We start from the raw sequence: 115,343 nt of genomic DNA, 5'->3' as shown, positions 1-115,343 counted from the left end.
TGGGGAGTAACACGCCGTACCATCAGTGATGAAGAAATTGTGCAACGACTTACTTTCGCGCTGATAAATGAGGGTGCGCGTATTTTGGAAGAAGGTATCGCCTCGTCGCCGGGCGATATCGATATTGTCTATCTTTATGGTTACGGCTTCCCGAAATTTCACGGCGGGCCGATGTACTATGCCGATACCTTAGGCCTTGATAAGGTGCGTGATGGGTTATTGGCATTAATGCAAAAAACGGGTGAGTCCTACTGGCAACCCAGTGAATTGCTCCTTAAACTCGTGCAAGAAAGCAAAGGTTTTCATTCTCTAAACTAGCAAAATCGTATAAAACTGGCATTGGTAGGGAAGTGCTAATAACCAGTGAGAGTCAGGCTTAGCGCCCAAGAAAAAGGCATAAAATGACAACAACTGCTATTCCCGGCTAGGTCCATGGTGTCTTAATTGCATCGCGCACATCCTAGATTGATATTCCTCGTGTTTTTACTTCTAGTTGGTCTTAAGTAGAGGTTAAAATCTGCTATGTTACTTCCAGGAAAACTAGCCTGAATATCAAAAAACGCTAAAGGAAAATAAAGGATTAAAGCATGAAAGCAGAAAGAGATATTGAAAAGAGTTACTCAAAATCAGCATTTATTTCTAAGTTACGGCGCTTAGCCGATGCGCTTGAAACTGGAAAGAAGTTTCAAATTCAAGTCGCTGGTGAAAGAGTATATGTGCCGGTCAAGGCAAAGTTTAATATTGAACACGAGCGCGACGGGGTTGAAGAGGAAATCGAATTTCAGGTGAAATGGAGTAACGGATAAGGTCAGGGCGCGTGCGGGGGATGTTATTCTTTATTTAAACCGTTAGGAGTTTCAGAATGTTGATAGTGCGTTGTGTAAGAGCTGCAGGTATTCGTTTTATCGGTGGTTGTTTGCTAGGTTTGGTGTCGGTGCTGATCTGTGCGGATGAGTTTAGCGAAGTCGGTATTAAAACTACACAGGTTATGCCGGGCATTTATATGCTGGAGGGGAGTGGTGGCAATATCGGCCTTTCCGTGGGTGAGGATGGTGTCTTTATGATAGATGACCAGTTTGCACCGCTGACGGGGAAAATTCAAAAGGCGATAGCTGCGATCACGCCCCAACCCGTGAAGTTTTTGATTAACACTCATTGGCACTATGATCACGTCGGTGGCAATGAAAATTTTGGTAAAGGTGGCGCTATTATCGTTGCGCAGAATAATGTGCGCGAGAGAATGCTGAAAGGGCAGGTCATAGAGGCGTTTGCTAAAGAGGTGCCGCCCGCAGATAAGCTAGCATTACCGGTCATAACCTTTGATAAGGAAGTTACTTTTCACTGGAACAGTGACACTCTTGAGGTTATTCATGTAGCCTCAGCGCATACTGACGGTGATGCCGTGATTTATTTTAAGCAGGGCAATGTAGTACATACCGGTGACCTCTATTTTAGCGGCATGTACCCTTTTATCGATGCCAGTAGCGGTGGTTCGATGGTGGGTCTGCTTACGGGCGTATCGACAATTTTGACGCGGATAGACGATAATACCAAAGTTATTCCCGGTCATGGTCCGCTCAGCAATAAAGTCGAACTTCAGGCTTACCAGGATATGCTTAAGAGCGTCTACACCAGAGTGAAAGCGCTCAAAGATCAGGGTAAATCAGTTGAGGCAGTGGTCGCTGCGAAGCCAAGTGCCGATTTCGATGCCAAGTGGGGTAATGGCTTTTTAGCTCCCGACGTTTGGGTGAAAATAATTTATAGTGCTATTTAGCGGACTGAAGCAACCGGGTAGTTTTGGCTAAGCGTAGCCACCTATTTAGTCTATATATGCCGCTGAATTCCTTGTTCGGATATCATACGGGTTGAAATTTCTTCGACTGAATGATGCGTTGTGTCGAGGAAAGAGATGTTTTCGCGGCGGAACATGCTTTCCACATTGCGTATCTCTTCCTGACATTGCCGGTCGGAAGAATAACGGCTGTCGGGGCGGCGCTCTTGACGGATAGCCTGTAAGCGCTTGGGATCAATGGTCAGACCAAAAACCTTCTGTTTAAACGGTCGAAGTGCTTTAGGTAGGCGCATTTCTTCAAGGTCTTCTTCGGTGATGGGATAATTGGCCGCTTTGATGCCAAATTGCAATGCCAGATAAATGCAGGTGGGTGTTTTACCGCAGCGGGAAACGCCTACCAGGATCACGTCCGCCTCATCGTAATTACGGGTAACGCCGCCATCATCATTTTCTAAGGCATAATTCATCGCATCGATGCGAATTGAATAGTGATTGTTCTGATTGATACCGTGTAATTTGCCGACTGAATAGGAAGAGCTAACACCCAGTTCGGTTTCGAGCGGCGCTAGGAAGGCAGAAAAAATATCCACCATAAAACCGTTACTCTGGGAGATAATGTCGCGAATACTCTGATTAACGACAGTATCGAAAATAATCGGTTTCACGCCATCTTTTTCGGTGGCCTCGGCAATTTTCTGTACTGCCCGGGTGGCTTTTTCTTCGTTGTCGATATAGGGCAGGGTGACGCGATCAAACTGAATCCCGCCAAATTGAGAAAGTAGGCTGAGGCCTAATGCTTCTGCGGTGATGCCGGTGCCATCGGAGATAAAGAATGCGGTGCGTTTCATGATTCTATAATTTGTGAGAGATAAAAAAGGTAGTATCGCAGAAAAGTGGTCAATTTAGTGCCCTTTGACGCATATTTTAGTATTATTGCCACCCTTTTTTTGCTTTATGTATGAATCTTTTCTGGAAGAGGTGATTTACGTTGAATAGTTTTGTGGTGCCGCTAGACCAGGTCGGCATGAATGATGTTGAAAGCGTTGGTGGTAAAAATGCGTCCTTGGGTGAGATGATTAGCAATTTAGCCTCTCTTGGTGTTTCAGTACCGGGCGGATTTGCTACTACAGCGGACGCCTATCGTAATTTCCTAGTGGAAAACAATTTGACGACGCGCATTCACGAAGTGCTTTCTGGCTTGGATGTGGATGATGTCAACGCCTTGGCGAAAACCGGAGCAACGATTCGTCAATGGATTATAGATGCCCCTTTCAATGCCGAATTTGAACAGACCATCCGTCAGTATTTTACAAAGCTCCAGGATGGCAATGATCAGTTAGCCGTAGCAGTGCGTTCATCAGCGACGGCGGAAGATTTGCCGGATGCTTCCTTTGCCGGGCAGCAGGAAACTTTTCTTAACATCCGTGGCATCGACAATGTCCTGTTAGCGATCAAAGAAGTCTTTGCTTCTTTATTCAATGACCGCGCTATTGCCTATCGTGTGCACCAGGGTTTTGAACACAGCCTGATTGCCTTGTCGGCAGGAATTCAGCAGATGGTACGCAGCGAAACCGCCGCCAGCGGCGTGATGTTTACCCTTGATACAGAATCAGGTTTTCCGGATGTGGTTTTTATCACCTCGTCCTATGGCTTAGGTGAAACAGTTGTGCAGGGGTCGGTTAATCCGGACGAGTTTTACGTATATAAGCCTGCATTAGAAGCCAATCGTCCCGCTGTGTTGCGCCGCAACCTGGGCGGTAAGGCGATTAAAATGATCTACGATCCTTCGGGTGAAACTGGACGTTCAGTGAATACCGTGAATGTCGATGAATCAGATCGCAATCGTTTTTCTATCAATGATGAAGAGGTTCAGGAGCTGGCCAAACAAGCGCTGACGATTGAGCGTCATTATCAACGTCCGATGGATATTGAGTGGGCCAAAGATGGTGATACCGGTAAGCTCTACATCGTTCAGGCGCGCCCAGAAACGGTGAAGAGCCGTGCCTCGGCTAACCAACTGGAACGTTATTTGCTCAACGAAAAATCAAAAGTACTAGTCGATGGTCGCAGCATTGGCCACCGCATTGGTGCCGGCCCGGTGAAAATCATCAATGATATTAGCCAGATGGATATGGTCAAGCCAGGTGATGTATTGGTCACCGAAATGACTGATCCCGACTGGGAGCCTATCATGAAACGGGCTTCGGCGATTGTGACCAATCGCGGTGGCCGGACCTGTCATGCCGCTATTATCGCCCGTGAACTAGGTATTCCTGCCATCGTTGGTTGCGGTGATGCGACGGCAAGGCTGGCGCTAGGGCAAGATGTGACGGTTTCTTGTGCGGAAGGGGATACAGGCTTTGTTTATGACGGTCTGCTGGATTTTGAGATTAAGAGTTCCAGCATTGATGCCATGCCGGAGCTGCCGTTTAAAATCATGATGAATGTCGGTAATCCGGATCGTGCTTTCGACTTTAGTGCGATTCCTAATGCTGGTATTGGCTTGGCGCGTTTGGAATTTATTATCAACCGTATGATTGGCGTGCACCCGAAAGCACTGTTGAATTACGACAGCTTGCCCGCTGAGGTCAAAGCGCAGGTGGATCTGCGTATTGCCGGTTATAAGAGTCCGGTTGATTATTACGTTGAAAAACTGGTCGAAGGCATCGCAACCTTGGGCGCAGCCTTCGCACCGAACCGAGTGATTGTGCGCCTCTCAGACTTTAAATCTAATGAATATGCCAATTTGATCGGCGGCGAACTCTATGAGCCGGAAGAAGAAAACCCCATGCTTGGTTTTCGCGGCGCTTCACGTTATTTGTCAGAAGATTTTGCAGATTGCTTTGAGTTGGAAACCCGCGCAATGAAAATCGTGCGCAACGAAATGGGTTTGACTAATGTAGAAGTGATGGTGCCTTTCGTCCGCACGGTGGCAGAGGCCAAAGGGGTGGTGGAACTACTAGCCGCTAACGGTTTGAAGCGCGGAGAGAATGGTTTGCATGTCATTATGATGTGCGAGTTACCGGTTAACGCGCTATTAGCGGATCAGTTCCTCGAATACTTTGACGGTTTCTCTATCGGCTCAAACGATCTGACGCAGTTAACCCTGGGGTTGGATCGGGATTCCGGTATCGTGGCGAAACTCTTTGATGAACGCAACCCTGCCGTGAAGATACTACTCAGTATGGCGATACAGGCCTGTAAGAAAGCCAATAAATACATCGGTATTTGTGGACAGGGGCCTTCAGATCATCCAGATTTAGCGCGCTGGTTGATGGATGAAGGCATTGATAGCGTATCGCTGAACCCTGATTCAGTATTAGATACTTGGCTATTTCTTGCGGAAGATATCTAGATTTTAATTTAAGTTTATAATTTAAGTTTTTGAATATAAGGAATAAAATTGGACTATATAACTCCAGACCTATGTGACGCCTATCCGGATTTGGTGCGAGTGCTTGAACCTATGGTTCATAATTTCGGTGGCCGTGACTCTTTTGGTGGTGAAATTGTTACGATCAAATGTTTCGAGGACAATTCACGAGTGAAGGAGTTAGCGGGTAAAAATGGTAAAGGCAAAGTTATGGTAGTGGACGGTGGGGCATCTCTGCGACGAGCGTTACTTGGTGACATGATTGCTGAGAATGCTGTTAAAAATGGCTGGGAAGGCATTATCATCAATGGTTGCATTCGTGATGTGGATGCCATTGCTTCGATGGATCTGGGCGTTCAGGCGTTGGCGGCGATTCCGTTAAAGACAGATAGAAGAGGAATTGGTGATTTGAATGTACCGATTAGTTTTGGTGGTGTGACCTTCAATCCTGGTGAATACGTCTATGCGGATAACAATGGAGTAGTGGTTTCAGCTCAACCCCTGCAAATGCCTCAGTAATTTTAATTCAGTACGAATATTAGGAGTACCGTTATGACGACAGCAAGTGCAAGACACATATTGGTCAATTCAGAAGATAAGTGCCAACAACTAAAAGATGAAATTGAATCTGGAGCGGATTTTGCGGAGTTGGCGAAACAGCATTCCAGCTGTCCATCTGGCGCACAGGGCGGTGATCTTGGTGAATTCGGTCCCGGTATGATGGTTAAAGAATTTGATGAAGTAGTATTCAGCGCTGAAGTCAACAAAGTGCAGGGCCCAGTAAAGACACAGTTTGGTTATCATTTGCTGGAAGTGACCAGCCGCACCGAATAAATTTTCTGAGTATCTTGAAAAATTCTCTGATTAAACAACCAGATGTAGTGTTAAGCTAAATCTGGCGCTGCCTTTATCCACAGGTGTAGGCGCGACACGAGTCGCAATCAATATGCATAGCGTCCCTGATCTATTTTCCTATCCCAAATACTGGGCTGAATGCTACGGTACGGCTTCTTATTTGCCCATGTCCAGGCAAGAGATGGATGAGTTGGGCTGGGACAGTTGCGATATTATTCTGGTCACTGGTGACGCCTATGTCGATCACCCCAGTTTTGGTATGGCGGTCATTGGGCGTTTTCTCGAAGCTCAGGGGTTTCGGGTCGGTATTATTTCCCAACCCGATTGGAATAGAATCGATGACTTTAAGACCCTGGGAGAACCGAATTTATTTTTCGGCGTCACCGGCGGCAATATGGATTCATTGATTAATCGTTACACCGCAGACTTGCGGATACGTAATGATGATGCTTATACGCCTAATGCGGAGCCAGCAAAGCGACCAGACCGGTCAGTCATCGTTTATACCCAATGCTGTAAGCGAGCCTACGCAAAGATTCCCGTTGTTATCGGTGGTATCGAAGCTAGCTTGCGACGCATCGCACAATACGATTATTGGAGCGATGAAGTGCGTCGTTCGGTACTGGTGGATTCCGGCGCAGAGGTATTGCTTTATGGCAATGCCGAACGGGCCATCGGCGAAATAGCACATCAGCTCGCAGCCGGAAAAAATATCCATGAAATCACCGCTGTGCGTGGTACGGCGGTGGTGCGTGATGTCATGCCCAGTGGGTGGACGGAACTGGATTCGACGCGTATCGACTGGCCTACTAAAATCGATGCCTTAACTAACCCTTATGATGACAAAGAGAGTGCCAGCTGTAGCACTGGGGAGGTCAAGCAAAACTTAGTTGAGCGGCAGTCACAGCCACTACGCATCGTACCCATGCCGTTGCAGTCGAAAGAGCGACTCAATCCTGAAAATACCTATATCCGCCTGCCTTCCTTTGAGAAGGTGTTTAAGGACTCGGCGCTTTATGCGCACGCCTCACGTGTATTGCACCAGGAATCTAATCCGCACAATGCCCGAGTACTGGTGCAGAAGCATGGTAAACAGGAAGTCTGGATTAATCCGCCGCCAATTCCTTTGACGACGGAAGAGTTGGATCAGGTGTTTGGCCTGCCTTATCAGCGACGACCGCATCCACGCTATGGTGATGCGCGTATCCCCGCCTATGAGATGATTCGTACCTCGGTCAATATTATGCGTGGTTGTTTCGGCGGCTGTACCTTTTGTTCGATCACCGAACACGAAGGACGGGTGATTCAGAGTCGCTCGCAGGAATCTGTGCTGAAAGAAATAGAAGCGATTCGTGATCAGGTGCCTGGCTTCACTGGGTCGATTTCTGATCTGGGTGGCCCGACCGCAAATATGTATCATTTAAATTGCAAGGATCCCGAAATTCAGGCAGGTTGTCGGCGTTTGTCCTGTGTCTATCCGACTATCTGCAAAAATCTGGAAACGAGTCATAAGCAAACGACAGAGCTGTATCGTAAGGCGCGCCAGATACCAGGCATCAAAAATATCGCAATCGCCTCAGGGCTACGTTATGACCTAGCGATACGTGATCCGGAATATGTCAAAGAGTTGGTGACGCACCATGTTGGCGGCTACCTCAAAATTGCCCCAGAACACACTGAAGATGCGGTGTTATCGAAAATGATGAAGCCGGGCATCGGCTCTTACGAGCAGTTTAAGAAAATGTTCGAAAAGTATTCAAAAGAGGCCGGTAAAAAGCAGTATTTAATTCCTTATTTTATCGCCGCTCATCCCGGCTGCGAGGATATGGACATGCTCAACCTCGCGCTTTGGTTGAAACGTAATAAATTCCGTATTGATCAGGTACAAACCTTTTACCCCTCGCCAATGTCGTTGGCTACCGCCATGTATCACTCCGATCGTGATCCACTCCGTAAAGTTTCCTACAAGGATAAGCGGATATACACACCGAAAAATATTGAACAAAGGCGCTTACAAAAAGCCTTTTTGCGTTACCACGATGAGAAAAACTGGCCGGTATTGCGTAAAGCTTTGGTTGTTATGGGGCGTGCGGATTTGATTGGTAACGGACCCAACCAACTAATTCCTGCAGAGCGTAAAGCGGGCGTGCAACGCAGTACTTCAAATCGGCGAGGTGCAAAGACAAAAACCTGGAATAAAGCTAGAGGCTCGCAGTGGAGCAGCAAACGGTAGGTGGGTGGAGTAAAAAGTCCAGGAATATCAGTTAATCGCCTGGCTTCGTCGAAGGCCGTTTGTTCGTGCTGTAACGAAATGGAGAATGATGTCAAAAGCTGCTATGGGCTTGAAACCGATAGCTTAATAAAAGCGAGCCAAGCTCTTCACGTATTGAGTAAATACTCCGCGATCTCCTGCCGATAGGCTGTTCTCTCTGATGAGTCTATCCTGTCCATCGGTTAGCTGTTCGCCATTACTGGCCGCAGTAGATGACAAAATATACTTTACGCTAGGAGTAATTACGGCATCGCCATGCCAATCGCTCACAACCAAATACTTTCTTGAATAGTCTGGAGACAGCAGATTTTGTCCAAAGCTATATAGTTCAGGTTTTATATTAACCTGTAGCAAGCTTAACAAGGTTGCCGGTAAATCAAGATGGCTTGTTATTTTGTTGATGGTACGAGGCAGATTTTGGGGTGTGTGAATGATTAATGGGACACGAATTTGTTCATCACTGAAGGTTGAATTATGCCCCCAGTGGCCTTTTTCCAAAAATTCTTCTCCATGATCTCCGGTAACAATAACAATAGTATTTTCCAACTTGCCTGTTGCTTTAAGTCCAGCGAACACTCTGGCAAGTTGTTGGTCGAGGTGTCTAGCGGAATTGATATAACGGTTTTTTATAAGCCGAATATTTTTAACAATGTCCGTCGTCAGATAGTCAAAATCTTCGATATAGTCTTCTTCAATGATCGATTCTTTTGGGAAATGGTATTTTGCGTGAGCGGATTCAAAAAACATGAAGGCAAAAAACGGATCTTTAGCGGAGTCAACATAAGCGAGCAGATCGGTGACATTCTTACGGTCGCGCTGCCACCCCTGGCCCTCATAATACTCTTGTAATTCTGAATTTTTGAATTGGCTGAAAACCGTTTTATCAAACTCTGGATAAGCGAATCTAGCGCTAGTATAGGCCATCATTTGGTAGCCGTTATGTTGTAGGATATCAAGTATTAAAGGGCTTTGGCGGGCATGCAGCGCGTCGAACCAATAACGTCCGTATAAGCCATAGAATTGGCCGAAAATGCCCATGCGCGTGCCATTACCACTGCTTCGATGCTCTGTGAATTGAATATTGCTTTTTGCGAACTGGCTCGTGGCGGGCATGACCCTGGGGTTGAGCATATCTGCGCGCCAGGACTCTGCGACTAACCAAACTACATTTAAAGGCCTGTTTACCTGGACATCCAACGTGCTTTTGTCGGGGTACTTAAATGCTCCGCTAGGTGTTTCTTCTAAGCTGAGAGTTCTTGTCTGTTTCAGTCCTAAAGATGTCAGTAAGCCTTTAACCGTAATTGGAATTTGCCAAACAATTCTATTGGCTACTGAGAGAATGCTGGTGTTTGAGGTGAAGTCTGCGACGGCATACATTGAGCTTTGAGCTAGAAAATCAGCCATTATTAGGGCTGCAAGGATGGATTTTCTGGGTATAAAAGGGATTAGTTTTTCAAAGGGAACGTATCTAATGAGAAGCCCATAAAAGATTAGGGCTGCTAGCACTAGGGTGGCGACAGAGTAATAAAACGATTGGCTTGCGCCCATTGCCTCCAAGCCTCCTGGAGTGCTGATTAGGTTCATAACAAAGCCGTTGATAAAGAAGCCATACATACTATTCAATTTATAATTGATGGCGAGCAACATTATGGAAACAAAAAATACCGCGGTTAGGGTGATCGCTAATATATACTTTGTTGTTGCGCTCCAACGGGAATTTAGCGCTAATCTATGTAGCAGGTAGAGGGGGAATGTGAACAGAGCCGTTTGAGCGATAGTGGCAAGAATAGCGAAGACGGTTGAAGCGATAGTGTTGCTGGCAGAGAGGCTAGCAAAAAAAAGAGTGCCAGCATAAATAAAACAGACAATAAAAAATTGCCTTGTAATGAAAATTGATTGCATAGCAAATTCGCCTGTACGTGCCTAGTCAAAACTATAGCCAATCAAGCTTAAGGAATAATTAAGATTTGAGCGTCCGGGAGTATTATTTCTGTCGCTTAGCTAAAATAAATCAAGGATGAGGTGCTCGTTCAATTCTGAAGCATACAGACTGTTAGTTATTTTTACACTAGCTATATAAGAATAGCCTTATAAAATAGATAAGTATTTGATATTTATAGAGTATTAAAACTGGCACAGGAATTGCTAATTAATGGATAATGATAAATATTTTTCATCTTTATATAGATGCGAGCAGGTGATTTAAAATGTTGGAAGTAGTCCAAAATCTAAGGCGAGACGAAGGTTTCTTACCTTCAAACTGTGCCCGGACCAAGCGAATCTTGTGTCTTAACGGTAGCTGGTACTTCTTGACCAGAGAAAGTGCTACACCTCTTGGACCTTATGCTACCAAAGAGGAAGTGGAACAGATCGCTGCTGATTTTGTAGCCTTTGCCGCTGTGGCTAATAGTGATATGACATCACGCTGCTATGAACACTTGGCAAAAGCGGGTTAATGAAGGTTGCTAGGTTTTAATAAGAAGATTCTAAACAGCAATCCAACTAACTAATAGGTAAAACACGACAGGCTCTCATTGTTACCCCCAGTTGATTTGCTTTATGTCTATAACAAAAAGGCTAGCCATTAGGTTAGCCTTTTTCGTTTCTATAGCCGCAAGGCTCGAACAATTTGCGCTGGTCTTGGGCGTCCATAATTTTTACAAGAGCGTAGATATAGAATAAATATATTACGTAACCTATTGTATTTTATATAAATAATATTGGGTACACTTCTTGCTAGATTATATTAAAGAGATAAAAGTTTGATTTCATCAATATTTAAATAGGCGCCATTTTGCGGGTGGTTGAGTATGTTAGAAGCTCTTAAGGCTATGAGAAAACGAGAAAGCTATTTGCCGTCCAATTGCGTGAGAACCAATAGGATTATGTGTTTAAATGGCGACTGGTATTTTTTGACCAGGGAAAGCTGCACACCACTTGGTCCTTACTTAAGCAAGCGGGAAGCTGCCAAGGCTGCGCTGGACTATGTCGCATTTGCAGCGGTAGCAGACGAAGAGCTTATTTCCCGCTGTTATGCCTATTTGGCTGACGCGGGCTAGGAGGAATTGCTGCCTAGCTTGTCGTTGACACACATCAACACGCTCGGATTTAATTGGGCGTATGGTGCAGGAGTATCTAGATTTAGGAGAGCCCTATGCCAGCGTATAAAAATATTCTTATTGCCGTCGATTTGGACGAACCGAACAAAAAAATAGTGAGTAAAGCCATTGAGCTTGCGGGCAATGAGGCAACCTTGAGCTTGATTCATGTTATTGAGCCAATTCAAATCTACGGACCAATTCCCACTATCGATTACGCCAGTATTCAAAATCATACGAAAGAATTTGCCGAGAAAAAGCTTATGGAACTGGGGAATCAATATGCCATAGATGCTGCTCATCAGCATGTCTTAGATGGTGTCGCTCAAAAAGAGATACATGTTTTTGCCGAGCAAAATGGCGTAGATCTTATCGTCGTTGGAAGTCATGGCCGTCATGGTGTGTCTTTGTTACTGGGATCCACTGCAAATGCCGTTTTGCATGGAGCACATTGTGATGTACTGGCAGTCAGGGTATAGCCACCAACGTCTAGTAATAACATTAAAAACTAGCTGCTAGCTTTCTTCTTTCGGATAGATTTGCCCTGTTGCAACAGGCATAATTCGAGTATGAAAACTTGGCTTTTCCTGGCGCTGCAAAAACAAATCGTAGTGCGATCTCTTAAGATATCCGTCGTGGTCGGTACAATTTTGGTACTGATCAACCATGTTGATGTGCTCATTAACGGACAACTTGGCGGGTTGATTTTCATTAAGATAATGCTTACTTACCTAGTTCCCTATTCGGTTGCCACCTACGCAGCTGTGGCGGCTATCGTCTCGAACAACGAATAGACTCCAATAGCATTCAAACATTTCTTTGTTCTAAATTAGCGGTTGACTCCTAAAGGCGTTCTGACTAAAATTGTCGACAATATTATCAATTGTCGACAATTCGCCGGGTGTTAAAATGCATCAAAACATCTCATCAGTTCAAAAACTGGAAGCCACTCGCACTATTTCTGACAGTCTTTTTATCGAGTTGCAAACGGCCATTATTAGAGGAGAGCTGTCTGCGGGCAGTAAAATAAGCGAGCCGGAATTGGCCCGTAAATTTGGTGTGAGTCGAGCGCCGCTGCGCGAGGCGATTAGCCGTCTAGAGGGGCAAAAACTTGTTGAGCGACGTGCGCATGTGGGTGCTCGTGTTGTCTCACTTACGCTGAAGGAGCTGGTTGAGATTTCCTATATGCGTGAAGCTCTTGAAGGTATGGCGTGCCGTCTTGCGGCTAAAAATATGACTGAAGAAGAGATATTTAAACTCAAGTATCTGTTGTCTGTGCATGAAAAAAATGAGGATCTTCAGGACGGTCACGCCTACTATCAAAAAGAAGGTGATTTAGATTTTCATTATTGCATTGTTCAGGGCAGTCACAACAATAAACTTATCAAGTTACTCTGTGATGAGCTTTATCATCTGATCCGTATGTATCGTTATCAGTTTAGCGTTGATACACCTCGCCCAAAACATGCTTTTGATGAACACCATGCCATTGTCGCGGCTATTGAGCACCGTGATGCTGAATTGTCCGAGCAGCTGATGCGCAAACACATCAGTGCCGCGCGGGAAAATATTGAGAAACAATATCTCGATAAATGTTGAGGAATATTAAGTCTTGAGAGGATAGTAATGTCTACACAGTCCCTATCAGTATCGCCTGGCGCACGTTTTCGTGGCGCCCTTAAGCGGGAAACCCCATTACAAATCGTGGGTACCATTAATGCCTATACTGCCATGATGGCGGAAAGAATTGGACATCAGGCGGTCTATATCTCTGGTGGTGCTTGTGCTAATGCCTCCTATGGCTTACCGGATTTGGGTATGACCAGCATGAACGATGTGTTGGAGGATGCGCGCCGCATTACCGCCGCAGTGGATACGCCTTTGATGATCGATATTGATACTGGGTGGGGCGGTGCGTTTAATATCGCACGTACTATTAAAGAGTCCATTCGTGCCGGGGTTGCGGCGGTGCATATTGAAGACCAGGTTGCGCAGAAACGCTGCGGGCATCGACCGAACAAAGAGATTGTTAGTCTGGCTGAAATGGTTGACCGGATTAAAGCTGCTGTCGATGCCAAAACCGATGATCAATTTTTTATACTGGCACGAACGGATGCCTATGCAGCGGAAGGTTTGCAGGCGGCCGTTGATAGAGCATGTGCTTGCATAGAGGCAGGCGCTGACGGTGTGTTTGCTGAGGCGATGTCTACGCTGGAGGAATACCAAACCTTTAAGGAGGCTATTAATGCACCCTTACTGGCTAATATGACAGAGTTTGGGGTGACGCCTTTATTTAATAAGGTGGACCTTGCCATGCATGGAGTTGATATGGTGCTCTATCCGTTGACGGCAGTACGGGCAATGAATAAGGCGGCGGAAACGGTTTACAAGCACTTGCTTGAAGCTGGAGATCAGACTGAAGTGGTTGATCTGATGCAAACCCGCATGGAGCTATATGATTATCTTAACTATCACGATTATGAGCAAAAGCTGGATCAGCTCTTCAGCCAGGGTAAGAATAAGTAACATGATTAATTGAAGGAGGTGGAAGATGGTAGATAAACCTTTGGGCGGCGCAGGTTTGCGTGGCCAATCAGCAGGTGAAACCGCTTTGTGTACAGTGGGTAAAAGCGGTACTGGATTAACCTATCGTGGTTACGATATTTCCGATTTAGCATCTAACGCCAAGTTTGAAGAGGTGGCCTATTTGCTGGTGCATGGCAAACTACCAAACCAGCAGGAGTATGACGCTTATCTCGCAAAACTAAAAAGTTTACGTGGATTACCGCTTGCCTTGAAGGCAGTCTTGGAAGTCATTCCTGCTGACGCACATCCGATGGATGTGATGCGGACAGGCTGCTCCATGCTGGGTAACCTGGAAACTGAGCAGGATTTTTCTGAGCAGGATCAACATATCGATCGCATGTTGGCGGTATTCCCTAGCATTATCTGTTATTGGTATCGCTTTAGCCATGATGGCGTGCGCATTGAAACCGAAACGGATGATGACTCTATCGGCGCACATTTTCTGCATATGTTGCACGGCAAGGCCCCTAATGAACTCTTTGAACAAGTCATGCATTGTTCGCTGATTCTGTATGCTGAGCATGAGTTTAATGCCTCAACTTTCACGGCAAGAGTTTGTGCATCGACCCTGTCCGATATCCACTCCTGCGTCACTGGTGCAATTGGCACCTTACGCGGCCCCTTGCATGGAGGCGCCAATGAAGCGGCGATGGATATGATAGAAAAATATACCGATCCCGATCATGCTGAACGTGAAGTGATGGGTAGGCTAGCGCGCAAAGATAAAATCATGGGCTTCGGGCACGCGGTGTATCGTGAGTCTGATCCGCGCAATGCCATTATTAAACAGTGGTCTGAAAAACTAGCGAAGCAGGTGGGCGATACCCGGCTTTATGAGGTTTCCGTTCGTTGTGAAGAGGTCATGTGGCGCGAGAAAAAGCTGTTCTGCAATGCCGACTTTTTCCACGCTTCCGCGTACCACTTTATGGACATTCCAACCAAGTTGTTTACCCCGATATTTGTGATGAGTCGTGTATCCGGCTGGACCGCTCATGTCAAAGAACAGCGTTCTAATAACCGAATCATCCGGCCAAGCGCCGATTACGTTGGGCCAGAGCATAACCAATGGCTACCCATGTCTGAACGTAACTAAGCATTTTAAGCCTTGATAATAGCTGGTGGATGAACTGAGTAATGAACACTGAATACCGCAAATCTTTACCGGGGTTCGACCTGGATTATTTCGACACCCGTTCGGCAGTCGACGCGATTCAGCCGGGCGCCTATGACAAGCTACCCTATACTTCACGCGTATTAGCCGAAAATCTGGTACGCCGTTGCGATCCGGCGACCCTGACTGATTCGCTCAAGCAGATCATCGAGCGTAAACAGGAACTGGACTTCCCTTGGTATCCGGCGCGGGTCGTCTGTCACGATATTCTCGGTCAAACTGCGTTGGTTGATCTTGCTGGCTTACGCGATGCCATTGCCGAGAAAGGGGGAGATCCGGCGCAGGTGAATCCGGTCGTACCCACGCAATTAATTGTTGATCACTCTTTGGCTGTTGAGCACGCCGGTTTCGATAAAGATGCGTTTGACAAGAACCGGGCAATAGAAGATCGGCGTAATGAAGACCGCTTTCATTTTATTAACTGGACCAAGAAAGCGTTTAAAAATGTCGATGTGATTCAACCTGGTAACGGCATTATGCACCAGATTAATCTCGAAAAGATGTCGCCAGTGATTCAGGTGCAAGATGGTGTAGCCTTTCCTGATACCTTGGTCGGTACCGACAGCCATACCCCACATGTTGATGCGCTCGGTGTGATCGCTATCGGTGTTGGTGGTCTGGAAGCGGAAAATGTGATGCTCGGTCGCGCTTCTTACATGCGTTTGCCGGATATCATTGGCGTCGAATTAACTGGCAAACGTCAGCCGGGCATTACCGCTACCGATATCGTGCTGGCGATTACCGAATTTCTGCGAAACGAGAAAGTGGTCTCGTCTTATCTTGAATTTTTTGGTGAAGGCGCAGCAGCTTTAACTCTCGGAGATCGTGCGACTATCTCCAATATGACACCAGAATTTGGCGCTTCGGCAGGAATGTTCTATATCGATGATAAGACTATCGACTACCTCAAACTGACCGGGCGTGATGTGGAACAGGTGAAGCTGGTAGAAGCCTATGCAAAGGAAGCCGGCTTGTGGGCTGACAGCCTGAAAAGTACCGAATACGAACGTGTGCTGAAGTTTGATCTATCTTCAGTGGGGCGCAATATTGCGGGCCCATCCAACCCGCACCGACGGGTCGCCACTGCAGAGCTGGCTGCTCAAGGTATCTCTGGTACAGTGGAAAATGAAGCGGGTCTGATGCCTGATGGCGCGGTTATCATTGCAGCGATTACCAGCTGTACTAACACCAGTAATCCACGTAATGTTATCGCCGCAGGGCTGTTGGCGCGCAAAGCTAATGCATTAGGGTTAAGCCGTAAACCCTGGGTAAAGACTTCTCTCGCACCGGGTTCCAAGGTCGTTCAACTTTATTTGGAAGAAGCTGAGCTGTTGTCTGAGTTGAAGCAATTGGGCTTTGGGATCGTGGGCTTTGCCTGTACTACCTGCAATGGTATGAGTGGTGCACTTGACCCTGAAATTCAGCAGGAAGTGATTGACCGCGACCTCTACGCCACGGCAGTGCTGTCGGGTAATCGTAATTTCGATGGCCGTATCCATCCTTACGCCAAGCAGGCCTTTTTGGCATCACCGCCGCTGGTGGTTGCCTATGCCATCGCAGGTACCATTCGTTTCGATATCGAGAAAGATGTTTTAGGTTACGATAAGGCGGGTAATCCCATCAGATTGAAGGACATTTGGCCTAGCGATGACGAGATTGATGCCATAGTCGAAGCGAGCGTTAAGCCAGAACAGTTTCGAGCAATCTATATTCCAATGTTTGAAGCCTCGCCAGATAAAGGCGACCAGGTCAGCCCCCTCTATGATTGGCGTTCGCAGAGTACATACATTCGCCGTCCTCCCTACTGGGAAGGAGCGTTGGCGGGAGTCCGTACGCTGAAAGACATGCGGCCGTTGGCGGTGCTGGGCGACAATATTACAACTGACCACCTGTCTCCATCTAATGCAATATTGGCCTCAAGCGCGGCGGGGGAGTACTTGGCTAAAATGGGTTTACCCGAAGTGGATTTTAACTCTTACGCCACTCACCGTGGTGATCATCTCACCGCGCAACGGGCAACCTTTGCTAACCCGAAACTATTGAATGAAATGGTGCAAGAGAACGGCCATATCAAGCAGGGTTCGCTGACGCGTATTGAACCGGAGGGTAAGGTTAGCCGTATGTGGGAAGCCATTGAAACCTATATGGAACGTAAGCAGCCGCTGATTATTATCGCCGGTGCAGATTACGGCCAGGGTTCTTCCCGTGACTGGGCGGCCAAAGGAGTTCGCTTGGCAGGTGTGGAAGCCATTGTGGCCGAAGGTTTTGAGCGTATTCACCGCACTAACTTGGTTGGTATGGGTGTGCTACCGCTGGAATTCAAACCAGGAAAGAACCGTAAGACCTATATGATCGACGGCACCGAAACCTATGATGTGATTGGAGAACTAGCGCCCCGTGCCCAACTAACACTGGTAATCCATCGTGCAAAGGGGGAGTCTGTGGAAGTGCCGGTAACCTGCCGACTGGATACTGCCGAAGAATTATCAGTGTATGAAGCTGGCGGTGTGCTACAGCGTTTCGCACAAGATTTTTTGGCATCTTCTACGTCGAAATGATCCGCCATGTTGAAATAACTCTTTGAAAAGAATGGCTTAATAGTTATGACTTGAAGACAAGATCGGTGAGGGATAATTTATAGGTCCGACGTCAGTGCTGACAGCGCACCCAAGTGCCTCAAAGAATGGGGCTGTGCCGATCCATGTTAAGGAAGCTTATTGGAGAAGATAAACAAGATGGCTCACAAACCACAAATTAAAATTCCTGCCACCTACATGCGTGGCGGCACCAGCAAAGGCGTATTCTTTAATTTGACTGACCTGCCAGAAGCAGCACAGGTGCCAGGAGAGGCTCGTGACAAATTACTGCTACGCGTCATTGGCAGCCCAGACCCTTACGGAAAACAAACCGATGGCATGGGCGGCGCGACATCGAGCACGAGTAAAACGGTTATTCTGTCTAAAAGCAGTCAACCAGATCACGACATTGATTATTTGTTCGGTCAAGTCGCCATCGATAAACCCTTTATCGACTGGAGTGGTAATTGTGGCAACCTAACTGCAGCGGTTGGCTCATTTGCTATCAAAACCGGGCTAGTTGATGTGGGCCGGATTCCAAAAAACGGTATTGCCATCGTGCGCATCTGGCAAGCCAACATCAATAAAACCATCATCGCCCATGTTCCAATAACGGAGGGAATGGTCCAGGAAACCGGAGACTTCGAGCTTGATGGTGTCACCTTTCCCGCCGCAGAAATACAAATTGAGTTTATGGATCCGGCAGACGGCGAGGGCGCCATGTTTCCCACTGGCAACTTGGTTGATGATCTGGACGTTCCTGGGGTCGATACCTTCAAAGCGACCCTGATCAATGCAGGCATTCCTACCATCTTTTTAAATGCTGAGGAAATAGGCTATACCGGGGCGGAGCTGCAGGATGCAATTAACAGTGACGACAAAGCCCTTGCTATGTTTGAAACCATCAGAGCGTATGGGGCAGTGCGTATGGGCTTAATAAAAAATATCGAAGAAGCTGCCAACCGCCAGCACACGCCGAAGATTGCATTTGTTGCTAAACCAATTGACTATGCAGCTTCCAGCGGTAAACAGATTGCTGTCACGGATATTGATCTCAATGTCCGTGCCCTGTCGATGGGCAAGCTGCATCACGCCATGATGGGTACCGCCGCCGTTGCCATTGGGACTGCCGCCGCCATACCTGGCACTCTCGTAAATTTGGCCGCCGGTGGCGGCGACCGCGAATCAGTGACATTCGGCCATCCTTCAGGAACGTTGACGGTTGGTGCGAAGGCCAGTAACAGCGATGGTGATTGGCGCGTTAACAAGGTAGTCATGAGCCGTAGTGCGCGGGTTCTGATGGAGGGCTGGGTATGCGTGCCTGGGGATGTATTTTAGTGAACCGATTATTTATAGCATGATGGCAGTTGTGGTACCGAAATAGTTGTTCCGTTTTTGTTTGGCTAGTGCGTTCTCCTGACAAGATCATTCTGATGGCCGAAAAAACGGCATGGTTACTGCGGCTATTGCCACTAGTGCGACCTGTTGGGCTATTGATCTACGCTAAATGCTACTAAAAATCTAAAGTGAGCGTGCCAGCAAGCCTGCACGGATACAACGCAAAATACCATAGTCATAAGCCCCGTTGAGCTCATCGTAGACCGGCTTAAGTCGAAATATCCCATTTTCTTCCTCGGCGGCGAGTATCAGATCTTCAATTTGTTCTATTTCCTCAATCGGCAGTTCGACTGCCTGGTCGAGAGCGATGACTCCTGTCTCGATCAAAGTCGCCAGGTGGCTGTAGATGGTGCTTACGTTTAACTCACGCTGTCTGGCAACTTCAGCGATGGATTTGCCAGTATTCAGAAGTTTGGCCGTCTCTGCGACAGTGTCATTGTCGTCGGCTGCGGTACTGTAGCTGTGATGCTCACGCAATATTTGCAGAAATGCCTGGCCATATTTTTCCAGTTTGCTTTTGCCAACACCGGAGATGCGATTTAGCTGCTCGAGCGTCTGTGGTAGCAGGTTGGCCATTTCCATCAGCGTGGCATCGTGGAAAATCACAAAAGGCGGAACGCCCTGTTCGTCTGCCAGCTGTTTGCGGCAGTTGCGTAACGCTTCCCAAAGCACCGGGTCTTGGCCTTTAAAGGTGCTTTTCGATGTTTTGCGGGTGACCTTTTCTACCACATCTTTACGCAGACTGATCGATTGCTCGCCGCGTAGGATCGGGCGACATTTTTGCTCTAGCTTGAGCGCACCAAATCCGGCGATATCAACTGCAAGGTAGCCGCGTGCGACCAGCTGCCGGAACACTGAGCGCCATTGATTAATATCCAGGTCACGACCGACACCAAAGGTGCTGATCTGCTGATGTTGGTGCTGAAGAATTTTTTCTGTTTCATTACCCAGCAGCACATCAATCACATGATTGACGCCAAAGCGCTGCCCGGTGCGGTAGACGCAACTCAACGCTTTTTGCGTCGACTCGGTGCCATCCCAGGTTTCCACTGGCGTGATGCAGGTGTCGCAATTACCGCAGCTAACGGGAGCGTCTTCACCAAAATAGTGCAGCAACGCATGGCGGCGGCAACTGGTAATTTCACACAGACCCAGCATTGCATTGAGTTTGTGCAGCTCAGCGCGTTTATGCTGTTCTCCTGCTTCGGAACCCTCTACCATCTGGCGCAGTTTGACCACGTCCTGCAAGCCATAGGTCATCCAGGCCGTTGCTGGGGTACCGTCGCGGCCCGCACGACCAGTCTCCTGATAGTAGGCTTCAATGCTTTTGGGGAGATCAAGGTGGGCGACGAAACGCACGTCTGGTTTATCAATTCCCATGCCAAAGGCAATCGTGGCGACAATAATGACCGCATCCTCACGTAAAAAACGTTGCTGGTTTTGCTGGCGCGTCGTGGCTGCCAACCCCGCGTGGTAGGGCAGTGCGGTAAACCCCTGCTCGGAGAGCCATTGTGCTGTGGCTTCTACTTTCTTGCGTGATAAGCAATAAACAATTCCGGCATCATTGGGATGTTCATTTTTCAATAATCGTAACAGCTGCTGGCGTGGGTTATTTTTCTGCGTTATTCGGTATTGGATATTTGGGCGGTCAAAACCAGCGACAAAGAGTTTGGCGCTGGCAAGACTCAAGCGCTGAATGATTTCATCACGGGTACGTTGATCAGCGGTGGCGGTGAGGGCGATGCGCGGAATGAGCGGGAACTGTTTGTGCAACACATTAAGGCTTAAATAGTCGGCGCGAAAATCGTGACCCCACTGGGAAACGCAGTGCGCCTCATCAATGGCAAAAAGGGCAATTGCAATTTGTTGCAGTAGTTCGAATGTCTGTGGTTGGTTCAGCCGTTCCGGCGCGATATAGAGTAAATCCAGTTGGCCATCGCGCAGCTGCTGTTCTATTTCTCTGGTTTGAGCTGCATTCAGCGTCGAGTTGAGAAAGGCGGCGCGAATGCCGAGTTGGATCATTGCGTCGACCTGATCCTGCATGAGTGCAATCAAGGGAGAAATAACAATACCGACGCCAGGTCGAATTAACGCGGGGATTTGATAGCAAAGCGATTTGCCTCCACCGGTTGGCATCAGCACCATGGCATCGCCGCCCTGGCTGAGCGTGTCTACAATCTCGGCTTGCGGACCGCGGAAACTGTCGTAGCCGAAAGTGGTTTGTAAAATGTCTAAGGGGGATCTGGTGGTCATGTCAACGACTTCCTGTCAGAGAGATTATATTTTTCCATGTTATTTTAGAGCTATTAAAATCCATTGATTACAGTTAGTTATGAGATGTTTCTCGATTAATATAGCAATGAAAATAGATTGTTACGCTATCTGCGGGCTTGCTAACTATTTTGAGTAAACAGGTCGTTGCCCAAACTGGCCTGTATTATACTGGCTGATGCTTCAGTATTGTCGATTAGCGCAAAATATACTCTAAGAAAATTTGATCATGATTAAAAAGGAACATCTAGTGGCTCTGGCAAATAGCCAAATGCCCTTTGGCAAGTACGCAGGCAAAGTGATTATTGACCTGCCGGAGGAATACCTACTCTGGTTCGCCAACAAAGGCTTTCCATCAGGGAATCTTGGAACCCTAATGCAAATAGCCTTAGAGATAAAAATCAACGGGCAAGAAGCAGTACTGGATCCGTTACGGAAATAGTTCCCGCGTTAGGCAAGGCTATCTTCCGCGACAAAGTATTTGGGGTCTTCAATGACGTTCACTTCTACCAAATTACCCGCTTTGCGTAATAGTTTTCGGCACTCGGCGCTCAAGTGCACCAGGTGCAGTTTTTTGTTAGCGTTTAGGTAGCGTTCCGCCAGCGTATCAATGGCTTCCAGCCCCGAATGGTCTGCAACACGGGAGCGGGCGAAGTCGATGACAACTTCATCATTATCCTGTTGTGGATCAAAGCGCTCGAGAAAAGAGGTTACAGAACCGAAGAACAAAGGGCCTATTACTGCGTACACCGTAGAGCCCTTGTGGTCTTCGCGTGCCTCAATACGAATATGCTTAGCATGTTCCCAGGCAAAGACGATGGCCGAAACGATGACTCCCACCACAACGGCAACAGCAAGGTCGGTTGCGACCGTTACCGCGGACACCAATATCAACACCATTGAATCGGTACGCGGCACCTTGCCGATGATACGAAAACTACTCCATTCAAAAGTACCGATGACGACGATAAACATGACGCCAATTAATGCGGCTAATGGGATTTGCTCGATTAATGAAGAGGCCACAAGAATAAACAGCAGCAGAAACAGCGCAGCGGAGATGCCTGAGAGTCGACCACGTCCGCCGGAGTTTACATTGATCATACTTTGGCCGATCATCGCGCAGCCGCCCATGCCGCCAAAAAAGCCCGTCACAGTGTTTGCTACACCCTGACCGACGCATTCTTTATTACCGCGTCCGCGGGACTCGGTGATTTCGTCTACCAAACGTAGGGTGAGTAATGACTCAATTAAGCCAATGGCGGCTAAAATGATTGAGTAGGGTAGGATTATCCATAGTGTTTCAATGTTGAATGGCACCAACGGTAGGTGAAAGCTGGGCAGGCCGCCTTTGATTGATGCGATGTCTCCCACCACCCGGGTGTCCAGGTCAAGACTGACGACCAATAGACTGACCACGACAATGGCCGCCAGTGATGAGGGTATAGCCGTGGTAAATCTCGGTAAAAAATGAATGATAGCCATGGTTAAACATACCAAACCTAAAAGAAGGTATAGCTGTTCTCCCTGGAGCCAGGCAACGTCAATGATGGTGCCTTCCATAAAGGTATTATTTAACCAGCCGGGCTCGCCGTTGACGCCAAACTGGCTGAGCTGGGCAAGAAAAATTACTATTGCCAGGCCGTTCACAAAACCGAGCATGACGGGATGAGGTACCATGCGGATAAATTTCCCCAGTTTTAAACAGCCCGCGAGAATCTGTAACAGACCCATCAGCACTACCGTAGCGAATAAATATTCCACGCCATGATCGGCAACCAGGGCGACCATTACCACCGCCAAAGCGCCGGTAGCACCTGAGATCATGCCGGGGCGTCCGCCGATACAGGCGGTGATTAAGCCCACCATAAAGGCCGCATATAGCCCCACCAGCGGCTCAACGCCTGCCACAAAGGCGAACGCAACAGCTTCAGGAACAAGGGCGAGGGCGACGGTTAAACCGGAGAGTAGATCATTCTTGCAGGTAGCGACTTTACTGGGGTGAAACTCAAACATCTAGTGGGCTCAAAAAACAAGAAAATAAATAACGATTCGCCTCAGCGATGCTGAGCGGATACAGTACAACCAATCGGCGGGGTATGTTTCGAAACGGCGAGTGGAAAGGGCGTGCATTCTAACGAAAGTGCTGTTGTATTACAAACCGGCGTTTATAAGGGGTTAGCCTCAAGCTGTTGTCATGTCTTTAAAACGCATTTTCTTGCTGGCAACAAATTTATTTTCGAATCAAGCTGCTAGAATGCGGTCTGTATTTTTTTAGGGAAAGCGTTTTCATGCTGTCATTACTATACAACGGGCAAGTGCTGGTTTTTGGAATTATTCTGGTCGCTATTATTTTTTCACTAACCCTGCATGAGTATGGTCACGCCAGATCGGCGAAAATGTTGGGCGATGATACCGCAGAGAAAATGGGTCGGCTTACATTGAACCCTGCCGCCCATGTGGATCCATTAGGTCTGTTGATGGTGGTGCTGGTTGGTTTTGGTTATGCCAAACCTGTGCCTATTAGCCCTAATAAAATGAAACAGCCTTGGGCCGGTGCCGCAGTGGCTGCGGCAGGGCCACTGATGAATTTGTTGCTGGCGATCCTATCAGTGAACCTACTGTTGTGGGGGTTAAAAACAGGTGCCTTTACTTTCTCTGATCCACCAGCGCTTGCTTTAACAATTCTTTCTCAAATCAATTTGTTACTGATGTTATTTAATCTTATTCCTATGGGCCCACTCGATGGGCATTATATCATGTCCTGGCTATTGCCACCCAGGCTAAGCAGCCAATATGATTATTTCAATTCGCGCTATGGCTCCTTGGTTTTTATTGGCCTGATTCTGCTAAGTGTGCTCGGCGTACCGATTTTCCATTTTCTGATGTCGTTCAGCGCGGCGTTGATTCCTTATATTAGTTTTGTTTAGCGGCACAGATGGTTTTTCACCAGCCATAGTTGGAAAACTGGCGCAAGTCCAGGGTAAATGGATGCTCCGCTTGCACGATAGGAGCTGCGACATCAATGGTGCCTTGGGAGTGTCCCTGTTTGACAAAGCGCGCAATTCGGCGGGCTTCAGCTTCGTTCGCATTCACCGGAAAGGTGTCGTAGTTGCGTCCACCGGGATGTGACACGTGGTAGGTGCAGCCACCCAAGGATTTGCGATTCCAGACATCAACCAGATCGAACGTGAGCGGCGTATGTACGCCGATAGTCGGATGCAATGCGGAATGAGCCCCCCAAGCTTTGTAGCGCACCCCGGCAACGTATTCACCGTGAGTACCGGTTGAATGTAAGGGCAAAGCGATACCATTACAGCTAATGCGATAACGCTCGCTAACCAGACCCTGAACTTTGATCTGAATCCGTTCCAGCGACGAGTCAACGTAGCGCGCGGTGCCCTGTGCGCCACTTTCTTCGCCTAGGACATGCCAAGGTTCGATTGCTGCACGCAAATCCAAAGTCATACTGCCAGCCTGCATTCTGCCGATGTGCGGAAAGCGGAATTCAAAAAAGGGTGCGAACCAATCCATATCGAAGGCGTAACCGGCTAGCTGTAAATGTTCGATTACCGACTTGAAATCTTCCCAAACGAAATAGGGCAACATAAAGCGGTCATGCAATTGCGTACCCCAGCGTACCAGCGGTCTTTGCAGCGGCCGCTGCCAAAAATCCGCCACTAAACTACGTAGCAACAGGAGTTGCACGGCACTCATGCGGGCGTGCGGCGGCATTTCAAAGTTGCGAAACTCAACCAGGCCCAAGCGCCCGGTGGCGCTATCGGGCGAGTAGAGTTTATCGATACAAAACTCAGAACGGTGAGTGTTACCGGTCAAGTCGACCAGAAAGTTACGCAGCACTCGGTCCACCAGCCAGGGTTGCTGGCTATCACCCGGTGGTAGTTGATCAAATGCAATTTCTAGTTCATGTAGATGGCCATCGCGGGCTTCATCGACCCTTGGTGCCTGACTGGTTGGGCCGATAAATAAGCCAGAAAACAGGTAAGATAAACTGGGGTGGTTTTGCCAATAGGTGATTAAGCTGCGCAGTAATTCAGGGCGACGTAAAAAGGGACTGTCTATCGGGCTCGCGGCACCCAAGGTGACATGATTACCGCCGCCGGTACCGCTGTGGCGGCCATCAAGCATAAACTTTTCCGTTCCCAGGCGTGTTTGGCGTGCTTCCTCATAGAGAGTTTCGGTCGTCTCTACGATCTCGCGCCAGCTCTTCGCGGGATGGATATTAACTTCGATAACGCCGGGGTCTGGTGTGACGGATAATTTTTTAATGCGCGGATCGTGCGGTGGCGTGTAGCCTTCCAGGATCACCGGTATTTTAAGTGTCGCCGCAACCTGTTCAACCGCATGAATTAGCTCGGCCCAATCCTCAAAGTGCGTCAAAGGGGGGAAAAATATGTGCAGTCGACCTGATCGGACTTCCACACAGATGGCCGTGGTGGTGAACTTCGATGCTGACTCCTCTTCGAGCAATTGTTCAGCCACCGGTTGCTGCTGCGTTTTTGCCAGTTTGCCCAATGCGGGTAGTGCGCCGCGCTTGCTAAAGGGGTCTCGGGCGGGGGATAGAGGGCGTTTTTTTGGCTCTACCCATTGCAGGCTATCTAAGGGTAAACGTAAACCCATGGGGGAATCGCCTGGCGTGAGGAACATCTGTTGCGCGCGAAAATGCCATTGGTTGGAGACCCAGCGCGGTTGCGTTTCGTGACGGTGAATTGGCAGCACGTAGCCAGTGACTTTGTCTAAGCCTTTTTCGAACAATTGGCGTACGCGGTCGCGTTCCAGGCCGTTGCTGAGCTTGTTGTCGAGCACGTCGACATTCGGCGGCAAGCGTCCTTCCTTCCATAAATAGTAAAAAACATCTTCGTAACCGCTAACAATATGGCTTTCAGGAAGCTGTAATTGTTTGGCTAAGGCTTGGATAAATTGGTGGGCATCCGCCGAGGTTAACTGGTAATCGGTTGCCTCATCCGCTAGCCACTTGTTATCCTGCCAAAGCGCTTCGCCATCTTCGCGCCAGTATGCCGATAGAGCCCAACGTGGTAAGGGCTCGCCTGGATACCATTTACCTTGACCGTAGTGTAGTACTGCACCGGAAGTAAACTTCTCCCGCAGACGCAATAATAATTCGCCAGCTAAACGGCGCTTATCTTTACCGAGTGCGGCGATATTCCACTCTGCGCCTTCCATATCGTCAATGGATACAAAAGTTGGTTCGCCGCCCATCGTGAGACGCACATCCTGTTGTTCTAACTGCTGATCTACCTCGTCACCTAGGCGTAAAATTGATTGCCATTGATCTTCCGTGAAAGGCTTGGTGACGCGCGGGTCTTCGTGGATGCGTAAGACCTGGTTGGAATGCTTGAATTCGACCTCGCACTTGTCGGTCGCTCCGCTGATAGGCGCAGCTGAACTTGGTTCAGGAGTACAGGACAAAGGGATATGGCCTTCACCGGCAAACAGCCCGGAAGTTGGATCTAAACCGATCCAGCCAGCGCCGGGCACATAGACTTCCGCCCAGGCATGTAGATCAGTAAAGTCTTGCTCAGGCCCGCTCGGCCCATCAAGCGACTTTTGGTCGGCGGTTAATTGCACCAAATAGCCAGACACAAAACGCGCGGCTAAACCTAGATGTCGCAGTATTTGCACCAGTAGCCAGGCAGTGTCACGGCAAGAGCCGATTTTCTTTTCCAGTGTTACTTCGCAGCTTTGTACGCCAGGCTCCATGCGAATCAAATAATTGATATGTTGCTGGAGTTTGCTGTTAACCTCGACTAGGAAATTCGCCGTTTGTTGGCGTTTGAGATTAATTGATCCGAGATACCTTTGCAGCAACGGCCCATTCTCATGAATGCGCAAATAGGGGGCCAGATCAATCTGCTCTTGTTCGCCATACCTAAAAGGAAAGTGTTCGGCTGATTCTTCGAGAAAAAAATCGAAGGGGTTAATCACAGTCATCTCAGCAATTAATTCAACATCGACAACAAGCTGGCGCGCTTTCTCCGGGAAAACGATTCTGGCGAGATAGTTGCCGAAGGCATCCTGTTGCCAATTAATAAAGTGATTTTTTGGTTGTATCTTTAATGAATAGGCGCTAATGGGTGTTCGACTATGTGGTGCAGGACGCAGTCTAACGATGTGAGGCCCGATAGTGACGGGGCGGTCAAAGTGATAAGCAGTATGGTGTTTGAGAGCTACTTTTATGGTCATTTTGCGGGGCGTCTACACAGGAATGAATTTTATATGATACCTGTAACTATAGATAAATAGTAAGGCCTTATGAGGTCAGCCCCCAAATACCATCTAATACTAAAATAACCTACATGACAGTATGAGGATAATCTAATGCTCGATTTTGAAAGGCCAGAATATTCGGTTTTTGAATGATGCCTTGATCAATATTGATCGCTCGGCGAATGGTCTCATTGTTCTGCCAGCTATCACGTCCGGCGGCAATGGTAGGTGAATGAACAAGCAGCCAGGATTAAGGCAGGATTTTTCCTCTTCAATCACAAAATCAATAGGGTGGTTAGTGTCTTGAAAGACGCCATTTATAATAATGCCGGATTCGCTAATTAAATCCGACAAAGGCCTCTCTGAGCCATCATGTTCAACGATCAACATGCGCGCCTGCTCTTAGCGTCACATGGCCAGGATGGATCGGAACACGCCACTCATCCTCTTTTTTCGAGGCGCCAACGACGCCAATGGATAATGTGTTCATGGTATTTCCTTGCACTTGAGGACTGAGTTCCAGCATGTGCTGACTTTACATTTCACAAGCACGATGGACTTGCTTCTGCAATTGAGGGAGGAGGAATATTGGTTTTTTAAAACCGATATGCTTGATCGTGCTGTTGGGGAGTTTAACACATTTCGCTTCCAATAATCGGAATAACTCGAGAACCTCTGGACTACGGACACTGTAGGATGTGCTACAGATAAATATTACTGATTCGACTTATTTTTTAATTCGCTTTACACTGAGTTTTTAATTGTATAAGACGATGGAAATGTATGGGAATCGACTGGAACGCATACAACTCAGCGCCATTTTACGATGAGCTTATTAGCACACCGGGCAATGCGCGAAAGCATGCCCGTGCCATTGTTAGCTATCTGCACAAGCTTAAAAGTGAAGAAATTGGCGCACGTAAGCACGCGGCGGAAGTGGCCATTACCACCATGGGCATTACCTTTACGGTTTATAGTGACGCCGGCAATATCGATCGTGATTGGCCGTTCGACATTATTCCTCGGGTAATTGCCGCGAAAGAGTGGGCGGTTGCTGAACAGGGTTTAACGCAGCGTTTGCAAGCGTTGAATATGTTTATTGACGATATTTATAACGGTCAGAAAATATTAAAGGACAAAGTGGTTCCTAAGGAGCTGATATTAAAATCAAAGAATTTTCGTAAAGCCTGCATTGGCATGAAACCGGTTGGTGGTGTCTGGGCGCATATTTGCGGAACAGATTTGGTACGTGATGGTGATGGTAAATTCTATGTGCTGGAAGATAATTTACGGGTTCCTTCCGGGGTTTCCTATATGCTGGAAAATCGCGCAGTCACCAAACGAGTGTTTCCCGAACTGTTTGAAGATCTAACGATATTACCGATTAGCGATTATCCAACACAGTTGTTTGATACTTTGGCAGCCATTTCACCGAGACCGCTGGATTACCCGGAGGTAGTGGTATTAACTCCAGGGGTTTATAACTCTGCTTATTTTGAACATGCCTATCTGGCGCAGCGCATGGGTGCGGAGCTGGTGGAGGGCTCAGATTTGGTGGTTGAGGACGATCACGTGTTTATGCGGACCATCAGTGGACTGTCTAAGGTCGATGTGATTTATCGCCGTATTGATGATCTATTTCTTGATCCCGAAGTCTTTTTTAAAGATTCGGCGTTAGGTGTGCCTGGTTTAATGCGCGCCTGGCTCAAGGGTAACGTCGCTTTGGCGAATGCGCCTGGCGCTGGTGTTGCCGACGACAAGGTGCTCTATACCTATGTGCCTGCGATTATTAAATATTATCTCGATCAAGAACCCATTATTGAAAACGTACCAAGTTTTATTTGTTCCGACGAGAAACAAAAACAGCATGTGTTGGCTAACCTGGACAAACTGGTGGTCAAACCGGCGAACGAGTCCGGTGGTTATGGTATGTTGATGGGCCCACAGGCTACCAAAAAACAACGTAACGAGTTTGCTCAACTGATTAAAGCCGATCCACGCAACTATATTGCACAACCATTATTGTCATTATCCACTGCTCCGGTGTTGGTTGGTGATCACGCTGAGCCAAGGCACGTCGACCTGCGCCCATTCATTCTGCAAAGTGGTCAGGGTTCATATGTGACAGCCGGTGGTTTGACTCGTGTCGCCTTAGTCAAAGGCTCCTATATTGTTAACTCTTCTCAAGGTGGTGGTAGTAAAGATACCTGGATTGTTTCGGAGGACGGGTAATATGTTGTCGAGAGTAGCTGAACGCCTTTATTGGTTAGCGCGTCACATGGAACGGGCTGAGAATACTGCGCGGCTTGTTAATGTGTATTCCAATCTGCTGTTGGATCTACCCAAAGGCTCTAAGGTAGGCTGGGAAACGCTTATTCATATTACAGGCGGGGATAAGGTTTTCGAAGAAACCTTTAAAAATAAGGATGAAGCCAATGTCAGCAGTTTTCTAATAGCCCAAAAGAGTAATATGGGTTCGATTTTAAACTCACTCATTATGGCTCGTGAAAATGCCCGCACTACCCGAGAAATTATTCCTGCGGAAGCCTGGGAGCTGATCAACGACCTCTATTTATATGCGCAGAGCAATGCTGCTAAAAGCTCTGGACGCAGCAGTAGACAAGTCTTTCTAAAACGGGTTATCAACTCATCTTTTCAGCTAACCGGGTTATTATCGGGTTGCATGAGTCACAACCATGCCTACGATTTTATGGTCATGGGTCGGAACTTAGAGCGCGCAGACATGACCAGTCGCATCATCGATGTCGGTGTGGCCAGTCTGATGAACCATGCAAAAAATACCATTGATATCATTCCCTACGAAAATTCCCTTTGGATGAATGTATTGCGTTCATTGAATGGTTATCAAATGTATCGTCAGCATGTCCAGGATCGTGTGAATGGCGAAGATGTAGTGGATTTTTTGCTGTTGGACCCGAACTTTCCACGCACCGTTTTACATTGTTTAAATCGATTGGTGGAGGCGGCAGGACAGTTACCTAATAATGAAAATAGTTTGCGCACGGTGGCTGCGACCCAGCGAAAAGTGCGTGATAGCAAGTTTTCTGAACTGCTTGATACTAATACGCAGCATGATTTTATCGACCAAATTCAACTCGAGTTTGCCACAATACACAATGAAATTGCCAGCACTTGGTTTCTCAAGCCAGTCGAATTACAACAGCAAACTCAAACCAATGCGGCGTGAAGAATTTTGTTTGCCTGCTCGGGCTGTGCTCTTTTTTGAACAGAGATACTGCGCCTAATATTAACTGGTATAACTGTTGATATTGCCCTGATCTTGCTCCTGATCCTGGTCCCACATTTCAGCCCATTGAATGGGAGGCAGGGAGCGAAAGGCTTCTTTTAAGCGATGATCCCAGGCACACTTTAAGTCTCTCAGGTAGTCGCTGTCTTGATCGAAGCGGTAATGGCGGTTTAGTACGAGGCTATCCGTTTCATACACAGTAACCTCAATAGGAGGGCCGACCGTTAAATTACTGCGTACGGTTGAATCCATCGACACCAGTGCGCATAGCGCCGCTGTATCTAACGGTAACTGTTGTTCGAGAATACGATCCAGTATGGGTTTGCCGTATTTACTTTCACCAATTTGTAAATAGGGCGTATCTTTTGAGGTGGTGATATGGTTTCCCTGTGGATAGACCATCATAGCGCGCGGACGACTACCAACGATTTGCCCACCGATGATAAAGTTGGCTTCATGCACCGCGCCTTGCCCGTATTTGGCCTGTTGGGCTAGGCTCACTTGACCTAGATATTCAGCAGCCTCATCGACGGAGGGTACATTCATTAGATTGATTTGTGCGTTTTGTTTGATGTCATTTTTTAATTGTGTCGTAACCGCCTGCGTTGTGGCTAAATTGCCAGCAGTTAAAACAACAAATTGGCGATCGCCATCTTTGCCAAATCGATACATTTTGCTATAGGTGCTAATCTGGTCTACGCCAGCGTTGGTACGGGAATCAGAGCAAAAAACAATGCCTGCTTTGACGGAGATGGCTACACAATAGGTCATGGAGATTAATGGTTCCTGGCTATCAAAAAGCACGAGTTTGTATTGATATGCCAGCATAATGGCAGAGTGGCAATTAAACAAGAGTGTGAATTTATTTAGGTCGGGGAATATTTATAGATATGATGGCGCGCGTATTTTTTGTTGGCTGCGCTCTTATCAAATCGGAGGTAAAACTTGAATATAAAATTGATCGTGAGTCTTATCATTGCTGGTTTGGTGCTGGTTTTTGTCTTTCAAAATACCATTGTGGTTAAAATCCAGTTCTTGTTTTGGTCTGTGTCAATGTCTCGCTCGCTACTCATCTTGGTTTTTACGGGTGTCGGTGTTGTCATTGGTTGGTTGTTAAAAAGCCATCAAACCATTAAAAGAAAATCCTAACTATGGTGCAGAAAGAATAATGGCAGTCCGGAGTCGGTTACTGCCAAAGGAGGACATGGGCTCAAAATCCTGATGGGTGATGGGCAAATATTGGCAATCAAACAAATCCTGGTGTTTTTCGTCGGGATCCGGATCATGCATATAGAAACACTGTTCATCGTAGCCGCTGATGACGACCCAATGCGGCGTCTTTTTCCGATCCATACGGTAAGTGCTGATTAATACAATCGGAACTGCACCTTGATTACAGGCCTCAATCAAAGTGGTCTGATTGATGTTTTCGTAATTGATTTGGATGCCTGCTTCTTCACTTTGTTGAACAAAGTCATGGTGTACCAGTTCAATAATCGCTTTTTTAGATTCGCTACGAACGCTGTCCACAAAAATGGGTTGGTGCTGATTGAGCCAAACTTCCGCATTAAAGCCGCGCCTTTTAGCGGCCAAGGCTAAACCGAGGGGGTGACAGCCACCGTGCCCAGAGGTCATAAAAATGGTGGTGGCTTCTCTCCAAAGTTGTAGCTCTTCGGTTTGGCTTGGCCGGTAATCTGGGCTCAAGCCAGCCATCGCCATCATTAATGCAGCGGGGCCGCAGGAAAACTGCGTGCTTTGACGGTACCAGGGGATAATAGTGTGTACGGAATCTCGATCCGGATAACGAATACGCTTTTGCATACGTAGCGCATCACTATGGTCGTCATAGTAATCCTGCAGTACTCCGAATTTTTTAAACCCCAGAGATTCATACAGCTTTATTGCATTGATATTGGTGTTATTGACCTCTAGCCGAAAATAGAGTGCTCCGCGGTGTTGCGCCTCTTGCTCGCCAACGCCCATCATTTGCCGGGCAACACCCTGGCCACGCCACTCGGGATTTACTGCAATCGAATAAAGCCGGGCTAGTCTGGTACCGCGGTGGAAGATAATCAACAGATAACCGACGCAACGATCTTGGTGTAATGCGACCATAAAGACGCTTTGTTCATTCAACAGAAAGCGTCGCATACTGCGACGGCTAAGGCGATCCGTTGTAAAACATTGTTGCTCCAGGTCTAGCAGCAGCTCTAGATGATCTAAAGTGGCCGGTTCAACGCTGAAATTTTGTTCATTCATTTTTTAAACCGCTTATAGCCTGTTGGATTACTTGGCGCCCTTTGATTAAAATTAACTCCCGCCAATAGTTATCCCTTGGACAAAAGTGTTCTTGCATTGCTATTGCACTGGCGTTGATCGCTTCTGGATCAGCCAACTTCCAGCTGCGATGGTTTTCTAATATCACCTCAAACATTGCCTGCGTCCGATAACTGCCAAACTCTAATGTAATAAAGCTTCCGCGCTCCGCCATAAGCTCATGCCAGCGGTAGTCCAAAAGTCCTGCTTTTTTAACTGAGCTTGAATCACCGGATGCTGGAGCGGTGACGCTGGGCCCATACCAGCGATTAGTCACGTGAAAGCCAGGGCTGTTAAGCGGGTGATCGTTGATCAGCTCCCCATGTGAATAAGGCCCCAATCCCGAATGTATATCAATCACCGCCAGATGGCGATGATTGAGACGATAATCTTCGATCACCTGGTTGATGACACGGTTGCCGTGCGCGGGTTGTTGTCCCCCGTAAAAAGGCCCGTGTTGGTCTGTATATTGGCCGCCACTGATGGCTATTTCAAACGCAGTTTGTCCTTCTTGCTCTTGAAACTGCTCAAACATAGCGTTGCGCTGAAGCCTGTCCTCGCAGTATATAGCTTGTTGTAGTTCGACATAACCCGGGTTAGCGGGTAAGGGCTGGCTAAAGTCGATGAAGTTGCGATTAAGGTCAATACCCATTTCGTCACAGCGGCGGTATTGCGCGAACCCGAAGGGATTTAACGCGAAGATAATGAGAATAGCTGTGCCGGATGGTGGCGGGGCATTTTGCCGAAGCTGTTGCAGATAATCTATTTGGACGGCTGCGCCAACAAATCCCTCGATGCCATGTGTGGCTGATATCAAAATCACAACATTCTCCGCTGTAGGTGAACCGATCCAAAGCGTGTCAGTTGCAAGACTTTCCGTATCAATATCCGTTATGCCAGCCAAAGGGAAGCTCTGCCGCTCGACCTTTTGAACCAGGTCTTGTGACAAGGATTTCAGCTTTTCCCTGGCGCTGTTGTAACTGCGGGGGAATACGTTCAAGTCTTGAAGTGTTAGTGTTACGGGTTTGCCCATTCGGAAAATCTCAATAGCGGCCCTTCACCGGGGTGAAAGCAGCGCTAAGAATACTCTGGCTTGAGCTAAGAAAGAATTGGTTTGAAAAATATTTTTCACTCGAAGGGATTGTCTGGCTGCACGCTAAGTCGCACAATGTGCAAACTCTTGTAGTATGGAAGGAACATGTCTGAGACTCTGATTATTATTGATAAAAAGGATGATTGGGAACCCTATTATCCCAGCGAAAATGTGGTCACTTTTGAAGAGTATCTCGCTAACGGGTACTCGGAAAATTCGGCTTCGAACGCAAATAAAGGAGGGCGTCTTCGGATTATCAATCTTTGCCGAAATAATCGCTATCTCTCTGCCGGCTATTACTGCTCTCTATTGGCAGAAGCAAGAGGGCATGGGGTAATCCCATCGGTCCGCACGCTGAATGATTTAAGCCAGCGAGCACTTTATCAAATGCAGTTAACCTATTTGCCCGAACTGCTAACGAAAAAGCCAGCACCGAGCGATGGCGACAAGCCTTTACAGGTAAAGAGTTTTTTTGGCGTCAGTACTGACCAGCAATATGCCGAAATGGCGCGTAAACTGTTTGAGCTTTTTCCCTGCCCAGTACTGGAAATCACGCTGCGTTACGACAAAGTGTGGAAAATCGACATGCTCAAAATTATGAGCCACCGCGTGCTGGAGGAGGCAGACGAGAATGATTTTGCGAAAGCATTGGATGACTACAGCCGCAAGGTATGGCGCAAAGGTCGTTCGAAGAAACAATATCGTTATGATTTGGCAATCTTGGTAGACCCGGAAGAAAAATTCCCCCCTTCGAGTAAGGCGGCATTAAAGCGTTTTATCGCGGCGGGTAAATCCCTCGATATAGACGCGGAGCTTATTACCCAAAAAGACTATGCGAGACTGCCGGAATATGATGGTCTGTTTATTCGCGCCACGACCTCAATCAATCATTATACCTATCGCTTTGCCAAACGCGCAGAAGTAGAAGGTCTGGTGGTTATTGATGATCCAACATCAATTTTACGTTGCACCAATAAAATTTATCTTGCGGATTTGTTTCGCAATAACAAAGTACCCTCGCCAAGAACGGAATTGCTGCATAAAAATAAGCCGCTTCAGGTGGAGCAACTCGAAACGACCTTGGGTTACCCGATAGTGCTGAAAATTCCGGATGGATCTTTTTCCGTCGGTGTGGAAAAAGCGAATAATCGACAGGAGCTGGAAGCTGTGCTTGAGCGCCTGTTTCAAAAATCGACACTGTTACTGGCTCAGGAATTTCTTTATACGGACTTTGACTGGCGCATCGGGGTGTTGAACCAAAAACCAATTTACGCATGCCGGTACTATATGGTGCGTAATCACTGGCAGATTTATCAGCATGGTGCAAAGAAAACCGCTTCTGGTAATTATGAAACCTTACCAACCTTTGAAGCTCCCAAAGGAGTTTTGGACGCGGCCATGAAGGCAACCAAACCAATAGGTAATGGTTTTTATGGGGTTGATATTAAGGAAAAGGACGGTGTCGGCTATGTGATTGAGGTCAATGATAATCCGAGCATCGATAGCGGTGTGGAAGACCTATACCTTGGGGATGAATTGTACAACCTGATCATGTCTGAAATGCTTCGCAGAATGGAGGCGCGGCGCAATCGTAATTAGCCCTCGAACCGCCGGATGTTGGGAGACCAACAAAACTCAGCATTTAATAGATTGAATCTGCATCAATAAACAATGAACGAATTATATGTTGGCTAACACTTTGTCGAGTTTTGCATTGATTTTTCTAGCGGAATTTGGTGATAAAAGCCAATTGGCCTGTATGCTTTTAGCCAGCCGTCATCGCACAATGCCTGTATTTCTGGGGGCGAGTACGGCTTTCCTACTACTAAATATTTTAGCCGTTTTGCTAGGCTCAGCTGCAATACAGCTAATTCCCCAAGCAGTGCTGGCCATGGCTGCAGCGCTGATGTTTATAGTCTTTTCCGCCAAAGCACTGTTCGGACGCATTGATGAAGAACAGTCCGTTAAAGAGAAATCGAGCCATAGTATATTTGTGACCGCCTTTATCCTGATCTTTATTGCCGAGTTGGGTGATAAGACGCAATTGTCAGTTGCCGCATTGAGTGTAACGCTAGCGCCGTTTGCGGTATATATCGGCGCGACGTTGGCTTTACTGATAACCACTGCATTGGGTGTTGTCGGCGGTCGTTGGCTGCTCAAATTTGTTCCACTTATGATCTTGCATCGTGTTAGCGGTGTAGGTTTTTTAGGTTTTGCCCTATGGATACTGTACGCGAACTTTCTTTAGGCCATCGAGCTTGAAAATCCAATCGAGTGGTGAGAAATTTGAATCGCTTTAACGATGAAAAAATTATTGCGTCGTGGTTTAAAAACGCAAATGCTTGGGTAGATGAGGTGCGCAATGGCCTCATTGAAAGCCGCAAACTTGTTACGGATCAGGCAATTCTGGAGGCAGTACTGGGGTGTGCACCACGCACCGTCATCGATCTTGGTTGTGGTGAGGGCTGGCTTGCCCATAAGCTATCTGCGCAGGGTATTACTGTCATCGGAACTGATGTGATACCAGCACTAATTACACAAGCGAAACGTGCCGGGGAGGGTGACTTTAGGCTTATCTCTTATGAGGATATTGCGCTGGGTAAGTTGGAGGCACAAGTGGATTTGATAGTCTGTAATTTTTCGTTATTGGGCAAAGAGTCTGTTGAAAATCTAGTCGAGAGTGCGCCAAAGCTGCTAAAAAGTGGCGGTGTGTTTATCCTTCAAACCCTCCATCCATTGTTAACTTGCGGCGATGGCCCCTATCAGGATGGCTGGCGGGAGGGGTCCTGGCAAGGTTTTAGTAAGGGTTTTTCTGATCCAGCACCTTGGTATTTTAGGACGCTGGAGAGTTGGCTCAGGTTGTTCGAGAAAAATGGCTTTCAACTGCAACAACGAAGAGAGCCAATTCACCCAAAAACCGGAAAGCCGGCGTCGCTCATTTTAATTGCGCAAACAACCTTGTAGCTAACACCCTATTTCGATTTTTTAACAAACTTGGTCAGAATAACAATCTGCTGACCGTTGATGCGGCCCTCAATCTGTTCGGGGTTATCAGCCACCAATGATATTCCTCGTACTGCGGTGCCACGTTTGGCGGTGAAGTTTGCACCTTTAACAGTTAAATCTTTGGTAAGGGTTACTGTGTCTCCTGCTTCGAGTGCGGCACCATTACTATCAAAATGCTTCGTCATAGTCGTGTCGTTATCGATATTTCTTTCGCCGCTAGCCTTTGCCCACGTGAGGGTGCTTTCATCCAGATAAAGCATATCGAGCAAGTCCTGCGGCCAGCCTTCTGCGCTTAACTGTGTCAGCATCCGCCACGCTACCACCTGTACTGCGGGGACTTGGCTCCACATGCTATCGTTCAGACAGCGCCAATGATTGGGATTTGCTGTTTGCGGGTTTTGAATTTGTTCAAGGCAGGTAGCACAGACTAATACGCATTTTTCAGCATTACCGTTTGAGGTTGGCGGTACGTTGTATACGTTCAAATCGTCGCGGCTAGAGCAGAGTTCACATTGCGCACCGCTGCGTGCGTGAAGTTGTTTTTCGATGGTCATTGTTGTCGGCTTTCAGGTAATCGGGCGAGGCATTATACAGAAAACCAGTTTGCTGTTGGATTTTTAAAGATAAATTTTATGTGCTAACCGATCCTTGGGAAAAGACGCAAGCGATGGCTAAGTTCGCTCACGTCCAGCCTTTATTATTAAACAGAGTTGAGTACTGTTTGCGCAGGTGCAATTTACTTCATCGTTGGCATAATAAATTCTGCCCCAGAGCGAATGCCTTCCGGCCAACGAGCGGTAATGGTTTTCATACGAGTGTAAAAACGCACGCCATCACGCCCATGAACATTCAATGGTCCGAATACGGAACGTTTCCAGCCGCCAAAGGAGAAAAATGACATAGGTACCGGGATGGGTACGTTGATGCCTACCATACCGACCTGAATGGTATTGGCAAATCTCCTGGCGGCGTCGCCATTTTGAGTAAAAATACTGGTGCCATTGCCAAATTCATGTTCGTTAATATAGCGGCAGGCGGTTTCAAAATCCGGTGCCCGCACGATACACAATACCGGCCCAAAGATTTCTTCTTTGTAGATGCGCATATTGGGTTGCACATGGTCGAACAGGCAGCCGCCGATAAAGAAACCTTGGCTGTTATTGACGGTTTTGTTGCGACCGTCGACAACCAGGGTGGCGCCTTCTTCAACACCCAGATCAACGTAGGATGTTACCCGCTCTAAATGTGCTTTTGTGACCAGTGGGCCCATATCCATATCCGCTAACAGGCCATCGCCGATACGCAGGTTTTTAACTGCTGGAACGAGTCGTTCTGCCAGTGCGTCGGCGGTTTCATCACCAACGCAAACAGCTACTGATATAGCCATACAGCGTTCGCCGGCAGATCCGTAAGCGGCACCCATGAGCGCATCAGCGACCTTATCGAGGTGAGCATCCGGCATCACGAGCAGATGATTTTTTGCGCCGCCGAGGGCCTGTACACGTTTACCGGTTTCGCTGCCGGTTTTATAAATATATTCCGCAATTGGCGTTGAGCCGACAAAACTGATGGCCTGTACTTCGGGGGCCTGCAGTAAGGTGTCTACGGCTTCTTTGTCACCATTGACCAGGTTAAATACGCCAGCGGGTAAGCCAGCCTGGGTTAATAGTTCAGCGATCAGTAAAGCGGCGGAAGGGTCCTTTTCGCTGGGCTTTAAAATAAACGTATTACCGCAAGCAATAGCGATGGGGAACATCCACATCGGCACCATGACCGGGAAATTGAAGGGAGTAATCCCCGCCACCACCCCAAGCGGTTGCATGGTGGACCAGGAGTCGATACCGCTACCGATATTTTCCGCATGTTCGCCTTTCAGCAGATGAGGAATACCACAGGCGAACTCAACCACTTCGAGGCCGCGAGTGAGTTCACCGCGGGCATCGCTTAATACTTTACCGTGTTCGGAAGTAATAATTTCGCAGAACCTATCCGCATGGGCCTCGCAGAGTTCTTTAAATCTAAACATGACTCTGGCGCGTTGAATCGGTGGTGTATCGCGCCAGGCCGGAAAAGCAGCTTGAGCGGCTGTGATGGCGGTTTCAGTGATTTCTGTTGACGCCAAGGCAATCAGTTTTTCAACTTTGCCGGTGGCTGGATTTGTCACCGGCGCGGTGCGTTGGTGCTCTAAAACCAATTCACCATTGATGTAATGGCCAATCAGTTCGCTCGGTTGTGCTGCGGTTTGTTGTGCGGTCATGCCATGTCTCCAGGTCTAAAAGCTATTCTATTTTATCGAGTACGCGTTTGATTGTCTCAAAGGTCATTTCTATATCTTCAGACTTTGAGTTTAAGAAGGGTGAAAACTGTAGTGTGTCCATGCCGTTGCGAACCACCAACTGTTCCTCCCAAAAACAACGCTTGTGCACCTCCATGCCACGCATACCGGGGCCGTTTTTGCGAGGCGCCATTTCAATAGCCCCCATTAAGCCGAAGTTTCTAACATCGATAACCTTAGGATGTTCTGCCAGAGCGTGGATTGCCTCCTCAAAAATACTTTCCAACTCACGCGCTTGTTGGAAGATCCCTTCCTCTTGATAAATATCCATACAGGCAATGCCTGCAGAGGCGGCAACAGGGTGGCCGGAGTAGGTATAGCCGTGAAACAGCTCTATCAGGTGCGCGGGACCTTGCATAAAAGCCTCATAGATTTCATCCCTGACCAGCACCGCTCCCATCGGAATAACACCATTGGTTAGGCCCTTGGCAGTGGTAATAATGTCAGGTATCACATCAAGACGAGTGGCAGCAAATGGTTCTCCCAAACGCCCAAACGCAGTAATGACTTCGTCAAAAATAAGAAGGATACCGTATTTGCTGCAAATTTCGCGTAGCCGCTGCAGATAGCCCAGTGGTGGTGGCAGTACGCCAGTCGAACCCGCCGCCGGTTCCACGATAACGGCAGCAATATTACCTCCGTCATGCAATGCACATAAACGTTCTAGATCGTCTGCGAGGTGCGCGCCCCATTGTGGTTGACCTCGGCTAAAGGCGGACTGTTCTAGGTTGTGAGTATGGGGTAGGTGATCGACGTTATTAATGAAATTAGCAGAAAAGGCTTTGCGGTTCGCCGGAATGCCGCCGACCGACATGCCGCCGAAGTTAACGCCGTGATAACCGCGTTCTCTACCAATCAGGCGAGTACGTTCAGCCGCGCCTTTGGCTCGGTGAAAAGCGAGTGCAATTTTTAACGCAGTGTCAGCCGATTCCGAGCCGGAATTGGTAAAGAAACAGTGATTAAATCCAGCAGGCGCGAGCTGGGTGAGTTTTTCCGCCAGTATAAATGACTTATCACCACCGAGCTGAAAGTTCATGCAAAAATCCATCTCAGCAACCTGTGCCTGCACGGCCGCAACGATTTTCGGGTGGCAATGCCCTAGGCCGGATGTCCACAACCCGGAAAAGCTATCGTAGAGTTTCTCGCCGTTGATGGTTTGGTAATAGTGCCCTTCAGCCTTAGTGATAATCCGAGGATTTTGTTTAAAATCCTGATTAGCGGTAAAGGGCATCCAGTGTGCGTCGAGCTGTGCTTGAGTTAGTTTCATAATCTTTGGTTAATCAGAGGTTCCCTAATAGATTACGGTTATTCTAAATTTCTTTCGGGATGTTAAACAATGAGTTATGCAACTTTAATTAACTTGTTGATTTGCCAGGCTTAAATACTGATAATGTTCAGTATATTAAACAGCATAGTGAGATAAATTAATGGCGACGGATATCGGTGTCAGATTGCGGGATATTCGCAGTCAGTTAGGACTTTCGCAGAGGCAGTTAGCGAAGGCGTCAAAGGTGGCGAATGCAACCATATCGCAAATAGAATCGGGTAGCATGAATCCGACAGTGGGAATGTTAAAAAAGGTGCTAGATGGGCTGCCGCTCAGCCTCAGTGAATTTTTTTCCGACACCTTTGAGGTTGAAGAAAAGGTATTTTTTGCGGCACATGAATTGGTCGAGATAGGCGAGGGTGGCATCTCTTATCGCCAGGTAGGAAGGAGTATTCGGAACCGGGCAATACAGTTTTTGCATGAACGCTATCAACCTGGCGCGACCACTGGAAAACACAGCATCACCCATGAGGGGGAGGAATGCGGCATAATTTTGCAGGGTAAGTTGGAAGTGACCGTTGGGGAGCGCAAAAAAATTCTGAAACCGGGGGATGCTTACTATTTTAAAAGCACCCAACCCCACTATTTTAAAAATGTCGGCAGGGAAACCTGTGAACTGATCAGTGCCTGCACGCCGCCGGGGTTTTGATGTCTGCTCTAGAGAAGCCCTTACATTTGACTATAGGATGGTGCGCTATTGAGCACATCGGGTGTTGCGCCTGTTGCTAATTTAAAAGTATTAATGATCTGCTGTAAATTCTGTTGCGGGATGTAATCATGTACATATTCGGCATCTTCCGGACATTGTTCACGAGCTATCTCCAATACTTGGTCGGGCCCATTTGCTCGGCTGGCAAGGACAACACGATTGGCTTTTTCTAACCGTTCATCTTCATAATCCATGAGACCCGCCATCGGGTCATTTGCCTTCGCTAGTGCCCAGGCTAACGCGCGGGCATCAAGAATGGCCTGCGCAGCGCCATTGGAACTTACTGGTATCATCGGATGGGCGGCATCACCTAACAGGCTGACCCGGCCAAAAGTCCATTGGCGGTGCGGGTCGCGATCGTAAAGAGGGAATTCATAAATGCGCTCGGTATGATGAATGAGATTAGGTACGTCGAGCCAATTATATTGCCAATTCTCATACATAGCGCCAAGTAACTGCTGTTCTGATTCTCTCTGCCAGTCTTCCCTGGGTGCATCCGGTTCTGGCACTGGAATACAGGCAATCCAATTCACTATGCTAGAACCTTTGTTTGCTAACAGGTTTTCCTTGGCGATCGGATAGCAAACTAATCGTTGTCTCTTATCACCAATAATAGCCATGGTTTGCCCATCTAAAAACTGGCGACTCTCGACGGCGCCACGGTAGGCTACCAAGCCTGAATAACGGGGTTTTTCTTCGCGTGGGAACATCTTTTTGCGAGTTGCGGAATGCAGTCCGTCGGCACCGATTAATAAATCGGCTTCTTCACTGGTTATATTGCCGGTTTTGGGATTGGTGAAATAGGCGGTTACTTTACTGCCTGTTTGTACAAAATTACTTAATTGAGAGCCGGAGACTACTTGGCCTGCACCCGCTCTTTTCTGAAATTTGCTGAGCAGCAGCATCTGTAACGCGCCACGGTGTACCGACCACTGTGGCCAACGATATCCGGCATAGGTGCCGCAGAGTTCGCTGATGACCAACTTTCCTTGGCGAGTATAATAATTCATGTTGCTGGTGCGGATGGCAATGCGGTCAATGGCTTCTTTTAAGCCGAGTTCACAGAGTTCGCGTGCAGCATGGGGAAGGATATTAATGCCGACTCCCATGGGGAGTATTTCAGCGGACGCTTCAAACAGTTTGGCGTCGATGCCAACTTTTTGCAGGCTTAGAGCGGCGGTCAAACCACCAATACCGGCGCCTGCGATTATCACTTTCATTGCAGGGCTCCTCCTATCATTAAGGTCGATAACAAGAACACAAACTACATCAGTCTTTTAGATTTGAAATATTGTACTGGTTTTTCTAGGGGGTGAATTGATATAGTGCAAGGGAACCTCCGATTAACGCCTTAATGTCTCTGCGAGCCCTGAAAGCTTTTGCTGCAAGGCAGAAACTGCCGCTAATGCTTATTGCCTTAGCCAAGTTTCTAACGCCGCAGATGAAGCTTTCATGCCTCGCCCTACGGGGCTTACAGAGCATTCGTAGCTCTGCGTTAGCTTTGTTTACAAGGTCTAGACATTCCTGCACAAAGCCGCCTTGACCTACAAACGCTCTGTGAGCCAGAGATATCAAGGAGTTAATCAGAGGTTCCCAAGTAAACCACAAACAGGGAACAACTGATGAAACTCTATGATTTTACAATTGCACCTAATCCCCGCCGAGTTCGCATTTTTTTAGCTGAAAAAGGTGTGGAGATTCCTATAGTGCAAATAGATTTGATGCAAGGCGAGCAGTTTTCGCCTGAATTTTCGCAGAAATGTCCCTCCAATGAAGTACCTCTGTTGGAGTTGGATAACGGCGTGTGTATCAGTCAAGTTGATGCGATCTGCCGTTATATCGAGGCCAAATATCCACAAAATCCGCTATATGGCACGACGCCTGAAGAAATTGGATTGATTGAAATGTGGAACCATATTGCCTTTATGAATGGTATTGGCGCGGTTGCCGAGTCATTTCGAAATGGTGCTGAGGCGTTCAAGAATCGTGCGGTGGTCGGCCCAAATCCGCATGCTCAAATTCCGGCGTTAATTGAGCGTGGGAATAAACGTACACTAGAATTTTTTGCCAATATCGACGGACATTTAGCTAGCCGTCAGTTTATGGCGGGCGACCGGTATTCGATTGCAGATATTACGACATTAGTTGCGGTAGATTTTGCGAAGTGGATTAAGTTAGAGGCGCCTGCTGAGTTGGTACATTTAACCCGCTGGTATACAGAGGTCTCACAACGGCCGAGCGCACAAGCTTAAGCTCCGAAGAAGGGTAGCGGCCAAGCTTTAACAATAGCCGCTACCAAGGGGAGGGATTTTTTACGGCTAGGGTTCTTCAGGCTGTGGAATCTCGCCGGAGCAATAGCCATGCAGGTCAGCGCCCACCTCACAGGCTACTATACGAACAATTTCCTCATCCTCTACATTGACTTCAAGGAATACGCCAACGCCTGGCGCATAGTATTTGCGTTCAATCGCGCCGGGTTCTAAGCCGTTGCCATCTTTGGTGACCACGCAACTATTATTGCCACAAAAGTATTCGGCTAGATCTTCTGGCACCAAGTAATCGAGGCTCTCTTCGTCGTCGGTGTCAGCATCAAAGCCATCACCTGTTCCGTAGGCGGTGGCGAGCACGGTAGCCCAGTCTTCGGCGTTACCCAAAGACCATTCCTGCCGATATGTTTCTCCTTCGATGGGGTTGCCCTTGAAGATAATGCCGACCTTGTCGCCGTCGCGACCACCTTTAAAGGAGCCGCCGATTTCTACCAGCTCTGCCTCGCGTGGCATATCACCATCGGTATACTCAAAGTCCTTGGCTTCTTCACCGCAGTAATAGGTATCGCCATTGTTATGTTGAGCATACCAATCGTCGGTATCTTCAATAACGTCGCAGCTTTCCTCGTCGCATGCTTCCGTCACGATATCGTTGATGACACGACAAGTAAGGCCTTGAATAGATTTGGTCTTATCGAGCACTTCAATATTGATATGCTCGGAAACTTCACCTTCATCATCAATACCTACGTATTCATGTTTATCACCTATACCCAGTGGGTAGTAGAGATTTTGTACAGTGAAACTGGAGTCAAATTCGGCTGGATCAATGTCAGGATCGTATTTGTCTTCATTGAGTGCGAAACAGAGGTTGCGTCGACCATTACGCCGTTCTTTACAGTCACGACTGTCTGCGCGCCAATTTTTTTGGGCTGCTTTGATACAGGCTCTTTTATCAGAGAAATTTGTCAGATTTTCACAAATACCGCTGGCGGTGAAAAAATCTGCATAAACCTCTGACCAGCAAGCATTGTGTGCGAGTCTGGCGGTTTTTAAACAACTGGTGCTCGCTTGTGCTGGCATTGCCGACAAAGCAATCATCCCAACCAACCAGAGACTAATTACCGCATGACAAGGGTTTAACTTTGGTTTGTTTAATCTTAATTTTTCCATGATGTTTCATCCTCGTGTGTTATGACAGCGTTTCGGAATCAATCGGTATGCAGTGAGAGGGCTGACATTAAGGAAATCTGTCGTTTTGATTGAAAAATAGAAAATCAGAATAGATTCGTGATCACCGACAGATAATTAGAAGCGGAACGCTCTATGACTAAAGAGTGCTAAAATTAACGAGCTAAGGAAAAGGCAGGGCGAGTCATTTGATGTTAAGCAACCTCAAAATAGCAACGCCGATACAGAACGCGCGTGATCGCAAACTGGTAAAGAAAATGCTGGTTGGCGATGAGCGTGCCTTTAAAGCCTTTGTAGACGAGTATTTTCCTAAACTTTATCGTTATGCCTATCAGCGCTTACAGGATCAACGACAGGTCGAAGATGTGGTGCAGGAGGTTTTGACTAAGGCGGCGCGGCGGATTGAAACCTATCGTGGCGAAGCCGCACTACTGACCTGGTTGATTCAAATTTGTCGCCATGAAATTTCCCAGTACCTACATAATGCAGAGCGTCACCGGGATTTAATGGCGCCTTTTCTTAATGATGATGTTCTGCGTGCAGTCGTCGAATCCATTGAGACGGTGGCTGAGGATAACCCGGAAGCGTGTTGTCGGCGCGAAGAGTTGATTAGCATGATCCAACTGGTATTGGATCAATTACCGGAGCGCTACGCTAGCGCTCTCGAAATGAAGTACATAGAGGGTGCCAGCTCGCAAGAAATTGCAAGCCATTTCAATATGGGCGATGTGGCGGTGCAATCGCTTTTGGCTCGTGCCAGAAGTGCCTTTCGTGAGCTTTGTTGTAGCGCTGCGTTTGCTATTTTCGACAAAGATGAAACCAGGGATACCCCTTGATCGAGAGGTAAAAATGGAAAAAAGTAATGATCAGGTAGGCCCGGATAACGAAGAAGACAGTATTGCTAAAATTCTTCGCTTGGTGGGGCCTCGTTCGAATATGCCAGAGGCCACCAAGGTAGCCTGGTCACGGGTATTTGGCGATGAACTGTCGCAGGTGATAGATAAACGTCGCAGCCGTCGCCGGGTGGTCTCCGGGGTAATAGGCCTGTGTGCTTCACTGACGATGCTATATCTCTTCTTTGGCGCTACCTTGCAGCAACAATGGCTGGCGCACGAAGCTTTGGCTAAGGTAACAAAATTCATCGGCGAACCGAAGGGGGTTGATGAGAAAGGTAAACGTATTTCATTGGCAGTCGGCCAGGAGGTTTTTTCGGACACGACATTGCAGACCTCTGAGCGGACGCTACTCGCGTTTAATCTTGGGGAAATACAAGTCAGATTAAATGAAAATACCCAGGTAAGGATATATCCACATAAATTGCAGCTACTCAAAGGCCAGCTTTATATTGATACCGCTACACTAGGCAAACAGGGTTCCTCTAGTATCCTGGTGAGCACACCGCTGGCGATAATTCGTGATATCGGCACACAGTTTCGTGTCACCTATGATGCTACTGGTGTGACGACTGCGGTACGTGAAGGTGCCATTATGGTGGCGGTGGCAGAGGGTGAATATCGCGCTGATGCTCAGGCGGAGTATGCGCAGCAAATCAATATATCCAAGGACAGCAAAGTGGAAATCACCAAATCGGAAAAGCGTGGTGAAAGCTGGGATTGGAATATGCAGCTTGCGGAGAGTTTTAGTATTGAAGGGCGCACTGCTTATGAATTCCTGCACTGGGCGGCGAGAGAGGCTGGGTTAAGATTAATATTTGATGATGACCAGACCACGCATAATGCTAAAAAAACAGTGTTACATGGTGATGTTTCTTTATTTACGCCGGAGCAGGCGATAGATGTCGTGCTGGCGACGACCCGGCTCAGTGCAAAACGACCTAATACTCATACGCTCTACATTTCTTTGATCGAAGAATAGGCGTGTAGGCCTTAAGAGGAGCAGCAGATGAGTGATAATTAGAAGATCATGGAACGCAGGACATCCAGTGTATCTCAACTAATTGCCCGCAGATTAAAGGGGCCGAGCATGCCTTGGCATGGACGGTCAACGCTCGTTCTTTGTTTCATGCTATTGCTGCTCCAGTTGAGTTGGAGTTGGTCAACTTTGGGGCTAGCCAGCACCGCCATATCGTTGCTTGAGGCGGTGGAATCACTGCGTGCTAAAGGCTATCGGATTATCTACAGTAGCGAGCTGGTTACCTCTGATATCCCGGTTGAATTAGAAAAAATTTCAATAACGACGCTGCAAGCGATATTACCGGCCCATGGTTTAGCACTGAAACGCATGGGAAACTTGTGGGTGATTACGCGAGATAGCAGTCAGCGGCGTCTGCTCTCGGGCTATCTGGTTTCAGCTGAAGGTGAAGCGATTGCGAATGCGGATATCGTAAGTGAAGTGTCAGGCCTGTCCTCAACCTCTCTTGTCGGTGGTTATTTTGAAATAGAGGTGGCCTCGTTAGCAGAGCAACTCGCGATTAGCGCCGATGGTTTTCAAACGCGTCTTGTTAAGGCGCAAAGGCTGGATGGGAACCCGGTTGTTATGCTGGATAATAACTGGATTGAATCTGTAATTGTCACCGGAAGCCGCTACCGTTTGCCGGGTGATGACAGTCTGATGTCAGCGATTGCATTGTCGGCTGATGAAATGAACTATGTGCCCGCACTGGGCGGCGATTCACTCAGAATTATCACGCATTTGCCCGGTATTTCCTCGGTGGGGGTGAGCGCAAAACCGCCGATACGTGGCGGCTTACAGGATGAGGTTTTAATTTTGTTGGATGGTGTCGAGTTATTGGAGCCCTTCCATTTAGCCGATTTTCACAGTATTTTCAGTACTATTGACGGGCGTACCATTGAGTCGATTGATTTCTATACTGGAGGTTTTCCGGCCCGTTACGGTAATCGTATGAGCGGGGTGATGGATGTTTCTACGGCGATGCCGATAGTGGAAACTCGCACGGAACTAGGCGTATCAGTGTTCTCTTCATTTATCAATACCAGAGGCTATTCGGAACGGTTTATGCCGATGGATTGGCTGGTGTCAGCACGACGCAGTAATTTGGCCGATATCAGTAATACAACGGCATCCGATTTAGGTACTCCGCGTTATGCCGACGCCTTCGCTAGAGTTGGCATGGTACTTAACGATGATACAGAGCTCTATCTTGGCGCCTTTATAGTAAAAGATAATGTCACCCTCATCGACGATGAGGAAAAGGCGACGTCTAGCATTGATACGTATCACATATGGAGTCGTTTGCAGACACGTCATAGCGATACTCTTTCGAGTGCGCTAGTGCTTGCCTATCTATTCAGCGAACGCGATCAAACCCAGTTTGTTGCCCCTGAGGATAGTGGTGTTGGCATGGATGATCCATCGGTACCGATGTTTCTGGATTATCAACAGGAAATTGAGCGGTTATCGATACGCAATGATTACCGGATTGATCTTGATAAGCATCTTGTGGAATTTGGTTTACAAGCGGAATACGGCTGGGCGGAATACCGTTACGCAGGAGCTGTTGAACGGGGTGTTATCGGTCAACTCTTTGGCCAGGATGAGCAATCTTTTCGCCAGGTAGAGCTTAATCCTAACGGATGGTCCGGGGGTGCATATCTAACAGCGCAGCTTAAAGTCTCCCCCAAACTCACAATACAGCCAGGCATTCGCTGGGATTATCAAGATTATTACTTTAACGGAGCCGCAGAAAATACGTCTCCAAGAATTGGTGTGTTGTATGAGATAAACGAAGAGCTTAGCGTGCGCGCGAGCATTGGTAGGTTTTATCAGCCGGAAGGTTTGCATGAGCTACAGGTGTTAGATGGGCTGGAAAACTATTTTCGGCCGCAACGTTCTGACCAGCTCATAACCAATATCGAGTGGCATCCCAATGATGAGTTCCAGTTAAAGGCCGAGGTCTTTTTTAAAGGTTACCGCGCACAAAAAACGCGTTATGAAAACCTGTTTAACACCTTTGCGCTGCAACCACATATGGAACGGGATCGCATCGCTGTAAAGCCTGAACGAGCACTAGTTAAAGGTTTGGAGTTATCGGCTAATTTTAACCTGTCCGACTCACTTTCTGGGCAACTGCGTTTCAGCTACCTAAATGCAGAAGATAAGATAGAAGGGCAGTGGGTGCCGCGCCGCTGGTCACAGCGCCATACCATCAATACCGGCCTAACCTGGCAACGGGGCAGTTTAATTCTTTCCAGTAATCTTACGTGGCATACCGGTTGGTGGGGCTCAAGTTTGCCAGCGGCTATTCCGGTCGGTACGCAGTTGTCATTAGCGAGTGTGTTAAACAATACGGAGTTACGCAATTACTTTTCGTTGGATTTGAGCCTACGTAAGAGCTGGCAATTGACTAATGCCGAAATTACATTGAGTGTCGATATTACTAATGTATTTGGGCGCAACAATATTGCCGGTGTTGAATACGATGTAGAGGAAGTTGACGGAAAGTACCTATTTACCCGTAATGAGAAAAAGTTACTGCCACTGGCGCCTTCGCTTGGCATAATGATTGCGTTTTGATTGAAAGATTTGTTGTTTGAGGGTGCGCGATCAGTGCTAATTATTTCCACCAACGTCACTATTCCCGATGAAGAGATAGAGCTTTCCGCAATTCGTGCACAGGGCTCTGGCGGGCAGAACGTCAATAAAGTATCTTCCGCCATCCATCTGCGATTTGATGTGCAGGCCTCCACATTACCGGCTTTTTATAAGCAAAGGTTGCTGCAACTGCGTGATAGTCGCATCAGTAAAGAGGGTGTGATTGTGATCAAAGCCCAGCAATTTCGCACTCAGGAAAAAAATCGGGAAGATGCGCTCAGTCGGTTGCGGGAAATGATAAAAAACGCCGCCGTGATGCAAAAGGCCAGGCGGCCCACCAAGCCCAGTAAGTCTTCTCAGAAAAAGCGCTTAGACAGTAAAACTCAGCACTCTAGAATGAAAGCGTTACGGGGTAGAGTGGACGAATAACTTAGGTGATTATCGATAGGTAGCCGTTTGGGCAATATTATCCTGGCTAGCGAGATATTCTTCATAAGTACCCTGGAAATCAACCAGCTGCTGCGCCTTGATCTCGACGACACGAGTAGCGAGTGATGAAACAAACTCACGATCATGACTGACGAAAATCAGGGTGCCTTGGTAGTGCTCCAGCGCTAGGTTGAGTGCCTCAATGGCTTCCATGTCGAGGTGATTGGTCGGTTCGTCTAGTATCAGCACATTGCAATCTTTGAGCATGAGCTTGCCGAACAAAAGCCGATTTTTCTCCCCACCGGAACAGACTTTCACTTTTTTGTTGAAATCTTCCGTTGAAAACAAAAGGCGCCCTAATGTGGCGCGCACCACCTGATCGTCATGATAGGGTTTGCGCCACTGCACCATCCAATCAAATAAATTCAGATCGCTGTCGAAATCCGCATTGCTATCCTGTGGACAATAGCCCAATGTTGCGTTTTCTGCCCATTTAATCTGGCCCTTTTTGGCAGTGATTTCGTTCATAAGACAGCGTAAAAAGGTTGTTTTTCCCGCGCCGTTTTCACCAATAATAGCGAGTCGTTCACCAGCTTCCAATATCATATTGCCATTATCAAAAAGCAGTTCATCATCAAAGCCATGCCCAACTTTTTCCAACACTAATGCTTGGCGATGTAATTTTTTGTCTTGGTTAAATCGAATGAATGGGCTTACTCGGCTAGACGGTTTAATTTCATCCAGTTTGATTTTACCAATCTGTTTTGCTCGTGAAGTTGCTTGCTTGGCTTTTGAGGCGTTAGCTGAAAAGCGGCTGACGAACTGCTGTAGCTCTGCGATTTGCGCCTTCTTTTTAGCATTCTCGGACTGCATCCTTTCGCGGGCTTGGGTCGATGCCATCATAAAATCATCATAATTACCTGGATAAACGCGTAATTCACCAAAATCGATATCGGCCATATGGGTGCACACGGCGTTTAAAAAATGACGGTCATGAGAAATAATGACCATTGTACTTTTGCGCTCATTTAGCACTGCCTCTAACCAGCGAATCGTATTGATGTCGAGGTTGTTGGTTGGTTCGTCTAAAAGTAAGATGTCAGGGTCGGAAAACAATGCTTGGGCCAACAATACGCGCAACTTCCAGCCAGGAGCGACTTCGCTCATGGGGCCGAAATGAAATTCTTCTGCAATACCGGCACCCAATAGAATTTCCCCCGCGCGGCTTTCAGCGCTGTAGCCATCCATCTCAGCGAACTGGATTTCCAAATCAGCGACCCGCATACCTTCCTCGTCAGACATTTCTGGCAGACTGTAGAGCCGATCTCGTTCCTGCTTAACCTGCCACAATTCAGAATGCCCCATGATCACAGTGTCAACGACACTGTGCTGTTCAAAAGCAAATTGATCCTGGTGCAACTTACCGATTCTTTCATTCGGAGTAATCGATACATTGCCGGAACTAGGTGCTAGGCTACCATCCAGAATTTTCATAAAAGTGGATTTGCCACAACCATTTGCTCCAATTAACCCATAGCGATTACCTTCACCAAATTTAACGGATATGTTTTCAAACAAAGGTTTGGCGCCGAATTGCATAGTGATGTTTGCGGTGGAAATCAACGGATAATTCCTGAGGTTAGGTAGAGCAGTGATTTTGAGAGGGGCGTACTATAAAGATTTGTTGCGATGAGGTCGAGCTAAAAAATATTGGTTTGAAACCGTAGTCTGGATAATAGGAACCGATGAGCCGGGAGATTCGAGTTTGTTTTGATGATTCTGCCGAAACTTAATAAGTCTCGAATTGTAGGATTTCTGAAGGGGAATCGACGATTAAAATATTTTGAGAGAAGTCAGCAGGAAGTAGGAGTTTTACAGGCCGCCATTTTGAGATAAGAGGGTATTTGTATAAAAAAAGATCTGTTACCTTTCAATGTTTTATCTGGGTTTGTTAGCTATAATACTAAGGTTGTTTTAGAAAACTTAAATTACAAGAAGCTATAAAAAGTTACGAGAAGCTACAAAACGCTGTAAGGATGTCGATTGGTGCAAGGCTCAAAATTACAAGCAGTCAGTCAGTTCGTAGCGACCCCGGTGGCTGCGGGTTTACTAATAATAATTTGCCTTGGGCTTCTGATTTTTCGCAGTAATAGTTTACTCGACACGACTGCCCTGACATCTCCTTCGGATGCAGCCGTTAATAACGCGCGCAAGCCACAAGCAAGAGCAGTCAACCTTTTGCAACTTGCTGAGCTTAATCTTTTTGGTGAAGCAAAAAGTGAATTGTTGAAGGAGCAAGCACCGACGCAGCAGGATATTCCTGAAACCCGCTTAAAACTTGTGCTGCAGGGAAGCTTTACCAGTACGAAAAGTGAGGTTTCCAGCGCGCTAATTGCAACGGATAATCGAGGTAAAGCGAAGCGCTATTTTATCGGTGATGAACTACCAGGAAATGCTTTGTTGCACGAAGTGCAACCGCAATATGTGGTGCTAAAACGTGGTGGCCGATTGGAAAAGCTGCTGTTTCCCCGTGAGCAGACTGCTATTGTTGGTTCGGATGTTGTGGCTAGTCCTGGTATGGCGCCCCAAGGAAAAAAACCACAAGCGGTGAAGAGGAATAACGAAGAGAGTCTAAAAAACCGTTTGCAGCAGTTACGCGAGCAATTAAATCAAACCAATGAAAATATACGAATATGATGCAACTCAAAGGATATAAGCAAGCACGAGGATGGCTGGCCCAGGTGAGAGGCTATTGTTTCGGCCTATTATGTTGTTTTGCTGTCGGCTTTTCCCATGCGGAGCAAGTAACTCTGGCACTGGAAGATGCTGATATTCAGGAATTGATTCGTTGGGCCTCAGAGGTTACGGATAAAGCCATCATCGTCCATCCAAACGTGAAGGGTAAAGTGTCGGTGATGGCGGGAGAGCCACTCAGCAAAGGGGAGGCTTATCAAGTCTTCTTGTCTGTTTTGCAGGTTCATGGCTTTAGCGCCATTGAATCGGAAGGTTCGATCAAAATTATTCCCGATGCGTTAGCGAAACAATCGACTATTCCCTATACGAAAGAAAACAGTAAAACACCGGAAGATATGGTGGTGCGGATTATCAGAATAAAGAATGTTGCTGCGCCACAGCTGGTGGCATTGTTGCGTCCTTTAGTACCGCAGGTAGGGCACTTGGCCGCTTATCCGCAAACCAATGTGTTGATTATCGCGGATCGCGCAGGAAATATTGATGAAATCGAAAAAATTGTGCGTGATATTGATCAGGTCGGCACCATTGATATTGAAGTTATTTCATTAAAATTTGCCAGCGCGCGTGATGTGGTTGGGGTTGTTACCAAGCTGGTGCCGGGTGTCGCCAATTCTCAAAGTGCGGATGGTAAAAGCCTTACCTTTGCGGCGGATGAACGCTCAAATAGTATTTTAATGACAGGTGACCCCGTCACCCGTCAGCAGTTGCGAACTCTTATTAGTCGTTTAGATCAACCCTTATCCGGCGAAGGCAACACTCAGGTTATCTATATTCATTATGCCAATGCGACCGATCTTGTGCCGATTCTACAGGGGGTCAGCGGTAGCATTCAGAAGGCGGATAAAGATCAGCCTTTTGATTCCGGTGAAGTCAGCATTCAGGTGAGCAAAGAAAACAATGCCCTGATAATAACAGCGCCACCGGCGTTGCTAAACACCATACGAGGGGTCATCGCTAAGCTGGATATTCGGCGCCAGCAGGTGATGGTTGAAGCGGTGATTGTTGAGGTTAACCAAGATGTAATGGACGACCTGGGGATTCAATGGACCTCGACGGTACCAGGTGGAGAAGGGGTGTTCGGTGGTTTTAAAGCGATTCCCAACGCATTAACTACACCTGAAATACCTAACTTAGGTAGCGGCTTGGCTTTGGGCTATTTTAAAAATGATTCCCTACGGGCATTGATTCGCGCTCTGGAAGCGGACTCTAATGCTAACATTCTGTCCACGCCGACTATTGTGACACTCGATAATGAAGATGCCGAAATACTAGTAGGCTCCAATGTGCCCTTTATTACTGGGTCACAGACGAATTCTGCCTCTTCCACAGATAATCCGTTTCAGACGATCGAACGCCAGGATATAGGCGTCACACTGAAGGTAAAACCGCGTATTAACCAAAATCATTCGATTACTCTGGACATTGAACAGACCGTCGAAAGTATTAGCACTGCAGCGGTGTCTACCGCCGATATTGTGACCAATAAACGCAATATTAAAACCCGGGTATTACTGGATAACGATCAGGTCTTGGTATTAGGTGGACTTATCAAAGATGAGTTTACTCAAAATGAGAGTCGCATTCCGGTGTTAGGACGTATTCCCGGTTTGGGACGTTTGTTTCGAAGCACCTCCACTCAAGCAGTTAAAAACAACCTGATGGTGTTTATTCACCCGGTTATTCTCTCGGATGAAGCCAGCGCAGATGAAGTGACGACCACTCGTTACAATGAGATGCGTGCTCGGCAGAAAAAATATAACGATGATACCGATTGGATTTTATTGCCCAAACAGGGGCCGCTGCTGCCCGAGTTAAAAACGCCGCCGAGCGCCACTGTTCCAGAAATTTAGCCCATGGAAGCTGCTCCCTCATCCAACCTGATGGCATTGCCAGGAGGCAAAGAACCTGTGGATTCGACACAGAGCAAAAAGTTGCCTTATAACTTTGCGCGGCGACATGGCGTTTTGACCCATGATAAGGTTAGCGGCGTGGTGACGCTTATCGGAATAAAGACCGTCAAGCCAGTGATTATTGCAGAAGCACAACGTTATCTCGATTGTCCTATCAAACTGAAGCTAGTCGAGCAGGCCGAATTTAAGCAATACCTGGCACGTGCCTACGACACTGATTCTTCGGAAACCATGCAAATGGTCGAAGGCTTGGGGGATGAGCTGGACTTGGTCAGTTTGGTGGATGCGGTTCCCGTCACCGAAGATCTGATGGAGCAGGAGGATGACGCACCCATTATCCGTTTGATTAACGCGCTGCTGACCGAAGCCGCCAAACAAAGCGCGTCGGACATCCACATCGAAACCTTTGAACATCGTTTAGTAGTGCGTTTTCGTGTTGATGGTGTTCTCCGTGAAGTCGTTGAGCCAAAGCGGGCATTGGCGCCGTTGCTTGTTTCGCGGATAAAGGTCATGGCGAAGCTCGATATTGCCGAAAAGCGCATTCCACAAGACGGCCGCATTTCGTTGCGGGTTGCTGGCCGTGAAATAGATGTGCGTGTTTCCACCATTCCCGCCAGTAACGGTGAGCGCGTGGTGCTGCGACTGCTGGATAAGAAGTCAGGGCGTTTGGATTTGACCGCTCTGGGTATGATCGAGAATGACCTCAAAACAGTGGATGAATTACTGCATCGGCCACACGGTATTATTTTGGTAACCGGCCCCACGGGCTCGGGAAAAACCACGAGCCTCTATGCGGGTTTGACCAGCATCAATGATCGTAAGCGCAATATTTTGACAGTCGAAGATCCGATTGAGTATAACCTGGAAGGAATTGGCCAAACGCAGGTGAACCTCAAGGCCAATATGACTTTTGCCCGTGGCCTCAGAGCCATTTTGCGACAGGATCCGGATGTGGTCATGATCGGTGAAATTCGTGATCTGGAAACGGCAGAAATTGCGGTACAGGCAAGTCTGACTGGCCACCTAGTCCTATCGACGTTGCACACTAATAGCGCCATTGGTGCGATGACGCGTTTGCACGATATGGGTGTTGAACCCTTCTTGTTATCCTCCAGTCTGATCGGCGTGATAGCCCAGCGCTTGGTGCGCGTTCTCTGTCATACCTGCAAGGAGTCACACAGGCCTGATCAAGCTGAGCGCCAGTTGCTTGGTCTCGGCAATGAGGCTGCGACCATATATCGTGCTGTGGGTTGTGACCAATGTAGTCAGTCCGGTTATTCCGGGCGTATCGGTATTTTTGAAGTAGTGGCTGTAGATGAAGCGATGCGCAAACTTATTCATAACCAAGCCTCTGAAGCAGAGTTAACTCAATGGGCGCGTACGCACAGTCAAAGCATTAGAGCTGATGGTTGTCAACGGGTTCTGGCAGGGATTACCAGTATTGAAGAAGTATTGCGCGTCACACAAGAGAGTTAAATGGCTGCCTACGACTATGTAGCACTAGACAATAACGGACGCAAAAAAAAAGGTGTCCTTGAGGCCGATAGCTCACGCCAAATTCGGCAGCTGTTGCGTGATAAAGGCTGGATGCCGCTTGAGGTCGATGAGTCCAGCGCCAAACAGCAACAACAACGCAGCTGGTTCAGTCCACGTATCAGTGTGGCGGATTTGGCGTTGATCACGCGCCAGCTTGCAACCCTGGTACAGGGTGCGTTACCCCTGGAAGAATCACTCAATACGGTTGCCCAGCAAACCGAAAAACCAGTGATTCGGAGTATGTTGTTGGCGGTGAGAGCAAGGGTGTTGGAAGGCCATAGTTTAGCCAAAAGTCTGGCGGAATTTCCTCGTGCATTTTCGCACCTGTACTGCGCTACGGTTGCGGCTGGCGAACAGTCCGGTTATTTAGATAAAGTTTTAAATCGCTTGGCGGACTATACGGAGAGCAGTGCCGAATCGCGACAGAAAATCAAGCTGGCGATCCTGTATCCCGTTATTTTATTGCTACTGTCGCTGCTCATAGTGTCTGGGCTGATGGTTTATGTGGTGCCTGACATTGTCGATGTCTTTGTCGATACAGGGCAGGAGTTGCCAGTGCTGACGCGTGGTTTGATTGCGCTGAGCGATTTTCTACGCAGTTTTGGTATTTTGCTGTTGCTGTTGGTATTGGCGGGAGGAATTGCTTTTCGGGTGGCGCTAAGTAAGCCTGCTCTGCGTTTAAGGTTCGACCATCGTTTGTTAAGCTTCCCCTTGTTGGGAAAAGTTAGTCGGGGAGTCAATACGGCGCGTTTTGCCAGCACCTTAAGTATTTTAACCTCAAGCGCCGTACCCTTGGTTGATGCTTTAAAAATTTCCGGAGAAGTACTCTCAAATCAATGGTTGAAACATAAGGTCAGAGAAGTCACACAGCAGGTCACTGAAGGTGGTAGCTTACACGCGTCTTTACAACAGGCGGGTTATTTTCCACCGATGATGATTCACCTGATCGCTAGCGGTGAGTCGAGTGGCGAGTTAGACCAGATGCTTGAACGGGTAGCGCAGAACCAAGAGCGGGAAATTCAAAATTTTATAGCGCTGATGCTGGGTTTATTCGAACCCTTTATGCTGTTATTTATGGGAGGCTGCGTATTGCTGATTGTGTTAGCAATTCTTCTGCCAATACTTAATATTAATCAATTAGTTGGATAGTGTATTTAATGGATAAAGTAATGCGAAAAAGCACCTGCAAAATGTTATCAGTAAAGCAACTTTCGGCGGGCTTTACTTTGATCGAAATTATGGTGGTTATTATCATCCTCGGGATATTAGCAGCATTGGTGGTGCCAAATATCATGGGGCGTCCGGATGAAGCGAGAGTTACAGCGGCACAAGCTGATATTCGTAGTCTTTCCAATGCGCTTGACCTTTACAAGCTTGATAATTTCAATTATCCCACCACCGATCAAGGCCTTGAGGCGCTGGTGAATAAACCGGCGGGGTCGCCAGAACCGAAAAATTGGAACCAGGATGGTTATTTGAAAAAAGTACCGAAGGATCCCTGGGGTAATGAGTACCTCTATCTCAGCCCCGGTGCTCAGGGCAAGTTCGATCTTTATTCTTTAGGAGCGGATGGTCGCGAGGGTGGCGAGGGCGTCGATGCAGATATTACCTCTTGGGAGTCGAATTAGCGCTTTTTTACTGCCGATGATATCCCAATTGCCACAGGGTATTGGTGTTGTCCAAACTCAAATAATCCGAGGCAGGCCAATCAAGCAGAAGGCTGTCAATGCCAGCGGTTTTACCCTGGTCGAAATACTGGTGGTCATGGTCATCGTCGGTATTATGGCGGGGATGGTGGTGCTAAGCGTCGGCGGCAATCCTCAGCGGACATTACAAAAAGAGGCGCGTAGACTGGCGGTTGTCATCCGTACAGCGGCGGATGAAGCCCTATTGCAGGGCCGCGAATTTGGTTTACGAATTAATCCAAATAGCTATCAAGTACTCGAGTTTGATCAGCAGCAGAGAAACTGGAAAAGTAGTGAACAAAAAGTATTCGCGGAACATCAATTACCCGACGCGATGTCGTTGGCGGTAATGCTCGAAGATGAACCGGTGGATCTGCGATCGTCAACGACAGATGAGAAGGATAAGAATAAGAAGAACAATTCTGACGCAGAAGAGACTCCGATAATCCTATTTTTTTCAAACGGGGAAGGTATGGCTTATAGCATAAGCCTGCATCACAAAGATGTTGAGGGTGACACTAGCCTGATAACCGACGGAGTCGAAGATGTTCAGCTCGTGCGGCCTTAGGGTTTTAAAATGGCAAAGAGGCTTTACTCTGCTGGAAGTTATGATTGCGTTGGTGGTGTTTGCGCTCAGTGCCTTTGCGGTGATACGGGGAAGTAGTCAGAGCGTTCAGCAAACCCATTACCTCGAACAAAAGTCCTATGCACTCTGGCTGGCGGAAAACAAACTGGCGGAATTGAGAGTGGCAAAAGAGTGGCCCGCTTTGGGGCGGCAAAACGAAATACTTGATCAATATGGGCACTCCTGGCGTCTGCAAGTGGAGGTGTTTAACACCAGCGACGCCTGGTTACGTCGTGTTGAAGTCAAAGTCAGTGAAGCGGATGCCCAATCAGGCTTGCTTACCCTACAGGGTTTTCTGGGAAAATACTGATGCGAGCGCAAACCAACAAAAACACGGCCGGATTTACCCTGCTTGAAATACTTATCGCAATAAGCATTTTCGCCATTATTGGCACGGCCTCCTATCGAGTGTTGAACGCCGTGATATTGTCGCAACAAGGGGTGCAGGCGCACTCTGAAAATTTGCGACAGATACAGCGTGCAATGCTGTTTATGTCATTGGATATTGAACAAGCGGTGAATCGATCAATTCGCGGTCCCTATGCGGAGGAAATCCCCAGTTTTGTTGTCGGCCAAGGCGAATACTTGTTACAGCTCACCCGTCAGGGTTGGCGTAACCCTCAGCAGCTGCTACGTAGCCAGTTGCAACGTGTCGCCTATTCATTGGGCTCACTCCCTTCCGAGACAAAGAACAGTGATACGCAAAGGTCACTATTGCGCCATTATTGGCCAAATTTAGATCAAGCCCAGGATAGTCAACCGAAAACCCAAAAATTGATGAGCGGTATTGAAGATGTCCAGTTACGTGTGCTGGACGAAGAAGGGAAGTGGCATAAAGAATGGCCGTTTCAGCATGAGGAAAGTATCGTTCTAGGTTTGCCTGTTGCGATTGAGGTCTCATTTATTACGCAAGGACAGGGAGAAATTAAACGCCTCTACCAGCTGGGTCGCGTTAAAGGCGGAGAAACATTTTGAGGCGGTTATATCGGCAGCAGGGTGTTGCGCTGATGACGGTGCTTTTGGTGTTCGCACTGGTAACATTGGTCGCGAGCGAAATTGTGGCACGCGTCTACGTTAGTATTAAGCAGACGGGCAACCAATTGATTGCCGCACAGGCCTATCAATATGCACTCGGCGGGGAAGCCTTCACACGGCAAATTCTACGTCGTGACTTTGAGCTTGATCAAAAGGAGGGCTCCAAAGATCATCTCGGCGAAATCTGGGCGACATTGTCGCAACGCTATGAATTTGATCAGGGGGTTATTGAAATCAGCGTTCACGATTTGCAAGCACGCCTCAATATTAACAATCTTGTGGATCAGGCTGGGGTAACCAATGTGCAATCTATGGAATCGTTCAAACGGTTACTGAACAACCAAGCAATGGATATAGGGCTGGTCAACGCTTGGGTTGATTGGCTGGACAGGGATATCCTTCCGCAGGATTTAGGCACGGAGGATGAGGGTTATCTGGCTTTGGAAAAACCCTACCGAACGGCCAATCAACGTATGACACATCTTTCGGAATTACGCTTAACTAAGGGGATGCAGCGCGCGTACTTTGAGAAATTACAACCCTATTTAACCGCCCTGCCTGAAGCTACCGCCGTCAACATTAATACGGCGCCTGCTGAGGTTTTGAAGGCGCTTATCGCGGAAGTCGATGATGCTGTGGCTGAACGTATTATCGAGGCAAGGGGAGAGAGTGGCTTTGCTTCGCTGGAAGCACTCCGCCAGCACGAGAGTATGGCAGGTTTGACACTGAATGAGGCCGACTTTACTGTGCGCACAGAATACTTTGAGGTGCTAGTGCGTGCCTACTTTGCGGGACGGGAAGTTTGGTTAAAATCAATACTGTATCGAGATGCCGAGAAGGGTATCATTAGCTTGATCTCGCGTGATCGTAGTGGTCAGTTTGAATTGCAGAATGAACCAGAAAAGCCAGATAATCAGTTATCAACGAAGGGCTAATGGAAAGTGTCAATGACTTTACTCATTGTTAATTTACATGATAAAAACGCGTCGTCAGAAGTACAGACTCTGGATTGGGCGTTATTTGATGAGGCTGGCGAACGCCAACAGGGTAATTATCAGGTTGCCCTGGAGTCCTTTGATATTGCGGGTAAGGTTGGTGAGCAAATGAGCTGTCTACTGATAGTACCGGCTCATCAGGTGTTGATCGCGCAGGTGCAGGTGCCGACCAAACAACGTCGGCATTTACAAAAGTTTTTGCCTTTTTTGGTGGAAGAGGTCATCGCAGAACCCATCGAAGATATGCACCTAGTTCTCAGCCACCTGGCTGCTGACGGCACAGCTGAAGTGCTGGCGGTTAATCACTCGAAAATGAAATCTTGGTTAGATCAGTGTGACCAATTAAACATTGCTCCTCACTGGCTGACCCCGGCAACCAGTGTAATAACTTGTGCACCAGATGAGCTTGTCGTTTATCTCGATGAAAATGAGGTGCTGATTAAGTCAGCGCGCGTTAGCTTAAAAGCCCCGGTTAGCAATTTACCTAGTCTGATTGAACTCATTGCTGCCGATAAAGATACCCAACCAGGTCTGAGTCAAGTCAGTCTTGTTTCGACACAGGCATATGCAGAAAAACAGGCGACACAACTAAACGCTTTACAATCGCAGTTTGAAAGCGAGGGTAAATCAGTTGTTTTGGAAATCAGCCCATCGCTGTTTGATTACCTTTGTGAACAAGTCTGCCATCAAATATTAAAGCCGGCGAACCCCAACTTCGTGAATCTTTTAACGGCGGCTTATCAACCGACACTAAAAAGAAATAGTCTGGGCAGCTGGCGTCTTTTAGGCTATGCAGCGGCAGTCTGTGTGGGGCTTCAGATATTATTTAATGTTGGCATAGGGCTGTATCTAGAAAATAAAGGGAGAGCCGTGGAACAACAGGTGATTCAGCGTTATCGTGAATTATTCCCTCAGGACGGGAAAATTGTCGATGTGAAAATCCAAATGCGAAATCACCTCGAGCAGGCACTCGAATTTGATTCCGAAACGGACTTTCTGCAGCTGATGGGAGTGGTCGGTTATCAAATACAAGCAATGAATCAACCTCAGAGTCTACAAATCCAACAGGTTCGTTATGATGAGAGGCAAAATTCGTTGATGTTGGACATAGATGTACGACAAATTCAACAACTGGATCAGTTTAAACAGGAGTTAAGCGAACAAGGATTAGCGGTGACGATTTTATCGGCCACTGAGGAACAGCAGTGGGTGAAAGGACGTTTGCGCATTGACCGGGAGGCATGATGATCAGGGATAAAATTCCGGCTAGTTGGCTTAGTTACTGGCAAGCACTATCTTCACAGGAGCGTTTGTTATTAACGCTATTGGCGATACTGTTGGGTGCATTATTAATAGTTTTTGCTGCGATGGTGCCTGCGCAGCGCTATGCTGATCGGGCGAGCGAGTATCATCGATCTCAAGTTGAGTTGCTGGCTTGGGTAGAGGCAAATGCTGCTCAGGTAACCTCTTTGCCAATGGTCGGGGAGGGATATCAAAATAAAATTAGCGAGGAATCTTTGCTCACGCTAGCATCCAATGGTGCCAAGAAATATCAAATCACTTTTAAACGCTTTGAGCCTAATGGCGATAAAGAGCTACGCATCTGGCTTGAGAAAATTTCCTTTAATCAGTTGCTGCTGTGGTTGGGCGACTTAAAGCAGAAACAGGGTGTGAGGGTCGTTCAGGCCAACCTCGATCGACGTGACGTACCCGGTACTGTCAATGCCCGAGTTGTGCTCAGCCTTTAAAGATGTCCATAGCTGTTATTCAGAGGAATGATTAGCTTAGCGATGCCAAAAAATGAAAATTTTTGTAACTTTTTGAGAAAATTGTCGTCTTTCTATCGTTGATAGCTTTTGATAGGCAGTGATTTTGCAAAAAGGAGTCAAAATGAAACTCTTCGGCTACGCAGATACAAACTCTTGGATGAAAGTCATGGGTTTCATGCTGGCGCTGTTTAGCAGCACATCAGCCTATGCAGTGGATGAAATCAATACCACTTACTTCGGTAATCTGGCGATTAAGGGTTACGACCCGGTAGCTTATTTTACCGAGAACAGGCCGGTTGAGGGTGATAAAAAGTTCGAGTACAAATGGAAAAACGCAACGTGGCGCTTTAGTAGCGAACATAACCTTAGCCTATTTAAAACGCATCCAGAACAATATGAGCCACAATATGGCGGCTATTGCGCCTACGCCGTTGCGAAGGATTCGACGGCAGATATAGACCCAAGCCAATTTACCGTACATGAAGGTAGGCTTTACCTTAATTACAATAAGAAAGTGAATGTTAGATGGTTGGCAGACCGGGACGCCTTTATCCTTGAGGCTAATCGTAATTGGCCTAAGCTGTTAGAAAAATAAATGTGTTTCCTCTCCTAGCAGCATGACAAAATGCTTCGAATTATTCTTTGGCTATTAGCTATCTATGTTTTTCGTTATTCTGCGGTCGCTGCTATTTAAATTCGCGGACTCAAAAAAAGGATACTGATTTATTTATCTTTTCGTGCCAGCGTTACTGGTGTGATTGGCTAAATTTTGGACGGTAAATAACCATCCAAGAAATTCAAAAACACACGCACTTTTACCGGCACAAAACGGCGTGAGGGGTAGATAGCGTAGAGATTGTGCGCGACCTCATACTGACCACGAAAGAGTTTAACCAGCTTGCCCTGAGTCAGGCTTTCTTCACAAATAAAATCTGGAATCATTGTGACACCTAAACCCTGCTCCGCGAGTGTTCTGCAGAGCTGTACCGAGTCGCAGGCATATCTCGCTTTAACGCGGACTTTCGCCAGCGAAGTTTTGTCTTGAAAGAGCCAGGGACGAGGCAGTCGCTCATGGGTGAGTTCGACAATGCAAGCGTGCTGATGCAGGTCTTCTGGTGTCTGAGGTTTGCCGTGTTTCGCCAGGTAGCTTGGACTGGCGTAATAGTTGGTGGTTGCAACGGCAATTTTTCTGGCGATAAAAGAAGAATCCTGTGGCTCATCAATATGAATCATGACATCGATATTATCTTCCAGCATGTGCGGCTTACCAGCGCCAGAGACAAATTCTATCCTTAACCCTGGATAAGCTTGAGCAAATTCACCGGCAAACCCCTGTAGTTTGTATTGTGAAAATTCGCTCGGCGCATAAATACTCAGTTTGCCTACGGGAGCATCTTGTTTGGCAATGACGTCCATTCTGGCGGCTTCTACTTGCTCTAGTATCTGTTCGCAGCGCTCGTAAAATTCTGAGCCTGTTTCAGTGAGCTGAATACGCCTTGTAGTTCGCTCCAACAGCCTGGCGCCGAGACATTCTTCTAAATGCCTTAGACGGCGGCTCAGTGTCGACTTAGGCATTTCCAGATGATTGGCGGCACTAGTGATGCTGCCTGAATTCACGACGCAGATAAATAGCTGCATTTCTTCAAAACTGAGGTTGATCAAAGACATAAATTGTTTTCCGCAAGTTGCAGTGTGGCTTGAAAGTGTAGCTTGGATAGTAACGTTATTAACGCCATCGATGGCCTGCTAGTTTACTCAATTTAAATTTTTCTCGCTGCACAGAGAAATACCGGGTTGAACTTGAAGCCCAATCAAGGATCATGCTGGCATCCGCTGACATTACGATCTATAGTTTTGACATGCAAAAAGTAATTAATGGCATTATTAGCCAGATCGGCTCGATATTATTGGGCAAAGAACATCAGATTAAACTGGCGTTAACCTGTCTGTTTAGTCGTGGTCATCTGCTAATCCAAGACCTCCCAGGTATGGGGAAAACGACTCTGGCACATGCCATCGCGAAAACCTTGGGTTTAAGTTATAGCCGAATCCAGTTCACCAGCGATCTTTTACCTGCAGATATTATTGGGGTTTCTGTTTTCGATAAAAACACTGCTGCTTTTAGCTTTCATCCAGGGCCAATTTTTAGCCAGTTGGTGTTAGCGGATGAAATTAATCGTACTACACCGAAAACGCAAAGTGCGTTACTGGAGGCGATGGAAGAACAGCAAGTTACGGCAGAGGGTGAAACACGCGCTTTACCTGTCCCTTTCTTTGTGATTGCTACCCAAAACCCAGTCACTCAGACCGGTACTTTTCCATTGCCTGAATCGCAACTCGACCGTTTTTTAATGCGCATCGAGTTAGGTTATCCGGATCCGAGCGCAGAACGAGAGCTTTATACTGGCGTGTCGCCGAGGGAACTATTGAAAGAGCTGGGTTCAGCAGTGTCGTCAGAGCAGTTACATCAAATTCAGTCATCAGCAGAAAAAGTAATGACGGCGGGTGCGATACTCGACTATGTCCAGCGCATCGTGCAATTTACGCGCACCAACCCTGAATTCAGTTATGGAGTTTCTCCCCGTGGCGGTCTGGCGTTGCTTCGTTGTGCAAAAACCTGGGCGTTTATCCATGGCCGAGCCCATGTTTTGCCTGAAGATGTGCAGGCGGTCATGCCCTCGGTGCTTGGGCACAGATTACGTGAGATTGCAGATTTTGATGATTCCAGTGGTTACGCGCTGGTTGAACGCGTACTTAATACTATTGATGTTATCGGTTAATCGAGAGCTATTATGGCGTTACCTCCTCGTGATACAGAAACATCAACAGGGGTGGTTTCAGGGCGTCTTAATCAATGGATAGATCAGCGTTTGCCACCACAACGATCAATCCTTCTGAACCGAGCTAATGTTTATATTTTTCCATCTAAAGCAGGCTTTAGTTTCCTGCTTATTGTTTTTCTACTTTGGCTGATTGCGACCAATTATGAAAACAACTTGGTGTTCGGGCTTGCTTTCCTGCTGGCGAGTTTGTTCGTTGTATCTATTTTGCATACCTATAGTAATTTGGCAGGTATCAGCATCAGCGCAGTGCGCAGCAAGCCGGTTTTTGCGGGAGAAAATGTAGCGTTTGAACTCTTGCTGAAGCGACATAACCGTAGAGCTTACGAGAATCTATGGTTAAGTTGGCGACAGATGCCACCACAAATAGTGAATCTCAGTGATATCGAACAGAAGAAGATCAAACTCTATTTGCCCAGCAATCAGCGGGGCTGGTTAAACCCCGGTCGTTTACTAGTCCAAACCTACTACCCATTAGGGTTATTACGTGCCTGGACGCGCCTGGACCTGGATCTGCGCACGCTGGTGTACCCCAAACCGATAACCGCCGGGCCGATTCCTATGGCGCAGGGCGCAGCGGGAGAAGGCTCCATTATGACTTGTCGTGGTACTGAAGATTTTTATGGGTTAAAAGAATATCAAGTCGGTGAGTCACTACGTCATGTTGCCTGGAAACAATATGCTCGCGGCCAAGGCTTATATACCAAGGAATATACGGCATCGGTTGATCGCAGAATATGGTTGGATTGGGATTATTTAGCGGGCATGAATGCTGAAGCCAGGTTGTCGCGGCTCTGTGATTGGGTACTGGCGGCGGCGCGTACCGAAAGTGAGTATGGTTTGCGATTACCCGGCCAGGAAATAGCGCCCAACCAAGGAATGGAGCATAGGGATAAGCTCCTAAAAGCACTGGCGCTGTTTGATCTGAACAGCACAAAGCATCACTCAGGGCGCTAACGTGCAGCTCATTTATCAAATACCAAGAAACAGCTTAGCGTGGCTATTGGCAGCCTATTTGGCTGTCATTGCTCCTCATGTTATGAGACTTCCTATCTGGATCGTGCTGGCAGCGGTGTGGTGCTTGCTGTGGAGGATTCAGGTTTATCGAGGGGTTTGGAATTTTCCTCGGCGCTGGATCAAATATTTATTGGCGGGTATAAGCTTGGTTGGGCTATTGGCCGGTTATGGTCGATTAGCGGGGTTAGAACCGATGGTGGCGCTGCTTATCATCGGTTTTTCGATGAAGCTATTGGAAATGTATCAGCGTCGAGATGCTGTGTTGGTTATTTATCTCGCCTATATCATAGCTGCAACGCAGCTCCTTTTTGCCCAGACAATTTCATCTGCGCTTTATATGGTCTTTTCTGTCGTGTTAATGACAACGGCGCTGATGAGTTTAAATCAATCACAAGGCTTTCTTTATCCTAGGCGAAGCTTAATCTTAACTGGTAAGTTATTGTTGCAATCTATCCCCTTGATGCTGTTGCTTTTTATCGTAATGCCAAGGCTGGGTGCGCTGTGGTCGGTGCCGTTACAGCAGCATGCTGCCAAGACGGGGGTTAGTGATTCGATGTCACCCGGTGATTTTAGCCAATTGGCGAAATCGGCAGAGCTTGCCTTTAGGGTGAGTTTTAAAGGAGCCATACCGTCAGCTTCCGAGCGCTATTGGCGTGGTCTGGTATTTTCACGTTTTGACGGACGTTCATGGACACAGGCAGAACCCTTTGATTACTACCCGGATGGTAAGGTTACCCGTTGGTTTGGTGAAAGAAGTTTAGCCTGGGAAGAGCTGATCGATAGGCGGGCGAGGGCGATAACCTATGAAGTCATATTAGAGCCAACTCAGCAAACCTGGCTTTACGCACTAATGGTGCCACAACCTGATAGCGCCAATGTCGGCATTACGAGAGATTTCAGAATCGTCAATCGTATGTCAATTAGTAATAGGTTAGCCTATCGTGTGTCATCCCATCTTGATTACCAAACAGAATATCAGTCTCTACCGAGTAGGCGTTACCGTAACGAAACGCAACTGCCGACGGGGTTTAATCCTCGATCGGCGCGTTTAGCCAAACGGTGGCGTGCTGAGTCGGGGACTGTTGAAGCTTACATTCAGCGCGTTTTAAACTGGTTCAACCGAGAGTTCACCTATACCGTGCAACCACCGTTGTTAGGTAAAGATACTGTTGATGAGTTTTTGTTCGAGTCTCAGCGCGGATTTTGCGAACATTTCGCCAGCAGTTTCACAATTATGATGCGAGCAGCGGGTATTCCAGCGCGCATCGTGGTTGGCTATCAGGGTGGTGAGATAAACCCCTTACAAAATTACCTGTTGGTGCATCAGTTTGATGCTCACGCCTGGACTGAAGTTTGGTTAGAAGGTAAGGGCTGGCGGCGCATTGACCCCACCGCTGCGGTGGCGCCGGAGCGCATTGAAAATGGTTTCAGCAGTATGGTTGATCGGACGGAATTTCTAAGCGATTCGCCCCTTTCACTTGTGCGCTACCAAAATATCCGCTGGTTAAATATGCTCAGATTGCAACTGGATCGTCTTGATTATGCCTGGTATAGCTGGGTGCTAGGGTTTGATAATGAAATTCAGGCGGATATTTTTAAGCGTCTATTCGGTAGCGCTAAGCCAATACGAATCGCTTTGGCGCTCATTATTCTTGGCGGACTGGTGCTCGGTGCGATTGCCATTAGTTTGCTAATGCCCTCGCGCTCGGAATCTAACAGCCAAAGTGGCAAAGCGTACCGACGTTTTTGTCGTCGGCTTAGCCAAAAGGGCTTGGTGCGTAAGCCTTATGAGCCGCCGAGTGTTTTTGCAGCGCGGGTGGCTAAAACCCGGCCTGATTTAGCCTCAGCGGTAGCTGAAATTACACAGTTATTTCAGGATATCCATTATGCGGGGGCAGAGCAGGACGAGAAACGTTTGGTGAAGATGGTCAACCGGTTTAAGCCCAGGCGAAGAGTTTGATATAGTGCCTGGGCTCAGCGCAGTAATTATCTAAGCAAAAATCTAGGCATATTTTGCAGCCATACCTTCAAGCGAAATCGGTTTTATTTTTGAGGCATGTCCGACACAGCCAAAGGATTGGTAGCGAGCCAAACAAATTTCTTTCATCGCTTTTGTAGCCACCGCTAAATACTTGCGAGGATCAAATTCTGCTGGGTTTTGCGCCATAAAGCGACGGATAGCACCGGTTGATGCGAGTCGTAAATCGGTATCGATATTAACCTTGCGTACTCCATGCTTAATGCCTTCGCAGATTTCCTCCACTGGAACACCATAGGTTTCTCCGATATTGCCGCCGAATTCGTTAATGACTGCTAACCAATCCTGTGGCACCGAGGAAGAACCGTGCATGACCAAATGCGTGTTAGGAATGGCTTGGTGAATTTGCTTGATACGATCAATCGCCAGAATATCGCCAGTGGGAGGGCGGCTAAATTTGTAAGCACCGTGTGAAGTGCCGATAGCAATGGCAAGCGCATCAACTTTAGTTTTGGTTACAAAATCTTTGGCTTCACTGGGATCGGTTAACAATTGCTCATGGGAGAGTGTCCCTTCGGCTCCTACGCCATCTTCTTCGCCTGCTTGACCGGTTTCTAAAGAGCCTAAACAGCCCAGCTCACCTTCCACGGAAACCCCGCAGGCATGCGCCATATCAACCGCAAGACGAGTCGTTTCGATATTGTATTCGTAGCTGGATGGCGTTTTTCCATCCGTCATCAACGAACCGTCCATCATGACAGAGCTGAAACCTAATTGGATCGAACGTTGGCAAATGGCTGGGCTGGTGCCATGATCCTGATGCATTACCACCGGAATATGGGGGAATTCCTCAATCGCGGCCAAAATCAAATGACGCAAAAAGGGTGCTCCTGCATATTTACGTGCGCCAGCCGATGCTTGCACTATTACCGGGGCGTCCAACTCATCCGCTGCTTCCATGATGGCGCGCATTTGTTCGAGATTATTGACGTTAAATGCGGGAACGCCGAAATCATGCTCGGCGGCATAGTCCAGGAGTTGTTTCAGTGATACTAGGGCCATTTTTTATCCTTTTTCAGAAGGTCGAAAAAGTGCTTAGCTTACACGGAAATGAAAATACCATCTAGGCGGCAGGGACTATAAGCGGCAATAAATCGGCAAAGTGATCAATGCAGGCATCGGGGTTGGCGAGCCGGATATCTTCACCGTGGTTATAACCGTAGGAAACGGCAACTACTGGGCAGCCTGCTGCCCGTGCCGCTTCGATATCGTTTTTGGAGTCACCTACCATTAAACAGTCGCTGATGGCGATTTGACTCTGCTCTGCGGCATAAAACAGTGGTTCTGGATGCGGTTTTTTATAGTTAAGACTGTCGCCACAAATGACCAAATCAAAGAAGGGGGTTAGGCAAAGCTGCTGCAACAGTGGGAGGGTAAACTCACTAGGCTTGTTAGTAATGCAAACGAATCCTATTGCATGGCGCTTTAGCTGCTCCAGCGTCACCATAACTCCCTCATAAAGACGACTGCGAACTGAGAGGGTTTCGCTGTAGAATCGGTTAAATAACTGTTGCGCATGGTGAAACTCTTTCGCCTCAGGTTCAGCGTCCATGGAATGGGTGAGTGCGCGTTTGATCAACTTTGCGGCACCGTTGCCAACCCAGGATTTTGTATTAAGTATTCCAGGTGGTGTTTTGTTCATCGATAACATCATGCGATCAACTGCCCAAGCCAAATCCGGAAGAGAGTCAATCAGGGTGCCATCGAGATCAAAAAAGATAAGTTTTGTAGAATGCATTAGGCTCAATCTGTACGATATAAACGACGGATAATAAGGAAATAGGCGTACAAATGAAATAGGGAAACTGGCGTTAAGCTCGTGTTACTATAGGCGCCTTTTTTAATTCCCCAAATATCATTTCAATTATGGATGCTGATAGGAGAACGCAATTGTTTAGGAAATTGATAGGTTTTTTCGCTATGCTACTGCTAGTTCAAGGTTGTAGCTATACGGTGCCAGAACCCAAGCCATATCAGCTGGAGAATCTGAATAAAGGCGCGATTGCCGGGGATTTAGTGATCGCCTCTCAACCTAGCCAGGAAGCACTGGCACATTTTGCTGGACAAGGTTATCGTACGGTAATATCAACGCGTAGTGAAGATGAAATTGATTGGGATGAGGCCGCTCTGGTCAAAGAGTTAGGCATGGAGTATTTTCAAGTGCCTATGCCGAAATCGCTAAATGCCATTAGCGACACGCAGGTTAAGCAACTAAACCTAGCGTTGAAGAATTCTAAGAAACCGATTTTACTGCATTCTGGTTCAGCTAACCGCGCGGCCAGTTTGTGGACAGTTTGGTTGGTGGAAGTAAAGGGTGTCGCGACCCAGGAAGCATTGCGGTTGGGAAGGTTAATGGGGATGACCACGATGCGCACTCTGGTGGATGAGCGGTTGGGCCTGACCAGGGAAAAGAAAGAGACATAAGAGAATCGAATACCTGTGTGACTAAAGGCAGGCCATTCTGAAATAGTTAATCTGCACTCATTATAAGGCATAAGATGATTTCCACTCAGCCATCAACCGCCGCCAAATTTTTGCTTTATAGCGCAGCTTTTATCATTGTGGTGGCGGGGATGAAGTCAGCAGAATCTTTGCTGGTACCTTTTCTGTTATCTATTTTTATCGCAGTGATTTGTTCTCCGCCGCTGGCCTGGATGCACAAAAAAGGCGTGCCCTACATTATCGCGCTACTGGTCATTATTGGTGTCATTGTTATTTTCGGAATATTAGTAGGTGCTGTGGTTGGCGCCTCGGTCAATAATTTTTCTCAGGATTTACCCGAATATCAAAGTAAATTGCGCGACCTTAGCGCAGCCTTTTTACGCTGGTTGTCAGCATTCGGCTTAAATTTACAGGATACTAACTTAAAGGAAAGTTTTAATCCCAGTACTGCCATGAATATGGTCGGAGCAACGCTCGCTTCATTGGGAAATGTAATGGGCAACGCCTTTATGATATTGCTAACAGTCATTTTTATTCTGGCGGAAGAAAGTGTGTTCTATAACAAGCTGCGTGCCGCCTCTGGCGATGCCAGTAAATCGCTTGATGCCGTGAAGCGTTTCACCACCAGTGTGAACCGTTATATGGCGCTGAAAACCGCACTAAGCTTGTTAACTGGCCTGGTGATTATGATCTGGCTTTGGATCTTAGGTGTAGATTACGCAGTGCTATGGGGCTTGGTGGCTTTTTTACTTAACTTTGTCCCTACTTTGGGCTCTATTATCGCGGCAGTTCCAGCTGTTTTATTAGCCTTAATTCAGTTAGGCACTGGCGATGCACTGTTGACGGCGGTTGGATATTTAGTAGTCAATGTGGTGATCGGGAATGTGTTAGAGCCTCGTTTTATGGGTAAAGGGCTCGATCTTTCTGCTCTGGTGGTATTTCTATCGTTAGTTTTCTGGGGCTGGGTTTTGGGGCCGGTAGGCATGCTGTTATCTGTGCCTCTGACCATGACACTTAAAATTGCTTTTGAAAGTTTTGATGAAACTCGTTGGGTAGCGGTTGTATTAGGCTCAGGTGCGGGCCTCAATATATCGGAAGAAAACTTATCGCAGGGAAACCCAGAAAGTGATTCTAACTAGGCTGTTTTTTTAGGCGACATCAAGCTAAACTCAACTAGACAATCATTGTCACAAAGCGGTTAAGCCCATTCTCTACATGACTTTGCTCCCTTAGCCGTCGCCCTGCGGTTCAAACTTTTAAGGACACTAACGAATGAAATTAAGCCATATTGGGCTTGCCGTGCTAGCTATGGCGGTTTGGGGCTTTAATTTTGTGGCGATTTCATTAGGGCTGACCGAATTGCCGCCTTTTCTATTTACCGGCCTTCGTTTTGTCGCCACAGTGATCCCGTTTATTTTCTTCGTACGTAAACCTGAAATCAGTTGGAAATTGATATTTGCTGTCGGATTTTTTCTGCTGACTTTGCAGTTTGCCTTCCTATTTAAAGGTATACAGATGGGTGTTGGTGGCGGCATCGCATCAACAGTTATTCAGTGCCAAGCCTTTTTTACGTTGATCTTTGGAGCGATTCTATTAAGGGAGGCTCCTACTATACGAGATATATCAGGGCTCGCTGTGGCTGGCTTTGGTATACTGTTGATTGGTCTCAGCATGGGAAGAGCGAGCGCCATCGGTTTGTTTACAATAGTTCTAGCTGGGGCTTGCTGGGCGGTCGGAAATATCTTTTTAAAGAAAGTTGGCAAAGTGGATATGATGGCGCTTATTATTTACGCCAGCCTGTTTCCCCCCATCCCACTCTTTGTGTTGTCCTATGCGGTGGAAGGTCCTGAAAAAATAATTGCTGGTTTCGAGGCCTTTTCTTGGATAAGTGGCTTCTCTTTGGTCTATATCGTTTTGGTATCCACACTTTTTTCTTACAGCGTGTGGGGTTTTTTAATGAAAAATTATGAGTCCCGACAGGTCGCACCCTTTGGTCTGCTGGTGCCGATATTTGGTATCTTTTCCGGTTGGCTGGTATTGAATGAAGAGTTTGCTGGACAAAAGCTTTTTGGCGCCGCCTTGGTGATTTTTGGCCTTGTTGTAGTGAACTGGCGAGCACTGGCTCCCTATATCAAGCGGGCTGTCGACAAACAAACCACGTTTTAAAAAAAAGCCCCGCAATGCGGGGCTTAATCTATGCCGTAAGCAAAATAACTATGCGGCTGAAACCACATCAATCTGTTTGGCGGCAATTAACTTACCTTCCTCTGCAGATTTTTGGAATGACTCAATCTGGTCGAAATTCAGGTAACGATAAATATCGCCAGCCATTGAATCAAGCTTATTCGCGTATTCCATATACTCCGCAGGCGTCGGCAACTTGCCAAGAATAGCACCTACCGCAGCCAATTCAGCCGAGGTGAGATACACATTTGCGCCATCACCAAGTCGGTTTGGAAAGTTACGGGTCGAGGTGGAGAGCACTGTGCTATTTGCCGCGACGCGCGCTTGGTTACCCATACAAAGTGAGCAGCCGGGCATTTCCGTACGTGCTCCGGCGCGGCCGAAGATGTTGTAGTAGCCTTCTTCCATTAAAGCATGCTGATCCATTTTGGTTGGTGGCGATATCCACAGGCGAGTTGAGATGCCTCCGCCATGCTGTTCTAATAATTTACCTGCTGCGCGGAAGTGTCCAATATTGGTCATGCAGGAGCCGATAAATACTTCGTCCACTTTGTCGCCAGCAACTTCGGATAATAGCTTGGCATCGTCTGGGTCGTTCGGGCAGCATACGATTGGCTCAGTTACCTCAGCTAAATCGATTTCAATGATCGCTGCGTATTCGGCATCAGGGTCGGCTTGCATCAGGGTCGGGTTGGCTAGCCATTCTTCCATTCTGCGTGCGCGTCTTTCTAGGGTGCGAGCATCGCCATAGCCTTCAGCGATCATCCAGCGTAGTAGTGTGACGTTTGAACGTAGGTATTCGGCAACTGATTCTTCGCTAAGCTTGATGGTACAGCCTGCTGCAGACCTTTCGGCAGATGCGTCAGATAATTCGAAGGCTTGTTCAGCCGTTAAGTTTTGCAGGCCTTCAATTTCTAAGATACGGCCAGAGAAAAAATTCTTCTTCCCTTTTTTCTCAACGGTAAGCAGGCCTGCTTTGATTCCGTAATAAGGGATAGCATGCACTAAATCACGCAGTGTGATGCCCGGTTGCATTTTGCCTTTGAATCGCACCAAGACTGATTCGGGCATATCCAATGGCGTTACGCCAGTAGCGGCCGCGAAAGCAACCAGCCCAGACCCTGCTGGGAAAGAAATTCCTATCGGAAAACGCGTGTGAGAATCACCACCTGTGCCGACAGTGTCGGGCAATAGCATACGGTTTAACCAGCTGTGAATGATACCGTCGCCGGGACGTAGTGAAACACCACCACGATTCATAATAAAGTCGGGGAGGGTATGCTGAGTATCAATATCGACCGGTTTTGGATAAGCCGCTGTATGACAGAAGGACTGCATAGTCAGGTCCGCTGAAAAGCCCAGGCAAGCTAAGTCTTTCAATTCGTCGCGGGTCATCGGTCCAGTTGTGTCCTGTGAACCGACCGTCGTCATTTTTGGTTCGCAGTAGGTGCCGGGGCGGACGCCTTCAACGCCACAGGCGCGGCCAACCATTTTTTGGGCCAGCGTATAACCTTTACCAGTATCTGCTGGTTGTGTCGGTTTACGGAATAGTTCTGATACCGGTAAACCTAAGGATTCACGCGCCTTAGCTGTGAGGCCTCGACCGATAATTAGGTTAATACGTCCGCCAGCCTGCACTTCGTCGAGTAAGACATCGGATTTAAATTCAAACTCGGATAAAACTTCGCCTGATTCAGAGAGAATTTTGCCGTCATAGGGACGAATTTCGATGATGTCGCCCATATTGAGCTTTTCTACAGGCGCTTCAAATACTAGTGCGCCAGCATCTTCCATGGTATTAAAGAAAATTGGCGCTACTTTGCCACCAATACAAATACCGCCGGAACGCTTGTTGGGTACACCAGGCATGTCTTCACCGAAGAACCAAAGAACCGAATTGGTAGCTGATTTGCGCGAAGAGCCGGTACCAACGACATCGCCAACGAAGGCTACCGGCAGCCCTTTCGCTTTAATCTCCTCTATTTGGGACATTGGCCCAGTGACGCCGTGTTCCTGGGGCTGCAAACCGTCGCGAGTCATTTTGTACATCGCCAGGGCGTGTAATGGGATATCAGGACGGCTCCAGGCATCCGGGGCCGGTGAGAGGTCGTCGGTATTGGTTTCCCCCGTTACTTTAAATACGGAGACTTTAATGCTTTCAGGCACTGCATCCTGACTGGTAAACCATTCGGCGTCGGCCCATGACTGCATGAGCACTTTTGCATTGGCATTGCCGCTTTTGGCTTGTTCTTCGACATCATGAAATGCGTCGAACATCAGAAGTGTATGTTTTAATTCTTCTGTCGCAGCGACACCAAGCTCTGGGTCATCTAGTAGGCTGACAAGGGTGCCGATATTGTATCCGCCGAGCATATTGCCGAGCAATGTTACAGCCAAACGTCGATCAATTAGCGGCGAATTTGCTTCACCTTTCACGATAGCGCTTAAAAAACCCGCTTTAACGTAAGCCGCTTCATCGACCCCCGGTGGAACTCGATTACTAATTAGGTCGAGTAGATACTCTTCTTCGCCGGCAGGGGGCGTTTTTAACAACTCGACCAAAGCAGCGGTTTGTTCAGGATCGAGTGGTTTGGGAGGGACGCCTTGATTGGCGCGTTCTTCCACGTGTTTGCGGTATGCTTCAAGCACTATGATATCCTCTTTGTGGTGTTGATTCGCTCCGGTAGTGGATTGTTCGATTATCATCACTTGCAGTTTGATCCTGCGTCGATCGGATAGTCTTACAATAACTACCTGGGGCTGAAATAGAAATTTTTGGGAAGCCTTCTGCTCAGTTTGCAATAAATATCGGGAGTATTACTTTGCTAAGGATTCCCTAGCTTACAGCGGTCTAAAAGCGGCTTGCATTCTATCTGAAATCGTCGGTGATGTTAAGTGTTTTAGGTTATAAAATATTTTAAGTAATACACATAACTATTTGATTTAATTAAACATTAAATAATTTATTTTTTTTGTGAATAGTGGTTATCTTTTGCTCCGTATATACTCGCTTTTATCCTTAAGGAAATTAACCGATGCCTAAACTTACTTCCCTCGATGTGCTTGCGAAGAGTGTTCGTGGTCAAATATCACGATCACCACCACCAGTCCACCTTTGGCATCCTGAATTTTCAGGCGAAATGGATATTCGTATTGCGGTGGATGGCACTTGGTTTCATGAAGGTAGACCGATCTTGAGAAAGGCTTTGGTCCAATTGTTCGCCAGCATATTAAGAAAGGAAGATGACGGAGAGTTTTATCTCGTATCTCCGCTAGAAAAGTATCGAATTAAAGTAGAAGACGCTCCTTTTATCGCTATTCAGATGGAGGTGGTTGAACGCAATGACCAGCCTGAAATAGACTTTATTACAGCTACTGAAGATAGACTGACCGCAGATAAGCAGCATCCTATATGGGTTGCTGATCAGGGTGCTCAACCGAGACCTTACATCAGAGTTCGCGATAAACTGGATGCGCTCATTTCGCGAAACCTATTTTATCAGATGGTTGAGCTAGGCGAGGAGAGAAAAATAGAGGGTAGGCAAGTATTTGGTGTTGAAAGCGCCGGTGAGTTCTTTGTATTAGGGCAGATTTAGACTCTCTATCCTGGCCCAGTTCAGTGATCGAGCCGGGCGCAGGACAGGCAATATTACATATTGGGATAATTTGGCCCACCAGAACCTTCTGGTGTTACCCAAGTGATATTTTGCGCCGGATCCTTAATGTCGCAGGTTTTACAGTGCACACAGTTTTGTGAATTGATTTGAAACTTACTGGCGCCAGCTTCCTCAATGATTTCGTAGACACCTGCCGGGCAATATCGTTGTGCCGGTTCATCATAGATAGGGAGGTTCTGATTGAGAGGGATGTCCGCATCAGCCAATTTTAAGTGGCAGGGCTGATCCTCCTCATGGTTAGTATTGGAGAGAAACACGGAACTTAGCTTATCAAAACTAATGACGCCATCCGGTTTGGGATAATTGATTTTTTTAGATTCTGCTGCCGGTTTGAGTGTGCTGTAATCGGGTTGTGTGTCATGCAAAGTAATGGGCAATTTCCCACCAAAAATATTCTGATCAATAAAATTAAAAGCGCCACCAATATAGGTGCCATATTTATGCATGGCAGGACCGAAGTTACGGCTACGGTAGAGCTCATCATAGACGGAGGATGATGCAAAGGCCTGGCTAAATTCACTGAGCTCATTACCACCCGTTGATCCATTTTTAATCGCATTAAATACGGTTTCTGCGGCTAACATGCCTGATTTCATTGCGGTGTGGCTGCCTTTGATTTTGGCAAAATTCAGAGTTCCTGCATCACATCCAACGATTAAGCCGCCGGGGAATGTCATTTTTGGCAGTGAGTTCAACCCTCCCTTGGTGATTGCGCGCGCGCCGTAGGCGACTCGTTTACCCCCGACAAGATACTGTTTTAGTGCGGGATTCTGTTTGAAACGTTGGAATTCATCAAAGGGGCTAACATGCGGGTTGGAATAGCTCAGATCGACGATTAGACCGACCACCACCTGATTGTTTTCAATATGGTAGAGAAACCCGCCACCAGCAGAGCCGCTTTCACTTAAAGGCCAGCCAGCGGTGTGTATGACCAAGCCTTCTTGATGCTTAGCAGGGTCTACGTCCCATAACTCTTTTATGCCAATGCCGTAATGTTGTGCATCAGCATCTTTTTGTAAATCAAACTTTTGCAGTAATTCTTTACCCAGATGACCTCTACAGCCTTCGGCAAAAATAGTGTATTTGGCATGAAACTCAAAGCCAGGTTGAAAGCTATCTTTGTGGCTGCCATCTTCGGCAACACCCATATCCCCTGTTGCAACACCTCTTACGCTGCCATCGTCGTTGTAGAGAATTTCTGCAGCAGCAAACCCTGGATAGACTTCTGCGCCAAGTTCCATCGCCTGATCTGACAACCAGCGGCAAAGATTACCCAGGCTGATAATATAATTACCCTTATTATGCATGGTTTTTGGAACAACAAAGTGAGGTGTTTTAATCGCTTTTTCGGGGCCGCGAAGAAAATAAATATCGTCTCCACTGACCTGCGTATTGAGTGGGGCATTACGCTCCTTCCAGTCCGGAAATAATTCATCCAAGGCTGTCGTTTCGAATACCGCGCCGGACAATATATGTGCGCCCACTTCGGAGCCTTTTTCCACTACACAGACGGTGAGTTCCTGTTCTGCTGCCTGAGCAAGTTGTAATAAGCGGCATGCGGTAGATAGTCCGGCTGGCCCCGCGCCGACGATAACAACATCCACCTCCATTGATTCTCTTTCAGACATAAGACTCCCCAAATTACTCGCGTGATGTGAAAGGCAGGCATTATACCGGATACAGCGACCGACTCAAAAAAAACTCACTCATTTGCGTATGCTTGTTGGCATAAATCATTCAATATTCATCTCGTCTATATTAGACATCATTCAGATTAGGGTGAAAGTGGCGGTTAGGTTGCTTTTAAAATAAAAATAAATCGGTATAGTTGAGTTTTTCTTACGACTTGGCTATTCTGCAACGCAGAATTTTTAAACAATAAAATGGTGAATGAATGAAAGTTCTTGTTCCAGTTAAACGAGTGATCGATTACAACGTGAAGGTTCGCGTTAAATCAGATCAATCCGATGTCGATTTGGCAAATGTCAAAATGGCGCTTAACCCCTTTTGTGAAATTGCTGTCGAAGAGGCGGTACGTTTAAAGGAAAAAGGTATTGTCACGGAAGTGATAGCGGTTTCTCTTGGCGCAAAAGTTTGCCAAGAACAAATTCGCACAGCCCTAGCACTGGGTGCTGATCGTGGCATATTGGTTGAATCGGAAGTTGCCTTACAGCCGCTGGCGATTGCTAAATTGCTGAAAGCCATCGTTGATAAAGAACAACCTGATTTGATAATTATGGGCAAACAGGCGATTGACCAGGATAACAACCAAACAGGGCAAATGCTGGGTGCGTTAACTAACATGCCGCAAGGCACCTTTGCCTCAGAAGTTAATATCGAAGGCGGTAAAGTCCATGTGACGCGTGAAGTAGACGGTGGTTTGCAAACGCTCGCATTGAGTTTGCCCGCGATTGTAACGACCGACCTGCGTTTGAATGAGCCGCGCTATGCGTCATTACCGAATATTATGAAGGCCAAGAAAAAACAGTTGGATGTCTTCACTACCGAAGAGCTGGGTGTTGACGTAACGCCTACAGTCACAACACTAAAAGTTGAGCCACCAGCAGACCGTAAGGCGGGTATCATCGTCGAAAGCGTGGCAGAATTAGTCGATAAACTGAAAAACGAAGCGAAGGTTATCTGATGAGCATTCTAGTAGTAGCAGAACATGATAATAGCAGTGTTAAAGTCGCTACCCTGAATGCGGTAGCTGCGGCCCAACAAATTGGTGGTGAGATCGCCGTGCTGGTTGCTGGTAGCAACTGCGCGGGAGCAGCAGAAGCTGCCAGCAAAATTAACGGTGTTGCGAAAGTTTTGGTAGCAGATAATGCGGCCTATGAACACATGCTAGCGGAAAATGTGGCGGCGCTGATTGCCCAAATTGGAGCCCAGTATTCGCATATTCTGGCACCAGCGACATCGAACGGCAAAAACATTTTGCCACGCGCTGCTGCGTTGTTAGACGTCTCTCAGATTTCGGACATCATCGCGGTTATTGATGCGGAAACCTTTAAGCGGCCAATCTACGCAGGCAATGCTATTGCCACAGTGAAATCTGCAGACAGCATTAAAGTGATCACTGTTCGAACGACTGGCTTCGATGCGGTTGCTGCCGATGGAGGCAGTGCTGCCACGGAATCTCTTGATATCGTGGCAGATGCGGGTATTTCATCTTTCGACAAAGAAGAGCTGGCGAAGTCTGATCGACCAGAACTTACTTCGGCAGGCATCGTAATTTCCGGTGGTCGTGGTATGCAAAATGGTGAGAACTTTGAGCACCTGTATAAAATTGCTGACATCTTGGGGGCAGCGGTTGGCGCGTCACGCGCTGCGGTAGACGCTGGGTTTGTACCTAATGATATGCAGGTCGGTCAGACCGGTAAAATTGTGGCTCCAGATCTTTATATTGCGGTGGGTATTTCCGGTGCGATTCAGCATTTGGCGGGCATGAAGGACAGCAAAGTTATTGTCGCTATCAATAAAGATGAAGAAGCGCCTATCTTCCAAGTCGCCGATTACGGCTTGGTAGCAGATCTGTTCAACGTACTACCTGAATTTGAGCAATTGATTCAGCAGTAGTCGAAAAGACTTGTAAAAACCCGGTAATTTTGCCGGGTTTTTTATGTTCGTGATACGCTGTTAAAACTCAAAAGTAGCCCATATCGGACAATGATCAGAGGGCTTTTCGATGCCTCTAATGTCATAGTCGATACCGACGTCCACACATTTTTTGGCAAGCGGTGCGGTTACTAGGATATGGTCAATACGCAGGCCTCGTTTAGGCTCATCTTCGAAGCCTCGACTACGATAGTCAAACCAGCTAAAACGATCATTAACCGTCGGATGATGCAGGCGAAAACTATCCTGTAAGCCCCAACTCCATAGCCGCTGGTACCATTCTCTCTCTTCCGGTAAAAAACTGCACTTGCCGGTTTGTAACCAACGTTTAGCGTTTTTATCACCAATGCCGATATCCTGGTCGGTGGGTGAAATATTAAAGTCACCCATAATGGCGAGATAGGCTTCAGGGGACTGCTGTGTCTCCAGGTAGCTCATTAAGTCCTGGTAAAACTTACGTTTCGCCGGAAATTTTATCTCGTGCTTACGGCTTTCTCCCTGAGGGAAATAACCGTTAACGACAGTTAACTGCTCGGCATGATTGGTTTGCAGCACGTAGTTACCGATAATAATCCGTCGCTGAGCATCTTCTGCGTCAGTAGGATAACCTTTTTGCACACTGAGTGGCGCCTGCTTCGATAATAGCGCCACGCCGTAATGCCCTTTTTGACCATGATAAGCAACCTGGTAGCCCATCTCATGTACTGCGGTCAGCGGGAAGTCAGGATCGTTTACCTTGGATTCCTGTAGGCCGATGATATCGGGGGAGTGTTTATCAATAATCGCTTGCAATTGATGTAATCGAGCGCGCAGACCATTGATATTAAATGAAACTATTTTCACGCGTGTATCCTTGTAATGGGCGAGTTAGAGTAGCGGCAGGGCGATGAGCGCCAGTGAAGAAAGATAGCCGACAAACCAAACTAGCGAACGCAGTAGGTTGATATCGAGCAGATAAAAAAGTAGATAGAGAAGGCGAGCAATAACAAAGGAAATGGCTAACATGTCGATGCTGGATTGTTCAACCTGGGCGAACAAGGCTATCAAAATGCCAGCGGCGAATAGCGGAAAAGATTCAATAGTGTTTTCGTGCGCAGACAATGCCCGGTGCCCGAAACCAGTCAGCGACGATTCCTGCAGACGGGGTTGTCTGTTGTCGTAGCCACCTTGCTTGCTCATGGCGATGGCGACGGGTATCTTGCTGACAAAATGTAGAAGTGCGGCGATAAATAAACAGCTAATTGCAGTTTCCATCAATCCTCCTAGGTATCTTTGGTTCGTCAGTTATGCAAAGGTCTTAGGTAAATCAATATTTGTGATACGGTATCAGAGGCGCACCACCAGAGTGTCAATATTGCCATCATCGTGTAGCATGCACCAGCGAAACCCCGGATGATTGATTTCGTCAATTGCAAACTCATCACTCAAGGGTTTGAATTGAACCGGGCAGGCGGCCGGAGCACCGAGCAAACGGATTCCTTGGTATAGTGCATCGAATTCTTGATGCGCGTGCCCCCAGACAATTACTTTGCTGCCAGGCACATTGGTTAACCGATTTATCAGCGCTAGGCCATTAGCGACTTTCATTTTGTCGAGCCAACGGCAGTTTATATCGATAACCGGGTGATGAATCAGTACGAGAGTGTGCTCCGCTTTCGCGGCTACGAGTGATTGATCAATTGATGCGAGCTGACTAGCGCTGAGCATACCGTCGGTTGAACCAGGTACACTACTATCAAGCAATATGATTCGCCAATTACCTAGTGTTAAACAACCTTTGGTTGTCATGTGGTGGGCGGTAAAAACAGTCTCAAGTAAGGCTGGATCATCATGGTTGCCAGGTATGCAACAAACTTTGGTATTTAGGTTCGATAACTGCTGGGCTAAGCGAGAGTAGGCTGTTTGCCATGCTGCTTGCTCTGATTCGTCCACAATATCACCCGTGAGTGCGACCAGATCAGCAGGCCAGAGTGGATGAGCTGTTGCCGTTTCTAGTATTTCATCAATTTGTCTTTGAATATTACTGCCGCGCATTTCAGCGCTTTGATCTGCTTTTAAGTGCAGGTCAGTAAGCTGTAGCAGTTTAATGGGGCGGGGCATTTAAGTGCTTAAGTCAAGGTTTAGCGCGAAGGTAAGACATCCTTCAACTTATTCCGCATATCACGTAACGAAGCGGCGGTGGTTTCCCAGTCGATACAGGCATCGGTAACCGATACACCGTATTTAAGGTCAGCCAGATTTTGCGGAATCGATTGGTTCCCCGCCTCGATATTACTTTCGATCATCAGGCCGATAATGGAACGGTTGCCCTCCAGAATTTGGTTGGCGACATTATTCATCACCAGAGGCTGTAAAGCAGGGTCCTTATTGGAGTTGGCATGACTACAATCAATCATAATATTGTTGGCGAGCCCGGCTTTTTCCAATCGCTGCTCACACAGCGCCACACTGACGGAGTCATAATTGGGTTTGCCGCTGCCTCCGCGTAATACAATATGGCCGTAAGGGTTGCCTCTGGTACGAATTATTGCGGCTTGGCCTTGGTGGTTAAGCCCGAGAAAACTGTGTGGGTGTGAGACTGATTGAAGGGCATTAATGGCAACTTCCAGGCCGCCATCGGTACCATTTTTAAAGCCAATGGCGACGGATAAGCCGCTTGACATCTCCCGGTGCGTTTGCGATTCAGTAGTACGTGCGCCAATGGCCGACCAGGAAATTAACTCATGTAAATATTGCGGTGAATTGGGGTCAAGTGCTTCGGTAGCAGTTGGTAAGCCGATTTCAGCAAGGTCCACCAACAGTTTGCGGCCAATATGCAGACCTCTTTCGATATCAAAGGAATCGTCCATGTGCGGATCATTCACTAGGCCTTTCCAGCCGATTGTCGTGCGCGGTTTTTCAAAATAAACACGCATCACCAAGTAGAGAGTATCGCCCACCTCATCGGCCAGTTTTTTTAAGCGTGCCGCATAATCTTTAGCGGCGATAACATCGTGAATGGAGCATGGTCCGACCACAACCATTAAACGTGGATCTTTACGATCCAGTATATTACGGATGGTTTGACGCCCCAGTAATACGGTCTCGCGCGCCTTATCCGTAACAGGAATATCCTTCTTCAATTGTTCCGGCGTTATCAGAACATCAAAAGATTCAACGTTTATATTGGTTAGATGTGAATTTGTCATGTAAAAACCCTTGTTGGCCAATTACTCTTGGCGCTATAAATCCATCAATTCTCGCGGGGCAAATATGATATAGCAAAAGCAGCGAATGTATAACAGGGTAGACATGAAAATGGGTGATTTTACGGGATTTGATTAAAGCACTGCCAGTTTTTTTAGCAATGGAAAGTAGAGTGCCTTTTTAATAGGCAGAGCATCGAATTGAGCGATAGCTTGAGCATACTGCTCTAACTGCCTGTGCAGTTGAAAGATATCCGCTTCGTCGGAGGTTATGGCGAATTCAACAATCCAGCGCTCGCCAGCGGTAACAAAACTGAGGGGGATGGAAAGAGTGGTAATGCTGTGGTTTTGCTTGAAGCCAACGGGTTTGTCTATAAGACGTTGTTCATGTTGGCTGGAAAGTAACCAAGAGCCTGATTCATGCTCGAGGGTGTTGGTGATGGCGGTACGGATTAAGTTTTTGTTTTGAATACTCATCGTTGATTCGTGTGTGAGGCGATCAATGATGTTGGGTAACTCACTCAGCTTTGATTGGTACCATGCCGCTGTTCCTTGCTTAGCGATACCAAGTAAGACTTGTTTAACCGCAGCTGTAACCTGCTCTTGCTGTGGTGAAGTTGAATCATCCAAATAAGCATTTTGGTATTCATGCCCACGATACTCACTTAACAACTGACCTGCGGGCAACTCTGGCATTACCCATTCTTTGGCTAGGCGAGTCAGCATAAACTCATTATTTGGAGTTGTGGCCGCTTCAGGTTGATCTTCGTCTGAAAGCTTAGGCCTGAGCCAAATAGCTTGCTGCTGCAACTCATTCCAGGCGCAGCTTAACAGGCTGTCTGATGCCGGTGGGCTGAGTTCAGAGGTTTCCTCGTTATGCCTAACACAAGCAAGTAAAGACAATTGCTTGATAGCACGGGTGGTGGCGACATAAAGTAAGCGGGTATTTTCCAAACGGTCTTTTATGGACTGCTCTTGTTTCAAATAGGCATAAAGAGAATCAGTTTCCTCACCCTTCGGAGAGATAGGGCTGATGAGCAATTGTGCTTCACCACTTTGTGAAAGGCGTTCATGCCATAAAATTAATTCACCCGTTTGCGCTCGGCTGGGACGGTCAAGGCCGAGAACAATCACGCGGTCAAACTCTAACCCTTTAGCCTTGTGAATAGTCATGATTTGAACGGCATTGGTGATTTCGGGGGGTTGTGCGTAAATTCTTGCTACTGCCTCGCTGAACAATGATAAGTCCGGGATAAAACCGCCCACTTCTTGCTGCTCCAGTAATTGGAAGTAGGCATCGATCTGTATCAATTCATGACTTGATTCGGCTGTTGCGGGCCCACCGAGGGATAACCAGACTCCTTCGATCCAATATCGGAGTGGCTTGCGCGCCCGTTGCGTCAATGCTGTTTGAAAAAGCTCCTGCAGGTGACGCACTCTTGGCTGTGCGCTATCGCTCAGTTGAGCAATGACCGTTTCCGAGTTTAGTCTTTCCCAAATACTGATTTTTTCATCAATGCCACCAGCGATAGCTTCTAAGTCAGCGAGGTTGAGGCCGCACCAGGGCGCACGCAGTATGGCTAACCAGGAGACTCTATCGTTAAAGTTATGCAATGCCTTGGTAAGTGCTAATACATCACTGATCAGCGCACGTTTTGCAAGAGGTTCTATATCGATCCCTTGCCAATTAATACCGGCGCGATGAAGCAGGGGGATGAGTGCCTGCAAATGGGAGCGGTTACGCACGAGAATGGCGATGGAGTCTCTAGGTGCTTCTTGCTTTGCCTGCACTACCAGCGCAACAACTTGTTGCGCTTCCGATTGACGGAGCGGGTCTTCAATACAAGCGTAGAAATTAACAGCGTGCTCATGCTCTGTGCGGTTGTAGGCAACGGAGGGGGAATATTTAACGGCGCCGCGGGCGATATCGTCTTGATCCGGAAAAGCTGACCGAAAGGTCTGGTTGACCCAATCAACAATTGGCTGATGCGAGCGGAAATTCACCTGCAATTCTAAGGGCTCTAATGCAGCGTTACCAATTCCAAACTGTCTTGCCGCGAGAAACAGACCGACGTTCGCGTCCCGAAAGCCATAGCAGGACTGCATGCCGTCACCAACAATAAAAAAGGTTCTGCCATCGCCCCTTTGCCAGCCATCAGTGAGGCGGGACAATAACCCAAATTGGGCGGAAGAGGTATCCTGAAACTCATCCACGAGGATGTGCTTAAGCTGATAATCCAGTAGTAAAGCGATATCTGATGGCGCCTGATCATGCCCCAAGGCTTCCTGCGCGGCGATGGTGATTTGAGGGTAATCCACTACCCCCCTTTCCCGAAAAATAAGCAGTAGCTCAGCGACGAGGATTGGCAGCAAATTTGCCAAACGGCCTAATAATCGCCACTGTTTATGATCATACTTAGGTGCTGGCAGCACACGAATTTCGAGCAGGCAACGGAGGTGATCCGGTTGCTGTGCTAGCTGATCAATGAACTCTAAAGCGTTTGTTTTAGCCTGTTGATAGATTGCCTTTTCAGGGGCTTTGGTAGCTGTGGGGAAGCCTTCCTTTTTAGTTAAACGCGCCCGCCATGTGCCGGATTTTGTCAGTAGTAAATCAGCGATAGCATGCCAGTCCGTTAATGCGCTAGCGTCCGTACCGGGAAGGCTGCTCATGTCAGGATTGAGGGCGCTGAATTGACCATTACCGCCACTAGCATGCAGGTTTCTGGCGGCAAATCGTACGACTTCTGCTAGTTGTACTTGCCAATGTTGGAAACGGGCTGCCGCCTGTTGCAAGGTTTCTTCGATCAACTCATTCAGACAGCTTTCTAGGTAAGATTTAAAGGCAGCAAGATCCGTTCGATTACCCACCAGATGTCTTAGCCACTGTTCTCGTTTCTCCAGAATGTTGCAGAAAAGCATTTCAATACGTGCTGTATTATTATCGAGGTGGCTAAGTAAATCTGCCAAATCTTCACCAACAGCACTCTTTTCATCAAGGCGAGCGAGGAGACTTCTGACCGCCAGCTGATAAAGTTGTTCGGGCTCATCGGCAATAGCAGCTTCTCCGCCGATACCACTCATCAGCGGCATCTGACGAACCAGCGCCATACAAAAACTATCAATGGTCTGAAGACGCAACCGACCGGGATTTTGCAATAGCTGCCATTGCTGTTGTTGGTCTTGCGCTAAGGCTGCTTTTGCCAGTCGCCAAAGTTCATATTTGTGTGGCGTTTGGGGCGCTTCTTTGTGCGCCTCCTGTAGTGCTTCCATAATACGTTGGCGCATCTCGCTAGCCGCTTTGCGGGTAAAGGTAATGGCTAATATTTCCTCCGGCCTTTGTACATGCGCTAGCAGTGTTAGCACGCGCTTGGTTAGCAATTCTGTTTTACCCGAGCCCGCTGGCGCAATGACGGCGAAAGAACGTTGATGGCTTAGCGCGAGGAAGCGTTGTTGAGCGTCAATGACTTGGTTCATGCGTCAAGATGTCCGAAACTGCGTGAGTCATTAATACGACATAAAGCCGATAGATGACAATATTGGCAAACACTAGGCGACTTTGGATCGACGTTGGCGCAACCTGCTTTAAAATCCCGCATTAATTTTTCTAAGCCGGAACGCCATTGCGTTTCCAGCTCGGGCCACTCAACAGGCATATCCCAGTGTCGGGTTTTCTCCAGGCTATAAATGCCGGGTGCGACACCGCTCTGTTGTGCAACACCAACAAAGCCCTGCTTATCTATATTAATTTGAGCAAAAGCCAGGGCGCTAACTTCGCTACCCCAGTGACTCGTTTCTAGACTGACGCAGTAGAGAGGTAGCTGTGGTTCGTCGATGCGTTCTCCTTGCCAACCCTTTGTGCTGCAGCTGCCGGTTTTGTAGTCAATTAAAAGCAGACTGCCGTCCGCCAGTCGGTCAATCCGGTCAATACGCACCCTTAATGGCGTGTCGGCAATGTTAATAATTACCGCCGACTCAGTTTCAAGTACGGTAAAATCACTACGCGCTTGTTCAACCAGTAGCCACTGCGCGATTAAATTTTGTAACCGCTCAATTTCCAGTCTGATCAGCGCTTGTCCGAATAAATCCGGACGTTGTCGAGCCTGGCTCAGCACAGCGCTTGTTGCCGCATTGTTAATGCTCTGACTGAGTTCTAGGGGTTGTGTGCTATTCAGCCCTGCCAAGCTTTGGAGTCGTTGCCACAGTAGTTCAAGTGCGCGATGAAGCATGATTCCACGTCGCTGTGCGCTAACATGATATGAGCAAAGTTCTAACTCGGACGCATTTAATCGGTGTACAGCGAAGGCTTTAAAAGGGCAGGCCGCCTGGTTTTTTAGGATCTGCGTTCCACCCCTGAGTGAGTCATCGGTATTAACAAGAGGTGAGGCTTGAGTATCCGTCGATTTTTCCAGATTTTTTGTTTGGAATATCCTTTGGTAATAGGGGTGCGAGTATGGCTCAGTTAACGATGCTGCGGCGTCTAGAGAAGGGAAATCTTTAAGCAGGTAACTGGGAAGCAGTGTTTGATCCTGATCATGCATTGAATAACTGGCGATCAGTGTTTTAGTGCTATGCAGATAATCGTTAAAGAGTGCCTCCGTAAAGGCTAATTCACGCTTTGCGCTGGCGTGAGGCATATTCACTGCACGCTGCAGGTTTATTGGAATAAAGGGGTTTGGGCTTGGTGGTTGTGGCCAGGCGTGATCGTTTACGCCTAATAGCCAGATTGCATCAAAGCAAAGTCCACCGCCTTCCAATAAACCCAGAATTTGAATGGGTGAAGGCGTTGATTCGGCCTGAAACTCGATGTTGGATAGAAAGGCGGTTAGCAGGTGAATCGCTTTCTCCTGGGACAGCTCGCCGCAAATATCAGAGATTGATAAAAACTCATCTAATGCGCTTTGCCAGCGTTTCAGTTGCTGGTACTCGATGCTGTCGAGACGGCGACAACCGGGCCATCCAAAAAGCGCCAAGAGCTCCGTCCAGGTGTTTAGCCAATGAGTTAATGGGGCCTTGGCCTCTGGCCGCGAGAGTGCTAAAGGCGATAGCGCGTTAAGCCAGGCAGTAATTGCATCATCGGGCTGCTTGATAGTTTCGAGTATTTTTTGGAGCTGGCTGGCCGTTAGTCGAGGGAACCCTGTTTTCCGAATGGCAAGTTCCGCTTGGCACAAGGATGCTTGAAAAACGTGCTGCTCAAATAGAAAAGGCGAACGCATTAGATTGAACCAATCCTCAGCAAGTGTTTCCTGTTGCTGTAGTTGTAGCAGGGCTAATGCCGTATGGATGAGCGGATTACTGCTTAAAGCAACCCCAGCACTGATATTGTAGGGAGCTTGATAGCGCGCCGTGCCGGGAAGTATGTATTGCGGTTCGAATTCCGCATTAAAAATACGTTCAATTTGTGCTCTACGTTGTTTTAAATCAGCAACAACCAGCGCAATGCGCTGCGCTGGGCGCTGTTGGATTTGTTGCTTTATCCAACGCGCAGCAATTCGTAATTCTTGCTCTGTGTTGTCGCTGACGACTGCGAAGCGTTCGCAGGCCATTGTTCTCTGGCTAGGTTCAAGTAGTTTGGCTCCGGTATTCTCTAGCAGCGTCGCGTACAGCGGTGGTATTTGCTGAAAACCCAGTGGTAAAATTTGGCTGCAGGAGGATAGCTGTTTTCGGGCAAAAGCTTCTGCTAGAAAGGCGATAATAGTGGTTGAGTCGATATAACTGTGCTGCTGACAATATGCTTTAAAACTGCTCGCCCAATCGCTGAAACTTGCACAATCGGGATGTTCCTGAAAGGCCAGGTCAATGGTTGTTTGCCATAGAGTCAGAGTCCGGTAAGCGGCCATCACTGATTTTGCGGTAGCTTGGTATTTAAGCAAGAGGCTTTCTCCATCCTGGCGGATGATTTGTTCCCAAATCAGCAATTCTTGTGCATGAGTAAGCGGGGTTAAGGCGAGAGCCCGCTTGTCACCAAGCAAGATTAACTCTTGCCAGCAACGCTGCACCCAGTCTTCTATGGGATAAATCTTTGGTATGCTCCAGGCGAGCACACCTGACCGACTTTGTTGATCGTGAAAGGCGGCTTTGACTTGCGCCGCAAGACGCTGGTTAGGCGTAATAATAAGCCCATCGGCAAAGTCTTCACTAAACAGCTGTGCAATAACCGACAAGTCAAACAGGGGTTTTAATGGACTCAAAATTACACCAAGCGATTACGAGGTTGATCATTTAAAAAAGCTTGAAGATTAAGTACCATTTCGTCGACCAAGCGCTGCCTTGCCTCCCGGCTACCCCAGGCGCAATGGGGGGTGACAATGAGATTGGGGAGGGGCTCATCAATCAACGGATTACCATTGACTGGCGGTTCGACCGTTAGTACATCCACACCAGCGCCAGCGATCTGATTGCTTTTGAGTGCCGTGACGAGCGCTGTTTCATTGACGAGTCCGCCACGAGAGACATTAACCAAAAATGCCGAAGGCTTCATGCTGGCAATAGCCTCCGCGTCTATCAAGTTATTGGTTTCTGGTGTCAAAGGACAGTGCAGAGTAACCACATCAGCCAGAGGGAGTAATTCGGCTAACGGCTTTCTCGTTTGATCAATAGGCGCAGATTCCCGCAAGCTTCGCGCAATCATGACCTGCATGCCAAAACCCTTAGCCGCCTGCGCCACGGCTTTACCGATTTCGCCATAGCCGACAATCAATAAGTTTTTATCGGCCAGCTCCGTAATAGGGTGATGTAACAAACAAAAAAAATGATTTTTGGACCATAGTCCCTGCCTTACGTTTTCTGCGTAGTTAATCAGGTTAGTGGATAGCGCAAGAATCAGGGCGAATGTGTGTTGTGCAACCGTTGCCGGTCCATAACCGCGGACATTGGCAACGGCTATCCCATACTTTTTAGCGGCGGTTAAATCGATATTATTGGCGCCCGTTGCGGCAACTAAAATAAGCTTTAATTTGGTGGCTGCTTGCATTAACTCGGCATTGATTTGTATTTTGTTGGTAATCACCACATCAGCATCTTTGATTCGTTCTAGCTGCTGGCCAGCTAGAGTTGATGGATAAAAGGTCCAGCTATCCAAACTACTCTGTAAAGCCAGAGTATTTAAATCTGCGGGAGCGATTGAATCGGTATCCAAAAAAACGCCTTTCATTTTATATCCTCAAGAACCTTGTCTGTCTGTAGTGCAGCGTTGCCGTATTATGCGAATAGTTCTGTTTATTAATTAGGGATTCCCTAGGGTAAAGGGAAAATCTTCTTGCAACGACAGTTTCCAATTACCCTTTAGGACGCTATATGATTTTTTCATGGTTCATGTTAAAAAGGTGTACGTAATCCTTTGCTGAGCTTGCTTTATGGATAAGAGTAAAAAGCTCGTGGTGGCGATATCTTCACGCGCCCTTTTCGATCTTAACGAGAGCCACGAAGTGTATCAAAAACAGGGTTTAAAAGCCTACGCCGAATATCAAATTGCGCACGAAGAAGAACCCTTGGCGCCTGGCGACGCATATCCTTTGGTTCAGAAGTTGCTGGGCATTAACCAGAAACTTGAAGGTGAATCACGGGTTGAAGTTATTCTGCTGTCACGTAATAGCGCCGATACTGGTCTGCGCATCTTCAATTCCATTCAGCATTATCAACTGGCTATCACTCGCGCTGCTTTTTGTGGAGGTGAGAGTCCATATCGTTATGTTGCTTCATTTGGTAGTCAGTTATTTCTATCGACCCATGCTGAAGATGTTAGACAAGCACTAGAAAGCGGTTATGCAGCGGCCACTATTTTACCTTCAAAAACACAAACGAAGGGTGATGGAAAATTGCGTATCGCCTTTGATGGCGATGCTGTTTTATTCTCCGATGAGGCGGAAAAAATCTACAAAGCACAGGGTTTAGATGCTTTTACGGCAAGTGAGCGAGCCGCCGCTAACCTGCCATTAAGCGGTGGGCCATTTAAACCTTTTTTAGCGGCGTTGCATGCGATCCAAGCAGAGTTCTCGGAGGGTAATTGCCCCATTCGCACGGCGCTTATTACGGCGCGTTCCGCGCCAACTCATGAGCGTGTGGTGAAAACGTTGCGGGCATGGAAGGTGCGCATTGACGAATCTATTTTTCTGGGTGGTATGGATAAAGGTGAGTTTTTAAGAGCTTTTAATGCCGATGTGTTTTTTGATGATCAAGAAGGCCATTGTCATTCGGCGCGTGAACATGTACCCACTGGGCATGTGCCCCATGGCGTGGCGAACAACTGAAACGGCAAATGGGAGTGGGTCGATTATCTTAAAGGTTTGGCCGTCGATTATTTCAAAATAGACGGTGTTTTGTTTTTGTGGCTGCCATCATCGATAATAATTAATGGGTTTAATCTATCAATAGCGATTAATTCCTCAGAAAAACGTAGCCTTCGAGGCGAGTTTTTGTATATCATCGCCTACTTAATTTATAAAAGGTGTCGTGACTGTCGTCTAAATAACGGTTGAAAGTTTAAATAACAGTCGAACATTAAAGATAAGACAGAAATAAGAGGAGTCGGACATGCGCCGATCAATGTACAAAAGTAGTGAAGAAGAATCTGAGATAGATTTGACCCCAATGCTGGATGTGGTTTTTATCATGCTGATTTTCTTCATTGTTACAGCTTCCTTTGTTAAGGAAATTGGTATCGAAGTGGATCGCCCAGACTCATCCAATGCGCCCCCCAGCGATGATAACGCGGCGATTGTTGTGTCAGTAGGTGAAGCAAATGATTTTTATATTGAAAGGCGTCGCATTGATGTGAGAGCGCTTCGCTCTAATATCGAGCGTCTACACGCGGAAAGACCTAAAGCCCCCGTTATCGTTCGGGCACATGCCAAATCTCATGCTAAATCCTTTGTGTCAGTCGCGGATGCCGCTAGAGAAGCGGGCGTGTTCGATGTATCGCTTGTGAAAGAGTAACCTTGTCTTAAAACCGAAATACTCCCTATTTCCCTTAGTCGCAAAAGGCTTGCACCGAGAGTTATTCGATGCAAGCTTGCCGGCTTTAACGGTTAGATCCTAATATAAGAAGCCAAGTTCCCGTTTTAAAGCTTGCCCGATCGGGTGCTTTTAACGAGTATAAGTGTTTAGATAATAGAGATATGAGTGCAAAGCTACTTTTCGGGTGCGCGCTCCCTTTCGTGGTAACATCCTCGCATCTGTTCAGAGTAACTTTGAGAGTATTATTGGCTCATTGGCGACGGTGGTGGTTCAAGTGAAAAATATACGGCTCAGCGTGAAAATATGAAAAAAAGAATTGGCTTTGTAGGCCTTTTTTTATTGGCAGGTTTTGCTTTATTTGTTGATCAGGTGGCGTTTGAGAACAAAGCGAATGTCCCTGAATTAGTCAAAGACAGGGTGCTGGACGAGGCTTTTGAAAGCCGTAAAACCAATTTTCAGGTCACAGGAACCGGTACAGTGCAGCGTATTCTTAAGGACGATCTGGAGGGTAGTCAGCACCAGCGGTTTTTGCTGGCCCTAGAAAGTGGGCTGACTTTGTTGGTTGCTCATAATATCGATATAGCACCGCGTATAAATGCGCTCAAAATTGGTGATAGGGTTAACTTTTATGGCGAATATGAATGGAATGAGAAGGGCGGTGTGATCCATTGGACCCACCATGATCCTGCTGGACGTCATGTCGGCGGTTGGCTAATTCATAACGGCAAAAAATATCAGTGATGCATAGATGAGAATAATTTACCCTCAATCCTGTAGCAGTAAAGGGTAGTTGTCTCTATGGCAAGATCATCGTAAGGGTAGAGCCTATAAAACAGGAGATTGGGGTGTGTCGCTGTGGTCTGTGTAGAAAGTGGACTGGGGGCCTTTGTTTATAGTCGATGGCGGTGTCAGCAGGTCGTTTTCAAGGAAGGGAGCTTTGAGCTTGATTATCAAATTTTCTTTAAAATCAAAAGGCTAGTTTATAACCATTAATCCGCGTCGAATTCGCTCTGAAAATATAAAAAAAATGTAACGAATTCCAGGCGCATTTTGGGACAGCTGCTATGCTTGATATAAAGCCCGCCAGACTTAATCAAGCAGAACTTAATCAAGCAGAGTGCCGATGATAAAAAATATACTCTATGCGACGGATTTAGGATTATACGCGCCCTATTTACTAGAACATGTAATGTCTCTTGCCAGTAAGCACGACGCTCAGGTGCATGCGGTGCATGCGATCGAACCAATGGGCGTTTTCGCAGAATCCATTTTAACTACTTATATGTCGGTTAGTGAAGTGGCCGAGTTAAGACATCGGGGCTTTAATGATGTCATGCAAAAAATACGAGAACAGGTCGAAAATGCATTTGCGGATGAGTTTGCAGAGTGCAGTTGCGACCTGGAGTTGATCAATGATATTCAAGTCATTAATGGCAAACCGGCGGATGTCATTATTGAAACGGCCCAGAGATGCCGGGCCGATTTAATTGTTATTGGCGCCAACTCGCAACCTTCCGATTCGCCGGTCCTGGGTTCCGTGGCACAGCATGTGCTGAGCAGGTCATCGGTACCGGTTTTTCTAGTTCCCATGATTAAGCTGCAAAATCCGAAAAATTTTGATCTTTATCGTTAAGACGAGCACTCAGAAAAACGCATACTTGGCCCCCAGCAGAAGTAGTATTGATGCCAGTAGTGGCCGAATAACTTTTTCTGGTAATTTGGTTGCTAATCGTGTGCCGACGTAAATCGCCGGTAATGACCCTGTCAGTAGGCTGGCCAGTAAAACTAAGTTAACATTACCTAGAAATAAGTGGCCCGTTCCGGCGATGAGGGTCAGCGGTACAGCATGAGCTAAGTCAGTCCCTATCACGTGAATTGAAGGAAGCCTGGGATAGAGCAGTAGCAAGATCGCTGCACCGAATGCTCCGGCCCCAACAGATGAGAGCGTTACAAATACGCCGAGAAAAATCCCCATAATAACCGTCAGAGGAAGAGAATGACGTTGTATCCAGAGTTGCCAGCGGGCGGGCTCCAGTTCAACATGTCTTTGGAGTTGGCCCTTTAACAGCACCACGGTGCCAGTAATGATCAACATAACGCCTAAACTGCTGGTCAGAATATGAGAATAATGTTCGGGGCTAGGGAAAAAACTCTTAAGCATCCAGATGGTGAATAGGGATGCTGGAATGCTGCCCGAAGCAAGCAGAAGAACAATCCGTAATCGAATGGTGTTTAGGCGGCGATGAACAATTACACCTCCTGCTTTGGTGACTGCGGCATATACTAAATCGGTACCAATGGCGATGTGTGCGGGGAAACCAAATAGCAACAGCAAAGGGGTCATTAAAGAACCACCGCCTACGCCTGTTATACCTACTGCGAAACCGACGCTAGCGCCAGCAAGGGCGTACAAAATGAAATCCATATTTTTAAGCGCCCTTATATTAAGCTGCGGTGAGAAAAAGATAATGGTGAAATAGTTTGTTGGTGGTAAAGTTAGCGGTTTCGGTGTATTCTTTAAAGTAATATTTGCTTATATTTTTATACCCTATCCGTATATGTAGTAGCTGCTCAGGAGACTGCAATGAAGTTACAGCAGTTAAAGTATATTTGGGAAGTTGCGCACCATGATCTTAATGTGTCAGCGACAGCTCAAAGTCTCTACACTTCTCAACCCGGCATAAGTAAACAAATTCGACTATTGGAAGATGAGCTCGGTATAGAGGTGTTTTCGCGTAGCGGTAAACATCTGACCAGCATTACGCCTGCTGGGGAGGATATACTCAAACTTGCAGGTGAAGTGCTAAAACAGGTAGCCACGATTAAGCGGGTTGCACAGGAGCATAGTGACCCCAAAAAAGGCAGTATTTCAATAGCCACTACGCATACGCAAGCCAGATACGTATTGCCTCCCGTGATAAAAAAGTTTATTGATATGTATCCCGAGGTCTCCTTGCACATGAACCAGGGAACCCCGATCCAAATTTCTGAAATGGCCTCTGAGGGAGAGGTTGATTTCGCTATCGCTACTGAAGCTTTGGAGTTGTTCGGCAATCTGGTCATGATGCCTTGCTATCGCTGGAACCGGAGTGTGATTGTGCCTAAAAATCACCCGCTGGCTCAGCCTTCGGCTTTAACACTGGAAAATCTTGCCAAGTTTCCTATTGTGACATACGTATTTGGATTTACTGGTCGCTCTAAACTTGACGAGTCCTTTTCTAGCAAAGGGCTAGTGCCTAAGGTTGTGTTCACTGCAACTGATGCTGACGTGATTAAAACCTACGTAAGGCTTGGCCTAGGAGTAGGTATTATTGCCAGTATGGCGCATGACCCAGTGTTGGATCAGGATTTAGTTTCTTTAGATGCAAAACACTTGTTTCAAGCAAGCACGACTAAAATCGGATTTCGACGGGGCACCTTTTTGCGTAAATTTATGTACGACTTCATTACGCTATTTGCGCCGCACCTCACGCCGGAAGTGGTTGATGATTGTCTCCGTCATCAGAATAAGGCTGAGGTGGACGAAATCTTTAGCCATATAAAACTCCCCGTGCATTAATTGCGTCCACTCTGCTGGTTCAAAGCCCAGCTGTTTCTTGAATCAGCCCAGATAACAGGTTAGAGTGCCGTTTTTTTTAATCCGTTGGAGATGAGAAGTGGAACTAGCATGTCTAGACTTAGAGGGAGTATTGATTCCTGAAATATGGATTGGCCTGGCAGAGCGTACTGGCATAGAAGCGTTAAGAGCAACGACTCGCGATATCCCTGATTACGACGTGCTGATGAAGCAACGCCTCGGGCTACTGAAACAACACAATCTTGGCATTAAAGATTTGCAGGCGGTTATTGACAATATGTCACCACTTGAAGGTGCCAAAGAATTCGTTGACTGGCTCAATGAAAATTTCCAAGTCATTATTCTTTCTGACACCTTTTATGAGTTTGCCAAACCGCTCATGCGCCAATTGGGATATCCGACACTCTTTTGTCATCGTTTGGGTATTGATGAGCAAGGTAATATCAATGACTATTTTTTACGTCAAGCAGACCCGAAAAGGCAATCGGTTAAGGCTTTCCACCAGCTCAATTACCGAGTGATTGCTGCTGGTGATTCATACAACGACACCAGTATGCTTTCTGAGGCGGATGTCGGTATCCTCTTTAGGGCACCCGCGAACGTTATTCGTGAATTCCCACAGTTTTCTTCCGTGACTAGTTACGAAGAGCTGAAGAGTGAGTTTATAAAAGCGAGTGAGCGTAACTTACTATAAATAGCACGGATGGATTTGAAATGAGCAAAGGCCTTCCCGCTTCAGGGCTTGGGCCTTTTTATGGATTGTTGGCAATACATAGAGTTAGTTGTTCGGCCTTGTAGCTATTACTACAAGGCAAACGGTTTGTTTGCTCTATTGAAGTATCTAAATCATTGACAAAACAACGAGATAGATTAACATTTGCCATAGCGCCGATTTAAAAGCAACTTGCAGGGCGCTTTACAAATATTGCTAAAGCGCTGGTTTCATCACCCCACATGAAAACCAGTTAATGGTCGGGGTTAAGACGAAACCAATGAACAAACCGCTCAACCTAAACACACCTACAAAAAACCAAAATAACAAAACACCTTGGCAAGAAGTGTTTATCCCGTTTAACAATGAGCTTCCGCTGATCGTTCTCCAACATGTCACTTTTATGGGTTATCAGTGGGCCAATATTGATCAATTGGATCGGACATCCATCGTAAATCTCTCTATGCACCGCGGGAAAGGCCTATTAACTCTCAAAAAGCTTTTCTAATCAGGGCGGATAAATACCCTGAGACTTCTTTTCGTCGCGTACGTTTAGCAAGGCTGATATGCTTCGCGAAGTGAAAGTGGTGACCTGTACCGATGGCAAAAGCGCTATTTGCTGGCACTATTTAGTGCCAGCAAAATTAGTGCCAGCAAAATTTTTATTCAAGAGTCACTTGTGATTATGGGCTGCAAATCGGCAACGGTCATTTGTGGGGCAAGATAAATTTAAACCCGCTTCACTTTTTTACTATTACAGGTTTTGTTGATTAGTCTGGAGAATTAAAATGCTTAATCAAAAACCCAGTGTGATTATCTGGGATATGGGCGGGATTATGTACCGCTTCTTTACCGAGTTAATGGTTGAAATCGGGGGGCAGCAAGGCTGGCCACTGGCGCGCTTGCCTCTTGGACCTACAGGGCCGGGACAAGACCCATTTTACCCGGCAATGGATCAGGGTGAAATGAGTGAGCCTGAGTACCTGAAATGTGTGACTGATGCGCTGAAAAAAGAAGGAATTGAGTTTTCTCCTCACCAGGATATGGATTTCTCCTCTGGTGAGCGAAAGCAAACATGGGGCGTTATCGCCCACTTAAAAACAGCCGGATTTCGGCAAGCATTATTGACCAATGATGCCACTGCTTGGCTGGGTGAATCCTGGTGGGAAAAATGGCCTTATGTACACCTTTTTGAGCAGGTGGTTGATGTTAAAACGGTTGGCGTTAGAAAACCTGCACCGGAGCCCTATCTCGCTTGTGTTAAAGCACTGCATTGCGAGCCACAGGAATGCCTGTTTATTGATGATATGCATGCTAACTGTCGAGGCGCAGAAGCGGTGGGTATGGATAGCTTTTGGTTTGATATTTGCGACCCGGAAGGGAGTATGAAAAAGCTGCTATCTTATTTGGGTGTGGCGCCAGTATGAGAAATATTAGGATGTTAGAGCTTCTTTCAAGCTGCCCCCTATACTTACCCATCGTTGTTGGGTTGATTGATTCTGTGGTTGTGGTTGCTGTTCAAAGCAATGTTTCGAGATGGCTAGCTAAAAACAATGGGTCATAACCGAGTGCAATTTGATCAACGATCTTGCCGAAGGGATCCACAATATAGGTCATGCTTGAGTGCACAACATCAAGACCACCATGATGTGCAGAGGGATCAGCTTTTAGCTCATAATGGGTATGGAATCTTGAAACCACATAATCCAGTTGTGCTTTGTTTCCGCTTAGCCCAACAATTCTATCGTCAAATTGATTTAGATAATGATTGATGCTTGCTGGCGTATCCCTTTCGTAATCAACTGAGATGAACACCGGGACAATGGCATTGCCTAATCGCTTCTTATCTAACAACCTGATGGTCTGTGCGACTTTCGCCGTCTGGGTAGGGCAGATATCGGGACACGAAGTGAACCCAAAATAGACGATCATCCATTTTCCGCCAAAAGCCGTTTCTGTTATTTCTTTGCCAGAGCCATCAGTTAATGAAAAATTAACTCGATTATCTAGATTTTCATGCTGAAAATAAGCGAACAAAAATCCAAAACCTACTACTGCTGCGATAACGAACAATAAATGTAAGGATTGTTTTTTTGGTGATTGTTGTTCTGTCATGTGACCTCCATTAGGTCTTTAGTGTGAGGTGGTGAAATTTATACTTACGTAGCCTTGGATATCGATCAGATCGTTACTTGTTTTACGCAGCAATTAGCCAGTTTTTGGTTAGATCCGATAATTGGGCAGCTATTGCCTGTATAGAGCCAATAACCCAACCCCATGAAAACGCTTCCTCCAATAGTGTTACCCACTGTTACCCAAAGTAAGTTATGGGCGGCACCAGCCAGGGTGATGCTTTCAGGATGGTTAGAAAGTAATGCGAGTGAAAATATGGTCATGTTGGCAATACAGTGCTCATATCCGCTGGCAATAAAAGTGAACAGAGCCCAGAAGATAGCTATTGCTTTGCCTACATCAGACTCACATCTGGCCGCCATCCAAATTGCAAGGCAAACGAGCAAATTACAAAGAACTCCCCGCGCAACCAAACTAAAGGCATCGGCATGTATTTTATGCTCCGCTATTTTATGTAAAGCAGGGGCTGCTTCATGGATAAGGTTGCCGCCACCTCCAATCAGAAATAGAGTAGCCAAGAGTAACGCACCAACCAAGTTACCAAACCAGACCGTTCCCCATATTTGAAGGATTCTTTTCCAACATACCTGCCGCTGTAAATAACCGAACATCATATACATAGTATGACCGGTAAATAATTCGGAGCCGGCGAATATCACCAGTATTAGCGCAACACAAAATGAACTACCCATCACTAACTTTTGGTAGGCGGGGTCGACGGTGCCTCCCACCGATAACATCAAGATAATACCAAGGCCAATATACAGTCCGGCCAGTATGGCACCAATTGTGAAACCGACGGGGTGTGATCGAAAAAATTGGACTTTCTTTGCTGCCAGTCCAGCAAAATGGTCAATCGTATCGTTATACATATAGCGGTATTCCTGTTAGTCAGCAGCCTTTGTTTATTGCTTCTTATTCAAAACATCAAATGGGTAGGGTTTTATATAAACATGTAAAAAATATACATTAAAAATATTGTAAGTCAAGCTTACAAAAAGTTTGACAAGGCATACACATAAGGATAATACTAAATATGTATATCAAATACACCAATTATAAAGGCATTAAATATACATTTATATTAGCGTACAACACAGGAGGTTTTATGATTCAAATTCACGATTTCGTTTTTATATTAAGTCTTGTTCTGATGACTTGCGTATTGGGGGCATTTGTTTTTGTCGTTGTGTATTCAGCTGACAAAACGGATTACCAGCGGGTTCAGCCAAAGGCTTATCGCTTAAGACGGTTTCTGTTCGGTATAGTTCTTATTGGCGGTATTGTTGCAACAGCAAGCACTATTTCGCCATTACCTTACGCTAGTACGCAAAAAGGCCAAGTTGATGAGGTTCAAATAGCTGTTGAAGGTAAGCAGTGGTATTGGGTGTTAAGCCAAAATCATGCTCCGGTAAACACTCAAGTAACCTTTAATGTTTCCAGTGGTGATGTTAATCACGGCTTTGGCATTTATGACAGTAATCTACGCTTGCTTGCACAGACTCAGGCCATGCCAGGTTATACCAATAAGCTGGTTCATACCTTTAAAGAAACAGGTAATTATCAAATGATGTGTTTGGAATACTGCGGTTTAGTGCATCACGCGATGATTTCAAATTTCTCAGTCACCGAAGTTGAAACTGGTTCTGAGCTTTAAGGAGAATTAAATGAATAGTCTAAACTTAAATCCACTTCCCAGTTTAGCCCGTAAAGGCATTCTTACGTATTTAGGTATTAGTGCAGTGGTGTATTTGTTAATGATGCTAGCGGGACTGGTCATGCGCTTAGCCCAAGCGGGCTTGGTTGCAGTGCCGCCGAATTTCTTTTATCAATTAATGACCGCACATGGCGCTGGTATGGTCGGTATATCCGCTTTGGCAGCAAGCGCAGTGCTCTGGTATTTCTTGCGTCGTTACGTGGAGTTAAACGTAGGGATATTGTGGGCAAATCTCGTCTTATTCCTGGTTGGTGTGGTATGTATTCTTGGTGGGGTTTTTGTCGGTGGTTATGCTGGGGCATGGACCTTTCTTTTTCCCTTGCCTTCTACTTCGATGGGGGCATGGGGAATCTGGGCTGCCGCATCGTTCATGGTGGGCTTGTTGATCATTGGTGTTGGTTTTTTACTTTTCTATCTGGATGTTATACGAGCAATTTTAACCAAGTACCGTAGTATTCCAAGAGCACTAGGTTGGCCGCAGTTGTTTGCAAATAGTGATGCGCCTATGCCGCCGGCCACCATAGTTGCCTCAACAATGGTGGTCATTGTAAATACCATGGGTATTGTTGCCGGTGCAGTAGTGATTGTTATCATGCTGATTAACCTGTTCATGCCTGAGTTTGCCGTTGATGCCCTGTTAACGAAGAATCTGATCTATTTTTTTGGTCATGTATTTATTAACGCGACTATCTATCAAGCGGTCATTGCGGTTTACGAATTATTGCCGGAATACACCAAGCGCCCCTGGAAAGTGAACAAGGTGTTTCTGGCTGCCTGGAGTGCGTCATCTTTGATGGTTATGGCGGTATATCCACACCATTTATTAATGGACTTTGCGATGCCGGTTTGGGCTGCAGTGATGGGGCAAATTTTATCCTACGCTAATGGAATACCGCTGGTTGTAGTGACGGCGTACGGTGCTCTCACTATCGTGCATAAGTCAGGTATTAAGTGGGACCCTGCGTCCGGGCTGTTATTTCTGTCTATGTTTGGTTGGACGGCAGGTGTTATCCCCGCCATTATTGATGCTACCATCACAGTTAACAATGTTATGCACAATACTATGTGGGTGCCAGGGCATTTCCATTTCTATTTGTTACTCGGTCTTGTCGCGATGTTGTTTGGGTTCATGTACTACTTAGTGCATAAAGAAGGGCAACGCACCAGTTTGGTCGACCGTGCCGCATTTTTACTCTATATGACGGGCTCCGCTGGTTTTGCGGGTATGTTTTTGGTCAGTGGCATGAATAGTGTGCCTAGACGTTGGGCAGCCCATTTGCCAGAGTGGGTTAGCTATAGTGAAACCGCATCAGCCTTCGCTTTTTTGATTGTCGTTGGGGCCGCTATTTTTGCCTTTAGGTTTATCACTCGACTGCCTCAGGCGCGCACGGTGTAGCTCATGAAACTCTGGTTGTGCGCCTTATTATCTTTGTGTATTACGGCAGTAGGCTTGTTTGCGCTTGCTGCCGGGACGCACGGTTATAGTGTCTGGACACAAGAAGGACAGCGCCGCTGGCAGGTAACTCACCATCCGCAACAGCTACCGCAGTTTAATTGGCGCAACCAGAATCATGAAATACGTAGTGTGGAAAAGTTAAACAAACCCATTGTACTGCTGGACTTTATCTACACCAGTTGCCCGACCGTATGTCAATTAATGGGGTATGAGTTCGGGCGTTTACAACTCATGCTCCAAGAAAAACGGCTTGAGCATTCGATTCAATTGATCAGCATTAGTTTTGATACTGAGCGTGATACGCCAGCCACTATGGGTGAGTATTTGAAACGTTTTCATGCCAATACAGCCCACTGGGAAGGAGGAATTATTGAAGATAAAACTCAGCTAACGGACTTACTCGACCAGCTGGGAGTCGTCGTACTTCCAGATGGTCAAGGAGGTTTTGTTCATAATGCGGCTTTCTATTTGGTCTATGAAGGGACATTAATTGGCATCTTTGATAGGGGTCAGCTTCACTCGATCCTTAAATCCATAGCGGACTTAGGTCCAGTGATATAGTGGTGTTGGGCATGCACATAAAACGTCTTAACTATTTATCACTATTGATACCTGTTTTGAGCGGAATCACCTTGATGGGGATTGTTCGCTGGTTTGAGCAGTCTCTGGTTGTCACTATTTTAGTGGGCTATCCCTTACTGATCTATCTCGGTTATTTTTATGGCCGTGAGCTGTCTGCTCAGCGGGCTTTTCGTTCTATACTCAATGTGATTGGTGGTATTCCTGGTGTATTAATTGCTACCTTCACCCTGGCATTCTGGATGATTCCACGTTGGGTGGATGCCTCTGTAGTAAATTTGGAAATAGCCATTATTAAGTACCTTTGCCTAATCCTATTAGTTGGCTTCAACTTAGGTTGTAGTTGGGCGAAGATGCATTTCATCACCAAGGCGGTACTAAAGATTGAGTTTTTGACCATGCTGTTCCGCCTAGGCTGGTTATATGTAATATCACCGGATCGTTTGTGCAATAACTACCTGCTCGGTGAGCAGGTGCTTTTGGGCAAATCCTTTCTGGCGATAGGTGGGCTTCTGACGCTGGTTCTTTGTTTGCCACTCTTTGTTGCCGATATCTATGATCGGCATTTGGATAAAGCGAATCTATCTTAATATTAATGGTATCCATCGAAATTTATAGCGATAATTCCTAATACGGATTATACGGACCAGCACTAAAACTGCTGAGTTCTAGCATTAGACGGAATTTAATATTGAGGAATTAGATGCACTTAACAAAACACACCGATATTTCACTACGAGTTTTGATGTACCTGGGCATTAATAAGGGCGAAATTTGTAATATTACCGATATTGCGAAAAAGATAACGGTTTCTCGTAACCATTTGGTGAAGGTGGTGCATAAATTGGCTACTTTTGGCTATATCAAATCGGTTCAGGGGCGAGGCGGCGGAATTTTTATCGATGGTGATCTGACGGAAATTCGGGTCGGTGATGTAGTTCGAGATATGGAGGCCAACTTAACTATTGTTGACTGCTCATCAATGGTTTGTCCACTGACACCATCTTGCATTTTAAAAAGAGCGCTGGATGATGCGACAAGAGCATTCATGAAATGCCTGGATAGCTATACGCTTGATGACCTGATTCGTAATAAGCGTACGTTGGTGCGTCTGGTCGGTTAATTTTTATTCCGGCAGCGTTCGTACCAGATCCTCTAAATGAGGTAACAATTCCGAACGTCTTTGCACATGAAAAATATAGCGTGGGACTTCATGGCCCACAGTTTGCGCCATAAAGGGTGCCCCCCAAAAACTCAGCAAAGCCTCCGTTTCCCCGCTTAAAGCACTATCTCCCAATATGAATGAAACGGGATTATTCAAATCACGCCATAACGACTCTCTGATTTTAGTTCGAGCGTTGCAGGCAATTATCATGGGCAATACAGTTTGCTGCCAAATTTGTTGTTGCCCTTTATCGAGAACAAACTGTATTGAGGTGACTTTATTATTCTCCAACACTGGTTTTAGCAGCGCATCAAACAGTGGTTGTGTCTGGTACATGGTTAGGCATACATTGAACCAAATAGTCTCGCCACTTAAGTTCAGCAGAAACTGCTCATGGGCTGAGCGCAAATGACGTGGGCCAACCAAAATGACATCGGGTGGAGCTATCGCGCCTTGAATTTTTTTGATTCTGTGAGCTGTTTCGGTAACTTTTTCAGCAGTGATTTCATTTTCTTTGGCATGACGCAAAAAATTAATAAAAAGTAATCCGACCAAAGCCAGTAGAATCAAGAGAATGGTGTGCTCATCAACGATATGTAACAAATGCAGAATAATGGCGATGACGGCAGCGATGATGCCAGCGATAGCATCCCACTCGAATTTTAGGAATTGTTTTAGCTTCATGTTATCAGTCTTTATGATTGGTATTTATATGACATTCATGCCGCACTATACCAAATGTTCAAACAGCATCCTCTTTATCTTATCAATTGCTGTCATCGGGTCTAAATTTTTAGGGCAGACCCAGGTACAGTTCTGAATATTGCGACACCGGAAAACACTGTATGGATCCTGTAACTCCCCGAGTCGTTCCAGCGTCTCGGTATCCCGGCTATCGATCAAAAAACGGTATGCCTGCAGCAGCCCGGCAGGGCCTATGTATTTATCCGAATTCCACCACCAGGAGGGACAGGCCGAACTACAGCAGCCGCAAAGAATACATTCGTAGAGACCATCAAGTTTTGCACGATCCTCGGGAGATTGTAATCGTTCGATTGCCGGTGCCGGCGTGCTGTTGATTAAATAAGGTTTTATTTTCTCGTATTGACGTTGAAATAACGCCATGTCAACAACCAGATCACGAATCACCGGCATACCAGGCAATGGCCGTAGAACTAAGCGGTTAGATTTTCCCATGGCATCCGCCATCCGAGTGATGCAAGCCAGACCGTTTTTGCCGTTCATGTTCATTCCGTCAGATCCGCAAACGCCTTCCCGGCAGGAGCGTCGGTAGCTTAGTGTAGGGTCTTCGGTTTTCAGGTGTTCAAGTGCGTCCAGAATCATCCGCTGACGGAACTCGTCCGCAATCTGGAATAATTGCATCCTGGGCGCGGTATCGAACTCGGGATGGTAACGATATATTTCTATGTTAATCATATTATCGTCCGATGCTGGTGGTTCGAACTTAAAAAGGCATGCTCCTAGAAACTGTTTTTTGGGGCCGTCAGGATTATCATGTTAACAACAAACAAGCCTCATAACCTAATTCCAAAGAGAGAAACCAATGGTTAGCATGGAATTTTTGATTACGTCTCTTATCGTCGTGCTGATCTAGGCACCGGCGTTATTTATACTATTTCAACAGGGTTGTTTAAAGGTGCGTGGTTTAGTCTCTATGCTTCATTGGGTAGCACGGCGGAATATTTATGGCGATGACACTCGTAGTTTTACATCGGTGTTGGTGTTATAAGGCGCAAAACTGGCGTTGAGTGAACGATAGTTTTGGGATAGACCCTTTGTCTATTTTTTCATTCTCCTTATCCAAGCCTTTTCGCTGAGGAGGATGGCATTAAATCGTCAGTTGGCTTGGGGTTCATAAAGGGTTGTAGCAACATCCAGGGAAGATAGCGGTGTTTCGTTTCTCTGAATTGTTCCAGTCCTACTTTCATGTTCTCTTGCCCAAGTTCTGGGCAATCAATATAAGTGTTAAATAATTTGTCCCACCAGGGGGTCACTCCCGCAAAATTACAATTTGATTCAACTTTGGATACAGAGTGATGAATGCGGTGCAGGTCAGGCGTCACAATAACTTTTCGTAGTTGCCGGTCAATATTTTCAGGAATAAGCAAATTGCCGTGGACAAAGGCGGCCATCAGCACACGGACTAATTTGTATATAAGGTACGCGAAAGCGGGGATGCCGAAAATAAAAATGACCATCAGTTCAAGCGCTACGCTAAAAATGGCCTCCAACGGATGAAAGCGAAGGCTGGTGGAGAAATCGTAATCCATATCCGAGTGATGCATGCGGTGCAGTCGCCATAGTAGCGGAATACGATGCAATAGATAATGTTGCAGGTAATTATTAAAATCCAAGATGATAATGCCGATAGCGAAGGCCAATGTCGCAGGCACGTGCATCAGTGGCATTAACCCCCAATTATTTTCTGAGGAATTAAGGGCGAGCGCTATACCCAGCAGTGGAAAAATAGAGCGTATGAGTAAGATATCAATAATAGCGACCGCGATATTACCAAACCAGCGTAATCCCATTGACTGGCATAACGCGCGACGAGGCATGACCGCTTCTAAAGCGGCAACGATTGCTATCGCAAAAAAATAGCACCCGGTGTAAATCTCTCCCTCGTGGGAAAGAAAATAGTCTTGCATTGGAATCCCTGCTTCTATTCGTGACAAATAGCGGCTGACTAATTCCTTTTAACCTTAGTCGACGAGTAGCCGGAGTGCTAGGTTGGATTATTTACGTATTTTATATCGCGTGAACAGGATGGCACTAACCACACCAATACCCAGTAAGGTTATGATGTTTGGTTCGGGAATTTGCGCAGTTGTAGCCCAAATTGGTGAGGCGATCATCAGGCCAGCAACCGCAGCTAAAGTATTTAGCACAGTGATTTTATTCATACTGCTCTCCATCAATTTCCAAAATCAGCGGATCAAGCTGAATTAAATTGTTATTTTTAGATTTATACAGGATCATGCTTAGGCAGCAATATATGAGCCAGTTTGTAACCAATTGAAATTCCAGATGTTATTTGTTGAAGTGGCTGGCCACTGTATAAAATGTTGACATTTTTACCGTCGCTAAGAGTCAACCTAAATATCAATCATTAGTGGGAGCTTGCAGTTCAAAACAGCTAAAATACCTATCACTAATCATAACAATGTGCTCGACGGGTAAAGCATGACGGAAACTAAAGCAACCAACTTAACAGATTTTTGGAAGAGATTAGTAAAAGCACTACCTTGGTTTCTGGCGGGGATGGTCGCTTTTGGTTTGCTTGGTTTCGGCGGTGCTAGTTATATGGATAACCGTGAAACCTGGCCTTTGCAGCAAGCAGAAGTTGTTGCCACAAGGATACATTGGGCACAGCACATGAGCGATCAATATGAGCTTATAATTGACCTGCGGGTTCACCCCAAGAACGGTGCCGTTTATCAGGCCAGTTTGTTGCAGGGCGGCCCAAAAGGCGCTCTTGAAAAGCGTGCGCAGGGACGCTACGCAATAGGTAAGTGGGTTAGCGTGCGTAGTGATCCAAGCCACCCGGGACGGGTCGTATTACCGCAATCAAACGCTTGGGGTGCTTGGCTAATTGCAATCATTGTCGGAATGTTCTTTTTTGGTAATGGGTTAACTGTACTAAATCGATCCGCACAAAAAACGCTACCCTAAATACCCACTTCCAGACAGTTATTTTTTAAGCAGGAGTTAGGCATTGTTAAGTTATCGTCACTCATTTCATGCAGGAAACTTTGCTGACGTTCTCAAACATATTGTTCTCGTCGAAATTCTTGAGCATTTGGTTAAAAAAGAGAGCGCCTTTGACTATATCGATACACATGCCGGTGCTGGGCTGTATGACCTTGCTTCTCCGCAAGCGTTAAAGTTGCAGGAATATACTGCAGGCATTGGACAGTTGGCAGCAGACGAATGGCCAGAATTGAGTCAGTACTTTGAAATTTTGCGTTCATGCAATACCAGCGATGTATTACGTTACTATCCTGGTTCACCTAAGATTGCCCTCGCTTTGATGCGGCCACAGGATAAGGCTCGTCTATTTGAGATGCATCCCACGGACTTTGCATTGCTCAAGCAAAGTATCGCGAGAGATCGTCGCGTTAAACTCCTACAGGAAGACGGCTTTAAAGGATTATTAGCCTTATTGCCACCGCAATCGCGCAGAGGCCTGATCCTGATCGATCCTTCCTATGAAATAAAAAGCGATTTTTCCCAGGTTTTAGAAACTGTCGCTCAAGCCTATAAAAGATTTGCTGGCGGTATTTATGCTATTTGGTATCCAGTGGTGGAACGTAAGCGAATAGATCGGTTGGAACGAGCCTTCGTCGATAGTGGCATCAAAAAAATACAACGTTTTGAGTTGGGTGTCAGGGCGGATTCAGAGCACGAGGGGATGTCAGCAGCGGGCATGATCGTGATTAACCCTCCCTGGATTCTGATGGAGAAGATGACGGCCATATTAGCTCGGTTGACAGAGGTTTTAGCGAGAGGAGAGGGTGCCTTTTTTAGGGCGGACCAGCTGGTTGGTGAGTAACTTAGATAGATTTCGTTCTGATAAATTTGTTGAGAGCCTACAAATTAATGAAAAATACCTGTCACTATGCCAATAGTGAGATCGTTACGGCTTTAAACTATGACGCTGATAATTCGTATGCTTGGGTTCTGTTGTCTATACTTAGAATGTGTACTCTAAATACTTGAGTCAAACTGCCGCAAAATCAATTAATTAGGGAGAACTCAGACTATGTTTGATAAAAAGAGACAGGATGATACGCCTAGCAATGACTATAGCGCGCATCAGGAATCGACTACCCAAAACACTCAGACCACTAGCAGGCAAGCATTAATCGGCTCTACTATTAATATTAAGGGCGATATTAGTGGTGATGAAAACCTAGTGATCGATGGTAAAGTGCAAGGCAGTATTGAATTAGGTTCGAAAGAAGTGACTATTGGTCGTAGCGGGAAAGTTTCAGCCAATGTGCATGCTAGCGTGATACGGATTGAAGGCGAAGTACAGGGTGATATTTCGGGCAATGAAAAAGTCATTATCTCCAAGACTGGTAATGTGCAGGGTAATATTATTGCTCCTCGTGTCACACTGGAGGATGGCGCTAAATTTAAAGGCAGTATAGATATGGACCCTGCTATTTCAACGCCCGTGACTCCGATAAAATCAATGAATTCAATTGATACACAAAAAAGCGAATCCGTAGGCAGTGGTTCGAAGGGAAGCTGATTAGCCGTATTCATTCTACTAACGAATTTATTTTTTGATGTTCTCTACAGCCAATCGCGGCACTAATGCCGCTCCTGGCGTTATAGCCTCGAGCTTTAAAAGTACTCTGTTCTCGGCGTTGTTTGATTTTGAATCTCTGGCGGAAGGTCAAAGTTTAACTGTATTGGATTTGGGGCCCGCAATATCAGTAAGTGTTGCTTTTTTTGGCCAATATAAGTGTCGCCTGCATATTCTGGATTTGTTCTCCGAGCCCTTTTTAGCGCAGCAACAGGCCTTGACGGACGATGAGCTGAACAATCAACTCAGGGGTATTTTCGACTTTTCCAAAAATACCCGTTTCGATGTTTGCTTGTTTTGGGATCTATTCAATTATCTGGATAAACCTGCAATTTTGGCTCTTAATCATCTACTAGCACCCTTTCTACATCTCGGCACTAAGGCTCATTGCTTTGGGCTGCTAAAGGCAAATACACGATTGTCTTATCAGCAGTACGGTATCTTGCAACCCGACAGTCTAAAGGTGGCGGGGCGACCGGACCCTGCACCGGTTTTATATCATCATCCCCAGGCCGAACTTAAAGGGCTGTTGAGCAGTTTTAACGTATCCCGGACTATGCTGCTGGGTGATGGTAGGCTGGAAATGCTGCTGCAATCTCGGGTTGACGAGCTTTCAGATTAGAAGCATAAACGACCCTGCACGAGCATACAAGGCTTAACAGGCTTTGCCTTTTATCAAACCAGCGAATACATTTGGAGCTGAGGACGACAGGAACTCTGTTTGGAAATTGTTGAACTGGCCTGAGTTAGCGTATAATCCGCCGCTAATTTGCTGCGGCACCTTTCAATTTAATAATCTGAATTCATGAGCTATCGACTATTTCGTAATCTTCTTTTTTTGCTGGAACCGGAAACCGCGCATGATCTGGCATTAAAAGGTATAGGACTCGCCGAAAAACTCAAGCTCACACCCAACCTGCTGCCAAGGCTACCGCGGAAACCCGTAAAAGTGATGGGGCTATCGTTTCCAAACCCTGTGGGTTTGGCCGCTGGATTGGATAAGAATGCCGATTATATTGATGGGCTTTCCGCGCTGGGTTTTGGTTTTATCGAAGTGGGTACGGTGACGCCACGGCCTCAGCCTGGCAACCCCAAGCCGCGTTTATTTCGCCTGCCTGAACGGCAAGCCATAATCAATCGTATGGGGTTTAATAATCTTGGTGTTGATCACCTGCTATCTCAGGTTGCGCTACGTCGTTCGGCTAGTATTTTAGGTATCAACATTGGCAAAAATTTTGATACTCCGGTTGAGCAGGCGCTCGACGATTACCTCATTGGTATGCGTAAAGTCTATATCACCGCAGATTACATTACGGTTAATATATCCTCACCTAATACGCCGGGTTTGCGTAACCTCCAATTTGGTGATTCTCTAAAGCAGCTGTTGTGTGGAATTAAAGAAGAGCAACGCAAGCTTGCTGAAGAATATGATCGCTATACACCCATCGCAGTTAAAATTGCACCAGATATGAATGTGGATGAAATTAAAACCGTCGCAGGAGTGTTGCGGGAGTTTGCAATGGATGCCGCGATTGCCACCAACACCACGCTCTCACGTGCCGGGGTGGAGGGCTTGAAGCATGCCGACGAGGCGGGTGGGTTGAGTGGTGCACCACTGACTGACAAATCAACTCAGGTGATCGCAGTGCTCAGTGCGGAATTGGGTAATCAAATTCCGGTAATTGCCGCTGGCGGTATTATGGACGCGCCATCCGCGTTAGCTAAGTTGGATGCCGGGGCGCGTTTAATTCAGCTCTATACAGGTTTTATCTATGCAGGCCCGCGCTTGATTCGAGATATCCTAATCGCCCTATAGGGAGTGAGCTTTAACCATGACATTATTACTTTTTACCAGTGTTGAATCGGCCTGTGCGCAAAAGGTACGGCTGGTGCTGGCGGAAAAACAATTAGTCTGGAATGAGCAATCACTTAACTTGCGCCGTGGCGATCAGTTTGCACCGGAATACCTCAAGCTCAACCCGAAAGCCGTTGTCCCCACCTTAGTTCATGACGGAGTTGTTATTCGGGAATCCAGCATTATCAACGAATACCTGGAAGAGGCTTACCCACAACCGCGACTGAGTCCGGTTGATTTATTGCAGCGCAGTCAAATGCGTCTGTGGGTGAAAACTGGAGATGATGAATTACATCCGGCAATTGGTGTTTTAACCTATGCGACGGTATTACGTCACCAAATGAATGAGATGAAAACACCGCAACAATTACAGCAACATTTTGCCAGCATTACCGACCCGAAAAGGCGTGAACGCCAACAGCAAACGCATGAACAGGGCTTGCAATCACCGGCGGCTGAACTAGCTATAAGGAATCTTCGCCAAATCATAATGGCAATGGATACTGCGTTAAGCGCCCACCAGTGGTTGGTGGGAGAAAATTATTCTTTGGCGGACGCCGCCTTTGCACCCTATATGGTTAGGTTGCATAAGTTGGGGTTGACCGGATTGTGGCGGCAACATCCGTCGTTCGCAAATTGGTTACAACGAGTGACTCAGCGTGAGAATGCATTACGCCTTGAAAACCCTTGGGGCTCGGAAAAGTTCAATGCAATAGTAAATCGGCATGCAGAAGCGGCTTCCTCAGACTTAAGCAAGCTACTACAGCAGAATTGAGTGACGAAATGGGCTAAAGCAGGGCATGTCCAAGGCTTATTGCCCAAATTGAAGACATATTGTCGGAAAGCACAGTTTTGGAGCCAAGCATTTGTTCTTTATGATTATAGGAGTCGATCAGAACGCTGAGCAAAAAGCGATACTGAGGTGCTGACTGATAAAATGGTTTACACGAATTCAAATAATTTCTAACCGGGCTATTTTTGCTCAAAAATAGCTCTAACTCCCTTCCTGGCTTGCTAGCATTATCAAAATGACAGTTCTTTCGTTAATCGATGCTAGGGAATTTTTTGATCAAAATTTCTAATTATTTCCTGTTAAATAGGATTATTGTTTTTTGAATTTGATAAAAATATTAATTTAATTTTTATATAAATTATTTAACATTATGTTATTAATAATAAATAAATATTTTTATGTTGATGGCGCCGGCAGTAAGATCAAATTGAAAAAATTATAATAATGGGGTTAAAATGGTGTTTCAGTTACTCTGTACTAAAGGGTTTATTTTTCAACATCCATGAGGTTAATCAGTCAACTATGATCAATGTGGCGATCAACGGTTACGGTCGAATAGGTAGGAACATATTGCGCGCGCTCTATGAGGGTGGCTATCGGGACAAAATACAGATCCAGGCAATTAATGACCTTGGGGCTGCGAAAACAAATGCCCATTTAACGCAATACGATACAACGCACGGCCTATTTTTTAAAAAGGTATCCGCCAGCGCGGATGCTATTCAGGTAGGCAGTGATACCATTCGTGTGCTGGCAGAGCGCGATCCAGCAAAACTACCCTGGGGCGAACTGGGTATTGATGTCGTTTATGAATGCAGTGGTTTATTTACGGATCGTGAATCTGCTGCCAAACATATTCAAGCGGGAGCAAAAAAAGTGTTAGTGTCAGCGCCATCTAAGGATGCGGATGCAACCGTTGTTTACGGGGTTAATGACAATATTTTGAGCGTCGAACACCAGATAATATCGAATGCATCCTGTACCACAAACTGTTTGGCTCCAATAGCAAAAATTTTAAACGATGCGCTGACTATTGAGTCAGGAACCATGACGACGATCCACTCTTACACCAACGACCAGAGCCTCCTAGATACTTATCATCCAGATCTTCGTCGTGCCCGCGCGGCCACGGCATCGATGATTCCGGCCAAAACAGGCGCGGCACAGGCGATAGGCTTGGTATTGCCGGAGTTGGCTGGAAAATTAAGCGGAGTTGCCATTCGTGTGCCTACAGCCAATGTTTCTTTGGTTGATCTAACATTTATTCCCGCGCGGCAAGTAACCTCTGAGGAGGTAAATGAGATTATGCGCGCAGCCATAAAACAACATTGTTTAAAAGGCGTGCTGGCCTATAATGATCAGCCTCTGGTGTCACAGGATTTTAATCATCATGCGGCATCATCCATATTTGATGCCAGCTTAACTCAGGTTTCGGGAAAGGCGGTTCAAGTGATGGCGTGGTACGATAATGAGTGGGGGTTTTCGAATCGGATGCTAGAGAATACGCTCGTGTTAGGAGAAATAAATAATTGGAAGAACTAAAGCTTCGTCGCACTAAAATAGTTGCTACGCTCGGGCCGGCAACAGATAACGCCAGTGTGCTGGAAAAATTATTGTTGGCGGGCGTGAACTTAGTACGACTAAACTTTTCGCATGGTGATGCGGCTGACCACCGCTGGCGTGCACAACAAGTCCGCGCCATCGCTAAAAAAAACGGGTTGAACGTAGCAATATTGGGTGACCTGCAAGGCCCCAAGATTCGAATCGCGCGCTTTGCCGATAAAAAAATACAGTTAGCCGCAGGTAGTATGTTTACCCTTGATGCCAACTGGGACAAAAATCTTGGGGATTCCAATCAGGTTGGTCTTGATTATGAGGCCTTGCCCAGCGAAGTGTGTCAAGGTGACAGGCTTCTCCTTGATGATGGCAGGATAGTGCTTGAAGTGGATTCCGTACAGAACGATCGTGTCCGCTGCGTAGTGCAAACAGGCGGTATATTGAGCAACAACAAGGGAATTAATCGACAGGGAGGTGGGCTTTCTGCCGCCGCTTTAACTGAAAAAGATCTGGCTGATATTAGGCTCGCCGCCGAATTAGAGGTGGATTATCTCGCCGTTTCATTTCCTCGTAACGCAGAGGATATCAAAAGGGCGCGAGAATTATTGCGCGATGCTGAATCGCTTGCTGGGATCGTTGCCAAAATTGAGCGTGCTGAAGCGGTTGCCGATTTGGAGACGCTGGATGCTATGATCACTGCATCCGATGCGGTGATGGTGGCCCGGGGTGATCTTGGCGTAGAAATTGGTGATGCTGAGTTGGTGGGCGTTCAAAAACACATTATAAAGCGCGCGCGTGAGCTTAACCGCTGTGTCATTACTGCCACACAAATGATGGAATCAATGATTCTTAACCCACTACCGAGCCGTGCCGAGGTTTTTGATGTAGCCAACGCGGTATTGGATGGTACTGATGCGGTCATGTTGTCGGCGGAAACAGCTGCTGGGGAATATCCAATTGAAGCGGTGCAGGCGATGTCGCGGGTTTGTATTGGCGCCGAAAAGCAGCTAGCGGCCACTAAGGCCAATCATCGTCTTGACCTTGAGTTTTGTCGCACCGATGAAGCTATTGCGATGGCGACCATGTATGTGGCGAATCACTTGCAGGGCATTAAGGCGATTATTTGCATGACTGAGTCTGGTTATACAGCGCTTTGGATGTCCAGAATACGCTCAGGAATTCCTATTTACGCATTTAGCCATCAGCCCAAAACTCTGCGTAGGGTGCTTCTATACAGAGGCGTAGAGCCCATTTTTTTTGACGCCGCAAAAGTTGGCAGCCATCTGGATAGCTTGGCTATAGCAGAGCTGAAACGCAAAAACCTCGTACAACAAGGAGATCAGGTGTTGCTGACTAAGGGTGACCGGATGGGCATCCAAGGTACGACTAATGTTATGAAAATCCTTGAGGTGCTATAAGCGAAAGGTTTTGTCTATTTCTCTTATAAGTGCTACTTGGCGATATCTCTTGGGTAACGACCTAAGACAGCGTAAATCAGTACCAGATAAAACCTAACAATAATAGATATGGGGGTGGCAATGCCGGTCGATGGCGCTATGACAGAAAATAATAGGGCCTACCAAAGTGGAGAAATATTAGGCCACCCCAAAGGATTATTTGTTTGTTTTTTCACCGAACTTTGGGAGCGCTTTTCTTATTACGGCATGCGCGCGCTGCTGATTTTCTATCTCACGCAGCACTTTCTATTTTCCGACGAAAAAGCCTACTTAATTTACGGTGCTTATACTGCACTAATTTATATCACACCGGTCATCGGTGGGGTGCTAGCTGATCGCTGCCTCGGTCCTGGGAAGGCAGTCACCTTTGGCGCGATACTGCTGGTGATCGGACATTGCGGTATGGCGATTGAGGGGCCAGTATCGGTTAGAGAGGGCGCAGAGGTGGCGCGAAATCCTTTTTTCCTTCAAATCTTTTATCTTTCCTTAGCTTTCATCGTAACGGGTGTTGGCTTCCTCAAGGCAAATATATCCACCATTGTTGGCTCCCTATACGAACAGCAAGATCCCCGCAGAGATAGTGGCTTTACAATTTTCTACATGGGAATCAATTTAGGATCATTTTTTGCTGCGTTACTTTGCGGTTGGCTC

The 115,343-nt window shown here is 46.9% G+C and carries 105 protein-coding genes (2 of these 105 cut by a window edge); 72 read left to right on the top strand and 33 right to left on the bottom strand.

The window, feature by feature from the left end; all coding sequences use genetic code 11:
* The 3 genes from H6995_07915 to H6995_07905 form a co-directional block, all read left to right on the top strand.
* Positions 1-318: the 3' end of an enoyl-CoA hydratase/isomerase family protein gene (locus H6995_07915; protein MCP5214919.1), read on the top strand. It extends 1,830 nt beyond the left edge of the window; the window shows 318 of its 2,148 coding nt (coding positions 1,831-2,148); the start codon falls outside the window, past its left edge; the stop codon is at positions 316-318.
* 269 nt (positions 319-587) lie between these two features.
* Positions 588-806 (top strand): amphi-Trp domain-containing protein, encoded by a 219-nt coding sequence (locus tag H6995_07910; GenBank protein MCP5214918.1) that lies wholly within the window; start codon positions 588-590, stop codon positions 804-806.
* A gap of 56 nt (positions 807-862) precedes the next feature.
* The gene (locus H6995_07905; protein ID MCP5214917.1) at positions 863-1,774 is read left to right on the top strand and encodes an MBL fold metallo-hydrolase; all 912 of its coding nucleotides are present in this window, start codon (positions 863-865) and stop codon (positions 1,772-1,774) included.
* Positions 1,775-1,824: 50 nt separating this feature from the next.
* Here H6995_07905 and H6995_07900 read toward each other — a convergent pair whose 3' ends face one another.
* On the bottom strand, positions 1,825-2,640 hold the full coding sequence (locus H6995_07900; GenBank protein ID MCP5214916.1) for a kinase/pyrophosphorylase: 816 nt from the start codon (positions 2,638-2,640) through the stop codon (positions 1,825-1,827).
* A 140-nt stretch (positions 2,641-2,780) separates the two neighbouring features.
* On the opposite strand from H6995_07900, the gene ppsA reads away from it, so the two are divergent.
* The 4 genes from ppsA to H6995_07880 all read left to right on the top strand — a co-directional run bounded on the left by ppsA (position 2,781) and on the right by H6995_07880 (position 8,253).
* Positions 2,781-5,147, top strand: a complete 2,367-nt coding sequence (gene ppsA, locus H6995_07895) for a phosphoenolpyruvate synthase (GenBank protein ID MCP5214915.1) — start codon at positions 2,781-2,783, stop codon at positions 5,145-5,147.
* A 48-nt stretch (positions 5,148-5,195) separates the two neighbouring features.
* The gene (rraA, locus tag H6995_07890; GenBank protein MCP5214914.1) at positions 5,196-5,684 is read left to right on the top strand and encodes a ribonuclease E activity regulator RraA; all 489 of its coding nucleotides are present in this window, start codon (positions 5,196-5,198) and stop codon (positions 5,682-5,684) included.
* A 33-nt stretch (positions 5,685-5,717) separates the two neighbouring features.
* Positions 5,718-5,999: a peptidylprolyl isomerase gene (locus H6995_07885; protein MCP5214913.1), complete on the top strand. Its 282-nt coding sequence runs from the start codon at positions 5,718-5,720 to the stop codon at positions 5,997-5,999.
* Between the two features lie 112 nt (positions 6,000-6,111).
* Complete coding sequence (locus tag H6995_07880; protein MCP5214912.1) at positions 6,112-8,253, top strand: YgiQ family radical SAM protein; 2,142 nt, start codon at positions 6,112-6,114, stop codon at positions 8,251-8,253.
* Positions 8,254-8,376: 123 nt separating this feature from the next.
* On the opposite strand, the gene H6995_07875 is transcribed toward H6995_07880, so the two are convergent.
* Positions 8,377-10,194, bottom strand: coding sequence for a sulfatase-like hydrolase/transferase (locus H6995_07875; GenBank protein ID MCP5214911.1), 1,818 nt, complete (start codon positions 10,192-10,194; stop codon positions 8,377-8,379).
* A gap of 305 nt (positions 10,195-10,499) precedes the next feature.
* Between H6995_07875 and H6995_07870 the strand changes: the two genes are divergently transcribed.
* The 9 genes from H6995_07870 to prpF all read left to right on the top strand — a co-directional run bounded on the left by H6995_07870 (position 10,500) and on the right by prpF (position 19,061).
* Positions 10,500-10,748 carry a hypothetical protein gene (locus H6995_07870; GenBank protein ID MCP5214910.1) on the top strand — a complete coding sequence of 83 codons (249 nt, stop codon included), beginning with the start codon at positions 10,500-10,502 and terminating at the stop codon, positions 10,746-10,748.
* A 354-nt stretch (positions 10,749-11,102) separates the two neighbouring features.
* Positions 11,103-11,351, top strand: coding sequence for a hypothetical protein (locus H6995_07865; protein ID MCP5214909.1), 249 nt, complete (start codon positions 11,103-11,105; stop codon positions 11,349-11,351).
* 95 nt (positions 11,352-11,446) lie between these two features.
* Positions 11,447-11,869: a universal stress protein gene (locus tag H6995_07860; protein MCP5214908.1), complete on the top strand. Its 423-nt coding sequence runs from the start codon at positions 11,447-11,449 to the stop codon at positions 11,867-11,869.
* Between the two features lie 90 nt (positions 11,870-11,959).
* A complete protein-coding gene (gene nrtS, locus H6995_07855; protein MCP5214907.1) occupies positions 11,960-12,184 on the top strand; it encodes a nitrate/nitrite transporter NrtS in 225 nt (74 codons plus the stop codon).
* Positions 12,185-12,299: 115 nt separating this feature from the next.
* A complete protein-coding gene (locus tag H6995_07850; GenBank protein ID MCP5214906.1) occupies positions 12,300-12,989 on the top strand; it encodes a GntR family transcriptional regulator in 690 nt (229 codons plus the stop codon).
* A 27-nt stretch (positions 12,990-13,016) separates the two neighbouring features.
* Positions 13,017-13,916, top strand: a complete 900-nt coding sequence (gene prpB, locus H6995_07845; protein MCP5214905.1) for a methylisocitrate lyase — start codon at positions 13,017-13,019, stop codon at positions 13,914-13,916.
* Between the two features lie 25 nt (positions 13,917-13,941).
* Entirely contained in the window at positions 13,942-15,069 is a 1,128-nt protein-coding gene (gene prpC / locus H6995_07840) for a 2-methylcitrate synthase (GenBank protein ID MCP5214904.1), read from the top strand.
* Between the two features lie 41 nt (positions 15,070-15,110).
* A complete protein-coding gene (acnD, locus tag H6995_07835) occupies positions 15,111-17,705 on the top strand; it encodes a Fe/S-dependent 2-methylisocitrate dehydratase AcnD (protein ID MCP5214903.1) in 2,595 nt (864 codons plus the stop codon).
* A gap of 177 nt (positions 17,706-17,882) precedes the next feature.
* Positions 17,883-19,061, top strand: coding sequence for a 2-methylaconitate cis-trans isomerase PrpF (gene prpF / locus H6995_07830; protein MCP5214902.1), 1,179 nt, complete (start codon positions 17,883-17,885; stop codon positions 19,059-19,061).
* Positions 19,062-19,244: 183 nt separating this feature from the next.
* Here prpF and recQ read toward each other — a convergent pair whose 3' ends face one another.
* A complete protein-coding gene (gene recQ, locus H6995_07825) occupies positions 19,245-21,374 on the bottom strand; it encodes a DNA helicase RecQ (protein ID MCP5214901.1) in 2,130 nt (709 codons plus the stop codon).
* Between the two features lie 247 nt (positions 21,375-21,621).
* Between recQ and H6995_07820 the strand changes: the two genes are divergently transcribed.
* The gene (locus H6995_07820; protein MCP5214900.1) at positions 21,622-21,834 is read left to right on the top strand and encodes a DUF3820 family protein; all 213 of its coding nucleotides are present in this window, start codon (positions 21,622-21,624) and stop codon (positions 21,832-21,834) included.
* An 8-nt stretch (positions 21,835-21,842) separates the two neighbouring features.
* Here the strand turns inward: H6995_07820 and H6995_07815 are convergent, their stop codons facing one another.
* Positions 21,843-23,408 carry a SulP family inorganic anion transporter gene (locus tag H6995_07815; protein MCP5214899.1) on the bottom strand — a complete coding sequence of 522 codons (1,566 nt, stop codon included), beginning with the start codon at positions 23,406-23,408 and terminating at the stop codon, positions 21,843-21,845.
* Between the two features lie 275 nt (positions 23,409-23,683).
* Between H6995_07815 and H6995_07810 the strand changes: the two genes are divergently transcribed.
* Positions 23,684-24,322: a site-2 protease family protein gene (locus H6995_07810; protein ID MCP5214898.1), complete on the top strand. Its 639-nt coding sequence runs from the start codon at positions 23,684-23,686 to the stop codon at positions 24,320-24,322.
* A 16-nt stretch (positions 24,323-24,338) separates the two neighbouring features.
* Here the strand turns inward: H6995_07810 and H6995_07805 are convergent, their stop codons facing one another.
* Positions 24,339-27,617, bottom strand: coding sequence for a transglutaminase family protein (locus H6995_07805; GenBank protein MCP5214897.1), 3,279 nt, complete (start codon positions 27,615-27,617; stop codon positions 24,339-24,341).
* An 807-nt stretch (positions 27,618-28,424) separates the two neighbouring features.
* Here H6995_07805 and H6995_07800 point away from each other — a divergent pair.
* Both H6995_07800 and H6995_07795 read left to right on the top strand, forming a co-directional pair.
* The gene (locus tag H6995_07800) at positions 28,425-29,873 is read left to right on the top strand and encodes a circularly permuted type 2 ATP-grasp protein (protein ID MCP5214896.1); all 1,449 of its coding nucleotides are present in this window, start codon (positions 28,425-28,427) and stop codon (positions 29,871-29,873) included.
* A gap of 1 nt (position 29,874) precedes the next feature.
* Complete coding sequence (locus H6995_07795; GenBank protein ID MCP5214895.1) at positions 29,875-30,849, top strand: alpha-E domain-containing protein; 975 nt, start codon at positions 29,875-29,877, stop codon at positions 30,847-30,849.
* Positions 30,850-30,909: 60 nt separating this feature from the next.
* On the opposite strand, the gene H6995_07790 is transcribed toward H6995_07795, so the two are convergent.
* Positions 30,910-31,680 carry a peptidase gene (locus tag H6995_07790; protein MCP5214894.1) on the bottom strand — a complete coding sequence of 257 codons (771 nt, stop codon included), beginning with the start codon at positions 31,678-31,680 and terminating at the stop codon, positions 30,910-30,912.
* A gap of 174 nt (positions 31,681-31,854) precedes the next feature.
* On the opposite strand from H6995_07790, the gene H6995_07785 reads away from it, so the two are divergent.
* Positions 31,855-32,058: a LapA family protein gene (locus H6995_07785; protein MCP5214893.1), complete on the top strand. Its 204-nt coding sequence runs from the start codon at positions 31,855-31,857 to the stop codon at positions 32,056-32,058.
* Here H6995_07785 and H6995_07780 read toward each other — a convergent pair whose 3' ends face one another.
* Both H6995_07780 and H6995_07775 read right to left on the bottom strand, forming a co-directional pair.
* Positions 32,059-33,168 carry a GNAT family N-acetyltransferase/peptidase C39 family protein gene (locus tag H6995_07780; protein ID MCP5214892.1) on the bottom strand — a complete coding sequence of 370 codons (1,110 nt, stop codon included), beginning with the start codon at positions 33,166-33,168 and terminating at the stop codon, positions 32,059-32,061.
* The gene (locus H6995_07775) at positions 33,161-34,258 is read right to left on the bottom strand and encodes a DUF2817 domain-containing protein (GenBank protein MCP5214891.1); all 1,098 of its coding nucleotides are present in this window, start codon (positions 34,256-34,258) and stop codon (positions 33,161-33,163) included. Before H6995_07775 ends, H6995_07780 begins: the two co-directional genes overlap by 8 nt.
* Positions 34,259-34,423: 165 nt before the next feature.
* Here H6995_07775 and H6995_07770 point away from each other — a divergent pair, with 165 nt between their 5' ends.
* The 3 genes from H6995_07770 (at position 34,424) to H6995_07760 (ending at position 37,282) form a co-directional block, all read left to right on the top strand.
* Positions 34,424-35,917, top strand: a complete 1,494-nt coding sequence (locus H6995_07770; GenBank protein MCP5214890.1) for a RimK family protein — start codon at positions 34,424-34,426, stop codon at positions 35,915-35,917.
* Between the two features lie 85 nt (positions 35,918-36,002).
* Positions 36,003-36,566: a TMEM165/GDT1 family protein gene (locus tag H6995_07765; GenBank protein ID MCP5214889.1), complete on the top strand. Its 564-nt coding sequence runs from the start codon at positions 36,003-36,005 to the stop codon at positions 36,564-36,566.
* Between the two features lie 38 nt (positions 36,567-36,604).
* Positions 36,605-37,282 carry a methyltransferase domain-containing protein gene (locus H6995_07760; protein MCP5214888.1) on the top strand — a complete coding sequence of 226 codons (678 nt, stop codon included), beginning with the start codon at positions 36,605-36,607 and terminating at the stop codon, positions 37,280-37,282.
* 8 nt (positions 37,283-37,290) lie between these two features.
* Here H6995_07760 and H6995_07755 read toward each other — a convergent pair whose 3' ends face one another.
* The 3 genes from H6995_07755 to H6995_07745 all read right to left on the bottom strand — a co-directional run bounded on the left by H6995_07755 (position 37,291) and on the right by H6995_07745 (position 40,926).
* Positions 37,291-37,878 (bottom strand): PhnA domain-containing protein, encoded by a 588-nt coding sequence (locus H6995_07755; protein MCP5214887.1) that lies wholly within the window; start codon positions 37,876-37,878, stop codon positions 37,291-37,293.
* Between the two features lie 182 nt (positions 37,879-38,060).
* The gene (locus H6995_07750) at positions 38,061-39,581 is read right to left on the bottom strand and encodes a CoA-acylating methylmalonate-semialdehyde dehydrogenase (protein MCP5214886.1); all 1,521 of its coding nucleotides are present in this window, start codon (positions 39,579-39,581) and stop codon (positions 38,061-38,063) included.
* Positions 39,582-39,603: 22 nt separating this feature from the next.
* Positions 39,604-40,926, bottom strand: a complete 1,323-nt coding sequence (locus tag H6995_07745) for an aspartate aminotransferase family protein (GenBank protein ID MCP5214885.1) — start codon at positions 40,924-40,926, stop codon at positions 39,604-39,606.
* 160 nt (positions 40,927-41,086) lie between these two features.
* Between H6995_07745 and H6995_07740 the strand changes: the two genes are divergently transcribed.
* The gene (locus H6995_07740; protein ID MCP5214884.1) at positions 41,087-41,635 is read left to right on the top strand and encodes a cupin domain-containing protein; all 549 of its coding nucleotides are present in this window, start codon (positions 41,087-41,089) and stop codon (positions 41,633-41,635) included.
* 20 nt (positions 41,636-41,655) lie between these two features.
* Here the strand turns inward: H6995_07740 and H6995_07735 are convergent, their stop codons facing one another.
* Positions 41,656-42,915, bottom strand: coding sequence for a flavin-dependent oxidoreductase (locus H6995_07735; GenBank protein ID MCP5214883.1), 1,260 nt, complete (start codon positions 42,913-42,915; stop codon positions 41,656-41,658).
* Positions 42,916-43,317: 402 nt separating this feature from the next.
* Between H6995_07735 and H6995_07730 the strand changes: the two genes are divergently transcribed.
* Positions 43,318-43,947 carry a glutathione S-transferase family protein gene (locus tag H6995_07730; GenBank protein ID MCP5214882.1) on the top strand — a complete coding sequence of 210 codons (630 nt, stop codon included), beginning with the start codon at positions 43,318-43,320 and terminating at the stop codon, positions 43,945-43,947.
* Between the two features lie 66 nt (positions 43,948-44,013).
* On the opposite strand, the gene H6995_07725 is transcribed toward H6995_07730, so the two are convergent.
* Positions 44,014-45,135: a hypothetical protein gene (locus H6995_07725; protein ID MCP5214881.1), complete on the bottom strand. Its 1,122-nt coding sequence runs from the start codon at positions 45,133-45,135 to the stop codon at positions 44,014-44,016.
* Between the two features lie 209 nt (positions 45,136-45,344).
* Here H6995_07725 and H6995_07720 point away from each other — a divergent pair, with 209 nt between their 5' ends.
* The 4 genes from H6995_07720 to arfB all read left to right on the top strand — a co-directional run bounded on the left by H6995_07720 (position 45,345) and on the right by arfB (position 50,094).
* The gene (locus H6995_07720; GenBank protein ID MCP5214880.1) at positions 45,345-45,989 is read left to right on the top strand and encodes a sigma-70 family RNA polymerase sigma factor; all 645 of its coding nucleotides are present in this window, start codon (positions 45,345-45,347) and stop codon (positions 45,987-45,989) included.
* A 13-nt stretch (positions 45,990-46,002) separates the two neighbouring features.
* The gene (locus tag H6995_07715) at positions 46,003-47,028 is read left to right on the top strand and encodes a FecR domain-containing protein (GenBank protein MCP5214879.1); all 1,026 of its coding nucleotides are present in this window, start codon (positions 46,003-46,005) and stop codon (positions 47,026-47,028) included.
* 108 nt (positions 47,029-47,136) lie between these two features.
* Positions 47,137-49,647, top strand: a complete 2,511-nt coding sequence (locus tag H6995_07710; GenBank protein MCP5214878.1) for a TonB-dependent receptor — start codon at positions 47,137-47,139, stop codon at positions 49,645-49,647.
* A 33-nt stretch (positions 49,648-49,680) separates the two neighbouring features.
* Positions 49,681-50,094 (top strand): aminoacyl-tRNA hydrolase, encoded by a 414-nt coding sequence (gene arfB, locus H6995_07705; GenBank protein ID MCP5214877.1) that lies wholly within the window; start codon positions 49,681-49,683, stop codon positions 50,092-50,094.
* Between the two features lie 9 nt (positions 50,095-50,103).
* Here arfB and H6995_07700 read toward each other — a convergent pair whose 3' ends face one another.
* The gene (locus H6995_07700; protein ID MCP5214876.1) at positions 50,104-51,717 is read right to left on the bottom strand and encodes an ABC-F family ATPase; all 1,614 of its coding nucleotides are present in this window, start codon (positions 51,715-51,717) and stop codon (positions 50,104-50,106) included.
* A gap of 423 nt (positions 51,718-52,140) precedes the next feature.
* On the opposite strand from H6995_07700, the gene H6995_07695 reads away from it, so the two are divergent.
* From H6995_07695 to H6995_07640, 12 genes are all read left to right on the top strand, one after another.
* A complete protein-coding gene (locus tag H6995_07695) occupies positions 52,141-52,791 on the top strand; it encodes a hypothetical protein (protein ID MCP5214875.1) in 651 nt (216 codons plus the stop codon).
* Positions 52,788-54,698: a type II secretion system secretin GspD gene (gspD, locus tag H6995_07690; protein ID MCP5214874.1), complete on the top strand. Its 1,911-nt coding sequence runs from the start codon at positions 52,788-52,790 to the stop codon at positions 54,696-54,698. The genes H6995_07695 and gspD overlap by 4 nt, the downstream gene beginning before the upstream one ends.
* 30 nt (positions 54,699-54,728) lie before the next feature.
* Complete coding sequence (gene gspE / locus H6995_07685) at positions 54,729-56,234, top strand: type II secretion system ATPase GspE (protein MCP5214873.1); 1,506 nt, start codon at positions 54,729-54,731, stop codon at positions 56,232-56,234.
* Positions 56,235-57,443: a type II secretion system inner membrane protein GspF gene (gene gspF, locus H6995_07680; protein ID MCP5214872.1), complete on the top strand. Its 1,209-nt coding sequence runs from the start codon at positions 56,235-56,237 to the stop codon at positions 57,441-57,443.
* 8 nt (positions 57,444-57,451) lie between these two features.
* Positions 57,452-57,922 (top strand): type II secretion system major pseudopilin GspG, encoded by a 471-nt coding sequence (gspG, locus tag H6995_07675; GenBank protein ID MCP5214871.1) that lies wholly within the window; start codon positions 57,452-57,454, stop codon positions 57,920-57,922.
* Positions 57,891-58,547, top strand: coding sequence for a type II secretion system minor pseudopilin GspH (gene gspH, locus H6995_07670; GenBank protein MCP5214870.1), 657 nt, complete (start codon positions 57,891-57,893; stop codon positions 58,545-58,547). The genes gspG and gspH overlap by 32 nt, the downstream gene beginning before the upstream one ends.
* Positions 58,525-58,914, top strand: a complete 390-nt coding sequence (gene gspI / locus H6995_07665; GenBank protein ID MCP5214869.1) for a type II secretion system minor pseudopilin GspI — start codon at positions 58,525-58,527, stop codon at positions 58,912-58,914. The genes gspH and gspI overlap by 23 nt, the downstream gene beginning before the upstream one ends.
* Positions 58,914-59,579 (top strand): type II secretion system minor pseudopilin GspJ, encoded by a 666-nt coding sequence (gspJ, locus tag H6995_07660; protein MCP5214868.1) that lies wholly within the window; start codon positions 58,914-58,916, stop codon positions 59,577-59,579. The genes gspI and gspJ overlap by 1 nt, the downstream gene beginning before the upstream one ends.
* Positions 59,576-60,574 carry a type II secretion system minor pseudopilin GspK gene (gspK, locus tag H6995_07655; GenBank protein ID MCP5214867.1) on the top strand — a complete coding sequence of 333 codons (999 nt, stop codon included), beginning with the start codon at positions 59,576-59,578 and terminating at the stop codon, positions 60,572-60,574. The genes gspJ and gspK overlap by 4 nt, the downstream gene beginning before the upstream one ends.
* Positions 60,575-60,586: 12 nt before the next feature.
* Complete coding sequence (locus H6995_07650; protein MCP5214866.1) at positions 60,587-61,879, top strand: hypothetical protein; 1,293 nt, start codon at positions 60,587-60,589, stop codon at positions 61,877-61,879.
* On the top strand, positions 61,879-62,382 hold the full coding sequence (locus H6995_07645; GenBank protein MCP5214865.1) for a type II secretion system protein M: 504 nt from the start codon (positions 61,879-61,881) through the stop codon (positions 62,380-62,382). The genes H6995_07650 and H6995_07645 overlap by 1 nt, the downstream gene beginning before the upstream one ends.
* A 178-nt stretch (positions 62,383-62,560) precedes the next feature.
* Positions 62,561-62,998 carry a YHS domain protein gene (locus H6995_07640; protein MCP5214864.1) on the top strand — a complete coding sequence of 146 codons (438 nt, stop codon included), beginning with the start codon at positions 62,561-62,563 and terminating at the stop codon, positions 62,996-62,998.
* A gap of 167 nt (positions 62,999-63,165) precedes the next feature.
* On the opposite strand, the gene H6995_07635 is transcribed toward H6995_07640, so the two are convergent.
* A complete protein-coding gene (locus H6995_07635; protein MCP5214863.1) occupies positions 63,166-64,071 on the bottom strand; it encodes a LysR family transcriptional regulator in 906 nt (301 codons plus the stop codon).
* Positions 64,072-64,262: 191 nt separating this feature from the next.
* Between H6995_07635 and H6995_07630 the strand changes: the two genes are divergently transcribed.
* Genes H6995_07630 through H6995_07620 form a run of 3 tightly spaced genes read left to right on the top strand, consistent with a single transcriptional unit; the run spans position 64,263 to position 68,220 of the window.
* On the top strand, positions 64,263-65,183 hold the full coding sequence (locus H6995_07630; GenBank protein MCP5214862.1) for an AAA family ATPase: 921 nt from the start codon (positions 64,263-64,265) through the stop codon (positions 65,181-65,183).
* Positions 65,184-65,195: 12 nt separating this feature from the next.
* Positions 65,196-66,200, top strand: coding sequence for a DUF58 domain-containing protein (locus H6995_07625; protein MCP5214861.1), 1,005 nt, complete (start codon positions 65,196-65,198; stop codon positions 66,198-66,200).
* A 1-nt stretch (position 66,201) separates the two neighbouring features.
* Positions 66,202-68,220 carry a DUF3488 domain-containing transglutaminase family protein gene (locus H6995_07620; protein MCP5214860.1) on the top strand — a complete coding sequence of 673 codons (2,019 nt, stop codon included), beginning with the start codon at positions 66,202-66,204 and terminating at the stop codon, positions 68,218-68,220.
* Between the two features lie 42 nt (positions 68,221-68,262).
* Here the strand turns inward: H6995_07620 and H6995_07615 are convergent, their stop codons facing one another.
* Both H6995_07615 and H6995_07610 read right to left on the bottom strand, forming a co-directional pair.
* A complete protein-coding gene (locus H6995_07615) occupies positions 68,263-69,300 on the bottom strand; it encodes a fructose-bisphosphate aldolase class II (protein MCP5214859.1) in 1,038 nt (345 codons plus the stop codon).
* Between the two features lie 61 nt (positions 69,301-69,361).
* The gene (locus H6995_07610; GenBank protein MCP5214858.1) at positions 69,362-70,036 is read right to left on the bottom strand and encodes a phosphoglycolate phosphatase; all 675 of its coding nucleotides are present in this window, start codon (positions 70,034-70,036) and stop codon (positions 69,362-69,364) included.
* Positions 70,037-70,218: 182 nt separating this feature from the next.
* Between H6995_07610 and H6995_07605 the strand changes: the two genes are divergently transcribed.
* From H6995_07605 to H6995_07595, 3 genes are all read left to right on the top strand, one after another.
* On the top strand, positions 70,219-70,722 hold the full coding sequence (locus H6995_07605) for a hypothetical protein (protein ID MCP5214857.1): 504 nt from the start codon (positions 70,219-70,221) through the stop codon (positions 70,720-70,722).
* 74 nt (positions 70,723-70,796) lie between these two features.
* Complete coding sequence (locus H6995_07600) at positions 70,797-71,879, top strand: AI-2E family transporter (protein MCP5214856.1); 1,083 nt, start codon at positions 70,797-70,799, stop codon at positions 71,877-71,879.
* 133 nt (positions 71,880-72,012) lie between these two features.
* Complete coding sequence (locus tag H6995_07595) at positions 72,013-72,906, top strand: EamA family transporter (GenBank protein MCP5214855.1); 894 nt, start codon at positions 72,013-72,015, stop codon at positions 72,904-72,906.
* 48 nt (positions 72,907-72,954) lie between these two features.
* Here H6995_07595 and acnB read toward each other — a convergent pair whose 3' ends face one another.
* On the bottom strand, positions 72,955-75,573 hold the full coding sequence (acnB, locus tag H6995_07590; protein ID MCP5214854.1) for a bifunctional aconitate hydratase 2/2-methylisocitrate dehydratase: 2,619 nt from the start codon (positions 75,571-75,573) through the stop codon (positions 72,955-72,957).
* Positions 75,574-75,959: 386 nt separating this feature from the next.
* On the opposite strand from acnB, the gene H6995_07585 reads away from it, so the two are divergent.
* Positions 75,960-76,520, top strand: coding sequence for a DUF1285 domain-containing protein (locus tag H6995_07585; protein MCP5214853.1), 561 nt, complete (start codon positions 75,960-75,962; stop codon positions 76,518-76,520).
* A gap of 53 nt (positions 76,521-76,573) precedes the next feature.
* Here the strand turns inward: H6995_07585 and H6995_07580 are convergent, their stop codons facing one another.
* Positions 76,574-78,229, bottom strand: coding sequence for an electron transfer flavoprotein-ubiquinone oxidoreductase (locus tag H6995_07580; GenBank protein ID MCP5214852.1), 1,656 nt, complete (start codon positions 78,227-78,229; stop codon positions 76,574-76,576).
* A gap of 266 nt (positions 78,230-78,495) precedes the next feature.
* On the opposite strand from H6995_07580, the gene H6995_07575 reads away from it, so the two are divergent.
* Both H6995_07575 and H6995_07570 read left to right on the top strand, forming a co-directional pair.
* Entirely contained in the window at positions 78,496-79,245 is a 750-nt protein-coding gene (locus H6995_07575; protein MCP5214851.1) for an electron transfer flavoprotein subunit beta/FixA family protein, read from the top strand.
* The gene (locus tag H6995_07570; GenBank protein ID MCP5214850.1) at positions 79,245-80,180 is read left to right on the top strand and encodes an electron transfer flavoprotein subunit alpha/FixB family protein; all 936 of its coding nucleotides are present in this window, start codon (positions 79,245-79,247) and stop codon (positions 80,178-80,180) included. The genes H6995_07575 and H6995_07570 overlap by 1 nt, the downstream gene beginning before the upstream one ends.
* Positions 80,181-80,240: 60 nt before the next feature.
* Here H6995_07570 and xthA read toward each other — a convergent pair whose 3' ends face one another.
* The 7 genes from xthA to H6995_07535 form a co-directional block, all read right to left on the bottom strand.
* Positions 80,241-81,062 carry an exodeoxyribonuclease III gene (gene xthA / locus H6995_07565; protein MCP5214849.1) on the bottom strand — a complete coding sequence of 274 codons (822 nt, stop codon included), beginning with the start codon at positions 81,060-81,062 and terminating at the stop codon, positions 80,241-80,243.
* A 24-nt stretch (positions 81,063-81,086) separates the two neighbouring features.
* Complete coding sequence (locus tag H6995_07560; GenBank protein ID MCP5214848.1) at positions 81,087-81,473, bottom strand: MAPEG family protein; 387 nt, start codon at positions 81,471-81,473, stop codon at positions 81,087-81,089.
* Between the two features lie 72 nt (positions 81,474-81,545).
* Complete coding sequence (locus H6995_07555; protein MCP5214847.1) at positions 81,546-82,319, bottom strand: metallophosphoesterase; 774 nt, start codon at positions 82,317-82,319, stop codon at positions 81,546-81,548.
* 20 nt (positions 82,320-82,339) lie between these two features.
* Complete coding sequence (locus tag H6995_07550; protein ID MCP5214846.1) at positions 82,340-83,407, bottom strand: 3-deoxy-7-phosphoheptulonate synthase; 1,068 nt, start codon at positions 83,405-83,407, stop codon at positions 82,340-82,342.
* 132 nt (positions 83,408-83,539) lie between these two features.
* A complete protein-coding gene (locus tag H6995_07545) occupies positions 83,540-86,878 on the bottom strand; it encodes a UvrD-helicase domain-containing protein (GenBank protein ID MCP5214845.1) in 3,339 nt (1,112 codons plus the stop codon).
* On the bottom strand, positions 86,875-89,592 hold the full coding sequence (locus H6995_07540; protein MCP5214844.1) for a PD-(D/E)XK nuclease family protein: 2,718 nt from the start codon (positions 89,590-89,592) through the stop codon (positions 86,875-86,877). The genes H6995_07545 and H6995_07540 overlap by 4 nt, the downstream gene beginning before the upstream one ends.
* Positions 89,593-89,594: 2 nt before the next feature.
* Entirely contained in the window at positions 89,595-90,554 is a 960-nt protein-coding gene (locus H6995_07535; protein MCP5214843.1) for a D-2-hydroxyacid dehydrogenase, read from the bottom strand.
* A 202-nt stretch (positions 90,555-90,756) separates the two neighbouring features.
* On the opposite strand from H6995_07535, the gene H6995_07530 reads away from it, so the two are divergent.
* From H6995_07530 to H6995_07515, 4 genes are all read left to right on the top strand, one after another.
* Positions 90,757-91,650: a 5'-nucleotidase gene (locus H6995_07530; protein ID MCP5214842.1), complete on the top strand. Its 894-nt coding sequence runs from the start codon at positions 90,757-90,759 to the stop codon at positions 91,648-91,650.
* Between the two features lie 283 nt (positions 91,651-91,933).
* Positions 91,934-92,335 (top strand): biopolymer transporter ExbD, encoded by a 402-nt coding sequence (locus H6995_07525; protein MCP5214841.1) that lies wholly within the window; start codon positions 91,934-91,936, stop codon positions 92,333-92,335.
* Between the two features lie 324 nt (positions 92,336-92,659).
* Positions 92,660-93,097 (top strand): DUF3465 domain-containing protein, encoded by a 438-nt coding sequence (locus H6995_07520; GenBank protein ID MCP5214840.1) that lies wholly within the window; start codon positions 92,660-92,662, stop codon positions 93,095-93,097.
* A gap of 382 nt (positions 93,098-93,479) precedes the next feature.
* Positions 93,480-93,989, top strand: a complete 510-nt coding sequence (locus H6995_07515) for a universal stress protein (GenBank protein ID MCP5214839.1) — start codon at positions 93,480-93,482, stop codon at positions 93,987-93,989.
* A gap of 9 nt (positions 93,990-93,998) precedes the next feature.
* On the opposite strand, the gene H6995_07510 is transcribed toward H6995_07515, so the two are convergent.
* Complete coding sequence (locus H6995_07510) at positions 93,999-94,781, bottom strand: sulfite exporter TauE/SafE family protein (protein ID MCP5214838.1); 783 nt, start codon at positions 94,779-94,781, stop codon at positions 93,999-94,001.
* Positions 94,782-94,940: 159 nt separating this feature from the next.
* Here H6995_07510 and cysB point away from each other — a divergent pair, with 159 nt between their 5' ends.
* The 3 genes from cysB to H6995_07495 all read left to right on the top strand — a co-directional run bounded on the left by cysB (position 94,941) and on the right by H6995_07495 (position 98,072).
* Positions 94,941-95,915: an HTH-type transcriptional regulator CysB gene (gene cysB, locus H6995_07505; GenBank protein ID MCP5214837.1), complete on the top strand. Its 975-nt coding sequence runs from the start codon at positions 94,941-94,943 to the stop codon at positions 95,913-95,915.
* Positions 95,916-96,012: 97 nt separating this feature from the next.
* Positions 96,013-96,627, top strand: coding sequence for a bifunctional phosphoserine phosphatase/homoserine phosphotransferase ThrH (thrH, locus tag H6995_07500; protein MCP5214836.1), 615 nt, complete (start codon positions 96,013-96,015; stop codon positions 96,625-96,627).
* 806 nt (positions 96,628-97,433) lie between these two features.
* Positions 97,434-98,072 carry an HAD-IA family hydrolase gene (locus H6995_07495; GenBank protein MCP5214835.1) on the top strand — a complete coding sequence of 213 codons (639 nt, stop codon included), beginning with the start codon at positions 97,434-97,436 and terminating at the stop codon, positions 98,070-98,072.
* 91 nt (positions 98,073-98,163) lie between these two features.
* Here the strand turns inward: H6995_07495 and H6995_07490 are convergent, their stop codons facing one another.
* Together H6995_07490 and H6995_07485 are read right to left on the bottom strand one after the other, a co-directional pair.
* On the bottom strand, positions 98,164-98,760 hold the full coding sequence (locus tag H6995_07490) for an SCO family protein (GenBank protein MCP5214834.1): 597 nt from the start codon (positions 98,758-98,760) through the stop codon (positions 98,164-98,166).
* A 65-nt stretch (positions 98,761-98,825) separates the two neighbouring features.
* Positions 98,826-99,650, bottom strand: a complete 825-nt coding sequence (locus tag H6995_07485) for a formate/nitrite transporter family protein (GenBank protein MCP5214833.1) — start codon at positions 99,648-99,650, stop codon at positions 98,826-98,828.
* Positions 99,651-99,886: 236 nt separating this feature from the next.
* Between H6995_07485 and H6995_07480 the strand changes: the two genes are divergently transcribed.
* From H6995_07480 to H6995_07460, 5 genes are all read left to right on the top strand, one after another.
* The gene (locus H6995_07480) at positions 99,887-100,435 is read left to right on the top strand and encodes a cytochrome c oxidase subunit II (GenBank protein MCP5214832.1); all 549 of its coding nucleotides are present in this window, start codon (positions 99,887-99,889) and stop codon (positions 100,433-100,435) included.
* Between the two features lie 10 nt (positions 100,436-100,445).
* Positions 100,446-101,891 carry a cbb3-type cytochrome c oxidase subunit I gene (locus H6995_07475; protein ID MCP5214831.1) on the top strand — a complete coding sequence of 482 codons (1,446 nt, stop codon included), beginning with the start codon at positions 100,446-100,448 and terminating at the stop codon, positions 101,889-101,891.
* A gap of 3 nt (positions 101,892-101,894) precedes the next feature.
* A complete protein-coding gene (locus H6995_07470; GenBank protein MCP5214830.1) occupies positions 101,895-102,512 on the top strand; it encodes an SCO family protein in 618 nt (205 codons plus the stop codon).
* Positions 102,513-102,523: 11 nt separating this feature from the next.
* A complete protein-coding gene (locus H6995_07465) occupies positions 102,524-103,120 on the top strand; it encodes a hypothetical protein (protein MCP5214829.1) in 597 nt (198 codons plus the stop codon).
* Between the two features lie 113 nt (positions 103,121-103,233).
* Positions 103,234-103,653 (top strand): Rrf2 family transcriptional regulator, encoded by a 420-nt coding sequence (locus H6995_07460; GenBank protein MCP5214828.1) that lies wholly within the window; start codon positions 103,234-103,236, stop codon positions 103,651-103,653.
* A 3-nt stretch (positions 103,654-103,656) separates the two neighbouring features.
* On the opposite strand, the gene H6995_07455 is transcribed toward H6995_07460, so the two are convergent.
* From H6995_07455 to H6995_07440, 4 genes are all read right to left on the bottom strand, one after another.
* Positions 103,657-104,379 (bottom strand): hypothetical protein, encoded by a 723-nt coding sequence (locus H6995_07455; protein ID MCP5214827.1) that lies wholly within the window; start codon positions 104,377-104,379, stop codon positions 103,657-103,659.
* Positions 104,380-104,424: 45 nt separating this feature from the next.
* Positions 104,425-105,132, bottom strand: a complete 708-nt coding sequence (locus H6995_07450) for a succinate dehydrogenase iron-sulfur subunit (protein MCP5214826.1) — start codon at positions 105,130-105,132, stop codon at positions 104,425-104,427.
* 380 nt (positions 105,133-105,512) lie between these two features.
* Positions 105,513-106,364: a sterol desaturase family protein gene (locus tag H6995_07445; GenBank protein MCP5214825.1), complete on the bottom strand. Its 852-nt coding sequence runs from the start codon at positions 106,362-106,364 to the stop codon at positions 105,513-105,515.
* Positions 106,365-106,451: 87 nt separating this feature from the next.
* Positions 106,452-106,619: a hypothetical protein gene (locus tag H6995_07440; protein MCP5214824.1), complete on the bottom strand. Its 168-nt coding sequence runs from the start codon at positions 106,617-106,619 to the stop codon at positions 106,452-106,454.
* Positions 106,620-106,899: 280 nt separating this feature from the next.
* On the opposite strand from H6995_07440, the gene H6995_07435 reads away from it, so the two are divergent.
* The 9 genes from H6995_07435 to H6995_07395 all read left to right on the top strand — a co-directional run.
* A complete protein-coding gene (locus H6995_07435; GenBank protein MCP5214823.1) occupies positions 106,900-107,388 on the top strand; it encodes a DUF3592 domain-containing protein in 489 nt (162 codons plus the stop codon).
* A 43-nt stretch (positions 107,389-107,431) separates the two neighbouring features.
* A complete protein-coding gene (locus H6995_07430) occupies positions 107,432-108,268 on the top strand; it encodes a 23S rRNA (adenine(2030)-N(6))-methyltransferase RlmJ (protein ID MCP5214822.1) in 837 nt (278 codons plus the stop codon).
* Between the two features lie 210 nt (positions 108,269-108,478).
* Entirely contained in the window at positions 108,479-108,973 is a 495-nt protein-coding gene (locus tag H6995_07425) for a polymer-forming cytoskeletal protein (protein ID MCP5214821.1), read from the top strand.
* Between the two features lie 37 nt (positions 108,974-109,010).
* Positions 109,011-109,652: a hypothetical protein gene (locus tag H6995_07420; protein MCP5214820.1), complete on the top strand. Its 642-nt coding sequence runs from the start codon at positions 109,011-109,013 to the stop codon at positions 109,650-109,652.
* Positions 109,653-109,835: 183 nt separating this feature from the next.
* Positions 109,836-110,846, top strand: a complete 1,011-nt coding sequence (locus H6995_07415) for a quinone-dependent dihydroorotate dehydrogenase (GenBank protein MCP5214819.1) — start codon at positions 109,836-109,838, stop codon at positions 110,844-110,846.
* A gap of 16 nt (positions 110,847-110,862) precedes the next feature.
* Positions 110,863-111,660 (top strand): glutathione S-transferase family protein, encoded by a 798-nt coding sequence (locus tag H6995_07410; protein MCP5214818.1) that lies wholly within the window; start codon positions 110,863-110,865, stop codon positions 111,658-111,660.
* A gap of 540 nt (positions 111,661-112,200) precedes the next feature.
* Positions 112,201-113,220, top strand: coding sequence for a type I glyceraldehyde-3-phosphate dehydrogenase (gap, locus tag H6995_07405; protein ID MCP5214817.1), 1,020 nt, complete (start codon positions 112,201-112,203; stop codon positions 113,218-113,220).
* Positions 113,208-114,653: a pyruvate kinase gene (gene pyk, locus H6995_07400; GenBank protein MCP5214816.1), complete on the top strand. Its 1,446-nt coding sequence runs from the start codon at positions 113,208-113,210 to the stop codon at positions 114,651-114,653. Before gap ends, pyk begins: the two co-directional genes overlap by 13 nt.
* A gap of 138 nt (positions 114,654-114,791) precedes the next feature.
* Positions 114,792-115,343, top strand: the 5' portion of a protein-coding gene (locus H6995_07395) for a peptide MFS transporter (GenBank protein MCP5214815.1). Its footprint extends 993 nt past the window's final position; 552 of the gene's 1,545 nt are visible here — the first part of the coding sequence; its start codon is at positions 114,792-114,794; the stop codon falls past the right edge of the window.

This window comes from Pseudomonadales bacterium (genome assembly GCA_024234615.1).
GTDB lineage: Bacteria > Pseudomonadota > Gammaproteobacteria > Pseudomonadales > IMCC2047 > JAJFKB01.
The sequence above is the reverse complement of the archived record's forward strand: the minus strand, read 5'-3'. Positions and strand labels throughout refer to the sequence as shown.

Bases quoted from the DNA above. Each gene is read 5' to 3' on its own strand.
- H6995_07765 (MCP5214889.1), top strand. From the start codon at position 36,003: ATGTTGGCTAACACTTTGTCGAGTTTTGCATTGATTTTTCTAGCGGAA.
- H6995_07795 (MCP5214895.1), top strand. From the start codon at position 29,875: ATGTTGTCGAGAGTAGCTGAACGCCTTTATTGGTTAGCGCGTCACATG.
- H6995_07650 (MCP5214866.1), top strand. From the start codon at position 60,587: ATGACTTTACTCATTGTTAATTTACATGATAAAAACGCGTCGTCAGAA.
- H6995_07745 (MCP5214885.1), bottom strand. From the start codon at position 40,926: ATGAAACTAACTCAAGCACAGCTCGACGCACACTGGATGCCCTTTACC.
- gspI (MCP5214869.1), top strand. From the start codon at position 58,525: ATGTTCAGCTCGTGCGGCCTTAGGGTTTTAAAATGGCAAAGAGGCTTT.
- H6995_07495 (MCP5214835.1), top strand. From the start codon at position 97,434: ATGCTTAATCAAAAACCCAGTGTGATTATCTGGGATATGGGCGGGATT.
- H6995_07550 (MCP5214846.1), bottom strand. From the start codon at position 83,407: ATGACAAATTCACATCTAACCAATATAAACGTTGAATCTTTTGATGTT.
- H6995_07735 (MCP5214883.1), bottom strand. From the start codon at position 42,915: ATGAAAGTGATAATCGCAGGCGCCGGTATTGGTGGTTTGACCGCCGCT.
- H6995_07435 (MCP5214823.1), top strand. From the start codon at position 106,900: ATGACGGAAACTAAAGCAACCAACTTAACAGATTTTTGGAAGAGATTA.
- prpB (MCP5214905.1), top strand. From the start codon at position 13,017: ATGTCTACACAGTCCCTATCAGTATCGCCTGGCGCACGTTTTCGTGGC.
- H6995_07415 (MCP5214819.1), top strand. From the start codon at position 109,836: ATGAGCTATCGACTATTTCGTAATCTTCTTTTTTTGCTGGAACCGGAA.
- H6995_07460 (MCP5214828.1), top strand. From the start codon at position 103,234: ATGCACTTAACAAAACACACCGATATTTCACTACGAGTTTTGATGTAC.
- H6995_07575 (MCP5214851.1), top strand. From the start codon at position 78,496: ATGAAAGTTCTTGTTCCAGTTAAACGAGTGATCGATTACAACGTGAAG.
- H6995_07570 (MCP5214850.1), top strand. From the start codon at position 79,245: ATGAGCATTCTAGTAGTAGCAGAACATGATAATAGCAGTGTTAAAGTC.
- H6995_07740 (MCP5214884.1), top strand. From the start codon at position 41,087: ATGGCGACGGATATCGGTGTCAGATTGCGGGATATTCGCAGTCAGTTA.
- H6995_07410 (MCP5214818.1), top strand. From the start codon at position 110,863: ATGACATTATTACTTTTTACCAGTGTTGAATCGGCCTGTGCGCAAAAG.
- gspE (MCP5214873.1), top strand. From the start codon at position 54,729: ATGGCATTGCCAGGAGGCAAAGAACCTGTGGATTCGACACAGAGCAAA.
- H6995_07490 (MCP5214834.1), bottom strand. From the start codon at position 98,760: ATGACAGAACAACAATCACCAAAAAAACAATCCTTACATTTATTGTTC.
- H6995_07465 (MCP5214829.1), top strand. From the start codon at position 102,524: ATGCACATAAAACGTCTTAACTATTTATCACTATTGATACCTGTTTTG.
- H6995_07865 (MCP5214909.1), top strand. From the start codon at position 11,103: ATGTTAGAAGCTCTTAAGGCTATGAGAAAACGAGAAAGCTATTTGCCG.
- H6995_07605 (MCP5214857.1), top strand. From the start codon at position 70,219: ATGCTACTGCTAGTTCAAGGTTGTAGCTATACGGTGCCAGAACCCAAG.
- H6995_07525 (MCP5214841.1), top strand. From the start codon at position 91,934: ATGCGCCGATCAATGTACAAAAGTAGTGAAGAAGAATCTGAGATAGAT.
- H6995_07775 (MCP5214891.1), bottom strand. From the start codon at position 34,258: ATGGGCAAACCCGTAACACTAACACTTCAAGACTTGAACGTATTCCCC.
- H6995_07420 (MCP5214820.1), top strand. From the start codon at position 109,011: ATGTTCTCTACAGCCAATCGCGGCACTAATGCCGCTCCTGGCGTTATA.
- H6995_07625 (MCP5214861.1), top strand. From the start codon at position 65,196: ATGGCGTTACCTCCTCGTGATACAGAAACATCAACAGGGGTGGTTTCA.
- gspJ (MCP5214868.1), top strand. From the start codon at position 58,914: ATGCGAGCGCAAACCAACAAAAACACGGCCGGATTTACCCTGCTTGAA.
- H6995_07780 (MCP5214892.1), bottom strand. From the start codon at position 33,168: ATGAATGAACAAAATTTCAGCGTTGAACCGGCCACTTTAGATCATCTA.
- H6995_07520 (MCP5214840.1), top strand. From the start codon at position 92,660: ATGAAAAAAAGAATTGGCTTTGTAGGCCTTTTTTTATTGGCAGGTTTT.
- H6995_07450 (MCP5214826.1), bottom strand. From the start codon at position 105,132: ATGATTAACATAGAAATATATCGTTACCATCCCGAGTTCGATACCGCG.
- H6995_07610 (MCP5214858.1), bottom strand. From the start codon at position 70,036: ATGCATTCTACAAAACTTATCTTTTTTGATCTCGATGGCACCCTGATT.
- H6995_07425 (MCP5214821.1), top strand. From the start codon at position 108,479: ATGTTTGATAAAAAGAGACAGGATGATACGCCTAGCAATGACTATAGC.
- H6995_07880 (MCP5214912.1), top strand. From the start codon at position 6,112: ATGCATAGCGTCCCTGATCTATTTTCCTATCCCAAATACTGGGCTGAA.
- gspD (MCP5214874.1), top strand. From the start codon at position 52,788: ATGATGCAACTCAAAGGATATAAGCAAGCACGAGGATGGCTGGCCCAG.
- H6995_07900 (MCP5214916.1), bottom strand. From the start codon at position 2,640: ATGAAACGCACCGCATTCTTTATCTCCGATGGCACCGGCATCACCGCA.
- H6995_07530 (MCP5214842.1), top strand. From the start codon at position 90,757: ATGGATAAGAGTAAAAAGCTCGTGGTGGCGATATCTTCACGCGCCCTT.
- H6995_07710 (MCP5214878.1), top strand. From the start codon at position 47,137: ATGCCTTGGCATGGACGGTCAACGCTCGTTCTTTGTTTCATGCTATTG.
- H6995_07755 (MCP5214887.1), bottom strand. From the start codon at position 37,878: ATGACCATCGAAAAACAACTTCACGCACGCAGCGGTGCGCAATGTGAA.
- H6995_07790 (MCP5214894.1), bottom strand. From the start codon at position 31,680: ATGACCTATTGTGTAGCCATCTCCGTCAAAGCAGGCATTGTTTTTTGC.
- H6995_07815 (MCP5214899.1), bottom strand. From the start codon at position 23,408: ATGTTTGAGTTTCACCCCAGTAAAGTCGCTACCTGCAAGAATGATCTA.
- H6995_07545 (MCP5214845.1), bottom strand. From the start codon at position 86,878: ATGAACCAAGTCATTGACGCTCAACAACGCTTCCTCGCGCTAAGCCAT.
- H6995_07810 (MCP5214898.1), top strand. From the start codon at position 23,684: ATGCTGTCATTACTATACAACGGGCAAGTGCTGGTTTTTGGAATTATT.
- H6995_07715 (MCP5214879.1), top strand. From the start codon at position 46,003: ATGGAAAAAAGTAATGATCAGGTAGGCCCGGATAACGAAGAAGACAGT.
- H6995_07905 (MCP5214917.1), top strand. From the start codon at position 863: ATGTTGATAGTGCGTTGTGTAAGAGCTGCAGGTATTCGTTTTATCGGT.
- prpF (MCP5214902.1), top strand. From the start codon at position 17,883: ATGGCTCACAAACCACAAATTAAAATTCCTGCCACCTACATGCGTGGC.
- H6995_07600 (MCP5214856.1), top strand. From the start codon at position 70,797: ATGATTTCCACTCAGCCATCAACCGCCGCCAAATTTTTGCTTTATAGC.
- nrtS (MCP5214907.1), top strand. From the start codon at position 11,960: ATGAAAACTTGGCTTTTCCTGGCGCTGCAAAAACAAATCGTAGTGCGA.
- H6995_07820 (MCP5214900.1), top strand. From the start codon at position 21,622: ATGATTAAAAAGGAACATCTAGTGGCTCTGGCAAATAGCCAAATGCCC.
- recQ (MCP5214901.1), bottom strand. From the start codon at position 21,374: ATGACCACCAGATCCCCCTTAGACATTTTACAAACCACTTTCGGCTAC.
- prpC (MCP5214904.1), top strand. From the start codon at position 13,942: ATGGTAGATAAACCTTTGGGCGGCGCAGGTTTGCGTGGCCAATCAGCA.
- H6995_07850 (MCP5214906.1), top strand. From the start codon at position 12,300: ATGCATCAAAACATCTCATCAGTTCAAAAACTGGAAGCCACTCGCACT.
- gap (MCP5214817.1), top strand. From the start codon at position 112,201: ATGATCAATGTGGCGATCAACGGTTACGGTCGAATAGGTAGGAACATA.
- H6995_07480 (MCP5214832.1), top strand. From the start codon at position 99,887: ATGATTCAAATTCACGATTTCGTTTTTATATTAAGTCTTGTTCTGATG.
- H6995_07645 (MCP5214865.1), top strand. From the start codon at position 61,879: ATGATCAGGGATAAAATTCCGGCTAGTTGGCTTAGTTACTGGCAAGCA.
- H6995_07470 (MCP5214830.1), top strand. From the start codon at position 101,895: ATGAAACTCTGGTTGTGCGCCTTATTATCTTTGTGTATTACGGCAGTA.
- H6995_07860 (MCP5214908.1), top strand. From the start codon at position 11,447: ATGCCAGCGTATAAAAATATTCTTATTGCCGTCGATTTGGACGAACCG.
- gspH (MCP5214870.1), top strand. From the start codon at position 57,891: ATGCAGATATTACCTCTTGGGAGTCGAATTAGCGCTTTTTTACTGCCG.
- H6995_07595 (MCP5214855.1), top strand. From the start codon at position 72,013: ATGAAATTAAGCCATATTGGGCTTGCCGTGCTAGCTATGGCGGTTTGG.
- acnD (MCP5214903.1), top strand. From the start codon at position 15,111: ATGAACACTGAATACCGCAAATCTTTACCGGGGTTCGACCTGGATTAT.
- H6995_07720 (MCP5214880.1), top strand. From the start codon at position 45,345: ATGTTAAGCAACCTCAAAATAGCAACGCCGATACAGAACGCGCGTGAT.
- H6995_07640 (MCP5214864.1), top strand. From the start codon at position 62,561: ATGAAAGTCATGGGTTTCATGCTGGCGCTGTTTAGCAGCACATCAGCC.
- H6995_07725 (MCP5214881.1), bottom strand. From the start codon at position 45,135: ATGGAAAAATTAAGATTAAACAAACCAAAGTTAAACCCTTGTCATGCG.
- H6995_07475 (MCP5214831.1), top strand. From the start codon at position 100,446: ATGAATAGTCTAAACTTAAATCCACTTCCCAGTTTAGCCCGTAAAGGC.
- H6995_07585 (MCP5214853.1), top strand. From the start codon at position 75,960: ATGCCTAAACTTACTTCCCTCGATGTGCTTGCGAAGAGTGTTCGTGGT.
- H6995_07615 (MCP5214859.1), bottom strand. From the start codon at position 69,300: ATGGCCCTAGTATCACTGAAACAACTCCTGGACTATGCCGCCGAGCAT.
- H6995_07885 (MCP5214913.1), top strand. From the start codon at position 5,718: ATGACGACAGCAAGTGCAAGACACATATTGGTCAATTCAGAAGATAAG.
- H6995_07875 (MCP5214911.1), bottom strand. From the start codon at position 10,194: ATGCAATCAATTTTCATTACAAGGCAATTTTTTATTGTCTGTTTTATT.
- H6995_07770 (MCP5214890.1), top strand. From the start codon at position 34,424: ATGTCTGAGACTCTGATTATTATTGATAAAAAGGATGATTGGGAACCC.
- H6995_07555 (MCP5214847.1), bottom strand. From the start codon at position 82,319: ATGCCCCGCCCCATTAAACTGCTACAGCTTACTGACCTGCACTTAAAA.
- cysB (MCP5214837.1), top strand. From the start codon at position 94,941: ATGAAGTTACAGCAGTTAAAGTATATTTGGGAAGTTGCGCACCATGAT.
- H6995_07535 (MCP5214843.1), bottom strand. From the start codon at position 90,554: ATGAAAGGCGTTTTTTTGGATACCGATTCAATCGCTCCCGCAGATTTA.
- H6995_07750 (MCP5214886.1), bottom strand. From the start codon at position 39,581: ATGACCGCACAACAAACCGCAGCACAACCGAGCGAACTGATTGGCCAT.
- H6995_07485 (MCP5214833.1), bottom strand. From the start codon at position 99,650: ATGTATAACGATACGATTGACCATTTTGCTGGACTGGCAGCAAAGAAA.
- H6995_07455 (MCP5214827.1), bottom strand. From the start codon at position 104,379: ATGAAGCTAAAACAATTCCTAAAATTCGAGTGGGATGCTATCGCTGGC.
- H6995_07510 (MCP5214838.1), bottom strand. From the start codon at position 94,781: ATGGATTTCATTTTGTACGCCCTTGCTGGCGCTAGCGTCGGTTTCGCA.
- H6995_07440 (MCP5214824.1), bottom strand. From the start codon at position 106,619: ATGAATAAAATCACTGTGCTAAATACTTTAGCTGCGGTTGCTGGCCTG.
- H6995_07805 (MCP5214897.1), bottom strand. From the start codon at position 27,617: ATGACCATAAAAGTAGCTCTCAAACACCATACTGCTTATCACTTTGAC.
- H6995_07910 (MCP5214918.1), top strand. From the start codon at position 588: ATGAAAGCAGAAAGAGATATTGAAAAGAGTTACTCAAAATCAGCATTT.
- H6995_07445 (MCP5214825.1), bottom strand. From the start codon at position 106,364: ATGCAAGACTATTTTCTTTCCCACGAGGGAGAGATTTACACCGGGTGC.
- H6995_07730 (MCP5214882.1), top strand. From the start codon at position 43,318: ATGAAACTCTATGATTTTACAATTGCACCTAATCCCCGCCGAGTTCGC.
- H6995_07630 (MCP5214862.1), top strand. From the start codon at position 64,263: ATGCAAAAAGTAATTAATGGCATTATTAGCCAGATCGGCTCGATATTA.
- gspF (MCP5214872.1), top strand. From the start codon at position 56,235: ATGGCTGCCTACGACTATGTAGCACTAGACAATAACGGACGCAAAAAA.
- H6995_07515 (MCP5214839.1), top strand. From the start codon at position 93,480: ATGATAAAAAATATACTCTATGCGACGGATTTAGGATTATACGCGCCC.
- gspG (MCP5214871.1), top strand. From the start codon at position 57,452: ATGGATAAAGTAATGCGAAAAAGCACCTGCAAAATGTTATCAGTAAAG.
- H6995_07560 (MCP5214848.1), bottom strand. From the start codon at position 81,473: ATGGAAACTGCAATTAGCTGTTTATTTATCGCCGCACTTCTACATTTT.
- H6995_07870 (MCP5214910.1), top strand. From the start codon at position 10,500: ATGTTGGAAGTAGTCCAAAATCTAAGGCGAGACGAAGGTTTCTTACCT.
- H6995_07800 (MCP5214896.1), top strand. From the start codon at position 28,425: ATGGGAATCGACTGGAACGCATACAACTCAGCGCCATTTTACGATGAG.
- H6995_07580 (MCP5214852.1), bottom strand. From the start codon at position 78,229: ATGTCTGAAAGAGAATCAATGGAGGTGGATGTTGTTATCGTCGGCGCG.
- H6995_07635 (MCP5214863.1), bottom strand. From the start codon at position 64,071: ATGTCTTTGATCAACCTCAGTTTTGAAGAAATGCAGCTATTTATCTGC.